Source organism: Allosphingosinicella deserti (assembly GCF_003012735.1).
Lineage (GTDB): Bacteria > Pseudomonadota > Alphaproteobacteria > Sphingomonadales > Sphingomonadaceae > Allosphingosinicella > Allosphingosinicella deserti.
The window spans coordinates 1-114,051 of sequence record NZ_PXYI01000012.1; the positions used below are offsets into that span (position 1 = coordinate 1).

General features: G+C 67.4%; 100 protein-coding genes, 1 other RNA gene and 1 pseudogene (1 of these 102 only partly in view). 66 read left to right on the plus strand and 36 right to left on the minus strand.

What is annotated here, in order from left to right; all coding sequences use genetic code 11:
- Positions 1-117 precede the first annotated feature (117 nt).
- Complete coding sequence (locus C7I55_RS24840; protein WP_106515755.1) at positions 118-1,095, minus strand: DUF5681 domain-containing protein; 978 nt, start codon at positions 1,093-1,095, stop codon at positions 118-120.
- A 259-nt stretch (positions 1,096-1,354) separates the two neighbouring features.
- On the opposite strand from C7I55_RS24840, the gene C7I55_RS24845 reads away from it, so the two are divergent.
- Positions 1,355-2,278: an NmrA family NAD(P)-binding protein gene (locus C7I55_RS24845; protein WP_106515756.1), complete on the plus strand. Its 924-nt coding sequence runs from the start codon at positions 1,355-1,357 to the stop codon at positions 2,276-2,278.
- A gap of 398 nt (positions 2,279-2,676) precedes the next feature.
- On the opposite strand, the gene C7I55_RS24850 is transcribed toward C7I55_RS24845, so the two are convergent.
- Positions 2,677-3,342: a hypothetical protein gene (locus tag C7I55_RS24850; protein ID WP_106515757.1), complete on the minus strand. Its 666-nt coding sequence runs from the start codon at positions 3,340-3,342 to the stop codon at positions 2,677-2,679.
- Positions 3,343-3,704: 362 nt separating this feature from the next.
- Between C7I55_RS24850 and C7I55_RS24855 the strand changes: the two genes are divergently transcribed.
- From C7I55_RS24855 to C7I55_RS24900, 10 genes and pseudogenes are all read left to right on the plus strand, one after another.
- A complete protein-coding gene (locus C7I55_RS24855; RefSeq protein WP_199193054.1) occupies positions 3,705-5,717 on the plus strand; it encodes a serine hydrolase domain-containing protein in 2,013 nt (670 codons plus the stop codon).
- A 372-nt stretch (positions 5,718-6,089) separates the two neighbouring features.
- Positions 6,090-7,146, plus strand: a pseudogene (locus C7I55_RS24860) (IS630 family transposase).
- 453 nt (positions 7,147-7,599) lie between these two features.
- Entirely contained in the window at positions 7,600-8,172 is a 573-nt protein-coding gene (locus tag C7I55_RS24865; protein ID WP_106515758.1) for a nucleoside monophosphate kinase, read from the plus strand.
- Positions 8,173-8,235: 63 nt separating this feature from the next.
- The gene (locus C7I55_RS24870) at positions 8,236-9,717 is read left to right on the plus strand and encodes a hypothetical protein (RefSeq protein WP_106515759.1); all 1,482 of its coding nucleotides are present in this window, start codon (positions 8,236-8,238) and stop codon (positions 9,715-9,717) included.
- Entirely contained in the window at positions 9,717-11,024 is a 1,308-nt protein-coding gene (locus C7I55_RS24875) for a methyltransferase domain-containing protein (protein ID WP_106515760.1), read from the plus strand. Before C7I55_RS24870 ends, C7I55_RS24875 begins: the two co-directional genes overlap by 1 nt.
- Positions 11,025-11,158: 134 nt before the next feature.
- Positions 11,159-11,533: a hypothetical protein gene (locus tag C7I55_RS24880; protein ID WP_146151139.1), complete on the plus strand. Its 375-nt coding sequence runs from the start codon at positions 11,159-11,161 to the stop codon at positions 11,531-11,533.
- Positions 11,530-14,595, plus strand: a complete 3,066-nt coding sequence (locus C7I55_RS24885; RefSeq protein ID WP_106515762.1) for an HsdM family class I SAM-dependent methyltransferase — start codon at positions 11,530-11,532, stop codon at positions 14,593-14,595. Before C7I55_RS24880 ends, C7I55_RS24885 begins: the two co-directional genes overlap by 4 nt.
- Before the next feature lie 449 nt (positions 14,596-15,044).
- Positions 15,045-16,517 (plus strand): B12-binding domain-containing radical SAM protein, encoded by a 1,473-nt coding sequence (locus C7I55_RS24890; RefSeq protein ID WP_106515763.1) that lies wholly within the window; start codon positions 15,045-15,047, stop codon positions 16,515-16,517.
- A gap of 283 nt (positions 16,518-16,800) precedes the next feature.
- On the plus strand, positions 16,801-18,351 hold the full coding sequence (locus tag C7I55_RS24895) for a S8 family serine peptidase (protein WP_106515764.1): 1,551 nt from the start codon (positions 16,801-16,803) through the stop codon (positions 18,349-18,351).
- 52 nt (positions 18,352-18,403) lie between these two features.
- Entirely contained in the window at positions 18,404-18,775 is a 372-nt protein-coding gene (locus C7I55_RS24900; protein ID WP_106515765.1) for a hypothetical protein, read from the plus strand.
- A 42-nt stretch (positions 18,776-18,817) separates the two neighbouring features.
- On the opposite strand, the gene C7I55_RS24905 is transcribed toward C7I55_RS24900, so the two are convergent.
- The 3 genes from C7I55_RS24905 to C7I55_RS24915 form a co-directional block, all read right to left on the minus strand.
- A complete protein-coding gene (locus tag C7I55_RS24905; protein WP_106515766.1) occupies positions 18,818-21,964 on the minus strand; it encodes a PAS domain S-box protein in 3,147 nt (1,048 codons plus the stop codon).
- Between the two features lie 233 nt (positions 21,965-22,197).
- Positions 22,198-22,587 carry a hypothetical protein gene (locus tag C7I55_RS24910; protein WP_106515767.1) on the minus strand — a complete coding sequence of 130 codons (390 nt, stop codon included), beginning with the start codon at positions 22,585-22,587 and terminating at the stop codon, positions 22,198-22,200.
- Between the two features lie 116 nt (positions 22,588-22,703).
- Entirely contained in the window at positions 22,704-24,200 is a 1,497-nt protein-coding gene (locus C7I55_RS24915; protein WP_158266579.1) for a sensor histidine kinase, read from the minus strand.
- A 264-nt stretch (positions 24,201-24,464) separates the two neighbouring features.
- On the opposite strand from C7I55_RS24915, the gene C7I55_RS28340 reads away from it, so the two are divergent.
- Positions 24,465-24,659, plus strand: a complete 195-nt coding sequence (locus C7I55_RS28340; RefSeq protein WP_158266580.1) for a hypothetical protein — start codon at positions 24,465-24,467, stop codon at positions 24,657-24,659.
- A gap of 34 nt (positions 24,660-24,693) precedes the next feature.
- Here C7I55_RS28340 and C7I55_RS24920 read toward each other — a convergent pair whose 3' ends face one another.
- The 3 genes from C7I55_RS24920 to C7I55_RS24930 form a co-directional block, all read right to left on the minus strand.
- Positions 24,694-25,806: an alpha/beta fold hydrolase gene (locus tag C7I55_RS24920; protein ID WP_106515769.1), complete on the minus strand. Its 1,113-nt coding sequence runs from the start codon at positions 25,804-25,806 to the stop codon at positions 24,694-24,696.
- Positions 25,807-25,932: 126 nt separating this feature from the next.
- Complete coding sequence (locus C7I55_RS24925) at positions 25,933-26,325, minus strand: GFA family protein (RefSeq protein WP_106515770.1); 393 nt, start codon at positions 26,323-26,325, stop codon at positions 25,933-25,935.
- Between the two features lie 66 nt (positions 26,326-26,391).
- Positions 26,392-27,282 (minus strand): EamA family transporter, encoded by an 891-nt coding sequence (locus C7I55_RS24930; RefSeq protein ID WP_106515771.1) that lies wholly within the window; start codon positions 27,280-27,282, stop codon positions 26,392-26,394.
- A 109-nt stretch (positions 27,283-27,391) separates the two neighbouring features.
- On the opposite strand from C7I55_RS24930, the gene C7I55_RS24935 reads away from it, so the two are divergent.
- From C7I55_RS24935 to C7I55_RS24950, 4 genes are all read left to right on the plus strand, one after another.
- Complete coding sequence (locus C7I55_RS24935) at positions 27,392-27,868, plus strand: Lrp/AsnC family transcriptional regulator (protein WP_106515881.1); 477 nt, start codon at positions 27,392-27,394, stop codon at positions 27,866-27,868.
- 74 nt (positions 27,869-27,942) lie between these two features.
- Positions 27,943-30,096 (plus strand): TonB-dependent siderophore receptor, encoded by a 2,154-nt coding sequence (locus C7I55_RS24940; RefSeq protein ID WP_106515772.1) that lies wholly within the window; start codon positions 27,943-27,945, stop codon positions 30,094-30,096.
- Position 30,097: 1 nt separating this feature from the next.
- Positions 30,098-30,661 carry a hypothetical protein gene (locus C7I55_RS24945; protein WP_106515773.1) on the plus strand — a complete coding sequence of 188 codons (564 nt, stop codon included), beginning with the start codon at positions 30,098-30,100 and terminating at the stop codon, positions 30,659-30,661.
- Positions 30,658-32,001 (plus strand): PepSY-associated TM helix domain-containing protein, encoded by a 1,344-nt coding sequence (locus C7I55_RS24950; protein ID WP_106515774.1) that lies wholly within the window; start codon positions 30,658-30,660, stop codon positions 31,999-32,001. The genes C7I55_RS24945 and C7I55_RS24950 overlap by 4 nt, the downstream gene beginning before the upstream one ends.
- A gap of 145 nt (positions 32,002-32,146) precedes the next feature.
- Here C7I55_RS24950 and C7I55_RS24955 read toward each other — a convergent pair whose 3' ends face one another.
- The 6 genes from C7I55_RS24955 to C7I55_RS24980 form a co-directional block, all read right to left on the minus strand.
- The gene (locus C7I55_RS24955; protein WP_106515775.1) at positions 32,147-32,860 is read right to left on the minus strand and encodes a transposase; all 714 of its coding nucleotides are present in this window, start codon (positions 32,858-32,860) and stop codon (positions 32,147-32,149) included.
- Positions 32,861-33,004: 144 nt separating this feature from the next.
- The gene (locus tag C7I55_RS28345) at positions 33,005-33,445 is read right to left on the minus strand and encodes a nuclear transport factor 2 family protein (RefSeq protein ID WP_158266581.1); all 441 of its coding nucleotides are present in this window, start codon (positions 33,443-33,445) and stop codon (positions 33,005-33,007) included.
- A 283-nt stretch (positions 33,446-33,728) separates the two neighbouring features.
- Entirely contained in the window at positions 33,729-34,109 is a 381-nt protein-coding gene (locus tag C7I55_RS24965; RefSeq protein ID WP_106515777.1) for a TfoX/Sxy family protein, read from the minus strand.
- Positions 34,110-34,119: 10 nt separating this feature from the next.
- Positions 34,120-34,449 carry a DMT family transporter gene (locus C7I55_RS24970; protein WP_106515778.1) on the minus strand — a complete coding sequence of 110 codons (330 nt, stop codon included), beginning with the start codon at positions 34,447-34,449 and terminating at the stop codon, positions 34,120-34,122.
- Positions 34,446-35,348 (minus strand): DMT family transporter, encoded by a 903-nt coding sequence (locus tag C7I55_RS24975; RefSeq protein WP_106515779.1) that lies wholly within the window; start codon positions 35,346-35,348, stop codon positions 34,446-34,448. Before C7I55_RS24975 ends, C7I55_RS24970 begins: the two co-directional genes overlap by 4 nt.
- A gap of 108 nt (positions 35,349-35,456) precedes the next feature.
- On the minus strand, positions 35,457-35,942 hold the full coding sequence (locus C7I55_RS24980) for an Hsp20 family protein (RefSeq protein ID WP_106515780.1): 486 nt from the start codon (positions 35,940-35,942) through the stop codon (positions 35,457-35,459).
- A gap of 220 nt (positions 35,943-36,162) precedes the next feature.
- Between C7I55_RS24980 and C7I55_RS24985 the strand changes: the two genes are divergently transcribed.
- The 5 genes from C7I55_RS24985 (at position 36,163) to pdeM (ending at position 42,460) form a co-directional block, all read left to right on the plus strand.
- Positions 36,163-37,356, plus strand: coding sequence for a dipeptidase (locus C7I55_RS24985; protein ID WP_106515781.1), 1,194 nt, complete (start codon positions 36,163-36,165; stop codon positions 37,354-37,356).
- A gap of 93 nt (positions 37,357-37,449) precedes the next feature.
- Complete coding sequence (locus C7I55_RS24990; protein ID WP_106515782.1) at positions 37,450-38,613, plus strand: alpha/beta fold hydrolase; 1,164 nt, start codon at positions 37,450-37,452, stop codon at positions 38,611-38,613.
- Between the two features lie 178 nt (positions 38,614-38,791).
- On the plus strand, positions 38,792-41,329 hold the full coding sequence (locus C7I55_RS24995; RefSeq protein ID WP_158266582.1) for a PAS domain S-box protein: 2,538 nt from the start codon (positions 38,792-38,794) through the stop codon (positions 41,327-41,329).
- Positions 41,330-41,594: 265 nt separating this feature from the next.
- Complete coding sequence (locus C7I55_RS28350; RefSeq protein WP_158266583.1) at positions 41,595-41,765, plus strand: hypothetical protein; 171 nt, start codon at positions 41,595-41,597, stop codon at positions 41,763-41,765.
- Between the two features lie 32 nt (positions 41,766-41,797).
- Positions 41,798-42,460 carry a ligase-associated DNA damage response endonuclease PdeM gene (pdeM, locus tag C7I55_RS25000; RefSeq protein WP_106515784.1) on the plus strand — a complete coding sequence of 221 codons (663 nt, stop codon included), beginning with the start codon at positions 41,798-41,800 and terminating at the stop codon, positions 42,458-42,460.
- A gap of 8 nt (positions 42,461-42,468) precedes the next feature.
- Here the strand turns inward: pdeM and msrB are convergent, their stop codons facing one another.
- Positions 42,469-42,963: a peptide-methionine (R)-S-oxide reductase MsrB gene (msrB, locus tag C7I55_RS25005; RefSeq protein WP_106515785.1), complete on the minus strand. Its 495-nt coding sequence runs from the start codon at positions 42,961-42,963 to the stop codon at positions 42,469-42,471.
- A gap of 14 nt (positions 42,964-42,977) precedes the next feature.
- Positions 42,978-44,726, minus strand: a complete 1,749-nt coding sequence (gene pabB, locus C7I55_RS25010; RefSeq protein WP_408640637.1) for an aminodeoxychorismate synthase component I — start codon at positions 44,724-44,726, stop codon at positions 42,978-42,980.
- Position 44,727: 1 nt separating this feature from the next.
- Here pabB and C7I55_RS25015 point away from each other — a divergent pair, with 1 nt between their 5' ends.
- Positions 44,728-46,107: an L-serine ammonia-lyase gene (locus C7I55_RS25015; RefSeq protein ID WP_106515786.1), complete on the plus strand. Its 1,380-nt coding sequence runs from the start codon at positions 44,728-44,730 to the stop codon at positions 46,105-46,107.
- On the opposite strand, the gene C7I55_RS25020 is transcribed toward C7I55_RS25015, so the two are convergent.
- A complete protein-coding gene (locus C7I55_RS25020; RefSeq protein WP_106515787.1) occupies positions 46,108-46,656 on the minus strand; it encodes an RNA 2'-phosphotransferase in 549 nt (182 codons plus the stop codon). It abuts the gene before it with no gap.
- Between the two features lie 59 nt (positions 46,657-46,715).
- Here C7I55_RS25020 and C7I55_RS25025 point away from each other — a divergent pair, with 59 nt between their 5' ends.
- Complete coding sequence (locus C7I55_RS25025; RefSeq protein WP_106515788.1) at positions 46,716-47,621, plus strand: cation diffusion facilitator family transporter; 906 nt, start codon at positions 46,716-46,718, stop codon at positions 47,619-47,621.
- Position 47,622: 1 nt separating this feature from the next.
- Here the strand turns inward: C7I55_RS25025 and C7I55_RS25030 are convergent, their stop codons facing one another.
- A complete protein-coding gene (locus tag C7I55_RS25030; RefSeq protein ID WP_106515789.1) occupies positions 47,623-48,807 on the minus strand; it encodes a serine hydrolase domain-containing protein in 1,185 nt (394 codons plus the stop codon).
- A gap of 117 nt (positions 48,808-48,924) precedes the next feature.
- Between C7I55_RS25030 and C7I55_RS25035 the strand changes: the two genes are divergently transcribed.
- Complete coding sequence (locus C7I55_RS25035; protein ID WP_106515790.1) at positions 48,925-50,733, plus strand: NUDIX hydrolase; 1,809 nt, start codon at positions 48,925-48,927, stop codon at positions 50,731-50,733.
- Positions 50,734-50,787: 54 nt separating this feature from the next.
- Positions 50,788-51,450, plus strand: a complete 663-nt coding sequence (locus tag C7I55_RS25040; protein WP_106515791.1) for an MBL fold metallo-hydrolase — start codon at positions 50,788-50,790, stop codon at positions 51,448-51,450.
- Between the two features lie 56 nt (positions 51,451-51,506).
- Here the strand turns inward: C7I55_RS25040 and C7I55_RS25045 are convergent, their stop codons facing one another.
- Positions 51,507-51,953 carry an MAPEG family protein gene (locus C7I55_RS25045; protein ID WP_106515792.1) on the minus strand — a complete coding sequence of 149 codons (447 nt, stop codon included), beginning with the start codon at positions 51,951-51,953 and terminating at the stop codon, positions 51,507-51,509.
- A gap of 193 nt (positions 51,954-52,146) precedes the next feature.
- Here C7I55_RS25045 and rpmF point away from each other — a divergent pair, with 193 nt between their 5' ends.
- The 5 genes from rpmF to C7I55_RS25070 all read left to right on the plus strand — a co-directional run bounded on the left by rpmF (position 52,147) and on the right by C7I55_RS25070 (position 55,233).
- Complete coding sequence (gene rpmF / locus C7I55_RS25050) at positions 52,147-52,326, plus strand: 50S ribosomal protein L32 (protein ID WP_106515793.1); 180 nt, start codon at positions 52,147-52,149, stop codon at positions 52,324-52,326.
- A gap of 33 nt (positions 52,327-52,359) precedes the next feature.
- Positions 52,360-53,406, plus strand: a complete 1,047-nt coding sequence (gene plsX / locus C7I55_RS25055; protein ID WP_106515794.1) for a phosphate acyltransferase PlsX — start codon at positions 52,360-52,362, stop codon at positions 53,404-53,406.
- Complete coding sequence (locus C7I55_RS25060) at positions 53,403-54,365, plus strand: beta-ketoacyl-ACP synthase III (RefSeq protein WP_106515795.1); 963 nt, start codon at positions 53,403-53,405, stop codon at positions 54,363-54,365. The genes plsX and C7I55_RS25060 overlap by 4 nt, the downstream gene beginning before the upstream one ends.
- Positions 54,366-54,521: 156 nt before the next feature.
- Positions 54,522-54,845 (plus strand): integration host factor subunit alpha, encoded by a 324-nt coding sequence (locus C7I55_RS25065; protein ID WP_233222404.1) that lies wholly within the window; start codon positions 54,522-54,524, stop codon positions 54,843-54,845.
- A 7-nt stretch (positions 54,846-54,852) separates the two neighbouring features.
- On the plus strand, positions 54,853-55,233 hold the full coding sequence (locus C7I55_RS25070) for a MerR family transcriptional regulator (RefSeq protein WP_106515796.1): 381 nt from the start codon (positions 54,853-54,855) through the stop codon (positions 55,231-55,233).
- Positions 55,234-55,375: 142 nt separating this feature from the next.
- On the opposite strand, the gene C7I55_RS25075 is transcribed toward C7I55_RS25070, so the two are convergent.
- Together C7I55_RS25075 and C7I55_RS25080 are read right to left on the minus strand one after the other, a co-directional pair.
- Positions 55,376-55,912 (minus strand): SixA phosphatase family protein, encoded by a 537-nt coding sequence (locus C7I55_RS25075; RefSeq protein WP_106515797.1) that lies wholly within the window; start codon positions 55,910-55,912, stop codon positions 55,376-55,378.
- Complete coding sequence (locus C7I55_RS25080; protein ID WP_106515798.1) at positions 55,909-58,623, minus strand: ATP-dependent DNA helicase; 2,715 nt, start codon at positions 58,621-58,623, stop codon at positions 55,909-55,911. Before C7I55_RS25080 ends, C7I55_RS25075 begins: the two co-directional genes overlap by 4 nt.
- A 201-nt stretch (positions 58,624-58,824) precedes the next feature.
- On the opposite strand from C7I55_RS25080, the gene C7I55_RS25085 reads away from it, so the two are divergent.
- Entirely contained in the window at positions 58,825-60,444 is a 1,620-nt protein-coding gene (locus C7I55_RS25085; RefSeq protein WP_106515799.1) for a lysine--tRNA ligase, read from the plus strand.
- A 16-nt stretch (positions 60,445-60,460) separates the two neighbouring features.
- Here C7I55_RS25085 and C7I55_RS25090 read toward each other — a convergent pair whose 3' ends face one another.
- The 6 genes from C7I55_RS25090 to C7I55_RS25115 all read right to left on the minus strand — a co-directional run bounded on the left by C7I55_RS25090 (position 60,461) and on the right by C7I55_RS25115 (position 66,620).
- Positions 60,461-61,603, minus strand: coding sequence for a S41 family peptidase (locus tag C7I55_RS25090; RefSeq protein ID WP_106515800.1), 1,143 nt, complete (start codon positions 61,601-61,603; stop codon positions 60,461-60,463).
- 267 nt (positions 61,604-61,870) lie between these two features.
- The gene (gene rsgA / locus C7I55_RS25095) at positions 61,871-62,908 is read right to left on the minus strand and encodes a ribosome small subunit-dependent GTPase A (RefSeq protein ID WP_199193064.1); all 1,038 of its coding nucleotides are present in this window, start codon (positions 62,906-62,908) and stop codon (positions 61,871-61,873) included.
- A gap of 306 nt (positions 62,909-63,214) precedes the next feature.
- Positions 63,215-64,321: an inositol-3-phosphate synthase gene (locus tag C7I55_RS25100; protein ID WP_106515801.1), complete on the minus strand. Its 1,107-nt coding sequence runs from the start codon at positions 64,319-64,321 to the stop codon at positions 63,215-63,217.
- A complete protein-coding gene (locus tag C7I55_RS25105; RefSeq protein WP_233222405.1) occupies positions 64,321-65,238 on the minus strand; it encodes a beta-xylosidase in 918 nt (305 codons plus the stop codon). Before C7I55_RS25105 ends, C7I55_RS25100 begins: the two co-directional genes overlap by 1 nt.
- A gap of 3 nt (positions 65,239-65,241) precedes the next feature.
- Complete coding sequence (locus C7I55_RS25110) at positions 65,242-66,024, minus strand: TIGR04290 family methyltransferase (protein ID WP_106515803.1); 783 nt, start codon at positions 66,022-66,024, stop codon at positions 65,242-65,244.
- The gene (locus C7I55_RS25115; RefSeq protein ID WP_106515885.1) at positions 66,021-66,620 is read right to left on the minus strand and encodes a histidine phosphatase family protein; all 600 of its coding nucleotides are present in this window, start codon (positions 66,618-66,620) and stop codon (positions 66,021-66,023) included. Before C7I55_RS25115 ends, C7I55_RS25110 begins: the two co-directional genes overlap by 4 nt.
- Before the next feature lie 313 nt (positions 66,621-66,933).
- On the opposite strand from C7I55_RS25115, the gene C7I55_RS25120 reads away from it, so the two are divergent.
- The 7 genes from C7I55_RS25120 (at position 66,934) to C7I55_RS25150 (ending at position 74,745) form a co-directional block, all read left to right on the plus strand.
- Positions 66,934-68,049, plus strand: a complete 1,116-nt coding sequence (locus tag C7I55_RS25120; RefSeq protein ID WP_106515804.1) for an NAD-dependent epimerase/dehydratase family protein — start codon at positions 66,934-66,936, stop codon at positions 68,047-68,049.
- Positions 68,046-69,155 carry an SDR family NAD(P)-dependent oxidoreductase gene (locus tag C7I55_RS25125; protein WP_106515805.1) on the plus strand — a complete coding sequence of 370 codons (1,110 nt, stop codon included), beginning with the start codon at positions 68,046-68,048 and terminating at the stop codon, positions 69,153-69,155. Before C7I55_RS25120 ends, C7I55_RS25125 begins: the two co-directional genes overlap by 4 nt.
- Positions 69,152-70,306: a glycosyltransferase family 4 protein gene (locus C7I55_RS25130; protein ID WP_233222406.1), complete on the plus strand. Its 1,155-nt coding sequence runs from the start codon at positions 69,152-69,154 to the stop codon at positions 70,304-70,306. The genes C7I55_RS25125 and C7I55_RS25130 overlap by 4 nt, the downstream gene beginning before the upstream one ends.
- Before the next feature lie 8 nt (positions 70,307-70,314).
- Positions 70,315-71,436, plus strand: coding sequence for a CgeB family protein (locus C7I55_RS25135; protein ID WP_106515807.1), 1,122 nt, complete (start codon positions 70,315-70,317; stop codon positions 71,434-71,436).
- Positions 71,433-72,521, plus strand: coding sequence for a CgeB family protein (locus tag C7I55_RS25140; protein ID WP_106515808.1), 1,089 nt, complete (start codon positions 71,433-71,435; stop codon positions 72,519-72,521). Before C7I55_RS25135 ends, C7I55_RS25140 begins: the two co-directional genes overlap by 4 nt.
- Positions 72,521-73,609, plus strand: a complete 1,089-nt coding sequence (locus tag C7I55_RS25145) for a CgeB family protein (protein WP_106515809.1) — start codon at positions 72,521-72,523, stop codon at positions 73,607-73,609. The genes C7I55_RS25140 and C7I55_RS25145 overlap by 1 nt, the downstream gene beginning before the upstream one ends.
- 113 nt (positions 73,610-73,722) lie before the next feature.
- Positions 73,723-74,745, plus strand: a complete 1,023-nt coding sequence (locus C7I55_RS25150; protein ID WP_106515810.1) for a UDP-glucuronic acid decarboxylase family protein — start codon at positions 73,723-73,725, stop codon at positions 74,743-74,745.
- A gap of 114 nt (positions 74,746-74,859) precedes the next feature.
- Here the strand turns inward: C7I55_RS25150 and C7I55_RS25155 are convergent, their stop codons facing one another.
- The gene (locus C7I55_RS25155; protein WP_106515811.1) at positions 74,860-75,282 is read right to left on the minus strand and encodes a VOC family protein; all 423 of its coding nucleotides are present in this window, start codon (positions 75,280-75,282) and stop codon (positions 74,860-74,862) included.
- A 101-nt stretch (positions 75,283-75,383) separates the two neighbouring features.
- On the opposite strand from C7I55_RS25155, the gene lnt reads away from it, so the two are divergent.
- From lnt to C7I55_RS25195, 8 genes are all read left to right on the plus strand, one after another.
- Positions 75,384-76,958: an apolipoprotein N-acyltransferase gene (lnt, locus tag C7I55_RS25160; RefSeq protein WP_106515812.1), complete on the plus strand. Its 1,575-nt coding sequence runs from the start codon at positions 75,384-75,386 to the stop codon at positions 76,956-76,958.
- Positions 76,959-77,037: 79 nt separating this feature from the next.
- The gene (gene metK / locus C7I55_RS25165; RefSeq protein ID WP_106515813.1) at positions 77,038-78,249 is read left to right on the plus strand and encodes a methionine adenosyltransferase; all 1,212 of its coding nucleotides are present in this window, start codon (positions 77,038-77,040) and stop codon (positions 78,247-78,249) included.
- A 120-nt stretch (positions 78,250-78,369) separates the two neighbouring features.
- Positions 78,370-79,050: a tRNA (guanosine(46)-N7)-methyltransferase TrmB gene (gene trmB, locus C7I55_RS25170; protein WP_106515814.1), complete on the plus strand. Its 681-nt coding sequence runs from the start codon at positions 78,370-78,372 to the stop codon at positions 79,048-79,050.
- A 312-nt stretch (positions 79,051-79,362) separates the two neighbouring features.
- The gene (locus C7I55_RS25175; protein ID WP_158266584.1) at positions 79,363-81,510 is read left to right on the plus strand and encodes a TonB-dependent siderophore receptor; all 2,148 of its coding nucleotides are present in this window, start codon (positions 79,363-79,365) and stop codon (positions 81,508-81,510) included.
- Between the two features lies 1 nt (position 81,511).
- Positions 81,512-82,945, plus strand: coding sequence for a DUF3526 domain-containing protein (locus tag C7I55_RS25180; protein WP_106515816.1), 1,434 nt, complete (start codon positions 81,512-81,514; stop codon positions 82,943-82,945).
- Entirely contained in the window at positions 82,942-84,324 is a 1,383-nt protein-coding gene (locus C7I55_RS25185) for a DUF3526 domain-containing protein (protein WP_106515817.1), read from the plus strand. The genes C7I55_RS25180 and C7I55_RS25185 overlap by 4 nt, the downstream gene beginning before the upstream one ends.
- 12 nt (positions 84,325-84,336) lie before the next feature.
- Positions 84,337-85,053 carry an ABC transporter ATP-binding protein gene (locus C7I55_RS25190; RefSeq protein WP_106515818.1) on the plus strand — a complete coding sequence of 239 codons (717 nt, stop codon included), beginning with the start codon at positions 84,337-84,339 and terminating at the stop codon, positions 85,051-85,053.
- A gap of 250 nt (positions 85,054-85,303) precedes the next feature.
- Positions 85,304-86,776 (plus strand): FAD-dependent monooxygenase, encoded by a 1,473-nt coding sequence (locus tag C7I55_RS25195; protein WP_106515819.1) that lies wholly within the window; start codon positions 85,304-85,306, stop codon positions 86,774-86,776.
- A gap of 191 nt (positions 86,777-86,967) precedes the next feature.
- Here the strand turns inward: C7I55_RS25195 and C7I55_RS25200 are convergent, their stop codons facing one another.
- Positions 86,968-87,465, minus strand: a complete 498-nt coding sequence (locus tag C7I55_RS25200) for a hypothetical protein (RefSeq protein ID WP_106515820.1) — start codon at positions 87,463-87,465, stop codon at positions 86,968-86,970.
- Between the two features lie 177 nt (positions 87,466-87,642).
- Between C7I55_RS25200 and C7I55_RS25205 the strand changes: the two genes are divergently transcribed.
- Positions 87,643-88,740 carry a hypothetical protein gene (locus tag C7I55_RS25205; RefSeq protein WP_158266585.1) on the plus strand — a complete coding sequence of 366 codons (1,098 nt, stop codon included), beginning with the start codon at positions 87,643-87,645 and terminating at the stop codon, positions 88,738-88,740.
- A 312-nt stretch (positions 88,741-89,052) separates the two neighbouring features.
- On the opposite strand, the gene C7I55_RS25210 is transcribed toward C7I55_RS25205, so the two are convergent.
- The gene (locus C7I55_RS25210; protein ID WP_106515822.1) at positions 89,053-90,201 is read right to left on the minus strand and encodes a PQQ-dependent sugar dehydrogenase; all 1,149 of its coding nucleotides are present in this window, start codon (positions 90,199-90,201) and stop codon (positions 89,053-89,055) included.
- Positions 90,202-90,549: 348 nt separating this feature from the next.
- Between C7I55_RS25210 and rimP the strand changes: the two genes are divergently transcribed.
- From rimP to pnp, 12 genes are all read left to right on the plus strand, one after another.
- On the plus strand, positions 90,550-91,077 hold the full coding sequence (gene rimP / locus C7I55_RS25215; protein WP_106515823.1) for a ribosome maturation protein RimP: 528 nt from the start codon (positions 90,550-90,552) through the stop codon (positions 91,075-91,077).
- 1 nt (position 91,078) lies between these two features.
- Entirely contained in the window at positions 91,079-92,680 is a 1,602-nt protein-coding gene (gene nusA / locus C7I55_RS25220) for a transcription termination factor NusA (protein ID WP_106515824.1), read from the plus strand.
- Between the two features lie 174 nt (positions 92,681-92,854).
- On the plus strand, positions 92,855-93,547 hold the full coding sequence (locus C7I55_RS25225) for a DUF448 domain-containing protein (protein WP_106515825.1): 693 nt from the start codon (positions 92,855-92,857) through the stop codon (positions 93,545-93,547).
- Between the two features lie 2 nt (positions 93,548-93,549).
- Positions 93,550-96,279 carry a translation initiation factor IF-2 gene (gene infB, locus C7I55_RS25230; protein WP_106515826.1) on the plus strand — a complete coding sequence of 910 codons (2,730 nt, stop codon included), beginning with the start codon at positions 93,550-93,552 and terminating at the stop codon, positions 96,277-96,279.
- Positions 96,276-96,443, plus strand: a complete 168-nt coding sequence (locus C7I55_RS28355; RefSeq protein WP_158266586.1) for a hypothetical protein — start codon at positions 96,276-96,278, stop codon at positions 96,441-96,443. The genes infB and C7I55_RS28355 overlap by 4 nt, the downstream gene beginning before the upstream one ends.
- Before the next feature lie 3 nt (positions 96,444-96,446).
- Complete coding sequence (rbfA, locus tag C7I55_RS25235; RefSeq protein ID WP_106515827.1) at positions 96,447-96,863, plus strand: 30S ribosome-binding factor RbfA; 417 nt, start codon at positions 96,447-96,449, stop codon at positions 96,861-96,863.
- Positions 96,860-97,405 (plus strand): GNAT family N-acetyltransferase, encoded by a 546-nt coding sequence (locus tag C7I55_RS25240; RefSeq protein WP_332888441.1) that lies wholly within the window; start codon positions 96,860-96,862, stop codon positions 97,403-97,405. Before rbfA ends, C7I55_RS25240 begins: the two co-directional genes overlap by 4 nt.
- Complete coding sequence (locus tag C7I55_RS25245; RefSeq protein WP_106515828.1) at positions 97,392-98,072, plus strand: site-2 protease family protein; 681 nt, start codon at positions 97,392-97,394, stop codon at positions 98,070-98,072. The genes C7I55_RS25240 and C7I55_RS25245 overlap by 14 nt, the downstream gene beginning before the upstream one ends.
- Positions 98,073-98,104: 32 nt before the next feature.
- Positions 98,105-98,734 carry a thymidine kinase gene (locus tag C7I55_RS25250; protein ID WP_106515829.1) on the plus strand — a complete coding sequence of 210 codons (630 nt, stop codon included), beginning with the start codon at positions 98,105-98,107 and terminating at the stop codon, positions 98,732-98,734.
- 4 nt (positions 98,735-98,738) lie between these two features.
- Positions 98,739-99,752 carry a tRNA pseudouridine(55) synthase TruB gene (gene truB / locus C7I55_RS25255; protein WP_106515830.1) on the plus strand — a complete coding sequence of 338 codons (1,014 nt, stop codon included), beginning with the start codon at positions 98,739-98,741 and terminating at the stop codon, positions 99,750-99,752.
- 16 nt (positions 99,753-99,768) lie between these two features.
- A complete protein-coding gene (gene rpsO, locus C7I55_RS25260) occupies positions 99,769-100,038 on the plus strand; it encodes a 30S ribosomal protein S15 (protein WP_106515831.1) in 270 nt (89 codons plus the stop codon).
- 173 nt (positions 100,039-100,211) lie between these two features.
- Positions 100,212-102,581: a polyribonucleotide nucleotidyltransferase gene (pnp, locus tag C7I55_RS25265; protein WP_106515832.1), complete on the plus strand. Its 2,370-nt coding sequence runs from the start codon at positions 100,212-100,214 to the stop codon at positions 102,579-102,581.
- Positions 102,582-102,800: 219 nt separating this feature from the next.
- Here pnp and C7I55_RS25270 read toward each other — a convergent pair whose 3' ends face one another.
- The 3 genes from C7I55_RS25270 to ssrA all read right to left on the minus strand — a co-directional run bounded on the left by C7I55_RS25270 (position 102,801) and on the right by ssrA (position 104,104).
- Entirely contained in the window at positions 102,801-103,055 is a 255-nt protein-coding gene (locus C7I55_RS25270) for a hypothetical protein (protein ID WP_106515833.1), read from the minus strand.
- 58 nt (positions 103,056-103,113) lie between these two features.
- Positions 103,114-103,581 (minus strand): GreA/GreB family elongation factor, encoded by a 468-nt coding sequence (locus C7I55_RS25275; protein ID WP_106515834.1) that lies wholly within the window; start codon positions 103,579-103,581, stop codon positions 103,114-103,116.
- Between the two features lie 146 nt (positions 103,582-103,727).
- Positions 103,728-104,104, minus strand: a transfer-messenger RNA (tmRNA) gene (ssrA, locus tag C7I55_RS25280).
- A gap of 64 nt (positions 104,105-104,168) precedes the next feature.
- On the opposite strand from ssrA, the gene C7I55_RS25285 reads away from it, so the two are divergent.
- The 4 genes from C7I55_RS25285 to C7I55_RS25300 all read left to right on the plus strand — a co-directional run bounded on the left by C7I55_RS25285 (position 104,169) and on the right by C7I55_RS25300 (position 106,873).
- The gene (locus C7I55_RS25285) at positions 104,169-104,762 is read left to right on the plus strand and encodes a LemA family protein (RefSeq protein ID WP_106515835.1); all 594 of its coding nucleotides are present in this window, start codon (positions 104,169-104,171) and stop codon (positions 104,760-104,762) included.
- A 73-nt stretch (positions 104,763-104,835) separates the two neighbouring features.
- Entirely contained in the window at positions 104,836-105,666 is an 831-nt protein-coding gene (locus C7I55_RS25290; RefSeq protein WP_106515836.1) for a TPM domain-containing protein, read from the plus strand.
- Positions 105,660-106,340, plus strand: coding sequence for a TPM domain-containing protein (locus tag C7I55_RS25295; RefSeq protein WP_408640635.1), 681 nt, complete (start codon positions 105,660-105,662; stop codon positions 106,338-106,340). The genes C7I55_RS25290 and C7I55_RS25295 overlap by 7 nt, the downstream gene beginning before the upstream one ends.
- Positions 106,337-106,873: an NUDIX hydrolase gene (locus C7I55_RS25300; RefSeq protein ID WP_233222407.1), complete on the plus strand. Its 537-nt coding sequence runs from the start codon at positions 106,337-106,339 to the stop codon at positions 106,871-106,873. Before C7I55_RS25295 ends, C7I55_RS25300 begins: the two co-directional genes overlap by 4 nt.
- Before the next feature lie 131 nt (positions 106,874-107,004).
- Here C7I55_RS25300 and C7I55_RS25305 read toward each other — a convergent pair whose 3' ends face one another.
- The 3 genes from C7I55_RS25305 to C7I55_RS25315 form a co-directional block, all read right to left on the minus strand.
- Positions 107,005-107,283: an ETC complex I subunit gene (locus C7I55_RS25305; RefSeq protein WP_106515838.1), complete on the minus strand. Its 279-nt coding sequence runs from the start codon at positions 107,281-107,283 to the stop codon at positions 107,005-107,007.
- 73 nt (positions 107,284-107,356) lie between these two features.
- Positions 107,357-109,843: an ATP-dependent helicase HrpB gene (gene hrpB / locus C7I55_RS25310; RefSeq protein ID WP_106515839.1), complete on the minus strand. Its 2,487-nt coding sequence runs from the start codon at positions 109,841-109,843 to the stop codon at positions 107,357-107,359.
- A gap of 241 nt (positions 109,844-110,084) precedes the next feature.
- Positions 110,085-110,366: a hypothetical protein gene (locus tag C7I55_RS25315; protein ID WP_199193065.1), complete on the minus strand. Its 282-nt coding sequence runs from the start codon at positions 110,364-110,366 to the stop codon at positions 110,085-110,087.
- A gap of 115 nt (positions 110,367-110,481) precedes the next feature.
- Between C7I55_RS25315 and C7I55_RS25320 the strand changes: the two genes are divergently transcribed.
- The 3 genes from C7I55_RS25320 to recQ form a co-directional block, all read left to right on the plus strand.
- Positions 110,482-112,299 (plus strand): ABCB family ABC transporter ATP-binding protein/permease, encoded by a 1,818-nt coding sequence (locus tag C7I55_RS25320; RefSeq protein WP_106515840.1) that lies wholly within the window; start codon positions 110,482-110,484, stop codon positions 112,297-112,299.
- 61 nt (positions 112,300-112,360) lie between these two features.
- On the plus strand, positions 112,361-112,861 hold the full coding sequence (locus C7I55_RS25325; RefSeq protein WP_106515841.1) for an FKBP-type peptidyl-prolyl cis-trans isomerase: 501 nt from the start codon (positions 112,361-112,363) through the stop codon (positions 112,859-112,861).
- A 53-nt stretch (positions 112,862-112,914) separates the two neighbouring features.
- A protein-coding gene (recQ, locus tag C7I55_RS25330; protein ID WP_106515842.1) for a DNA helicase RecQ crosses the window boundary here: on the plus strand, positions 112,915-114,051 show its 5' portion. Its footprint extends 651 nt past the window's final position; only the first 1,137 of its 1,788 coding nucleotides appear in the window; the start codon lies at positions 112,915-112,917; the stop codon falls past the right edge of the window.

Below are 114,051 nucleotides of genomic sequence, written 5' to 3' on the forward strand. Positions count from 1 at the left end.
GCTCGCGAAGATCATTTGAATAAGGCCGCGTCATCCATGCTGGCCTCCTTCCAGCCAGCACCTTGAATCACGATCCAGGCCCTTTGGGAATCCCCTGCCAGATTCACAGAAAAATGATCATGCTCTAAAGGCGCTCGGATCGGGCTCGCGCCCGATCCGGGTGGGGCGTACGGCCTGGTCGGGCGCACCGGTAAGCTCTGTCCCAATCGGATGGCCGGAGCCGAATTGCGACATCCAGCTTCCGGCGAGCTGCTCCAGCATCTCGAGTGCGTCCTCCTCGTCGGCGCGATCGGGCGCAAGCGTCTCCGGCGGGCGGCCCCGCTCGGCCGCAACGGGCGCACGGCGCGAAGATACAGGCTTTTTACAGGCGGCGCTCTGCGGATACGGCGCGTCGTGGCGTGCGGGTCCCTCTGCGATGCGCCGTTCAAGATCCGCGCCCTCTGCGTCGCCGCGCCTCGGGCGTGCCGGCGCCGGATCGGAAGACGTGGCGCGGTTCAGATCGGCGGGCTGGGTCAGCGGCATCCGGTGGGCCGGGTCTGCCGCAACAACAGGCGATTTACAGGGCGCGCGGTCGTCCATGGCGGCCACCGATGCCGGGCTCGCGAGAAACGGCAAGGTCTCGGGCTCGCGGGCGGCGGCTGGTGCCGGCAGCGCCTCGTCGTCGGCGTCGGCGGCGGCGTTGCGGCTTTGCTCCCGCTCCAGGGCGTCGATCATCTTCATGTGGGTGGTGAGCAAAGGCAGCAGTTTGCGTGCTTCGCCGGGGGTGATCTCGCCGGAGGCGGTGGCGGCGATCAGCGCGGCGCTGGCGGCGACGGCGTCGGCACGGGTGGTCACTTCCGGCAGATCGAACTCGATCGCCGCCTCCCGTGCCGGTGGGAACAGCCGCGTGAACAGGATCCGCATCGCCGCCCACTCGCCGTCGATCGCGCGCTCCACCACCATCCGCGCGATCGAGGCCGCCTCGCCGCCGTCGACGAGATCGCGAAGCACCGACGCCCGGTTGCGCGACCCGCGCGGGCGGCCGGCCGGGTTGCCGCTGGTGCCGGGGAGGAACTGGCCGCTTTCGGCGCGGGCGATGGTGGTGGGATCGGGCATGCTGGTCTCCGTTCCTGTGCATTGCGTCCAGGTGTTCTGGCTTTGTTCTGTAGCAGCTCCTTGGGGAAAGTTCAACGAGAAGTTGCGATTTGAGCAACAATGCCGCTGCGACGGCACCGAGGTCTGCGGCGTGACCGCACGGGGAGACCTGGGCGAAAGGACGACTGGACGCGTGCGCCGGGATCGCCTCTGACCGGAGCGAAGCGGCCTTCGGGCGATCGGCACGCGCGGGTCTGCCGCAGAGATGAGGAGAAAATTCATGTCCGTGACTCACGAGACGGCGGCGCCGACGAGGATCGCGCTTGCCGGAGGCACGGGCGACCTCGGCCTGAGGATCGCGCATGCGCTCGCGGCGCGGGGCGCGGAGGTGGTGGCGCTGGCGAGGGCCGGCACCGACACGGCGGCGCTGGCGGCGACCGGCGCGACCGTCGAAGTGGTCGACTTCGGCGATTCCGGTGCGCTGCAGGGGGCGCTCGGCGGGGCGGCGTGCCTGGTGTCGGCGCTGAATGGGTTGGAGGGGACGATCCTCGACCTGCAGGGCCGGCTGCTCGACGCCGCTGTCGCGGCCGGTGTGCCGCGCTTCATCCCGTCCGACTATTCGCTCGACTTCACGCGGACCAAGCCGGGGCGGAACCGCAATCTCGACGTGCGGCGCCGCTTCATGGCGCGGGTAGATGCGGCACCGATCCGCGCGACATCGATCCTGAACGGCGCCTTTGCCGACCTGCTCGCCGGCCAGGCACCGATCGTATTGCGCGGCCCGCGCATGGTGCTTCACTGGGGCAGCCCCGACCAGGCGCTCGACTTCACCACCAAGGACGATGTCGCCGCCTTCACCGCCGCGACGGCGATGGACGATTCGGCGCCGCGGATCCTGCGCATCGCCGGCGACGAGGTGACCCCGCGCGACCTCGCTGCGACCATGGAACGCCTGACCGGTCGTCGCTTTCGCCTGGTTCGCCCTGGCGGCGCCGTCGTGCTCGGCGCGATGATCGGGATCGCCCGGCGGATCGCGCCGCAACCGGGAGCCGTCTTCCCCGCCTGGCAGGGCATGCAATATCTGCGCGACATGATGGACGGGAGCGGCAAACTCGGGCCGCTGGACAATGATCGTTATCCGGGCATCCGCTGGACCAAGGCGGAGCAGGTGTTGAGGGAGGCTATCGGGCCGTCAGGGGCGTAGGATCGGGAGCGCGGCTCGCCCCGCCTCCGCGTTTCGCGAAATACCTCGGTGACCTCAGGACATCGTTGCATTGCCCAACTAATCGACGCCCAGTCGCTCGCCCGGAGCCGTCGTTTCACGCGAGGGCCGCCCTTCGGGAGCCTCAGGACAGGCGGTGACGCGAAGCAGCCAGGGCGGAAGCCCGCCCCCGCCGGGAAATCGTGCTCTGACGAGGAGAGTTAGACACCCTTCGCGCCCTTCGCGATCTTCGCGCTGGAAATCGGGCGTGTGACCCATGCACCGCGGTCGGCGAGCGCTTCAGCGTTCAGTGAGGCACGACCGCAGACGGTATTCTGTTAGTGTCCCCAAAGGTAAGCTTCTATGTGTCCGGGCGTGTGATCCGAGTGCAACATGATGCTCTAGAAGGGCGCCGGTATCGAGCGCCTGATTGCGACCCGTTCCCGCTCGGCATCGGAATAGCGGACAGTGATGCCGATCTGGCCGGGTTTGCCGAGCCACACGTCCGTCTGGCCGCCGGCTTTGGTGACTACCGATGCGGGGAGACGGGCGAGCTCTCGCCGCATGTGTCTATCCGAGCGGCACAGGTTGGAGCGGGTCTCGTCCAAGCAGGAGAAGTGAACCGCGGACCTGCGGGCTCGCAGGTCCTCCAAAAAGGCGAGCGCATCCAGCGCTTCCTGCGCGCCCATTCCAGGATTGACGTGGACGAAGGAGGCGTTCGAACAGCCCGACGCATGGGGCAACGCCACTTCCGTCACCGCCCTGGCATTGGACAGTATCGCTTCGCTCTCCGGGGAGCCCCGGGCGTGACGAAACGTCGCGGTCCAGCGCTGACGCGTGCAACCGCCGGACACCTCGACGGGCTGCTCGAAGAGATCGAGCCGCACCAGGCCGGGTAGATCCATCGACTGGGGCGGGACCCGCTCGACTGTCTCGATCCGCTTATGCTCGCGGTCTCCAAGCAGCGCTTCGCCTGCCGCTTCGGGAGGCAAAGCGCTGATCGCGCCCAATGTCGGCGGTGGGGGCGTGGTCGCCTGGGAGAGGAACGTCAGCAGGGCGAGCAGCATCGCGGCCTTTCAGAGATGCGGCCGGAGCCAAGGCGAGGCCGCTGTTCTACATCAATCCGGCGCTGGATGCAGGCCGCGGGGATGGGGACGACCTCGATGAGCCTCAACAGGTCGGCTGACTGCCCGAGGGATCGATCCGCCGGGCTTCCGCCTGCCGCGCGCGGATCCGCGCGTCGCGCACTCACCTAATGCCGGCAAAGGTCCCGAAACAATCGTAACGATTTCGCCGGGCGCGCGACACGGCACTGACACCCGGCCGCTCCAGAAAATCAGCGCGAAGATGCGGCGTCGACGGCCGGTATTAACCATGCTTTATTTCAGCCCGCGCTGCGCTGCAGCTGGGGCAAATGAGGGGATTGAAGATGCGCGTTGCGTTCACGGCCTTGATGTTGCTTTGCGGCACGTCCGCACTCGCCCAGACGGCGGCCGCTCCGGCCCCGGCCGCGCCCGAGGCGCCCGCAAAACTCGTTTCAATTTCCGAAGATCTGCCGAGCAAGACGGCCTCCGGCCTGACCTTCACCGCGCCCAAGGGCTGGTCGATGCGGACGGCGCCCGGAATCGTCGAGCTGATCGCGCCGGAGGGCGATTTCCGGATGGCGATCGTCGAGGTCGGCGCCGCCGCCGATGCCAAGGCGGCGGCGGCCGCGGCCTGGGCGCGGTTCGCGCCGGCGGAGGCGCGGCCGGCCAAGCTCGTCACCATGCGCGCGGCGCGCAACGGCTGGGACGAGCGGCAGGCGGTGGATTACGAAGTCTCGCCCAACGAGAAACGCGCGATGCAGGCGATCGCGTTCCGCAAGGGCACGGCATGGACGGTCGGGATCATCGCCGGATCGGAAGCGACCGCCGAGAAGCGCGGCGCCGCGCTCAACCTCGTCGCCTCGAGCCTGCGCCCGGCAGGCTATACGCGGGAAAGCTTCGCCGGCCACGCCGCCAGGCCGATGGACGCGGCGCGGATCGCGGAGCTTCGCACCTTCCTGGAGCAATCGATGCAGGCGCTCGGCATTCCCGGCGCCGCCTTCGCGCTCACCGACCGTAGCCGCACCTTCCATGCGGAGGGGCTCGGAGTCCGCGAGCTCGGCAAGCCGACCAAGGTCGATCCCGACAGCACATTCATGATCGCGTCCAACACCAAGGGCATGGCGACCCTGCTGCTCGCCAAGCTGGTCGACGAGGGCAAGCTTCGCTGGGACCAGCCGGTGACCGACGTCTATCCCGCGTTCAAGCTCGGCAGCTCCGAGACCACGTCGAAAGTGCTGATCCGGCACCTGGTCTGTGCCTGCACCGGCCTGCCGCGCAAGGATTTCGAGTGGATCTTCAACACCAGTGCCAAGACCCCCGCCTCCGACACCTTCGTCCAGCTCGCGGCGACCCAGCCGACCAGCGGCTTCGGCGAGGTCTTCCAGTACAACAATCTGATGGCTTCGGCAGCGGGCTATGTCGGCGGCCACATCGTCCATCCGGAGCTGGAGCTCGGCGCGGCGTTCGACCGGGCGATGGAGGAGAAGGTGTTCGGGCCGATCGGCATGCGCAACACCACCTTCGATTTCGACCGGGCCACCGCCGGCAACTGGGCGCGGCCGCATAGCGACGACATGAACAGCAAGCCGACGCCGATCGTCGAGGCGGGCATGGCCTTCAACCGCGCGATCGCGCCGTTCCGGCCGGCGGGCGGCGCCTGGTCGACCGCCAACGACCTGATCAAATATGTCCGCTTCGAGCTCAACGAGGGCAAGACCGACGACGGGCGGCAATGGGTATCCCCTAAGAACCTGCTCGAGCGGCGGGTGGCGAACGTGCCGGTCGGAGAGGACATCGTCTACGGCATGGGCCTGCAGACCAACAGTTACTGGGGCGTGCCGGTCGTCCATCACGGCGGCAGCATGGGCGGCTACAAGAGCGACATCGTGATCGTGCCCGGCGCCAATCTCGGCGCCGTCATCCTCACCAATTCTGACAACGGCCAGGCGCTGCTGCGCCCGTTCATGCGCCGGCTGCTCGAGCTCGTCTATGACGGCAAGCCGGAAGCGGTCGGCGACGTCGCCGCCGCCGCGGCGCGGATCAAGGCCGAGGTCGCCAAGGAGCGCGAGCGGCTGACCGTGCCGCCCGATCCCAAGGTGATCGCCGCGCTTGCGCCGGCCTATGTCAGCCCCGAACTCGGCCGCCTCGCCCTCACCCGCACCGCCGACGGCGCGACGCTGACCCTCGCCGGATCGCCGATGGCGATCGGCACCCGCGCCAATGACGACGGCACGACATCGCTGGTCGTCATCGATCCGACCTTCCTCGGCTTCCCGCTGGTGGTGGCGAACGAGGGCGGCAAGCGCCGGCTGATCGCGCGCGATGGGCAGCATGAATATGTGTTTGAGGGGGAGTGATGGGGCGGGGAAGGCGTTGCATCGTCCATCACCCGGTAAAGCTACGGCGCGGATAATCCTGTTGTACGAGGCCTGCGCGACTTCCCTTCAGTGCAGCACCGAAGATCGGCGGCTTCCGACCAAAGGCGGTCATACCGCGCGAGCCGCCGAACGGCAGCTTCCGGCCATAGCTGCCGTTCTAGCCTCCCAAATTCGACGGGTCGCTTGGCGCCTCAATGCCAGTCATTCTCCGAGCCACAATTTAGCCCGATAGCTGCCAACGGCTCAGGTGGCACCAATGGCTTATACCAGATCTCATGAGCACTGACTCACGAGGGATTCCCAATCGCGCTGATGTCTGATTCAATGGTCGCGGACCGAGGGAGGTTTGCGATGGCTGCGGCAATAGGGCTTCGGGGAGATTATCAGGTATCAGACGTTCGGGATTTGGCGCGAGCGAGCCGGGATGCGAACCAGGTTCGGCGGCTGCTGACTCTGGCGGTCATTTACGAAGGTGGCACGCGGAGCGATGCGGCGCGGGTTGGCGGTGTCGGGCTGCAGACCGTCCGCGACTGGGTTTTGCGGTTCAATGCTGCCGGTCCCGATGGGCTGATCGACGGCGTTCCACCTGGTGGTGTGCCGCTGCTCGACAATGCGCAGCGCCGAGCCTTGGCGGACGTCGTCGAGAGCGGCCCGATCCCGGCATCGCACGGTGTTGTGCGCTGGCGGCTGATCGATCTTGCGCAATGGGTCTGGGACGAGTTCGCGATCTCGATCAGCAAGCAGACGCTGAGCCGGGAGCTGCGCGCGATGGGCTACCGCAAGCTTTCGGCGCGGCCGCGCCACCACGCGCAGGGCGTCGACGCTATCGCGACATTTAAAAAAACTTCCCCGCCCAGCTGGCGGCGATCAGCAAGACGCTCCCGCGCGGCACACGCATAGAGCTGTGGTGGCAGGACGAGGCGCGGGTCGGCCAAAAGAACGGGATCACCCGGCGCTGGGCGAGACGCGGGACGCGGCCATCAGCCCCCAAGGATCAGCGCACAACGTCGGCCTACATCTACGGCGCGATCTGTCCGGCCCAGGGCAAGGGTGCCGCGCTCGTGCTGCCCGCTGCAACACCGAGGGCATGGCGCTTCACCTCGTGGAAATCTCCGCCGCCGTGGCACCGGGCGCGCACGCCGTGCTGCTGCTCGATCAGGCTGGATGGCACGGCTCCGGCGCGCTCGTCATTCCCCCCAACATTACGCTGTTGCCGCTGCCGTCAAAATGCCCCGAGCTCAATCCGGTCGAGAATGTCTGGCAGTTCATGCGCGACAACTGGCTCTCAAACCGCATCTTCGAATCCTACGACGATATCCTCGACCATTGCTGCTTTGCCTGGAATCGCCTCGTCGACCAGCCATGGCGAATCATGTCCATCGGAATACGCCAATGGGCTCATGGGTGAGGATCAACGAGACTTGGTATTTGTTGGGGGGCTGCCCGTCCGCTTTTGGGTGAGGAGACCTCGTAAAAGGACGTTCGTTCATCAAGTAGGGCAGCGGCTTCGGCGCCTGCCGGGGCGGGCAATCGGAACGCTTCTTTCGAGCAACCGGCTCAAGCCTCCTGCTGTTCGTTCAGGTGACGGAGCAGACGCTGAGCTCCTGTAAAAGGCGGAGAATGTTCGATCGTCTTCCGAGCGTCAGGTGGCACACCGGACCTCGTTGATACGCCGACCACTTGGGTCTAAGTGCCTAAGATGACCTTAGGTGGGTGGTTCATCAGGATGCCATTAGGGATGACTGGGGGCAGTGCGACAGTGCCGACCAGGTAAGCGAGGGTACGTTCAGCTGAGCGGCGACGGGGGCGCACACCGGCGCGGCAAAGGCGATTAGAAAGCTATTGGGCAAACGGGGCTCGAATGACTCTCATCACACTCTTCGGCCGGCCCGGCGCTGGCAAGTCGACTGTCGGCGACCTCCTCGCCGAGCGGCACGGCTTCGTCCATCTCGCCTTGGGCAAGATGCTGAAGGACCCCGCTGTCCTGGGGGAGATCGGTATCGATCCAGACGAGATGAGGGCGGCGATCGCCAGCGGGCGAACGGTAACGAGCGAGCGGCTCTACCCGTGGCTCAACGAGCGGCTTCGCGCGATGCCCGACATCGTGGTTGACGGCTATCCGCGCGGGTCAAACTCCGCCGGGCCGTTCGCCGCGCTTGTGGACTCGCTGCCGGGACGGCGCGCTGTGGTCGCGCTGCACCTCGACAGCCCGACGGACGTCACGCACCCGCGTCTCGCCAAGCGCGGAAGGGCCGACGATGACGAGCGTATCGCCAGCCGTGACGACGAGTTCGAGCGAGTACAGCTCCCGCTGCTCCAATCGCTGCCACTCCGCACCCAGCTGATCACCGTCGATGCGTCCGACATCACCGACACTGTGATCGCCGACGTTGAGCGCGCCCTCAACTCGGTCGGGGCGATGCCGAGGCGCTGAGTGGCTGTAAGGCAACCCCGCAGGAGACCCGCTTCACGGGAGACGGCGCACGTCATCCAGCTCATGCTCGAGTCGCACGACGCCGAGCAGGTGAAGTCGGGGCTGCAGCGCGCGTGCGAGATCTTCGAAAGTGGACAGGCGTTCACTGACCCCGCGTTTCTAAAGGTCGGGCTTGCCGCGCATCTCTCGTCGCCCGAGCTCAAGGTGCGGCGATGGGCCTACAAGCTCGTCGCGCTCTTGAAGGACGCCGACCAGCTCGGCCTGTTGGAGGACGCGCTGCTTCGCACCGAGAAGGATCCGGAGAACCGCGGCTGGGCCTCCGCAGCGTTCTCCGGCCTCGCGGACGACGGCCGCATAGCCCGCCTGACCAGCCGGCTGCCTGACTATCGGGGAACGTCACTCGAGCTCGCAGCCAAACTTTACGCTCGTGGCGAGCCCTCGCGCGACGACCTCAATCTGCAGGTCTGGCAGAATGAGGCGCTCGCGCGTAAGTGGCTGTGCCTCCTCTGCGGTTATGCAAGGGATAACCCTAGGACCATCGACCAGCGCTTCGGCGACCTAGACCTCGTGCGGAACTCCGTCGGCGATCACGACCCGGAGAACGTGGAATACAGCATCTGGGCTGAATACCGCAATCCAAACGGCTCCTATCGCTCTATCCTGCGCAAGCCGGACGAATTGCTGGCCCACGCAAATGTCCGCCGGTGGCTCTATAGGCTGCTTACCAAGGACGGGGACGCCGCCACGGCGTATCTCGACTTGCTGACTGAGCGCATGAACCCGGCGCACGAGCCTTCGGAATTCGCAAGGGAGGGACTCGCCCTTGGGCTGGCGACGCTGCCGTTCGAAGACCGGCGCATCGAGGCTATCGAATGGTTCATCGACGAGCCGAGTCCGCGGGTGAAGCTCGCGCTAGTAGATCACCTTGCCTTCATGGCGAACAAACTGGACGACGTCATCGCGCGAGACGCCCTCGTCGCCGACTACAGCCGCCATCCGGGCGAGCTAATCGGGGTGAAGATCCGATCCGTCGCGCGACCGGAATGGGGCCTGCCCGCGTTTCAGCTCCCGGTGCCCCCGAACTCGAAATTTATTCCGCCGCGGGACCTTTTCGCCTTAGAGCTCGCGGCGAACCACGGCCCAGTTACCCAGATCTACGTTGCGAAACAGGAGGTCCACGTCGTGAACAACAAGGTCGAGCAGTCCGGCAGCAACAATTCCATGACCGGCGTGGTCGCCGGCGACATGATCCAGTCAACGATCAACGCGCTGAGCAGGCAGGAGGACACCAGCCTTCGGGAGCTCACCCCCATCATCGAGAGGTTCCTGACCGCCCTTGCGGCGAGCGGCATCGACGAAAGCGAGAAGAGGCCAGTGATTGAGGCGGCCGCCGAGGTCGCCAAAGCGACGGGCGAGGAGAAGAAGAGCAAACTCGCGACGCTGAAGGGTCTCGCCCGCGGCGTCCTCCGGCTGCCGGGGATGGCGGCCGAGGCGGTGAAGGGCGGCGAGGAGCTGGTTGAGGCTATCCAGCACGTCATCAGCTGATGACGCCTCTGCGCATCTACCTGTCGGGCAGCATTCGGAAGGGAGCTGGCGACCCGCGCTCGCCCGACCATTTTTGGACGCCCGACGACGAGGAATTCATCCGCGCCGATGTCGGGGTTCCCGTCGAGCTTCTCAACCCGGCGAAGACTGACATCAGGCGTCAGGACTTCGCACTTAATTTCGGCTGCGACCTGCATCTCGTGTCAATCAGCGACGTCGTGCTGGTGGACGCGAGGAAAGAGAAAGGCATTGGGGTTGGTGCGGAGATGATGTTCGCGGCGCAGCGCGGCATTCCAATTATCACTTGGGCGCCGGAGGACACCCACTACCGACGCCGGAAGGTCGCCGACGTCTTCGGGGAGGATCTGACCGACTGGACGCACCCCTTCGTCTTCGGGCTCTCGGACCATGTAGTAGACGAGCTCGCCCAGGCCACGGCGCTCATCCGGGCGCTCGCCCGGGGAACGCCGATCCCGCGCACCGTCGCAGTGGAGCGTCATATGGAACGGTACCGGCTGAGCGCCGCACGAGAAAGGGCCGGCGAGCGGTTCGTGAACATTGGCGGCGGAGTATACCAGGATCTGGTCGGCGGCGGCGCGCCGATCGAGATGATCGGCGGCGCGCCACGCCACCGTTTTATGGACTTTCTCTACCTCCCGACCCCCACGGCCCTGCTGCCGCCGGAGGCTATGCTCTGCGTGAATCGCTGGCGCGAACGACGCCTCGCCGAACGCCCGCTGCTGCACAGCTCGCGCGTGCGGCGGATTGCTGCCGCCGTGGCTCGAACTCTGTCAGACCTCCCACGCATCTTCGAGATCGGCTGCGGCAAGTTCCCACTGGCCGATGACATCCACTGTGCTAGTTGGACCGGGCTAGAAATCGACCCCGAGGCGGTGGCGCACCTCGCGTCGCGCGGGCTCAGGTGCATCGCCTCGCCCTTAGAGGTGAAATCCGAGGACCTTCGCGTAGACTTGGTGGCGGCACTCTTTTGCATGCAATTCAGCATCGACGACGCCGAGCTTGCGCTGCTCGCCAGACTTGCGGACGAGGCCGTGGTCCTGTTCAACATACCCACCCGCGACGAGGCGCTCGCGCGGCGCAGATTGCAGCAGGCGCGCGTGCTTGGGCTCAGCGCGTCCGTGCTTGACCTTCATCCGCTCGGAGTGAACGACGCTCTCGTGCTGGCAGGATGTCCTCGAGCGAGCGGCAGAGTCGAGGCTGCGAAGGCGGCCATCCTCGCACAGGCGGCGCTGGAATGGCAATCGGCCGGGGCAACCCTCCGGTGGACAGAATCCGAAAAGGACTAACGCGCAACGCTGTAAGATGCGATAGGGTCGCGGTGGGATACGTTGGCGGCAAGGGAAACTGTTTATCGCGCGTGATTGGCGCGATGCCGGTACGCCGCGTCTATATTGAGACTCATTCGAGCGAGGGGGCCGTAATGCGGGCCAAGCGGTCGATCGACCGGCAGATTGGCATAGACGCAGACGAGCGTGTGATCTCCGCCTGGCGTGGATGCAAGCGCAGGTGCGAGTTCGTACCTGGGGATGCAGTTACCTTCCTCGCCTTCCCATTACGCGCAGGGCGCGAGGGCCCCTCCGAGGTGCCTTGGACGAACTTTTCCGCCGACATTCCGCTGCACAAGTCCGCCCGGGCGGGCGCCGATTTCCGTGAGCGCGGACGCTCCAAGCGCCAGGTCGCGACCATGCGGCGCAAAGTTGAGCGAATGATCGCGCCGGAGGGCAGCAAGTTCGTCGACTGGTTGGCGCGGCAATACCCCGAACAGGTCCGGCGATATGCGGAGGAGGTCGCTTGAGCGCGTCCCGGTCCTTCTGGAACACGCTCCGCCGGGCCGGCTTCGTGCGCGACGGCGGACCGGCGGACGGCATGATCACCGTGGCACCAGAGCAGGCGCACGATCCGGCGCTTGGGCGATATGCCTTCCTGTTCGACCGCAACCGCTTCCCGGTCGCTATCGAAGGCATTTTCCGCAGCGGTTCGACCCCGGTCTTGATGTTCGTGGACGCGACGAGTGCGCCCTTCTTCGAGGCCTCAGCCGTCGACTGCCACCGGATGGCCTGGAACGTCGGGCTTGCGCCCCTTCTCTGGATCAACCTCGACGATCGCGTGCTCATTCTCGACAGCTACCGCCGTCCATCGGGCCGGCTCGCCGATGTGACATTGGCTGAGTTCCCTACGACGACGCGGGCCGGGATGGAGAACTTGGTGACCGTATGCGGGCGTCTCGCGTTCGACACCGGCGCGTTCTGGTCCTCCGAGTTCGCCCGGCGCATCGACCGCCAGCATAGAGTTGACGCTGTCCTCCTTCGTGAGCTCACCGCTGTCGAACGCAAGCTTACGCGCTCCGGCCTTCCACCGCTCCTAGCGCAGAAGCTAATCGGCCGCACGATCTTCTCCCAATATCTGGTTGACCGGAACGTGCTCAAGGCGTCGGCGATTGAGGAGATGTTCGGCCATACGAGGCTGAGCGACACGCTCCGATCGATGGAGGCGGCCCCAAGGCTCTTCGACTGGTTACGTGTCACCTTCAACGGCGATCTGTTCCCACCGGACGTGGACGACGAGCGTTCGCTCGTCTGCGAGGAGCACTTGGCGACTCTTGCCGATTTTCTCGACGGCCACGCCGCGGAGACCGGCCAGTTGAGCGCGTTCCCGTTCCGCTTCGACTTCATTCCCGTGGAGTTGGTCTCATCCATCTACGAGCAGTTCGCCCACTCAATCGCCGGCGACGCCGCCACCGCGCAGGGGCTTCACTATACCCCAGTTAATCTGGTCGATCTGGCGCTAGATCAGGTCATGGACGGAGTATCTGGAAGGGCAAAAGTGCTCGATCCTGCCTGCGGATCCGGCGTATTCCTAGTCGAAGCCATGCGACGCCTGGTTTGGCTGCGCTCTCGCGTGGAGCCGAACTCGCGCGAACTCGTCCGCGCCGTGCTTCGCGACCAGATCTTCGGGGTCGACATCAATGCGGGCGCCCTCCAGGTGGCCGCGTTCAGCCTATACCTGGCCGCGCTGGAGCTCGATCCAGACGTGCACGCGGACGACCTGACCTGGCTCAGATTCGACCACCTGATTGGGCGCAACCTGCTCCACGCGAGCTTCTTCGACGCGCCGCTCGGCGACCAGCAGTTCGACGTCGTGGTCGGCAATCCTCCTTGGACCTACGCAGGCGCCGCCGGGATTGACGACAGACGCCCGACTCAGGACAAGGTGGTCCAGCCACGCCGCTCACCGGACTGGGCGTTCTTGTGGCAGGCGCGCCGGCACGCTTCGATTGGTAGCCGAATGGCGCTCCTGATGAAGGCGACCCCCTTCTTCAGCAAGGACCGGGTCGCGACGGAGGCCCGGCGGTTGCTCCTCCACAGCTTCACTGACGTGAAGCTCGTGAATTTCTCGCAGTTACGGAACGAGGGGCTGTTCCCATCGCTTGTCGCCCGCGTGAATGGCGGCAAGGTAAACGCCGGGCCCGCGCTGATGTTCTGCGGAACGGTGGGCGAGCCCGCAGATGACGCGGTCGTCGAGGTCGCGAACGTGCCCTGGAGCCGCCACTTCCGCCGGAACGGCGTGCTAGAGCTTTCGAGCGACGACTACCAGCAGCCGAGAGTGGCAAGCGTCGCCGGCGATCCGGTCCTCCTCAAGGCTGCGGTCTTCGGCAACGCGCGAGAGTTCGAGGTCGTCCAGTCGATCCAGCACTCCGCGACGCTAACTCGCCTCGGCGAATGGTGCAGGGCGGCTGGCGTCCGGATCCAGGAGGGACTGCAGGTTGGGGGCGGCGGCAAGGGCGACGCTAGTGCGCTCGCGGGCCTCCCGTTCATCGACATGGAGGCCTATCGCCCCGTTTATGGCCACACCCGCCGCATCCGCCGCTTCGACCTGCAGCACGTCCACCGCGCGCGCGATCGCGACACCTACCGGGCGCCGCTCGTGCTGTGCCCTGAAGCTGGCTTTGCCCGCGCTCTCCAGCGCGGCCGCTACTCCGCCGCCGTGCTTCACGAAGACGCGGTGTTCACCCACTCGTTCACCGGTGTGTCCTTCGCCGGCCACGACCCCCTGCTCGCCGATACGCTAGCGCTCATCCTCAATTCCAAGATTATCGCTTTCCTGCTCGCGCTTGGCGGGTCCAACACGGGTCTTAAGCAGCCAAAGATCGAGAAAATCGACCTGGAGGCCCTGGCAGTTCCAGACCTCTCTAGTCTTTCGGCGACCGTCAGGAGCAGGTTTTCGGAGGTCCTCAGAGCGCTCGGCGAGCGTCCGAGCGCGACGCTGCTCGCCGCGGCGGACGATATGGTGCTCGACCTTTACGGCCTGGGGAGCCACGACCGAGCGATCATTGAGGACGCGCTCCCGCGCACCCGGCCCATCCTTCTCGACTCCCGGCAGGAGCGCGAGATCGAGGTCGACCGGGTCACCGCGGCTCAACTTCACGATTACGGTAGCGAACTCGCCCACTGGCTCGACACGGCACTCCGCGAGACGAGCTCGGCGCGCACAGTCGTCAGCCGAGCGCTCCGGGTCTCCCCCGACGTCGTCGCAATGCGGTTTGAGATTCAAGACGGGCCGACTAGGCCGCTAGACGGCTTCGCCATCGTCGATCCGGACTTATTCGAAACGGGGCTGTTTGCCGAACGTGGGATTGGTGGTCCCCCCAGCTTCCGCACTGGACGCAGCATGCGCGTATACGCCTCGCCTGCCATTTACATCGTCAAGCCCGACGAGCGGCGCCAGTGGACACGCTCGCACGCCCAAATCGACTTTCGTCGCATACTCGACGACATACGTTCTGAGCGAGTTCGCGTTGTAAACGTCGTCGGCGCGCTCCCTCGATGGGACATGCCGCACACCCTTGCACTTAACTGACGCGGCGCCCGCAACGCTTTTTACCTGAGCTTGTATTGCATGTGCTGCCTTTTGCTGAATCCTCTATGTGGTCGGACCGGCGACGCCGAGCGCTTGTTGATTGCGGGGTACGTATCCGGCGTTGTCTGAACGTATGGCCGATCTCGGTTCCCGGTTTACCCACTCCGAACGACTTCTTCTGGGTCTTCACCACCTGGCGGCCTCACTAGTCAAATGAACTAATTGCATCATTTCGGGGCCTCCAATGGCGAAGCAACCTACGTCCGCTTCTGACAGGAGCTGCCGTTCGGCAATTCGCGGGCGAACGACGGCTTTGTCCCAAGGTCGGCCGTTCGCGGCCTCGTGCACCACATCCGCACCGCAGCTTTGCCAAGTCCGCACCGCACTTTCACACGCGATCGATCCCGGCATTGCACAACGCCCGCTCCAAACCCTCCCCAGGAGCCGCGATGCTCACCCCACCTCTCCCCGCTCCGCACCCCCGCGCCCCCATTACCCGCCCCCTCCGCGTCAAGTTCATCCTCCCCGCGCTCACCGAGGCGAAGAGCCCGTTCTGGCGCCCGATCAAATATTCGCTGTTCCCGCCGCTCGGACTCGCCAGCCTTGCCGCGCATCTCGCGCCCGACGATGCGGCCGAGATCGTCGACGATCATGTGCAGCGACTCTCCACCGACGACGCGCCGGACCTGGTCGTCATCCAGGTCTACATCACCAACGCCTATCGGGCCTATGCGCTCGCCGATCTGTATCGAGCGCGCGGCTGTTTCGTTGCGCTCGGCGGGCTGCACGTCACCAGCCTTCCCGACGAGGCTGCGCTCCATGCCGATGCGATCTTCATCGGGCCGGGCGACCAGACCTTCCCGGCCTTTCTGCGCGATTTCCGGGCGGGGTGCCCGAAGCCGGTCTACGTCTCCGCGGCGGGGCGGACGGCGGAGGAGCTGCCGCCGATGCGGCGCGACCTGATCGACCGCAGCCGCTATCTGGTGCCGAACTCGATCGTAGTCACCCGCGGCTGCCCGCAGCATTGCGACTTCTGCTACAAGGATGCCTTCTTCGCCGGCGGAGCGGGCTTCTACACCCAGCGGGTGGACGAGGCGCTCGCCGAGATCGATCGGCTGCCGGGACGCCATCTTTATTTCCTCGACGATCATCTGCTCGGCAACCGGCGCTTCGCCGAGGCCCTGTTCGACGGCATGGCCGGCATGGGCCGGCTGTTCCAGGGTGCGGCGACGGTCGATTCGGTGCTGCGCGGCGACCTGATCGAGCGCGCGGCCAAAGCGGGGCTGCGCAGCCTGTTCGTCGGCTTCGAAAGCTTCAGCCCGGCCAATCTGCGCGGCAGCAACAAGAAGCAGAATCTGGCGCGCGATTATGGCGAGGTCGCGCGGCGGCTGAGCGACCTCGGCATCATGATCAACGGATCGTTCGTGTTCGGCATGGACGACGACGATGAGGACGTATTCGACCGCACCGTGGACTGGGCGGTGCGCAACGGCCTGACCACCGCGACCTTCCACATCATGACGCCCTATCCGGGCACGCGGCTGTTCGCGCGGATGGCGGCGGAGGGGCGGATTACCAGCCGCAACTGGGACCGCTACGACACGCGCCACGTCGTCTACCGGCCGGCGAAGCTTACACCGCAAGCGCTGGAGGCGGGATACCACCGCGCCTACCGCGATTTCTATTCCTGGCGAAACATCGGCCGGGCCGCGCTGGTGCATCCGTCGGCCAAGCACCGGGCCAAGCATTTCGCCTACGCCGCCGGGTGGAAGAAGTTCGAGCCTTTGTGGGATCTGGCGATCAAGGCGCGCCGGCTCGCGCTAATGACTCCGCTCCTGGAGGCGGTGCTGTCGCGGGTGACGCGGGGCGAAGGCGGCGGCGCGGAAGTGGGCGCCCTGCTCCAACCGGAGTCAACGGGCTAATTGGTTAGTGTCCCCAGATTCCGCGGTGTTCCCAGATTCCGCGACGCGAAGGACGCGAAGAAAGCGATTGGCGCGAAGCGATGGCAGGAACGGTCGCTTTCCCTGTCCAGGGGATCGATCCTGCTTCACGGCAGGAGAGGCGTGACGCCCGTCACGGGCAGCACGGCCTAGCCTGGTTATGGTTCGCTCGTAAGCCATCGATCGCAGCGCATCCGACGGTCAATCGCCCGTCGCCACGCGGCCGACGGCCAAAGTGCGGTTGACCCAGCGAGAGGAGCCACGGATGACACAGGAATTCGGCAGCGAAGCGCATCGCCGGCTTTTGCAAAGGCAGATTGACGAAATTCGGGACATCGACGATTCTCGGGTAATCGAGGTGGTGGTGAAGATCTGCTCGCCCCGCAACGACACTATGCTGCTGTCGACCGTGGCGGAGGCTCTGCGCCGCCGTGGCATGTCGTCGTCAAGCCGGGATCTGCTGCCTATCGAACGCGCGCAGCTCGCTCGCCGCGGGTCGACCAAGAGCCACCAGCGTGCCCTGAAGGAGCATGACACAAGCCTCGCTGCCCAGGCGGCAACCGCTGGGAGGGCCGGCGCGGCTGCCCGCGCGTCCAGTCAAAGCAACATCGACGGCTGGATGGCACGGGATTCGGTGAAGGAGTCGATCGCTGCGGTCACTTCACTTCCGAGCCGTCAGAAGCCCAAACCGGTGGCTCCGCGGACGTTCTGGACCTCGAGCAGTGCCGTCATGCAGGTGGTTCGGGATGACCTCGAGAAGCTCACCCACACTCCGGAGATCGAGGGGATCTACCTCAACCAAAGGCTGCACGTTCCCCCGGTCGTCATGCCCAAGGCTGTTCCGACCGCGGTCGAAGAGAACAAGGTCAGCGCCTGGGGCCTTCGTACAATGGGAGCGCTCGCAACCTGGGGTGCCTTCGGCGCGCGGGGCAAGGGCGTCCTGATCGGGCTACTCGACACCGGGGTGGATGCGCAGCATCCCGATCTCGCCGGCAAGATCGAAGACTGGGCCGAGTTCGACGCGAACGGAAATTTCGTTCCCGGTTCCAAGCCGCACGACAGCGACAAGCACGGGACTCATTGCGCCGGTACAATCGTGGGAGGCGATGCGAGCGGCCGGTGGATCGGCGTCGCGCCTGAAGCGAAAATCGCAGCAGGGCTGGTGCTTAATGGGAGCCAAGGCGGCACCCACGCTCAAATTCTGGCCGGAATGGACTGGGCGATCAGCCGCGGCGTCGACGTGATCAGCATGTCGCTCGGCGGCCTGCTGATGACGCCGGAGGTGCCAAGCACCTACACTGAGGCGATGCTAACCGCGCTCAGGGCCGGTATTCCGGTCGTGACCGCAATCGGTAACGAAGGTAGCCAGACCACCGGCGCACCCGGAAACGACTTCCTGGCCTTCTCGGTCGGCGCCACCGATCACCTGAACCGGGCGGCCGGCTTCAGCGGCGGCCGCACGCAAATCATCCGCACGTCGGCCTATTTCCCACAGGAGGCGCTGCCGCTCGTATATTCCAAGCCCGAGATATCGGCACCGGGCGTCGCGATCTATTCGAGCGTTCCCGGCGGCGGCTGGGAATATCTGAATGGAACCTCGATGGCGACGCCGCACGTGGCAGGCGCCATCGCGCTGCTGCTTAGCAGCACCAAGATCAAGAAGTCGGTGCCGGCGGACAAACGTGCCTTCGTCATTCAGGACCTGCTTACCGGATCGGCGGAAGAACTGGGCGAATCGGGCCAGAATCACCGCTTCGGTTTCGGCCGGATCGATATCCTGCGGTCGATGGGCTACGCACGAGATCTCAATTACTGAGCTGTGCAGCGTCGACGGTGCCCCCTACATTGGCTCAGCGCAGCGAAAGGAATTGCACATCACCCCCGATGATCTGGCGAAGGTGCGATCCCTGCAATTGCGCATGATTGCCGAGGAGGGCGCGAACCTGTCGAACGTAGTGGTCGTAAAGGTGCTGACGACAGACGCGCCCCGGCTGCAGATCGGGCGATCGGAGTTCGGCGAGGCGCGATCTATTGGTTTCGCGCTCACGGGGGCTTCGGAACCCCGCGGAACGCTGCTGGATAAGACCAGGAAAGAGATTGAGCGCATTACACACCGTGATGCGCTCAACGTGTTTGCCTCGTCAAATTCGATCGTGGTCGAGGCAGATGGATCGCAGATCGCCCAGATCGCCGCGCTGCCGAATGTCGAGGCGATTTATCCAAACGAGACGTTGCGCTAGGATCTAGTGAGCGAACTGAGCGCGGCGCCGTCAATGGTCCACCTACCCCTCGCTCAGCTCCGCCAATTTCTCCGCCAGCTCCGCCTTCCGAAACGGCTTCGTCAGTCGCGGCAGATCCACATCGATGCCGTCATTCTCGGCATAGCCGGAAATCACCAGCACCTGCGTCTGCGGGCGCTCGGCGCGGACGCTGCGGGCGAGATCGGTGCCGTTGATGCCGGGCATGAGATGGTCGGTGACCAGCAGATCGGGGGCGAGGCCGTCTTCGAGCAGGCGGAAGGCGTCTTCGGCGGACGCCGCCTCGACTACGGCATAGCCGAGTTCGGCGAGCATGTCGGCGGTGCTCATCCGCACCAGATCCTCGTCGTCGACGAGCAAGGCGGTGCCGGTCGTCGCCGCGGCCGGCGGCGAAGCGGGGTCGGCGGCGGATGACGGCGGCTTCGCCGCGGCGTCGGCGGCACTGCCGTCGGCGCTGACCGGGAGCCAGAGGGTGACATTGGTGCCGAGGCCGGGGCGGCTGTCGATGGTCAGGGCGCCGCCCAGTTGCGAGGCGAGGCCGTGGGCCATGGAGAGGCCCAGGCCGGTACCCTTGCCGACGCCCTTGGTGGAGAAGAAGGGCTCGACCGCGCGCTTGCACGTCGCTTCGTCCATGCCGATGCCGGTGTCGGCGACCGACAGGCGGATGTAGCGGCCGGGCGCGAGGGCGGTGCGATGGCCGGGCGCGACCGCTTCGCAATCGGCGGTGATCCGCAGGGTGCCGCCGTCCGGCATCGCATCGCGCGCGTTGACGCCGAGATTGAGCAGCGCCATTTCGAGCTGGTTGGCGTCCGCCTTGGCGGGGGGCATGGCGTCCGCGGTTTCGACCGCGACCCGAATCTGCGGGCCGGAGGTGCTCGCGACCAGATCGGCCATTCCGGCGACGAGGGCGCCGACGTCGACGGCGCTGGCCTGGAGCGGCTGGCGGCGGGCGAAGGCGAGCAGGCGCTGCACCAGGGTCTTGGCGCGCTCGGCCGATTGCATGGCGCCGGCGATCAGGCGCTGCTCGCGCTCGCCGCCGAGCGCCTTGCGCTGGAGCATGTCGAGGCCGCCGACGATCGGCGTGAGCAGATTGTTGAAATCGTGGGCGACGCCGCCGGTCAGCTGGCCCATCGCCTCCATCTTCTGGGCCTGGCGGAGCGCCTCCTGCGCGGCCTCGAGCTCGGCGGCGGCCGCCTTCTCGACGGTGACGTCGCGGCCGACGGCGTGGACCAGGCCTTCGAACGGCACCGCCGTCCACGATATCCAGTGGTGGCTGCCGTCCTTGGCGCGGTAGCGATTCTCGAAGCGGTAGAGGGTGGTGCCCTCCGCCAGCCGCCCGGCCGCGGTGCGGGTGGCGGGCAGATCGTCGGGATGGACGAGATCGAGGAAGCAGCGGCCGATCAGCTCGTCCTCGCGCCAGCCGAACAGGCGAGTCCAGGCGGGATTCACCGCGGTGACGATGCCGTCCAGGCGGGCGACGAGGATGACGTCGGTGGTCAGCCGCCAGATGCGATCGCGATCGGCGGTGCGATCGGCGACCTGGCTCTCGAGGTTCTCGTTAAGCTGGCGCAGCCGCTCCTCGGCGTTGCGGCGGGCGGAGATGTCGTTGAACAGGATGGCGACACGGCCGGCCGCGGCATCGCCGACGCGAAAGGCATAGACGTCGAACCAGCGGCCAAGCGTTTCGGCCGATTGCTCGAACCGCTCCGGAACGCCGGTGCGGGCGACCCGACCGTAGATTTCGAACCATTTCTCCTCGAGCCCGGGCGCGGCCTCGCGCAGCCAGCGGCCGAGGATCGCTTCGGGAAAGCCGGTCTGGCGGTGGAAAGCGGGGTTGGCCTCCATCACCCGGTAATCGACGCGGCCGCCTGGCGCGTGCAGATCGACCTCGACGACGCAGAAGCCGGATTCGATCGATTCGAACAGGGTCTGGTAGCGCGCCTGGCTTTCGGCGAGCGCGGCCTGCGCCGCCTTCCTGGCGGTGATGTCGATCGCGGTGCCGATCACGCGGACGCAGCGGCCGTCCTCGTCGAACAGGCCGCGGCCCTTGGCGGCGACCCATCGGACCATGCCGTCGTCGCGGCCGACGGTGCGATATTCGACGTCGTAGAGCAGGCGGCGTGTCGGATCGGCGGCGGCTTCGAAGGCGGCGCGGGTCTTGGCCCGATCATCGGGGTGGACGCCTTCGTAGAAGATGTCGAGGGTGACCGGCAGGTCCGGCGCGACTCCGAACATCGCGCTGACCCGCGGCGACCAGAAGATGGCGCTGGTGGCGGCATCGACGTCCCACTGGCCGATCTCGGCGTGATCGAGGGCGAGGCGCAGCCGCTCCTCGTTCAGCGCGAGCCGTGCCGCCGCCTCGCGCCGATCGTCGATGTCGATGACCGAGCCGACATAGCCGAGATAGGCGCCGTCGGGGCCGAAGCGCGGCGCGGCGGCGTCGAGCGTCCAGCGATAGGCGCCGTCGGCGCGGCGGAGGCGGAAATCGACTCGATATTCGCGCCGCTCGGCATTGGATTCGAGAAAGGCGTTGCGGGCGATGTCGCGATCGTCCGGGTGAATGGCGTTGGTCCAGCCGAGGCCCTCGCCCTCGCCAGGCGCCTGGCCGGTATATTCATACCAGGTCCGGTTGAGATAGGTGCACTGGCCGTCCGCGTCGGTCACCCACATCATGACCGGGGCGCTGTCCGCCATGCTGCGGAAGCGCGCCTCGCTTTCGGCCAGCGCCTGCTGCGCGCGGTGCGCATCGGAGATGTCGCGGACGATGAGCACGCCGCCCTCGACCCGGCCGTCGCGCAGCACCGGCGCGTTCGAACATTCGACGAAGACGGGGCTGCCGCCCTTGTGGAAGAAGACATCCTCGTGCGAGCGTAGGCTCTGGCCGCTGAAGAAGACGCGGCCGAGCGGGCAATCCTCCATCGGGTAAGGGCGGCCGTCCGGGTGGCGATCGTGGACGAGCTCGTGGAGCTTGCGTCCGTACAGCTCCGCCTTCGACCAGCCGAACATCGCCTCCGCGGCGGGATTGGCGTAGACGGTTTCGCCGGACTCGCTGAGCAGGAAGACGGCGTCGGCGGCATGTTCCATCACCAACCGCGAGACGGCGAGTTGCTCCTCCAGGGCGGCGACCGCGTCCCCCTTCACTTCCGGCGGCGCGCCGTTCACGTCCTGCATGCGTGGCGTCCCCTGGCCCTCAGCGTTGAAAGCGCTCTAGACCAAGATCGCTTCAGGCTGAACAGCCTGAATCTTGGTCAACTCTCTGAGAGAGCATGATTCACGCCACCCACGGGAGCGCGAAGCGTCTCACCTTCGGCGATCAGGCTCTCGACGCTGCGCCGGGACGGCGCACAATTTCTTTCGCCCGGAGCGGGCGACCAGGCTCGGCGCGTGTGCCCGGTTGCGCGCGCTCACCGGCGGGTGAATTCGGCCCCGTCGTTGAAGCCGGGCCCCATCACCGCGACCTCATATTGGCCGCCTGCGTGCAATGGCTGGCTCCCGGAGTCGGCCTCGAAGCCGGCTGGAACCGCGCCGAAATCGACCTTCGCCACGCAGATCCTGGGGTCCATCCGTTCCACGTGCCAGACCAGCGGACGACCCGATTGCGAGCGCGGCCCTGAATAGACGTAGAGAGAATCGATGCACGGGCGGAAGCGGTCTCCGAGCGGCGAGACGAGAAAGCGTACCGCCCCGGATGCGTGTTGCTCCACCGTGACGCGAACGCCCTCCCGGCAGGCCGCCGGCAGCGAGAGAAGGGCGATGCCGACCAAGGACACGCACCAGTGCTTCTGAGAGGCCATCGCGCGCTCCAACCGATCCCAGCCCGGTTTCCAATATTGTGCCGAACTTCGTGGAACAGCAATGCGTGACCAGCGGCCTGAATCCGGGTCCGGCGGCCCCGCTTCGCGACCCCCGGTTACTGACGCTCGGTGAGAATGATCGGCTCGCCGGCGGGGGCAAGGGGGCTGGCTGGCTCCACGGGCGCGGCGATCGCGGCGGGCAAGGTGATGAAGAAGGTGGCGCCGGGGCCGATATTGTTCTCGGCCCAGAGCTTGCCGCCGTGCGCCTCGATGATCGTGCGGGCGATGCTGAGCCCGACTCCGAGGCCGTTGCCCGAGCCGCCCTTGAGCGCCGAGAACAGCTCCTCGGGATCCTCCTGGGGAAGGCCGGGGCCGTTGTCGGACAGGGTGAGGAGGACGAAGCCCTCCTTCGCCTGCTGCGCGCGGATGGTGAGTTTCGGCTGCCGCTGCCCGGCAAGCGCCTGCCAGCCATTGCGCAGGATGTTGGCCAGCACCTGCTCGATCTGGACCGGATCGCCCAGCACCAGGCGGTGGCCGCGATCGAATTCGATGCGCAGATCGGGCTCGTGCAGGCTGGTGTCGGAGCGCAGCAGCTCGAGGCAGCGATCGAGGCTGAGGCGGAGGTCGACGCGGCTGCGGGCGACGCCGCTTTCGCTGATCATCGCGCGCGCCTTGCGGATGATCTCGCCGGCGCGGCGGATCTGCTCCTCCGCCTTGCCGACCCATTCCTGCATCTCGGCGGCCGGCGCTTCCTTTTCGAGGCCGAGCTTGACGAGGAAGGTGTAATTGGCCGCGGCGGTGAGCGGCTGGTTGAGCTCGTGGGCGAGCGTGGTCGCGACCGCGCCCATGCCGGCGATGCGGGCGGCGCGGTTGAGCTCGCCCTGCAATCGGGTCAGCCGCTGGCGTTCGTGGGCGCGCGCCGCGCCGGAGGCGATCAGCGCCAGGAACAGGAGGATGAAGGAACCGGCGCCGACGAACAGCGACAGCGAGGTCGCGTCGAACCGGCCCGGGCCTTCCCCCGCAGCGGGCAGCGCGCGGAATCGTGCGGCGGCCATGCCGGCGAAATGCATGCCCGAGATCGCCAAGGCGAGCAGCAGCGACCCGGCGGCGCGCGCCGAGATCGAGCGCCGGCGGGTGCCGAACTGCAGGGCCGTCCACGAGGCCGCGACCGCGATCACGAAGGACAAGGCGACGAAGCCCGGATCGTAGACGATCGCGGCGCCGGTGATCGCGGCCATGCCGGCATAATGCATCGCGCAGATCGCGGCGCCCATCACGAAGGCCGCCGCAAAGGTTCGCCAGGCCCGCGCCGGACGCCGCTGCGCGACGGCGATGGCGAGGCTGCTGCCGGCGAGCGCGAGCAGCAGCGACACCGCGGTCCAGCCGGTGTCGTAGCCGAGGCCCGAGGCCGCGGAGAAGCCGAGCATCGCCATGAAATGGGTGACGAAAATGCTGATCCCGAGCGCGAATCCGGCGGCGGCGAGCAAAGGGATCCGCGCCCGCCCCTCCCGCGCGCGCGCCTGCTCCTGAAGATCGAGCGCCACCCACGCGCCGAGCATCGCAGCGGCGAGCGCGAGCATCACGAAGGCTGTCTGATGTTCACCATGGATCACGTTCGCGGCGTCTCTCCGGCCTTGTTCCTTCACCCGATCGCCGTCGCAGGCACGGCTTCGGGAGCGGTGGTCCTGCCCTCGACTAGAGTGGGCACGACCGCCGTCAACCTGTTGAAACTCCTGTGATGCGGTGTCGGCCTCAACGCTTCGGCGCAATCCGCGGGCCGCGCTCTGCGGCAGGCGTGGGCCAACCGGGTGGGCGCGTCCATGCCACGGTTCACCGAAGCGGATGCGCCGGATGTTCCGCCTGGGGGTTATCGCGGAATGTCTGCAGCCCTGGAACGCCATATCAGCAACGAGGACCTTCGTGCCGTCGCGAAACTCGTCTCGGAGGGGCGTTCCGTGCCCGCAATCCTCGTCGGCGCGGTGCTCGCGCGGCTCGAGCGGGCGGAGGAGGATCTGAGCCGGCGGAGCGCGCCGGACGGCGAGCCGCTGCGGCTCGCGCGGGGCTTCGCCTAGGGCTGGAACGCTACGTGTCGGCGCAGGGCCGCCGTTACGGCGCGACGTCGCCCGCCCTGGCGGCGAGCGGCCGCGCATGCTCGACGAGGGCGAGGAGGAATTTGCCGGGTTCCTCGACCATGATCTCGTGGCCGGAATGTTCGAACCAGGTGAAGCTCTTGGCCGGGGCGCGGACGCGGTCGAACCATTGCTTGGCGACCTCGGAGTTGACGGTGCGATCGTGGCGGCCGGCGAAGAGGATGAGCGGGCAATCGAGCTCGGTCACGTGCGAGAAATCGAGTTCGAGGACCGGGGCGAACAGGAAATCCTGCGACCAGCCATTGCCTTCGTAAACGCGGCGCGCCTCCTCGTCCGAATAATCGGGCGACAGGCGGGCGGCGATGCCGTCGACCTGGCGCGGGCGGTAGGCCATGACGCCGCCGAAGAAGTCCGACCATTTGCGCTCGATCCGGATCGCGTCGAGCGGGATCGGCTTGCCGGGCGCGGCATAGGGGGCGATGCCTTCGAGCTCGGCGATCGCCTCGCTATTGCCGGCCTTGCGTGCGGCGGCGAGGGCGAAGGCATAGCCGCGGCGCTCGCTCTCCGGACTGTTCGCCGCCTGGGCGACGCCGATGTATGCGTGCAGCCATTGCGGGCGGCGGCGGGCGAATTCGAGGCCGACATAGCTGCCCCACGAAGTGCCGAGGACGAACAGCTTATCCTTGCCGAATTGCGTGCGGAGCCAGGCGGCGAGCGCCTCGGTGTCGTCGACGAAGCGCTTCGGAGTCATCGTCGGCGCGACCGCCTTGGGATCGTTGACGAGGTGGGTCTTGCCGGCGCCGCGCTGATCCCAGTGCACGATCGTAAAATATTCCTCGAGGCCGCGTGACGTCCACCAGGCCAGAGGCGCGGTGGGGAAGCCGGGACCGCCGTGGAGGACGAGCAGGATCGGGTTGCGGCGGTCGGCGCCGCGGATGGTGACGAACTGGTCGATGCCGCCGATGCGGACCAGCTCGCTGCGGTCGACGCCGTTGGGGGTGACGATGCGGCGCAGCTCGCGGATGACCTCGACCGCGTCCTGGCGGCTGGAGACCTGCGCCGGCTGGGCGGCGGCCTGGTGGGCGGTGACGATCAGGGCGGCAGCCGCGAGCAGGTATGGTGTCTTCATGCGGCCTCCCAGAGTTGCGCGCATCGACCTAGCCCAGCTTTCCCTATGGTCAAAGCGCCGTAGCTTCGGCGTGTGTCCGCGTCGGAGTAGACGATGGAGCTGGAGCCTTGCCCTACGGCCGGCGCATCAGGGTTCGCCGCGGTCCGTTCCTTCGCGATCCGTCTCGTAATGCTTCGCCAGCGAGAAGTCCGGGAGCCAGGATTCCCGGCGGATCGTCCAATTCTCGTAGGTGGGCGTGAACTGGTTGGGGGCGTCGAGCGCGCCGAGATGGACCTCGATCTCGTCGCCGTGGCGGGCGAAGACCGAGGATCCGCAGTCGGGGCAGAAATGCCGGCCCCGGTACGACCGGGTCTCACCCGCGATGGTCACCGCCTCGATAGGGAAAATCGCCGCGGCGAAGAACAGGGCGCCGTGATGCTTGCGGCAATCGAGGCAGTGGCAGAGGCCGACCCGCCAGGGCGCAGCGGTGATCGTCAGCCTGACCTGTTCGCAGAGGCATCCGCCGGTCGTAGGGTGCATGTCTGTCCCCTGCTGTCCGTGGAGCGAACAACGGAGTCGGGGACGATTCGCTCCGCCTCCCTGCGGTCACCCGTGCGGCTCGGCTTTCGCCCCTTCCCCGGTCAGCGCGGCGCCGAGGGCGGCGGCGACGATGAGGGCGATTGCCGCCCATTGGCTCGGGGCCAGGGCCTCGCCGAGGGCGACGAGGCCGATCAGGGCGCCGACGGCGGGCTCGGCGGCGAGCAGGGTGCCGAAGGTGGTGGTCGGCAGGCGCGGCAAGGCGATCATCTCGAGCGTGTAGGGCAGAGCGCTGGAGACGACACCGACGACGAGGCCGAGCAGCAGGATCTCGGGCCGGAGCAGGGCGGCGCCGGCATGGATGATGCCGACCGGCGCGGCGATTGCGGCGGCAATCGCCATGCCGCCGGCGACCGCGGCGATGCCGTGATCCTCGCCGGCGCGCTTGCCGGCGAGCAGATAGACGGCCCAGCAGGCGCCGGCGGCCGCGGCCAGCGCGACTCCGCGCGGATCAAGCGACGCGGCGCCGCTCCACAGCGGCAGCAACAGCGCCAGGCCGGCAACGGCGAGCGCGATCCACAGCCGGTCGGCCTTGCGGCGCGAGGTCAGCAAGGCGACGGCGAGCGGCCCGCTGAACTCGATCGCGATGGCGATGCCGAGCGGGATGAACGACAAAGCCTTGTAGAAAGCGAGGTTCATCACCCCAAGGGCGATCCCGTAAGGCAGCAGCGCCCGCCAGTCCCTGCGTCCGAGGGTGCGCCAGGGGCGGAAGGCGACCGACAGCAAACAGGCGCTGACGATCAGCCGCAGGGCGGTCGCGCCCTCCGGCCCGACCGCCGGGAACAGGCCTTTGGCGAAGGAGGCGCCGGCGCTGATCGAGACGAGCGCGCCGAACAAGGCGGCGACGGCGAGCGGATCGGCGCGCAGGCGGGGCGCCCGCGCGAGAGCGGAGGTGGTCATGGCATGTCCGTGATGGCTTGTGGTTGGAGGCAATTCTAGAGGGGCGCCGTGATCATCGTGATCGAAATTGGCTCGCGGGCGATAATGTTTATCGGCTATGCCGCCGGGCATGAACGAGGATGTCGCGCTCGACCATTTCGATCGAAAGCTGCTCGCGGCGCTGCAGGCCGATGCGCAGCAGCCGGTCGCCGCACTCGCCGAGGCCGTCGGCCTGTCGGCGCCGGCCTGTTACCGGCGCATTCGCCGGCTGCGGGAGAGCGGGGCAATCGCCCGCGAGGTGGCGATCGTCGCGCCGCGGACCCTGGGCTGGCCGCTGTCGATGATCGTGATGGTGACGCTCGAGCGCGAGGGTGCACGCACGATCGACGAGATGATGCAGATTCTCGCCCGCGAGCCGGAGGTCATCGAGGCATGGAACGTCACCGGCGACCATGATCTGGCGGTGCGGATCGTGGCGGGCGACATGGAAGGCTATGATGCGCTGGCGCAGCGGCTGTTCGCCGCCAACGAGCGGGTGCGCAGCTTCAAGACCTTGGTGGTGATCCGCCAGGTCAAGTCGCTGAGCCCCATCCCGGTCGATCTCTAGACCGCAGCAACGCTGTTGCAATTGATAATGACTCGCATTAGGCGATCCGCGACTGTTACGGATCGGGATCGACCATGCGCCTTTGCCATTGCCTGCTGCTCTCCTGCGCGTCGCTGCCCTTCGCACCGGCCTTCGCGGCGGCGGCGGATGACGGGGCGGTTGCGGTCGTCGAGATCGCCGGCGCTTCGGGCGAGACGGACGGTTCGGTGGGGGACGACGGGGCGCCCGACGAAATCGTCGTCACCGGCGAGCGCGAGGCGCGGCGGGCGCTGAGCAAGACCGACACGCCGGCGCTGGAGACTCCGCAGCCGGTCACGGTGATCACCGACGATGTGTTCGAGGCCCAGGGCGCGGTGTCGGTGAGCGACGTGCTGAACTATGTCGCGGGCGCCACCGCCAATCCCTATGGCCCCGACAGCCGGGTCGACGGAGTCAAGGTGCGCGGGCTCGATGCGCTGCAATTCCGCGACGGCATGCGCGACGTCTTTTCTTATTATGCGAGCATCCGCGCCGACCCCTACACCTTCTCGCAGGTCGAGCTGGTGCGCGGGCCGGCCTCGGCATTGTTCGGCGCGGGGGCGCTCGGCGGGCTGTTCAACCTCAGCTCCAAGCTGCCGCAGTTCGAAGCGGGCGGCGAGATCGGGGTTCGCTACGGGTCGTTCGACCGCAAGGAAGTGCTCGCCGACCTGACCGGTGGCCTCACCGACCAGCTTGCCGGGCGGATCGTCGCCCGGCTACGCGATTCGGGGACGCAGACCGACCATGTGTCCGACGACCGGGTGCTGATCGCGCCCTCGCTGACATTCGCGCCAGGCAGCGACACCAGCCTCACCCTGCTCGGCCTCTACCAGGAGGATGACGGCGGCTCGACTGCGCAATTCCTGCCTTTGGTCGGTACGGTCCTGCCCAATCCCAACGGTACACTCGACCGCGACCTGTTCATCGGCAAGCCGGGCTGGGATCGCTATGACGGCCGCCTGCTGCAGGGCACGGCGATGCTCGACCATCGGTTCAGCGATCGCCTCCGCCTCAGCCTCAAGGCGCGCTACATCGACAGCGACCTCGACTATTTCACCCATTATCCCGACAGCTATTCGAACCCGACCAATCCCTATCTCGACCCCGAGCAGCGGATCATCGGCCTTTATGCCGACGCCAGCCGGGCACGGATGGAGATCTTCTCGACCGACAACAACCTCCGCTTCAGCTTCGACACCGGGGCGGCGATCGAGCACGATCTGCTCGCCGGAGTGGATTACAGTTGGAACCATGTCCGCAAGGTCGCCGGCTTCGGCTTCGAGACCATCGACATCTACGATCCGGATTATGCCAGCCTGTCCGACTTTGGCGGCGGCTTGCCCGAGCCCTCCGCCCCGTCCGAGGACATCAGGCAGGAGCAGATCGGCTTCTACCTGCAGGACCAGATCCGCATTGCCGACCGAGTGTCAGTCACCCTGGGCGTGCGCCGCGACGATGCCAGCGCCAGGGATGCGCTGGGCGGAAGCAGCTACGACGAAAGCGCGACCACCTTCCGCGCGGGGGTGATCGGCGAGATCGTGTCGGGCGTGTCGCCCTTCGCCAGCTACACCGAGAGCTTCGAGCCGATCGCCGGCGCGGCCAGCGACGGCAGCCCGTTCGTGCCGAAGCGCGGCCGGCAAGTGGAGGCGGGGATCAAGGTCCAGCCGGCCGCCGGGGCGCTGGTGACGGTGACCGCCTATCATATCAAGGAGACCAACACGCCGATCGACGATCCGAGCACGCCGGATCCGTTCGACCAGACGCAGGCGGGTTCGCTGACCTCCAAGGGATGCGAGATCGAAGGGCGCGCCACCCTGCCCGGCGACCTGCAGCTGATCGCCAATCTCAGCCACAACGATGCCAAGCTCAAGGACACCGGGCGGCAGCTCGAAAACGTGCCGAAGAAGAATGCGTCGCTGTGGGCGCTGAAGCGCACGACCTTCGCCAACGGCATGACCTTGCAGCTCGGCGGCGGCGTTCGCTACGTCGGCGCCAACCGGTCCTACGGCGCCGCCTTCCCCGACGGGATCCGCACGCCGAGCTACACGCTCGTCGACGCTGTGGCGGAGATCGGCTGGAAGCAATGGAGCCTCGGCGTCAACGCGGTGAACCTGTTCGACAAACGCTATCAAAGCGCCTGCCTCGCGCGCGGCGACTGCTTCCAGGGGCAGGCCCGCAACCTGTTCGGCACGCTCCGGTATCGATTCTGAGATGATGTGGCTGGCGAGCCTGGCGGCGATCCTCTCGGTCCTGGTGCTGCGCGTCGCCTGGGGGCGGCGGACTCGGTCGCACGCGCTGAACGGCGCCGGATGGGGCCTGATGCTGCTCGCCGCCGGCCTCGGCTGGCGGGCCGCGGGCGCGTGGGGGACGAGCGTCGCGAGCCTCGCTGGCATGGGGGCGGCGTTCGTGCTGCTCGCTTTGGCGGCGGTGACCGCGCCGGCCGGGTCGGAGCGTGCCTCGAACCGCCGGGCGGGCATGTTGCCTGAGGGCGGCGAGCCGCTCGGCCTCGCGCGGCGCGTTGCCACGTTTGCGATCACCGTCCTGCTCGCGGGCGCGGCGGGCGTCGGCGCCGCGCTGGGGCTGCGCAGCCTGTCCCTGGCGGTGGGCGCCGCTGAGGCGAATGCGATCGCAATCGGGTTCTTCGCGATGCCGCTCGCCTGGGCCTTGCTCGGTTTCTATGTGCTGATGGAGCGGCGGCGGGTGCGGCAGCTTGGCATCCTCGCGGTCTTCGTGCTGGCGGGGCTGCCGGCGTTCGTGACGGGAGGCGCGGCATGAGCGCGGCGCCGGATCCAGCCACGGTCAAGACTGCTTTGTCGGCGCATGCGGCGATCGGCCTGCTCGCCGGCGCCTTGCTCTATCTCGTCTCGCTGACCGGCACGCTGTCGGTGTTCTACGCCGAGTTCCAGCGGGTCGAGCAAGGCGGCGTGCCGGAGATGGCGACGATCGCGCCGGAGGCGGTGGAGCGCGGCGTCGCCGCGGTGCTGGCCACCGAAGCGGGCAAGCCGAAGACCACCCATCTCTACGTGCACATGCCGGTCGAGGATCTGCCGCGGGCGACGATCACCACCGACAGCCAGGCCTTTCACCTCAGGGACGACGGCAGCCTCGCGCAGAAGGAAGAGATCGCCTGGTCGGACTTCCTGCTGCAGCTTCACTATCTGCTCAACCTGCCGGCGCTGATCGGGATCGTCCTCGTAGGCGCGCTCGGCGTTGCAATGCTCGCGCTGGCGCTGTCGGGCGTGATCGCCCATCCGCGGATCTTCCGCGACGCCTTTCGCCTCCGCGCGCGCGACCGCGAAGGCGTCGGGCTCGCCGACTGGCACAACCGGCTGAGCGTCTGGACCCTGCCCTTCTCGGTCGCGATCGCGTTGACCGGGGCGATCATCGGCACCGCCATCGTCACCGGATACGCGATCGCCTCTGCCGATTATGGCGGCGACCTCGAAAAGGTCTACGCGCCGATCTATGGCGCGGAAGCCAAGCCCGATCCGGCGCCGGCGCCCTTGCCCAACGTCGCCGCCGCGCTCCGCCACATGGCGGCGGCCTATCCCGAGGTGGTCGTCAGCTACGTCATCCTCCACGATCCCGGGACGGCGGGGCAGCATGTCCAGATCGTCGGCGAGCATCATCGGCGGCTGATCTTCGGCGATTATTACGGCTTCGACGCCGCCGGGCGGTTCGCGCACAAGGCCGGCCTGTCCGACGGCGCGATCGGGCAGCAGGCGGCGGCTTCGCTCTACCGGCTGCATTTCGGCAATTTCGGCGGCCTGCCGGTCAAGCTCGCCTACCTGCTGTTCGGCACCTCGCTGACCGCGATCTGCGCGACCGGGACCTTCCTGTGGCTTGGCAAGCGCCGTCGCCGCGGCTTCGACGAACCGCGCCTGCTCGCCGCCTGGCGCGGCGTGGTGTGGGGCTGGCCGATCGCGCTGGCAGCGAGCTTCCTCGCGCGGATGACGATCGGCAATGGCGCGCCGCTGGTGGCGATCTTCTGGGGCGGGGCGGTGCTGGCGGTGGTCGTGTCGATCGCGCTGGCGCGGTGGGTGCCGCTGACTCGGACGCTGAAGGGCGGGCTGGTGGCCGCGGTCGGGCTCTGCGCAACCGCTTCTATGCTCTAAGCCGCATCGACCGTTCCGCTCCAAAGGGGAAGAGGCGCGATAATTTGTTAGTGTCCCCTAATAGCGATGCACCGGATTTGGGGACACTAACGAATTAGCGGACGATTGCCGAGAGGCTGATGGCCGGCGGATGCCGGCGGTGGGGTCAGCCGGCGGACGCCGCCATTCGCCGCTTCGGCTTGGGACCGCGCGGATCGGCGCGCAGCGGCCGGGCGAGTGCGATCTCCTGTCCGGCGATCCACGTTTCGCTGCCGAGCGGCCGGCCGCTGCGCAGCCGCGCCTCGATCGTCGCGGCGATCGCTTCGCCCTCGCCGCTTACGTCGCCGGCCTCGAGCCCGTAGCGCAGCATCGCGCGCCACTCGGGCACGTGACCACAAAGGGCGGAAACATCGGTCAGACGGTCTAGGCCGACGCGGCGCCCGGCGATGTGGCTGCGCGCGCTCGACCATCGCCAGTCTTCCGCATGCGCGACGAGGCCGGCCGCGACCGGGTTGCGCTCCACATAGCGTATCGCCGTCATCCGGTGGGCGTCATCCATCGGGTAGCTGGCGAAACGGCCCTGGAAGAGATAGCCGCACCAGCCCTCGCGCCGGTTGATGCGGCTGGTGTACCGGCGATGCGCATCGGCGACGGCGGCGCGCAGCCCGTCGGCATCGGCCGGCACGAGGATGAGGTGGACATGGTTGTCCATCAGGCACCAGGCGAGACAGCGCACGCCGGCAGCGGCGCACCCCTCGGCGACGAGATCGAGGTAGCAGGCGCGGTCATCGTCGGCGAAGAAGATCGGCTGGCGGCGATTGCCGCGTTGCACGACGTGATGGGCGACGTCGGGGATGACGATGCGGGCGAGCCGGGCCATGGCTCGAGCATAGCAGCAAAGCGGCCGGCGCGCGACCGGCCGGCGCGGCCGAGCGCGCAGCGTGCGGGATGTTGGACACGCGCCGTTCCCGATGATTTCGTTGATGTCCCCGAATAGGGAGGAGGTGGGCGGCCGTGCGGCGGCTCAACGGGCCGGGCTGTTTCCGATGGTGGTGGACTGCCGCGCGATCTGCCGCCAGCCGCCGGCGGTCTTGCGCCAGATGCTGGTGAAGCGCCGAACGAGAGGGACTGACGGGGCGTCGGCGCGCGTGACCCGCTCCTCGCCCATCAGCACGACGACCGAGTCGCCGGAAGCATAGGCTGCCAGCACATCCCGTTCGTAGCCGGCGAAGCGCGTGGTGCCGGATCGGAACTGCTCCAGAACCTGCTCGGCGGTGAGGATCTCGTTGGCTGCATTGTGCAGCCGGAACTCGGGCGCGAACACGCTGCGGAGGGTGGCGACGTCGCCCGCGGCGATCGCGGCTTCCAGCTTGCGGTTGAGCGCCAGCACCTCCGCGACATTCGGATGCTGAGAAGCGGCCGCGGGCGCGAGGGCCGCAAGCGCGAGAGCAAACGAGCCGAGCATGATCTTCCTCCCGGCGCAGGGTATCGCAAGCAGGCGCCGGACGAAATGGGGAGCTTGATCAGCTGGGAGGCGACGGCTCCTCGTTCTTAGCCCCATTCGGGACCTCCTGGAGGGGGTGGGGTGGCCTCCCCGTCCGCCGCGCGCGATCACCGCCTGGGGGTAAAGGGAGCAAGAGCCACGCCTCAATCCCCTCCACGAAGTCGTGGATCGGAGAGCCTCGCGGCGAAAGCCGGCGCGAGTCCCCTCCACCATCCTCCCCAAAAAGCTCGGGCAGGATGGTGCGTCACTGCGGGTCGGCGGCTGAACGCTTCCGCTTGCGGGGCTTGCGGGTGGCGGTGGTGCGGGCGCCCGCTTCGGCGGCGAGGCGGGCCCAATGCTGGAGGGCGTCGGGATCGTCATAGACGTCGGGCGGCGCGCGGCGATAGTTCATCACCCCGATGCGGCCGTCCTTGAAGGCCATGCTGAAGCGCTCGCAGCCCTCCGCGTCCCAGAGCGCGTCGGTCTCCGGATCGGCCTTGAACCACAGGGCGTCGTCGTCGAGCAGCGCGAACACGATGCCGTCGAGATAGAGAATGGCGCCGCCCATCATCTTGCGCATCGTCACCGTGCCGAGCGGCTCCAGGGCTTCCCGGACCCAGGCGGAAAGGCCCTCGTCCACGCTCATCGGACGGGGCTCATGCGGCGGTGATCCGGAGGCCGGCGATGCAGCCGATCAGGCCGAGCAGGAGCAGGATCCGGATCGCGGTGGCCGGCTCGCCATACCACCAGATGCCGACCACGACGGTGCCGGCCGCGCCGATCCCGGTCCACACCGCATAGGCCGTGCCCATCGGGATCGTGCGGGCGGCGAGTTCGAGCAGGCCCATCGACAGGGTCACCGAGGCGAGGAAGCCGAGCGTCCACGGGATGTTGCGGAAGCCCTCGGCATTGCGAAGACAGGTGGTGAAGCCGATTTCGAACAGGCCGCCGACGCAGAGCAGGATCCAGGCGAGGATTGGGGTCATGGCATGGCCTCGATAGCGGGTTCGGGATGAGATTGGGTGCGGGCGGCGAGCACGCATCCGGCGACGATCAGGGCGGCGCCGGCAAGGGTCGCAAGCCGCACCGGCTCGGCGAAGACGAGGAAACCGAACAAGGCCGCCCAGATGAGCGCGGTATATTCGACCGGGGCGAGCCGGTGCGCCTCGGCGCGGGCATAGGCCCAGGCGAGCAGCATCAGCGAGGCCAAGGCGAGGATCGCCGCCACCACCAGATCGGGCCAATGCGAGGCCGCCGGGACCGTGGCGAGGAACGGGGCCGCGAGCGCCAGCACTGCGACGACCACGACATATTGGTAGAAGGCGATCTCGCGCGGCTTGGCGACCAGCGCCTGCTGGCGCATCAGGATGATGTTGTAGGCGTAGAGCATTGCGGAGCTCAGCACCGAGGCGACGCCCCACCAGTCGCGGCCGCCGGCCGTCTCGGCCCGGGTTGCGACGATCAGCAGCACTCCGGCGAAGCCGATCAGCGAGGCGAGCACCGCCTGCCGCCCGACCGGCTCGTGCAGGATCGCCGCGGCGAGATAGAGGGAGACGAGCGGGGCGACGAAGGTGAGTGCGACGGCCTCGACGAGCGGCATGCGGGCGATGCCCCAGAAGAAGGTCAATGCCATGAATGCGCCGACCACGCCGCGGATGACGTGGTAGCGCATCGCCGCCCGGCTCGGCCGCGCCGGCCGCGAGAGGGCGTAAAGAAGGGTGGACAAAGCGAGGCCGACCAGCATCCGCCAGAAGACGGCATTGAAAGCGCCGATGCCGAGCGCCAAGCCCTTCATCACGGCGTCCATTGCCGAGAAGAGCGCGATTCCGAGCGTTCCCACCAGGAAGGGGACGAGGACGCTGTCGGTGCGTGCGGGGGCGGCCATGACCGGCCGTTAGCCGAGCCGACCCGGTTCGTCACGTGGACGGGCGCGCAGTATGCGCCGGACACAAAGCGGCCCCGAAGCGGGTGCTCCGGGGCCGTTTGAAGAATATCAGGCGGCGCGGACGTCGCCGTGATTGTCGTTTTCGGAGCTCTGGCCTTCGATCGTGGTCTGCGGCTGGACGCCGCCGCCAATCGCGACCTTACGGGGCTTCATCGCTTCCGGGATCTCGCGGACGAGCTCGATCGAGAGCAGGCCGTCGCGCAGATCCGCACCGCGCACCTGAACATAGTCGCCGAGCGCGAAGCGGCGCTCGAACGCGCGGGTGGCGATGCCGCGGTGGATATACTGACCCTCGTCGCTGCCGGCCTTGCGACCGGAGACGAGCAGCTGGTTCTGCTGCGCGGTGATCTCGATCTCGTCGGAACGGAACCCGGCCACTGCGATGGTGATGCGATAGCTATCGTCGTCGATCTTCTCGAGATCGAACGGCGGGTAATTCTCCGCGGTCTGGCCAGCATTTTCGAGCAGATCGAACAGGCGATCGAACCCGATGGCCGAGCGGCGGAGCGGGGCAAAATCGAAATTGGTCCTCATCTTCCAAGTCCTCCTTGAGCAACGTTGGCATGTGAGGCGCGCTCGCGGAAACGCGCGAACGCCCTCCGGAAAGCCGGACCCGATTGGCGTCCGACAACCGGAATCTAAAACCCTTTTGGTTCGTTTCAAGATCCCTGACGAGCGGTTTTTTTGCCTGTCCTGCGGCAGGGTTGCGTTATCGACTGGCCCCATCCATCCTGCGCGCACCAGGAGGAAATCTATGCGTGTTGCCTCGTTCGCCGCGCTCGGCCTTGCCGTTGCCGCAGCGCCTGCCGCTGCCCATGATAACGTCTCGTCCGCCGACCGGCTGGCGCATGAGCAGATGCTGGTGCTCGATACGCATCTCGACACGCCCGTATTGTTCGAGCGGCCCGGCTGGGATTTCACGCGCTGGCACGAATATGCCTGGGACGTCAGCCAGCTGGATATCCCGCGGATGGAGGCAGGCGGGCTCGATGGCGGCTTCTTCGTCATCTACACGCAGCAAGGCGGGCTCGACGAAGCGGCGATGACCAAGGCGCGGGAGGATGCGCTGATGCGCGCCACCGCGATCCAGCGGGTGGTCGCGGCCAATCCGGACAAGCTCGCCTTCGCGACCACTGCCGACGATGCCGAGCGGATCCACCGCGAGGGCAAGAGGATCGTGTTCCAGAGCATCGAGAACAGCTATCCGCTCGGCGACGACGTCTCGCTGCTCAGCCTCTATCATCGCCTGGGCGTGCGGATGGCCGGGCCGGTCCATTCGAAGAACAACCAGTTCGCCGATTCGACCACCGACACGCCGCGCTGGAACGGGCTCAGCCCGCTCGGGCGGCAATGGGTCGCCGAGATGAACCGGCTCGGCATGATCGTAGACGGCAGCCATTCGTCGGACGCGGTGTTCGACCAGCTGCTGGCGCTTTCGAAGGCGCCGATCGTGCTGTCGCATTCCGGCCCGCGCGCCCTGTTCAACCATCCCCGCAACATCGACGACGCGCGCATGCGCCGGCTTGCCAAGGCGGGCGGCGTCCTGTTCGTCAATTCGGTGTTCCTGACCAAGCACGACACGTCCGAAGAACGCGACGCGATCGACGCCCGCCAGCAGAAGTGGGAGAGTCTGAACCCGGCCGAGCGCCGCAAGCTGGTCGCCGACAAGAGCGCGCTCGATGCCAGGCAACCCTACACGACCGCCACCTTCGAGATGTTCATCAAAAGCCTGCTCCACTGCATCGGCGTGATGGGCGTCGACCATGTCGGAATCGGCGCCGACTGGGACGGGGGCGGCGGCGTGATCGGGATGGAGGACATCGCCTCGCTGCCCAAGATCACCGCGCGGCTGCGCAAGGAAGGCTATAGCGACTTTGACATCGCCAAGATCATGAGCGGAAACCTGCTTCGCGTGATGCGCGCGGCGGAGAAGCAGGCGGGGCGCTGACGCTCCACGCGGACTTCCCGCGAGGAACACGGTGCCGGAGCGGCCGAGGCTCGCGGCACTGCTGCGGCCCCTAGCTTACGGAGACTGCCTTCGATGCTCGCCCGGTTGTCGACAAAATTCCTGGTTCCGGCGCTGCTCGGCTTGGGGGCGGTGCTCGCCTGCCTGCCGGCCGCCGCCCAACTGCCGGCGCCCAGCCAGGCACCGGCGGCGACGGAGGCGAACTATGCCGCCGTCCGGCCGATGATCGCCGACATGCAGAAGATCGTGACCCCGAACGGGATCGCGGTCAGCGAGAGGGTGGCGCTGGGCGGGCTGCCGCAGTGGATCAGCATTCGCGGCGCGGACCGGCGCAATCCCGTTCTGATCTATGTTCATGGCGGCCCGGGCGCGACCGAGATGGGCCGAAGCTGGCCCTATCAGCGCGGCTGGGAGGAGTATTTCACCGTCGTCCAATGGGACCAACCGGGCAGCGGCAAGACCCTGCGGACCAGCGGCGAGGCCGCCAATCGATCCCACCTGTCGCGGACGCGCATGGCGGAGGATCTGGTGGCACTCATCGAGCACCTCCGCGCGCGCCTCGGCGCGGAGAAGGTGGTGCTGCTCGGCCATTCGTGGGGCAATGTCATCGGGCTCGACGCCGCAATGGCCCGCCCCGACCTGATCGCCGCCTATATCGGAGTGGGGCCGCTCTTCGCGCTACGTGCCAACGAGGAGGCGCAATATCGGGCGTTGCTGGCGATCGCGGCCACGCGCAAGGACGATGCCGCCTTGGCGGAACTGAAGGCGATCGCACCCTATCCGGGGCTCGGCGAGATCCCGTTCGACAAGGTCAATGTCGTGCGCAAGTGGGTGATGGCCTATGGCGGCCTCGCCGCTTACCGCGACAATGCCGATTTCTATTTCCGGGCGGCGCGACTTTCCCCCTATTACGACCTTGCCGACCGCCAGGCGATCGACGCCGGCGGCCAGCTGTCGGTGCCCGCCTTGCTGCCGGACATGGCGGCGGTGGACCATCGCCGGATCGCCGCGACCCGGTTTCCGATATTCATGTTCCTCGGCAGGCACGACATCACGACGCCGTCGTCGGTGATCGAACCGTGGCTGCGGCGGCTCGAAGCGCCGCACAAGGAGATCGTCTGGTTCGACCACTCCGCCCACCTTCCTCCCCACGAGGAGCCCGGCAAGTTCCTGATCGGGCTCGTCGAGAAGGTTCGGCCCTGGGCGACCAACAAAGCGATCACCGCCGCGCATCCCTAGGCATTCCCGAACGATCCACGCGCCGGCAGGACGGTCCGGGATCAGGGGAGCGAGCGCAAGGCGCTGATCGTGGCCGGATTTTTCCGGCAATCCGGTCCGGGATGGAGGGATGGGCTTCCCGAACCATCGCTGCACCGGTAGGAGACGGCAGGGGCTACGGGAGCATGTGTTCGCGCCTATGACGTCTTCGCCTGTGCCTCCGGTTGCCGATCCGCTGTCCTTCCTGTCCGATGGCGGCGAGATGGGGGCGCGGATGCGGGCGTTCGACTGGAGCGCGACTCCGCTGGGCCCGCCGGAGCGCTGGCCGCAGGCGTTGAAGACGGTCGTCGGCCTGCTGCTCAGCACGACCTTCCCGATGTTCGTTGCCTGGGGTCCGGAGCTCCGCTTCCTCTACAATGACGGCTATATCGATGTGCTCGACGGCAAGCATCCCGACGCACTTGGCGGCCGGTTCGAGGAGGTCTGGTCCGAATTGTGGCGCGACGTCGGCCCGATCGCCGCGCGCGCCATGAACGGCGAATCCTCATATTACGAGAATCTGCCGCTGACGATGACGCGGCAGGGCAGTCCCCAGCAGACCTGGTTCACATTCTCCTACAGCCCGATCCGCGACGAGAACGGCGCCGTGGCGGGGATGTTCTGCACCTGCGTCGACACCACCCAGATGGTGCTTGCCCAGCGCGAGCGGGTGAACGAGGCCGAACGCCTGCGCCGGCTGTTCGACCAGGCACCCGGGTTCATGGCGGTACTGCGCGGGCCGGAGCACATTTTCGAGCTGACCAACAGTTCATACCAGCAGCTGGTCGGGCATCGCGATCTCGTCGGCAAGCCGGTGCGGGAGGCGCTCCCGGAGGTCGAAGGCCAGGGCTTCTTCGAGCTGCTCGACGAGGTCTACCGCAGCGGTAAGGCTTATGCGGGCCGATCGATGCTGATCGCCCTGCAGCGCGAGCCCGGCGCGCCGAGCGAGACTCGGCTGATCGATTTCGTGTTCGCGCCGATCCTGGATGCCGAGGGCCGGACGACCGGGATCTTCGCCGAAGGGCATGATGCGACCGAACGGCACGTTGCCGAGCAGGCGCTGCGCGAGAGCGAGCAGAGATTCCGGCTGATCGCGGATTCCGCCCCCATCCCGATGTGGGTGACCAAGCTCGATCGCACCCGCGGTTTCGTCAACGAAGCCTATGCGCAATTCCTCGGCGTTCCGTACGATGCGGCGCTCCATTTCGACTGGCGTGCGCGGATCCATCCGGAGGATGTCGACCGGGTGGTTTCTGAATCGGTCGCAGGCGAAGCCGAGCGGCGGCCATTCGAGCTGGAGGCGCGCTACCGGCGTGCCGACGGTGCGTGGCGGTGGCTGCGATCGATCTCGCAGCCGCGCTGGGGCCCCGACGGCGAGCATGTGGGGTTCATCGGTGTCGCCACCGACATCACCGAGGCGAAGGAAGCGGAGGCGGCGCTTCGCGAGGTCAACGAGACGCTCGAGAAGCGGGTCACCGAACGCACCGCCGATCTCAGCACCGCGCTCAATCGGCTGCAAGCCGAGGTGGGCGAGCGGCTCAAGGCCGAGGAGGCGCTTCGCCAAGCGCAGAAGATGGAAGCGGTCGGGCAGCTGACCGGCGGCATCGCGCACGATTTCAACAATTTGCTGACCCCGATCATGGGCGGCCTCGAGCTGATCGCGACCAAGATCGAGGATCCGCGGCTGAAGCGGATCGCCGAAGGTGCGCTCGAATCGAGCCGGCGAGGCGCCAAGCTGACCAGCCAGCTGCTCGCTTTCTCGCGCATCCAGCGGATCTCGATGGCGCCGGTCGCGGTCAACCAGGTCATCGCCAACATGCTGACTCTGCTCGGCCATACGATCGGCGGGGCCGTTGCCATCCGCACCGATCTCGATCCCGAGGCAGGCTACGCCTTGTGCGACTCCAACCAGCTCGAAAATGCGATCCTCAACCTCGCCATCAATGCGCGCGATGCGATGCCCGGCGGCGGCACGCTGACGGTGAGCACGCGTCTGGACACGCTCGACAAGGGGCCCGATCATGGCGCCGGCGCATTCGTCCGGGTGCGTGTCGCCGACACCGGCCACGGCATGGCGCCGGAGGTGCTCGCCCGCGCAACCGAGCCTTTCTATTCGACCAAGGAAGTCGGCAAGGGCACCGGACTCGGACTGGCGCAGGTCTATGGCATCGCCCGCCAATCGGGCGGGACTTTGCGCATCGGCAGCCGGCCGGGCGAGGGCACGCAAGTCGACATCCTGCTGCCCGCGGTCGCGCCCGCGGACGAGAGCCTCGCACCCAGAGCCGAGACGCAGCAACGGCACGGCACCGGACGACGTGCCCGGATCCTGCTGGTCGACGACGATCCCGACGTGCGGACCTTCCTTGCGGAATCCCTGCGCGGCCTCGATCACGAGGTTCGCACCGCGGAGAGCGGCGCCGAGGCGCTCGCCATCCTGGATCATTGGATACCGGAGATCGCGCTGATCGACTATGCGATGCCGAACATGCACGGCGCCGATCTCGCTGCGGCCGCGCGGGCGCGCCTGCCCGATCTGCCGATCGTGTTCGTCACCGGCTATGCCGAGACCGAGCTGCTCGAAGCGGCGCTAGGCCCTGGTGCGCCGGTGCTGCGCAAGCCCTTCTCGATCGAAGCGCTCGCGCTCGCCGTCGAGGACAATCTCGCGCCGGCCCCGACGGCGGGCAGAGCGAAAGGCTGAAGCGCAAGACTTGGCTGAGGGTTAGCCAGCTCCGAGCAGACCCGCGGCATTTCGTGCCGTGAAGACGTTGGCGACGGGTTGCTCCTGCCGTTGGGCGGCGCCGCGGACTGGTTGCGTTTCACGACGCAGACCCCTCATTGGAATGACGCACCGCAACATGGTGCTGGCGTTTCTCCTTACGGAGGCGTAATGGCGCACTCGCTTCGGCAGCCTTCCACACGGTGAGGAAGGTGCGAAGCGCGTAACTCGGATCGATGGTGCAATCATGAAGTGGCTGAAGAAGTTCGACAATCCATTCGTCCTGGGCCTCAACGGGTTCCTTGCGGGCGCGGCATTGTTCTTCGCCACCCATCCCGACGCGGCAGTATCGGGTGTGGGCGCGAGCACGCACGACCACCCGGCGGCGCAGACCGCAGAGGTTCGCCAGAGCGCTTGAACCGCGGCCGCGCCCGGCTATAGCTGGGCGCCATGGTTCACTTTTCGTTCGCAGGCACGGAGCTGATCGCGTTGCCGCAAGGCGCGCTGTTCTGGCCTGCGCGCAAGGCGCTTCTCGTCGCCGATCTGCACCTCGAGAAAGCGAGCTGGTTCGCCCGCTTCGGGCAGATGCTGCCGCCTTATGATTCGATCGCGACGCTGACCGATCTCACCGTGCTCGCCGATACGATGGGCGCGGACGAGATCTGGTGCCTCGGCGACAGCTTCCACGACCGCCACGGCTGCGACCGCCTGCCGGCGCAGGCCCGCGACTTGCTGACGGCGCTGACCGCCCGGGTCCGTTGGACATGGATCACCGGCAATCACGATCCGGGGATCGCCGACCATTGCGGCGGCGACGTCGTCCAGGAAGCCCTGGTCGACGGACTGCTGCTGCGGCACGAAGCCGATCCGGGGGAACCGAGGCCGGAGCTTTCCGGCCATTACCATCCCAAGCTTCGGATCAGCCTGCGCGGGCGTCAGGTCTCACGGCGCTGCTTCATCGGCACGAAGCGCAAGCTGATCCTGCCGGCCTTCGGCGCGCTCACCGGGGGCCTCGACGCCGCCCACCCGGAAATCGTCCGCGCGGTCGGTGCAGGGGCCGAAGCCCTCATTCCGGTGGCCGATAGACTGCTCCGGTTTCCGCTCGCCGCCTGAAGTTTGTATCAGGCGGCGACGAAGCGCAGAGCGGCCCCATTCATGCAATAACGCCGCCCCGTCGGCTTCGGCCCATCGTCGAAGACGTGGCCGAGATGCCCGCCGCAGCGCCTGCAGTGGACTTCCGTCCGTTCCGCGAAGAGCGAATTGTCCGGCCGCGTGCCGACGGCGTTGCGCAGCGGTGCGGTGAAGCTCGGCCAGCCGGTGCCGCTTTCGAACTTCGCCCTGGAGGCGAACAGCGGCAGGCCGCAGCCGGCGCAGACGAAGGTGCCCGCGCGCTTCTCCTTGTTGAGGGGGCTCGAGCCCGCCCGCTCGGTCGCGGCCTGCCGCAGCACCCTGTACGAGTCGGGCGGCAGGCGCTTGCGCCATTGCGCGTCGGTGAACTGGACCGGGTAGCGGCCCGACGGCGCGGCATTGCCGGCGCGCCCGCCGAACCAGAACAGGGCTGCTCCGATCGCGCCGGCGCCGCCTGCCGTCAAAGCCGTCCGTCTGTCGATCGTCATGGCGTCACCTCACGTCAGATACGTCGCGCCGCGATCAACCCCCTCACCGCGTTGCCGATGTAGAACCCGCGATCAAGATCGGCGGTCGTGAGGTCGCTTTCAACCGCCTCGCCCTGCTCCAGCAAAGTCTCTCGCAATATTCCCGGCATCAGGCCGCGCGCGAGCGGCGGTGTCGCCAGCACCCCATCGCGCTGGACGAAAATGTTGGTGAAGCTGCCTTCGGTGACGACGCCGCCGGGATCGACGAATGCCACCTCGAACGCGCCGGCTGCGCTGCGCGCCTGGTCGTAGAAGGCGCGGTCGCTGGTCTTGTGCCGCAGGCGGAAATCGTGGGCGTCGACGGGGAGCGCGGTGAGCGCGACTGCGACGGGCTCGTCGACATGCTCCGGAAGCGGGCGGACCTCGATCGCGATCGCACCGGTGCGGGAGAGGCGGAGACGGACCTTGCGGGCGGTGCGCAAGGTGAAGGTCGCCGCCTGCAGCTCGTTGCGGACGCTGTGGCGATCGAAGGCGAATCCGAGCGCGTCGGCGCTGCGCCTGATGCGATTGAGATGCCGCTCCAGGAAGGCGAGACCCTCCTCCGGATCGAATCGCATCGTTTCGATCAGGTCGAAGCGCCGGCCTGTCTCCACAAACTCTCCCTTCGCCAGACATTCTTGCCACTCGTCCGCAGGCTGGCTGTCCGCGACGATTCCCGAACCAAGGCCCATATGTGCAACGCTTTCGCCCGCACGAAGGGTCAACGTCCGAATGGCGACATTGAACGCGGCTTCGCCGCCCGGCGCAACCCTTCCGATCGAGCCGGTGTAAACGGCGCGCGGCGCCTCCTCGAGCGCGTCGATCACTTCCATCGCGCGGATCTTGGGTGCCCCCGTTACCGATCCGCACGGGAAGGTGGCGCGGAGGAGCTCGACCGGCCCGATCCCCTCCTCCAGATCGGCGACCACCGTCGACGTCATCTGGTGGACGGTCGGGTAGGTTTCGATCGCGAACAGCTGCGGCACGGCAACGCTGCCGGGCTTCGACACCCGCGCGAGATCATTGCGAAGAAGATCGACGATCATCAGATTTTCGGCCTGCTGCTTGGGATCCGCCCGCAACAAAGCGGGATCGGTGCCGGCGGCCGCGGTACCCTTCATCGGGCGGGCGGTCACCCGGCCGCCTTCGGACACGAAGAAGAGCTCGGGCGAAAGCGAGAGGATCCAGTGCGATCCGGTGAAGACGACGCCGCCCCAGCCGGCCCGCGCCCGTCGCCGCAGCGCTGCATAGACCGCCATCGGATGGCCGGCGGTCACCACCTCGGCCGCGAAGGTGAGGTTCGCCTGATAGATGTCGCCGGCGAAGATATGCTCGCGCACCGCGGCGACCGCAGCCTCGTAGCGGGGGCGGCCGACCAAGGGCCGCGGGGCCGCGGCCCAGGCGCCGGCGGGATCCGGGAGCAGCACCTCGGGATCGACGCGCTCGAAGCGATCGAACAGGCCGAACCAGAGCAAAGGCGGCGCATCGGCGGCCGGGATCCGGCACAAGCCGCCGAGCTTCGGCTCCAGCGCATGGCCGGCTTCGTAGCCGATGAAGCCAGCGGCATGGACACCGGCGAGCCGCCCGATCGCTGCGTCGACCCCGGCCGGATCCCGCGTTTCGACGATCTCCCGGGGGCCGCGGTAGAGGCGCGCTTCGCCCTGGAATTCCAGCAGGACGAATGGCGCCCCCGCTTGCCAGAAGCGTAAAGCGGGCGCATCTGCCGCGCCGTCAGGAGAGGAAATTTTGGTCACCAGCGTCTTTGATCTCTTCAAGATCGGGGTTGGGCCGTCGAGCTCGCATACCATGGGCCCGATGACCGCGGCATGTCGCTTTGTCGAGACATTGCAGCGCAAAAGGTTGTTTGACGCAACTAATCATGTCGCGGTCGACCTCTATGGCTCGCTGGCCCTGACCGGAAAGGGCCATGCGACCGATCGTGCGGTCTTGCTTGGCCTTGCCGGCGAGCGACCCGACACGGTAGACCCCGACGAGGCCGAGGCGATCGTCGCCCGAATCCGCGGGACCGGACGGCTTCCGCTCGGCGGCCTGCGCGAGATCGCTTTCGACGAGGCCACCCATCTGCGCTTCCTCCAGCGCGAGCGCCTGCCCCATCATTCCAACGGCATGCGCTTCACCGCCCTCGACCGGAACGGCGCAACGCTCGAAACGGCGATCTCCTATTCGGTCGGCGGCGGGGCGATCGTCGACGAGGAGGCAATCGCCCGCAATGCGCCGCCCGCCGGCGCGTGGGACATCCCGTACAATTATCATTGTGCAGACGAACTGCTCGCGATCGCCGCCCGCGAGGGGATCACGATCGCCGAAATCGCCCGTGCCAACGAGCGCGCCGGCTATGACGATGCCGAGATAGACGCGCGGCTCGCCGCGATCACCGAGGCGATGTCGGGCTGCATCGACCGGGGCATCGGCAAGGAAGGAATTCTGCCCGGCGGCCTCAAGGTCAAACGGCGCGCACCCGGCCTCTACAAATTGCTGCTCGAGCGTGCAGAACGGACGCTGTCGGATCCACTGACGGTGCTCGACTGGGTCAATCTGTGGGCGCTGGCGGTCAACGAGGAAAATGCCGCCGGCGGCCGGGTGGTGACCGCGCCGACCAACGGAGCCGCCGGCATCGTGCCGGCGATCCTACGTTATTATCAGCGCTTCACCCCGCATTCGAATGACGAGGGCGTCCGCACCTTCCTGCTCACGGCGGCTGCGGTCGGATCGCTGTTCAAGGAGAATGCCTCGATCTCCGGCGCGGAGGTGGGCTGCCAGGGCGAGGTCGGCGTCGCCTGCTCGATGGCCGCCGCAGGCCTCACCGCGGCGCTCGGCGGGACCAACAGCCAGATCGAGAATGCCGCCGAAATCGGCATGGAGCATAATCTCGGCCTGACCTGCGATCCGGTCGGCGGCCTCGTCCAGGTGCCGTGCATCGAACGGAACGCGGTCGGCGCGGTCAAGGCGATCGAAGCCTCACGGCTCGCCCTCGTCGGCGACGGATCGCACCGGGTGAGCCTCGACCAGGTGATCGAGACGATGCGCAAGACCGGGCTCGACATGAACGAGCGCTACAAGGAAACATCGCAGGGCGGCCTGGCGGTCAATGTGGTGGAGTGCTGATCAGCGCGGGTCCGACAGTATCGCGAGGAAGCACGGCGGCACGCTGTCGGTCAGCCAGACGCCATTGGCGCTCCTGAAGAAGACATAGCCCTCCGCCGCCATTCGGCGGGACGCGATTTCGAGGATCACCGTTTCCCCGGCGCGGCGCCGGGCCACCTTTTCGGCGGTCTCGACGTGGTGGCTGAGATGAACATATTGACGCCGGCTTTTGATCAGCCCCTGCTCCAGGATCGACCCCAGGAAGCGCCGACTGGTCCCGTGGAACAGGATCGTGGGCGGTGCCGCAGCGTCCAGGCCGAGATCGACCGAGACGCTGTGCCCCTGATTCGCGCGGATGCGCTCTCCGCTCTCGTCGAACGCGAACCGCTGCTTGTCGCTGCCGGCCACCAGCCGCTCGAGGTCTTCGCGAGAGAAGGTGCCGAAGCGGCTGCGCAGCGCCGCGACCACGGCCCCGGTCGGCACCCAGCCCTGCGGGTCCAGCGTCAGCCCGGCGCGCTCCGGCTGGTGGCGGAGCAGGAGCGACAGGAATTTACTGATCTGTTTCGTCATTTCCCTGGAAACGCGATGATCGTCCACCCGTTCACCGGCCCCGGATAATGGAGGATCGAGTGGCCGGCGGTTCGAAGAAGGTCGTGTTCGCAGCGCTCGGTGCAAACCTCGGCATTGCCGCGGCCAAGTTCGTCGGCGCGGCGATGACCGGATCGTCGGCGATGCTGTCGGAGGCCATACACAGTGTCGTCGACACGGGAAACCAGGGCCTGCTGCTGCTCGGCATGAAGCGCTCGCAGCGGCCGGCCGATGCGCGCCACCCGTTCGGCTATAGCCGCGAAATCTACTTCTGGAGCTTCGTCGTCGCCGTGCTGCTGTTCGCAGCCGGCGGCGGGGTCGCGATCTACGAAGGCCTCCACAAGATCGCCGATCCGGAACCGATCGAGAATGCGCTGGTCAATTACGTCATCCTCGGCGTGGCGGTTGTCATGGAGCTCAGCTCGTTCGCCGTCGCCTATCGCGAGTTTCGCGACACCAATCCGAATTGCAGCTGGTGGCGGGCGGTGCGCGAGGCCAAGGATCCGGTGACCTTCGTCGTCCTGTTCGAGGACACCGCCGCCTTGCTCGGGCTCGTGGCGGCGCTGACCGGTCTTTCGCTCGCCCACCTTCTTGGTATCCCCGAGTTCGACGGCGTCGCCTCGATCGTCATCGGGGTAATCCTGATCGTCGCCTCGTCGCTGCTCGCCCGCGAGACGATGGGGCTGATCATCGGCGAATCGGCGCTCCCGTCCGTGCTTGCCGACATCGAGCGGCTGATCCGCGACGGCGAGGGCGTCGCTGAAGTCCGCGACATCGCTTCGGTGCATCTCGGCCCGCACGACATCGTCGTCACCGCCGCAGTCGACTTCAACGATCGGCTGAGCGCGGCGGAGGTCGAGCGGAGCGTCGCTGCGATTTGCGCCGCGGTCCGGGAGGCGCAGGCCGACGTCCGCCACCTCTATCTGGCGCCGACCTCCTTCGCCTGACCTATGGGACTTGGGCGAGCCATTCCTCGATCGTGCGGTAGGCGGAGCGGCCGCGCGGCGCATCCTCGGCGATGCCGGTGGCGAAATAGGCGACGCCGGTGCCGCTTGCACGGTCGACCCACAGGCCGGAGCGCACGCGATAGGCGTCGCCGGCATGGCCGACCCGGGGAACGCCGTCTCCGAACGGATCGTCGCCCGGCGCGCAGGCAGCGAGGATCTGCACGGCAAGGCCGTAGGCGCAGTAGAAATTTTCGTCGGTCGCACCGTTCTCCCCATCCGAGCGCCATTCGCCCCTGGTCATCTCGGCGAGCGAGGCGGGGGAGAGGAACGGCGTTCCGTCGGGCAAGCGCCCATCCCGCAACAGGAGCTGCCCGACCCCGGCAAGACCGGCAGCGGAGATCCTGAGTCCGCCCTGCGGGGAGAACAGGGCGCCGTTGGTGCCGATCCGATAGGCGTTCCAGTCGCAGCTGCCATCCGCCGCAGGGGTTACCGGACAGGGTGGAGGCGCACCCTTGAGATCATCGCGCAGGATCTCGCCGTCTTGCGCATACAGGATCACCGCGCGATCGATTGCGCGTTCGGAGCAGGTCGTCCAGTTGAAGCACGCGTCGAGCGCGAGCGGCTCCAGGACAAGGCGCTGGATGAGGCGATCGAAGCGCTCGCCCGACGCTTTCTCCATCACCGTCGCGACGACGGGGAAGTTGAGATTGGAATAGCGGAAGAAGGTCCCCGGCGGATGCGCGGCGTCGAACGCCTTGGGATCGGCGAGCGCGGCCTGGACGGTGCGATCGAGCGGGATCACATAGTCGACCTCGTCCTGCAGGCTGGATCGGTGCGAAAGCAGCAGGCGGAGGGTGATCGGACGATCCGGAAAGGCCGGGTTGCGCAGCGGCCAGCCGAGCCAGCGCGAGACATCGGCGTCGAGATCCAGATTCCCCGCCTCGACCATCCGCATGACGCCCAGGGCGACGACCAGCTTGCTGATCGACGCGACCCGCACCGGATCGCCGACGGTGAGCCGCCGTCCCGCCGCGCGATCCGCAAACCCGTCGGCACCGGATCCGGTGGGCCGCGCCGCATCGAACGTCACCCAGGCATAAGCGGCGTGCGGCGGTGGCGCCGCGGCACGCGGCACAGCCGCGCAACCGGAGAGGGCGAGCGCAAGGAGGGCGAGGCGCGGCTTCATGCCACGAGCCTAGTCACCCGCCGCACCGGCGCAAGGGCAATGGCCTTCACCGCGGCGGAAGCCTTGCGCCGGGGCGCCGGGGTGGCATGATCGCGCCCTGATCATATCGGAGCCTCCATGAACCTTCCCGGCTTTCGCCGACTGGCCTGCTGCGTCACCGCTGCCGCGCTCACCCTCACCGCAACCCCGCCGAGCGGCGCGCAGCCAGCCGGAGCGGTGAGCCCGGAATGGAGCCCGGCGCTGGTCAGCGAAATCCTCGACAAGACGCAGACCACCCGTCTGGCGCCGAGCCTCGCCCAGCTCGATGCCGGCGAACGAATCGCGGTTGCCAAGCTGATCGAAGTCGGGCGCATCTTCCAGACCATCTACGAGCTCCAGCGGCACCGGAGCGCGCCTGACGTGCGGGCCTCCCTGGCCCGGCGCACCGATGTGCATGGCCGGAACCTCGCCACCTTGTACCGGCTGTTCCAGGGTCCGATCGCCACCACGCTCGACAACAAGCGCGTGCCGTTCGCCGCAGTGGCGGACGCGCCGCCGGGCAAGAACGTCTATCCGTGGGACCTCACCAAAGCCGAGCTCGATTTCTATGTCGCCGCCCATCCTGCGGAACGCCCGGCGCTGACCCACCTGCGGTCGGTGGTGCGGCGCGCCGAGATGGCCGTGCTCCGGCGCGACCTCGGCAAGCTTCGCCAATATCCGGTGCTCGATACGCTTCATCCCGGGGTGCGGGCGCGGCTCGAGCGGCTTTCGAAGGCGCCCGACCGGCGCATCCTCTACGCCATTCCCTATTCGCTCGCTTATGCCGACGAGATGATCGAGGCGCACCGGCTGCTCGAGGAGGCCGCCGCTGCGGTCGAGCCGAGCGACACGGAGTTCGCCAGATTTCTGCGCAACCGCGGCCGCGACCTGCTCTCCAACGACTATGAATCGGGTGACGCGGCCTGGCTGAAGGGCAGGTTCAAGAATTTGAACGCGCAGATCGGCGCCTATGAAACCTATGACGACGAGCTGTACGGCATTCGAGCCTTCTACAGTCTCAGCCTGCTCGTCGCCCGGAATGCGGAAGGCGGCGCGCTGCGCAAGGCGATGCAGGGCCTGCAGGCGCTGGAGGATTCGCTGCCGACCGAGCGCCACAAGAAGGTCGAGGAGACGATCCCGGTCGGAGTCTACGACGTGATTGCCGATTTCGGCCAGTCGCGCGGTGCCAACACCGCCACCAACCTGCCCAACGAGGCCTATCTCAATGCGCGCTACGGCAGCATCATCCTGCTGCGCGCCAACATCATGCGCGATCCCGGCATCTTCCGCGGCAACGGCGACACGTTCGCGGCCGCAATTGCGGCGCCCTATGCCGGACACCTGACCGCCGACGCCAATTTCTATCGGACCTTGTGGCACGAGGTCGGCCATTATCTCGGCCCGGACACCACCCGCAGTGGCGAAGCGCTCGACGTGGCGCTCGGGCCGGATGCGAGCCTGATCGAGGAGATGAAGGCGGATCTCGTCTCGCTCTACGTGGCGAAGGAGCTCGGCCGCCGCGGCTATTATTCCGCCGACCAGCTCCGGTCCGTCTACGCCAGCGGCGTGCTGCGCATGCTCCAGAACAACCGGCCGCGGCGCGAGCAGCCCTACAACATGATGCAGCTGATGCAGTGGAACTGGTTCCTGGACCGCGGCGTGCTGACCTTCGACCCCGCAACCGGCAAGATGAAGATCGCCTACGATCGCTATCACGAGGCGGTGCGCACATTGCTCGCGCAGGTGATCGCACTGCAGGAGAAGGGCGATCGTGCCGCGGCCGAGGCGTTCATCACCCGCTGGGGCCGCTGGGAGGAGCCGCTCCACGGCCGCGTCGCATCCGCCATCCGCGCCCAGCAGCGCACCCGCTACCGGCTGTTCGACTATGCCGCACTGGAAGGGCGCTGACCCCCTCGGGTCGACCGGTTGCAACTTCGCCCCGGCCGGGCCATGTCGCCGGAGATGAGCAACCCTCCCCTGAAGGCCGTGATCATCCCGGTCACGCCGCTGCAGCAGAACAGCACCCTTCTCTGGTGCACCAGGACGATGCGCGGTGCCTTCACCGATCCCGGCGGCGATCTCGACCGGCTGAAGGCCGCGGCCGTGCAACACGGTGTGACGGTGGAGAAAATCCTGCTCACCCACGGCCATATCGACCATTGCGGATCCGCCAAGATCCTTGCCGAGGAATTGGGCGTGCCGATCGAAGGCCCGCACGAGGACGACCGCTTCTGGATCGCACGGCTGGAGGATGACGGCCGCAGCTACGGTATCCGCGGCAAGCCGTTCGAATCGGACCGGTGGCTGGTCAACGGCGACACCGCGACCGTCGGCGAACTGACCTTCGACGTCTATCATTGCCCGGGCCACACGCCCGGGCACGTCGTCTTCCACCATCCCGAATCGAAACTCGCGATCGTCGGCGACGTGCTGTTCCGCGGCTCGATCGGCCGAACCGATTTCCCGATGGGGAACCATCAGGACCTGATCGACGCGATCACCACCCGGCTGTGGCCGCTCGGCGACGACACCGCCTTCGTTCCGGGGCACGGACCGATGAGCACGTTCGGACAGGAGCGCAAGACCAACCCGTTCGTCGCCGACCAGGTTCTCGCGGGGGCCTGACGCACGACAGGGCCTGACCGCCGACACGCCTCGAGAAGGACGTTCCCGACGTCCGATCAGCGCGACGCGTGCACCGGCGCCTGCGCGTAGGTGACCGCGCCCTGCGGCCGGAAGGTCGAGGCGAGGACCAGGGCGTAGCCGGCGAGCCCGGCGAGGGTGAGCCAGGTGATGAGGATTCCGATCAGCCGGAGCGGATTGGGCGCCGGGCGATCGAGCCCGAAAGGATGGAGCAATCGCCCGACGATGTAGAGCGCGCCGACGCCCCACAGCCAGGTCGGCGATCCCGCGGCGAGCTCGACGAGCGCAAGCAGGATCAGCACGAACGGCGTATATTCGACGAAATTGGCCTGCGCCCGCATCGCGTTGACGATCCTGTCGTTGCCGCCGTCGCCGACCGAGACCTTGTGCCGCAGACGGAGCCTGCTGATCCGAGTCCCGAGCCAGATGTTGATCAGCGCCGCACCGGCGGCAATGGTAAGCGTGATCGGCAGCGTGAACGTCATCGCATCTTCTCTCCTGGGTGCGCCCTGCTCTCTCATGGGAAGCACGTGCTTGCAACAACCCGCAAAATCGCTATAGGGCACACCGCTCAGGCGCGAGCACCCGGCCGCCATGGCCAGCGGCCGACCAAGCCGTTGACCATTGGCCGCTCGCTCGCCACATCAACGAACCCGATCGATTGGAACAGGTGCCAGGATGGCCGTCCCTAAGAGAAAAACTTCGCCCTCGAAGCGCAACATGCGCCGCAGCCATGACTCGCTGAAGCCGGTGAACTTCCAGGAATGCTCGAATTGCGGCGAGCTGCACCTTCCGCACAATCTGTGCACCGGTTGCGGCCACTATAACGGACGCGAAGTCCTGCCGGTCGAGGCCTAAGGCCGAAATCCGGCGATTCAGGAGACGGCATCAGTGGTAAGCTCGCCACGGATCGCAATTGACGCGATGGGTGGCGATGTCGGACCCGCGGTCATGTGCGCGGGGGCCGCGCTTGCGCATAGCCGCCGGCCTGATCTCTCGTTCCTGCTGTTCGGCGACGAATCCGCAATTCGGGCGGAGCTCGCCGCGCATCCGGCGATCGCCGGCGTCACCGAGATCGTCCACACGCCGGACACGATTTCGGCCGCGGACAAGCCGAGCCAGGCGATCCGCCGCAGCAAGACCACGTCGATGGGTCGCGCCATCGCCGCCGTGAAGGCCGGCGAGGCGCATGCGGCCGTTTCGGGCGGCAATACCGGCGCGCTGATGGCGATGGCCAAGCTCACCTTCCGGACGATGAAGGGCATCGACCGCCCTGCCCTCGCCGCGTTGCTACCGACATTGGGCGACAACGATCTGGTGATGCTCGATCTCGGCGCGAACACCGAATCGGATGCCCGCAACCTCGTCCAGTTCGCCGTCATGGGCGCCGCTTACGCCCGCGTCGTGCTCGACCTCGAATCGCCCCGCGTGCAGCTGCTCAACATCGGCACCGAGGAATTGAAGGGCACCGACGAATTGAAGGACGCTGCGGCGATCCTTCGCGAGGCCGACTATCTCGGCATGCGTTTCGAAGGCTTCATCGAGGGCGACAAGATCTCGCGCGGCGACGTCGACGTCGTCGTCACCGACGGCTTTTCCGGGAATATCGCCTTGAAATCGCTCGAGGGCACCGCCCGCTTCGTGACGGACCTGCTCCGCCGCGCCTTTACCAGCTCGTTGCGCTCGAAGATCGGCTTTCTGATCTCGCGCCCGGCGACCGAGCTGCTGAAACACCATCTCGATCCCAACAACCACAATGGCGCGGTCTTCCTTGGCCTCAACGGGCTGGTGGTGAAGAGCCACGGCAGCGCCAACGAAAAAGGCGTCGCCAACGCGATCCGGGTCGCGGCGCGAATGGTTCGCGAGGATCTCACCCGCAAGATCATCGAGGATCTCGACAACATTTCCGCCCACCGCATCGAGCAGGCCGCGAAATGAGCCGGCGATCCGTGATCATCGGCACCGGCTCCGCTTTGCCGCCGAGGCGCGTGACCAACGCCGAACTCGCCGAACGCGTCGACACCAGTCACGAATGGATCGTCGAGCGCACCGGCATCCATGCCCGCCACATCGCCGGCGACGGCGAGACCACGGCGACGCTTGCCACCGATGCGGCACGCAAGGCGCTCGCCGCGGCGGGAATCACGGCGGACCAGATCGGCCTGATCGTGCTCGCCACCGCGACTCCGGACCAGACCTTCCCGGCCAGCGCGACCCGAGTCCAGACGGCGCTCGGCATCAACGACTGCATCGCCTTCGATGTCGCCGCGGTCTGCACCGGCTTCCTCTACGCCCTCTCCGTCGCCGACAATATGGTGAAGGGCGGAATGGCCGATTACGCACTGGTGATCGGCGCCGAAACGTTCAGCCGGATCCTCGACTGGGAAGACCGGGCGACCTGCGTGTTGTTCGGCGACGGGGCCGGTGCGCTGGTCCTCCATGCCCAGGATACGGAGGATCGCGGGATCCTGGCGACCCGGCTCCACGCCGACGGCCGGCACAACGATCTTCTCTACGTCGATGGCGGGGTGTCGACCACCGGCACAGTCGGCAAGCTGCGCATGAAGGGCAAGGAAGTGTTCCGCCATGCGGTGGTCAACCTTGCCGACGTGCTCAACGAGGTTCTGGAGGTCGCCGGCCACACGGCCGACGAGGTCGACTGGGTGGTTCCGCACCAGGCCAACAAGCGTATCCTCGATGCAACCGCACGCAAGCTCGGCCTCGCGCCGGAGCGGGTGGTGGTCACCGTCGACCAGCATGCCAATACATCGGCGGCCTCGGTGCCGCTCGCGCTCGACACTGCGGTGCGCGACGGGCGCATCAAGCAGGGCGACCTGATCGTGCTCGAGGCGATGGGCGGCGGCTTCACGTGGGGAGCGGCTGTTGCCCGCTTCTGATCGTCGCCTGCTGAATTTCCGGTCGTTTGTCGAAGTAAATGAACCGTTCGCAGCAAATGGTCAGCCTGCAAGGGCATCCTGCCGCATCGGCAGTTTGCAGAACTAGGCCTTTTGCACTATGCTTTTTCAACATTTTCTTCGGGGGAAGGGGAGGCCATGGCCGACGCTGGTATCATGAGACGCACCGAGGCCGGCACTCTGACGAGGGCTGACCTTGCGGACGTCATTCATCGCGAGATCGGCCTCTCCCGTGCCGAGTCGGCCGGGATCGTGGAGCGCATCCTCCATCACATGTGCCATGCGCTTTCGGATGGCCAGAATGTGAAGATTTCCGGGTTCGGCAGCTTCATCCTGCGCGACAAGGGCGAGCGGGTCGGCCGCAATCCGAAGACCGGCGTCGAAGTGCCGATCGCACCGCGGCGCGTGCTTACCTTCCGCGCCAGTCAGATCATGCGCGAGCGTATCGCCCGGGCGGGCTGAGCCCGCCATGAGCGACGCGCCGCGCAAGAGCGACCAGGCCTTTCGGACGATCGGCGAGCTTGCCGCCGATCTCGGCGTGCCGCAGCACATCCTGCGGTATTGGGAAACGCGCTTCCCGCAGCTGCGCCCCCTGCAGCGCGCGGGCAACCGGCGTTATTACCGGCCCGCCGACGTGGCCCTCGCCCACCGCATCCACCGCCTGCTCAACGAGGACGGCTACACGATCCGCGGCGTTCAGCAGCTGCTCGCCAGCCGATCGGGCGACGGCGAGGAAGCGGTCGCGGCGACCGGGCCGACGCCTGCCAATCAGCAGGAAGATGGGTTCCCCACCCAGGGACTGCTCGCGATCCGCAGGATGCTGGCAGAGGCGCTCGAAGCGACCGCCTGAACCGACATTGTCCAGGCCGCGGGCGTCCTGAAGCCGGCCGTCCCGGATCCAACCATCTGAACCGGGCTGTTCCGAACCGGACCCTCCCGAACCGGGCCCTGCCGAGAAGGGTGCGCCGCAGGCGCCGGGCCGGTCGTCCCGGTCAGTAGCTGTCTTCGTCCGGCCCCAGTTCCGGATCGAGGTCGCGCGGCCGAATGAAGCGGGCGAGAGTGCCGATGCCGTCGGCGATGTCGGCCCAATGCTCGACCGGGAAAGCCATCTCGGCGAGCGTCGCCGTCGGATATTTGACCGCCAGCTCCGCGCGCAGCGCATTGTCGCCGCTGAGCATGAGCGCAAGCTCCTCGAGGCCCGGATTGTGGCCAACCAGCAGCAGCCGCTCGACGCCGTCGTCGGTCTCGTGGACGATGTCGAGCAGCGAGGTCGTCCCGGCGAGATAGAGCCGCTCGTCATAGGCAACGGCGAGACGGCCGAAGGACTGTTCGACCTCTCCCAGGGTCTCCATCACCCGGCGGGCGGGGGAGGCGAGAATCTTGTCGAACGCGAGCCCGAGCGCGCGCATCTCCGCGCCGATCGTACGCGCAGCCCGGCGGCCGCGCGGATTGAGCGGCCGATCGAAATCGCGCGCAACCGGATCGTTCCAGGTCGACTTTGCGTGGCGCAGCAGCGTCAGCGTCTTCATTCGGCCTCTTCGGTTTGCCGCCGCGCCTGATGCCCGAAACCCCGGTCCGTGGAAAGCAGCATCCGCACGCGGTCGATCGCTTCCGCCAGGCTGAGCCTGCGGATCGTCACCCCGGGCGGGAACGCCGTGAGCAAACGAGTCGGAGTCGCCGACGACAACAAGACGAACACGCCGCGATCCTCGCTGCGGCGAATCAGGCGCCCGAAAGCCTGGGCGAGCCGGGCGCGGACGACCCGGTCGTCATAAGCGGTGCCGCCGCCGGCGACCTTGCGGGCGGCGTGGAGCACGGTCGGCCGCGGCCACGGAACCCCTTCCATGACCACCAGGCGGAGCGAATGGCCGGGGACGTCGACACCGTCGCGCAAGGCATCGGTGCCGAGCAAGGAGGCGCGCGGATCGTCGCGAAAGATGTCGACCAATGTGCCGGTGTCGATCGGATCAACATGCTGGGCGTAGAGCGGCAGCCCGGCGCGGGCGAGCCGGTCGGCGATTCGGGCATGGACCGCCTTCAGCCGCTGGATCGCGGTGAACAGGCCGAGCGTGCCGCCCTCCGCCGCCTCGACCAGCCGGGCGTAGGCGCCGGCGAGCTGGGCAACGTCGCCGCGCTTCAGATCGGTAACGATCAGCACTTCGCTGTTGGCGGCGTAATCGAACGGACTTTCCGCGGTGAAACGCTGCACTGCGACCGGCAGGTGGCAGGCGCCGGTGCGGGCGTCCGCCGCCGCCCAGTCCTCGGCCCCGCGCAGGGTCGCCGAGGTCACGACGACGCTGTGCGCCTGTTCGAGCACGGTCCGGGCCAGCGGCCGAGTCGGATCGAGCCATCGGCGATGCAGGCCGATGTCGAACTCGCGCCCATCGACGCGATCGACCGCGAGCCAATCGACGAAATCCGGATCGGCAGGGCCGCCGAGCCGGGCAGCGAGCGCAATCCACGATTGCAGCATCTGTGCGCGCCAGGTGAGCCCGCCGATCGCGCCTTCGATCCGGGCCCGTGCCTGTGCGTCCAGCCAGTCCGGCGCGTCTTCGAGCACCGCCTCCAGCCGCTTGCCGAGCGCCATCAGCGGCCGCAGCAGCGATTCGAGCGCTTCGACCGCCGGCGCCGCCGCCTCGACGATGTCGGCATCGAGCTCCGCGATCTCGGTCTCGATCCCGTATCCGGCGTCCTGGGCGGTGGCGCGCGCGTAGGCGGTGGCGCGCACGGCGGCGAGCAACTTTTCGAGCGGACCGAAGGCCATGCCTTCCGCAAGGCGCCCGAGCCAGCCGTCGCCGGGCAGAAGCCCGGCCGCCTCGATCGCATTCTGGAGCGCAAGGCCGCCCGCCTCGTCATAGGAAGCGACGTCGGTGAGCCGCGCGGCGAGACCGCGGCGGCGGCCGCGCGATTTGCCTTCGGGGCCGATCAGCCAGCGCCGCAGCTCGATCGTCTCCTGTCCGGTCAGCGCCGCGGCGAAGGTCGAATCGGCGGCATCGAACAGATGGTGGCCTTCGTCGAACACCATCCGGGTCGGCGGATTGTCGCGCGCGCGGGCGGCGTTGACCATGACAAGGGCATGGTTGGCGATGACGATGTCGGCGTCCTGGCTCGCCCGCGCCGCGCGCTCGATGAAGCATTTGCGGTAATGTGGGCAGCCGGCATAGACGCACTCGCCGCGGCGATCAGTCAGCGCCGTCGATCCGGCGCGGCGGAACAGCGAGGTCAGCCAGCCCGGCAGATCGCCGCCGACCATGTCGCCGTCCTTGCTGTAGGCCGCCCAGCGGGCGACGAGCTGGGCGAGGATCGCGGCGCGGCCGGCAAAGCCGCCCTGCAGCGCATCCTCCAGGTTGAGCAGGCAGAGATAGTTTTCGCGGCCCTTGCGAATGACGATCCGCTTCTGCCGCTCGACCGGATCGGGAAACAGCCTGATGCCTTCGCGATCGAGCTGGCGCTGCAGCGCCTTGGTGAAGGTCGACACCCACACCGCACCATCGGCCTTTTCCGCCCACACCGAGGCCGGGGCGAGATAGCCGAGCGTCTTGCCGATGCCGGTGCCAGCCTCGGCGAGCAGCATGTTGGGCGCGCCTTCCGCCTTGCGTGGGGCGAAGGCGGCGGCCGCGGCGGCCGCATAATCGCGCTGGCCCTGGCGGACCTCGGCCGCACTGCCGACCAGATCGGCGAGCCGCTCGACTGCCTCGATCTCGCTCACCCGCGCCGGCCGCGGCTGGGCACGGCCGCCATTCTCCTCCCATTCGGGAAGACGCGAGAACAGCCAGCGCTCGTCGCGCTCCGGCCGCTTCAGCACCTGTCCGATCGCCGGCGCCCACGACCAGCGCAGCCGCCACAGCGCCTGGGCGGAGGTCCAAGCCCCTTCCCGCTCCGGCCAATCGGCGTCCATGCGAGTCAGCAAAGCCGCCGCAGCTTCGCGCAGGAAGGGCGCCGCTTCGGCATCGCCCGAGGGCGCTTCGAGGCCAAGCACCGCCGCAAGACCCTTCGGCGTCGGCACCGCGAAGCGCGCCGGGTGGACGAAGGCGAACAGCTCGAGCAGATCGAGGCCGGAAATCTCGGGATAGCCGAGGCGCTGGCCGATCAGCGGCGCGTTGAGCATGATCACCGGGGTCTCCGCCGCGGCGGCGATCGCCTCGCCCCGGCCGAGCGCACGCACCTCTCCGTCCGGGCGGGCCAGCCAGATGCCGCCATGGGTCGCGTGAAGGGCCGGATACGGCAGTGTGAAAGCCATGGAAGACCTTAGCCGGAATGGGAACGAAACGGCAACGACGATGATGGCGGCAGCCTCGCCGGCGCAGACTTGCCGAGCCCCGCTGATCGCAGTTCACGGCTGAATGCAAACTGAAATCCAGGGTTCTCGATGAGCGTCCGGGGAGAGCCCCCAGGCGCAGAGACCTTGCGCGCGCACGGAGAAGCGACGAAGAAGCGGCGCATGTCCAACCGCGAAGTTCCTGCCGCTCTGCGCGAAGCCGCGCTCGTCTCCAAGGCCTGGCCCTATGAGGAGGCGCGCAAGCTGCTGAAGCGCTATCCCAATGGACCCGACAAGGGCGAGATCGTGTTCGAGACCGGCTACGGCCCCTCGGGCCTGCCGCATCTCGGCACCTTTCAGGAAGTCGCCCGCACCCTGATGGTCCGCCACGCGCTGACCGAGATGGTCGACTGGCCGACCCGGCTGATCGCCTTTTCGGACGACATGGACGGAATGCGCAAGGTGCCGCCCGGCGTGCCCAATCAGGAGATGATGCTCGCCCATCTCGACGAACCGCTGTCGCACGTGCCCGATCCCTACGGGTGCGACCATGCGAGCTATGCCGCCCACAACAACAACCTGCTGCGGCAATTCCTCGACCGGTTCGGCTTCGACTACGAATTCCTGTCGTCCTCCGATTGCTACGGATCGGGGCGCTTCGACGACGCACTGCGCCAGGTGCTTCGCACCTATGACGCGATCATGGGCGTGATGCTGCCGACGCTTCGCGAGGAGCGGCGCAAGACCTATTCGCCGGTGCTGCCGGTGAGCCGGGTCTCGGGCAAAGTGCTCCAGGTTGCGATCGAGGTGGTCGACGCCGAAGCGGGCCTCGTCCGCTATGTCGAGCCGGCGACCGGCGAGAGCGTCGAGCAATCGATCTTCGGCGGCGGCGCCAAGCTGCAGTGGAAGGTCGACTGGGCGATGCGCTGGGTGGCGCTCGGCGTCGATTACGAAATGTCCGGCAAGGACCTGATCGATTCGGTGATCCAGAGCTCGAAGATCGCCCGGATCCTCGGCGCGCGGCCGCCCGAAGGCTTCAATTACGAGCTGTTCCTCGACGAGAATGGCGAGAAGATCTCGAAGACCAAGGGCAATGGAGTCACCATCGACGAATGGCTGACCTACGCACCGCCGGAGAGCCTGGCCTTCTACATCTACCGCGAGCCCAAGAAGGCCAAGCAGCTGAGCTTCGGCGTGATCCCGAAGGCGGTCGACGAATATTATCAGTTCGTCGCCGCTTATGCCGATCAGGCGATCGACAAGAAGCTCGGCAATCCGGTCCACCACATCCATGCCGGTGTGGTCCCCGACGTCCGGCCGCCGGTGAGCTTTGCCCTGCTGCTCAACATCGCCAGCCTACCCGGAGTCGGCAATCGCGAGACGATCTGGAGCTTCCTCAAGCGCTACAATCCCGCGCTCAGCGCCGAGGCGAGCCCGGAGCTCGACCGGCTCGTCGGCTATGCGGTGGCCTATGGCAGCCGCTTCGTCGCGCCGACGCTGCGCCGGCGGGCGCCCACGGCGGAGGAAGTGCCGGCGCTGCGCGAGCTCGACGCGCTGCTGGCGCAGGATGACGGCACCGGCCGGGCCGACGAGGATCCGGCGGCGGTGCTGCAGAACCATGTCTACGAGATCGGCAAGACCCATTACGGCAAGGAAGGCCTGCGCGACTGGTTCAGGGTTCTCTACGAGACCCTGCTCGGCAGCGACCAGGGCCCGCGCATGGGCAGCTTCATCGCGCTTTACGGAGTCGACAACAGCCGCAGGCTGATCGCCGAGGCGCTGGAGGCCGCAGCGCAAGCCTGAGCCGACAGGGAGCGGATCAGGCGCGCGGCCTGATCCGCTCCATCGATCCTTCCACCTTCACGCCGGCGGCGATCCGCGCGGCGTCGGCGGGCGCGAGGCCGGCGCGCTCGAGGGCGGTGACCAGCGCCCGGGCGGCGGGTACCTCTACGTCCGGGGCGACGCCGCTGCCCTCCCAGCCCTTGCCGGTTTCCGGATCGAAGGTGCGGCCGACCGGAACGAAGGCCGCGAAGCGGGTACCGACCGGCCGCATGCCGCCATAATGGCCTGCGCCCCCGGTTGGTTCGCCGATCAGAGTCGCGCGTCCCGTGCGCTTCAGCGCGAGCGCGAAATGCTCGGCGGCGGACGCGGTGCGGCCGGCGGTCAGCACGAACACTTTGGCATCAAACAGCCGCGTCTCGATTGCGTGCGGGACGACACTGTGGACGCGCCGCACGACATCCTCGCCGGCCTCGACCCGGCGCAAGGTCGGCCCTTCCGGTATGGGATTGCCCTGCGCCCGATCGACGGAGGCGCGGGTGTCCATCGCCACCAGCGGTGTCGGCCTGGCGAACAGATAGGGGAAGATCACGTCCATTTGGTCGAGCCCACCGCCGCGGTGGGTGCGGATGTCGAAGATCACGGTCTTGGCATCGGCATGGTCCGCCATGAAGGCCTCGGCCGCGCGGGTGGCTTCCGGCTCGGGCGGGAAGACGTTGAGGCGGACATAGGCGATTCCGGGCGCAAGCCATTGCGCATCCTCGATCGGCGCACGACGGGGCGAGGGCGCGCCGGTTGCGCCGGGCGGTCCGCCCGGGCGCCGGCCCGGCCCGGCGCCCGGCGGCGGCGGTGCGCCGACCCACATCCGCAGGTGATTGTCGGGCGAGACGGCGCGCAGATCGGCGGTCACCTGCTCGGCGAAGGCCGCCGCCGTGCCGAGCCCGTCATAGGCGCCGCTCGCCGCCTTTTCGCGCAGCGCCGCGGCGTAGCGCCGGGCGATTTCGGGGAAGACGTAGGTCTCCTCGAGGGTCTTCGCGAAGTCGAGGGCGGTTGCACGCGCTTCGGCGGCGGTGATCGGCGATGCCGCCTCCGCGTCGGCCACGGGCGCACCGGGCGACAGCGGGGATTGGGCGACGGCGGCGCCGGCCACGGCGCAGAGCAGAGCCACGGCTACGATCTTCATTACTCACTTCCCTGGTACGTCCTCGTTGACAGCCCAGTGCCAGCATGGATCGCCCTGCGGGAGCACGGATCTACCAAGGTCAGCGATGCCTCGACGAACGGCAGCAGGGGCAGCGCGACGGGGCGAGGCCGTGACTCGGTCAGCCCGCGCCGGAGCACGACGACGGCCTATCGCACGCCGACGGAGCCCGCCAACCGATCCGCCGCGGTGGCGGCCGACACGATCCGAACCGCCCGGACGGGTCGAAACCCCGCCACGGAGGTCGACTCACTTCCGCTTGCCGCGCCTCCCGGAGCGCGCCCGCCGGGTGGCGGCGCTGGCCGTGTTCAGCGCGTCCTCGTCGGCCAGCTTGCGCCACCGGTCGACGCGGGCCGCTTCGAGCGTGCCTTGCGCGAGGGCTTCGCGGAGGGCGCAGCCGGGCTCGTCGCCATGGGTGCAATTGGTGAACCGGCATTCGCGCGTGATCGACACGATGTCGTCGAACAGCTCGGCAACGCCGGCCGCCACTTCGGCCATGCCGAACTCGCGCATCCCCGGCGTGTCGACGAGCCAGCCGCCGCCCTCCGCACCGAAGCCGAGGCGGTGCATTTCGCGGACGGTGGTGGTGTGCAGGCCCTTGCCGTCGTCTTGGCGAACAGGCTGGGTCTCGATGCCGTCGGAGCCCCGCAACGTGTTGACCAGGGTCGACTTGCCGACGCCCGAGGATCCGACCAGCGCGACGGTCTTGCCGAGGCCGCAGTAGACGGACAGGGGCGCGGCACTTTCCGGATCGCGCCCGTTGATCAGGACGACGTCCAGCCCGGGCTGGAGCGCGCGCGCGGTATCGAGAAAAGGCTGCGGATCCGGCGCAAGATCGGCCTTGGTGAGCACGATTACGGGGTGCACGCCGGCTTCACGCGCGACGACGAGGTAGCGTTCGATGCGGGCGACGTTGAAATCCTGGTTGCAGGACGTGACGACGAACAACGTGTCGACATTGGCGGCGATCAGCTGAACCCGGCGGTCATCCCCGGGGGCAGGCCGCTTGAACAGGCTGGTGCGAGCAAGAAGGCGGACGAGGGCCCGGCTCTGCCGGTCGATCAGCAGCCAGTCGCCCACCGTCGGCCGGTCTTCCGGGCCACCGGGCACCGGCAGGCTCGACGAGATCGACTCTTCCTGCACCGCTTCGCCGAGCACGGTCACCATTCCGCGATGGACGGAGATCACGCGCACCGGCTCGCAGGCGCGATCCTCCGCGGCAGAGACCTGCCGACCGAAGAACGAAGTCCAGCCGAGCTGGAGAAGGCTTGGGTTCGGTGCTTCCATCGGCTTTCAGCAGGAATTCCGTCTCGTCCTCGTGCAACGGGAGAGACTCCCGAACGCGGTTCCGGTGCCCTGCTGGCATGAACCGGCTGGCGCCGCCAGCGTCCGCGCGCTGCGCCCGAAGAAGGTCAGGAGTGGGCTTCGACAGGCTCAACCCGGACGGGGATGGCGAGGCTGGAGCGCGCTGGCGCTGGTGTGGCGCGGTGGCGAGCGTTCAAGCGCAGGCGGAGCAGGGCGCCGCCCAGCCCCTCCACCATGCTGCGCATGGTACCCCCTCCCCGAGCAAGCTCGGGGAGGATTGTCGGAAGGTCAGCCTTTGATGAAGGCTTCGAGCGCCACGTAGGCTTCATCGTCGGTGGTCTGGACCGGCGGGTGCTTGCAGAAATATGCGGCAGCCGGGTGGATCGGGCCGGCGACGCCGCGGTCCTTGGCGATCTTGGCGCAGCGGATCATGTCGATCGCGACGCCGGCCGAATTGGGGCTGTCCTCGACCGAGAGGCGCAGCTCGATGTTCATCGGCACGCCGCCGAACAGCTGGCCTTCCATCCGCAGGAAGCACACCTTGTTGTCGTTCTGCCAGGCGACGTAATCGCTGGGGCCGACATGGATGTTCTCGTCGTCGAGCCGGTGCTCGGCGACGGACTGCACCGCCTCCGTCTTCGACACCTTCTTGGACGCGAGCCGCTTGCGGTTCGACATGTTGAGGAAGTCGGTATTGCCGCCGGTGTTGAGCTGATAGGTGCGATCGAGCTTGACCCCGCGCTTGTGGAACAGATCGGTGAGCACGCGGTGAACGATGGTCGCGCCGAGCTGCGCCTTGATGTCGTCGCCGATGATCGGCACGCCGGCATCCTCGAACCGCTTGGCCCAGCCCTCGTTCGACGCGATGAACACCGGAATGTTGTTGACGAAGGCGACGCCGGCTTCGAGCGCGCATTCGGCGTAGAATTCGGTCGCAGTCTGGCTGCCCACCGGCAGATAGTTCATCAGCACGTCGGTGCCGGTTTCCTTGAGACGGCGAACGATGGCATCCTTGTCCGGCTCGCCGGCGTCGGCGACCAGGAAGGTGCGATCGTCCGGCGCATCGGCCATATGCTCGGAGAAGCCGTCGAGGATGCGGCCCATCTCGACGATCGTGCCCGAGGCGGGCACGTGATCGCAGAATATGGCGGTGCAGTTCGGCTTCTCGAAGATCGCCTCCGCGACGTCTCGGCCGACCTTGCGGCGATCGATGTCCCAGGCGGCGACGACCTTGATGTCCTTGGGGCGATAGCCGCCGAGGTCCCAATGCATGAGACCGATCTGCTCGTTGGCGCCGCCATTCTGATAATGGGCGATGCCCTGGACGAGCGAGCTGGCGCAGTTGCCGACGCCGATGATGGCGACATTGATCGCCTTGGGATCGTGGAGGCTCATCAGGCGACCGCCTTGCGCTGCTGGGCAGGGGCGTAGCGCTCGATCATGCGGGCGCAGAAATCAGCGAAATACATCGGATCCTTCGGTGGGCTGGTGTGATGGGGCTGGATGCCCTCGGATTCAGGGGTGAAGCAGAAGGTGACGGTGGTCTCGAACTCCTCGAGCGCCTCCATCTGCCGGTCGAACCAGGCCTCCCAGCCCGGGCGGTAGCTGTCCGCCCAGCTGAGGCCGGTTCGCAAATGCGTGACACCAAGCCGTTTCAGCCAGGCGACCGCGTCGTCCAGCCGCGGATCCTCGAAGTGGAACCACTGCATGATGCCCATCGCGGGGGTGTGCGCCTGAAAGTGGTCGAGTGCAAGCTTCGGAGTGCCGTCTTCGCGGATCAAGCCCATGTAGAAATGGCGATAATAGCTCGATCCTTCGGCTTCCTTGTGGCGCGTGGTCGCACCCCAGGCCTGCGGAAGATCATAGAGCGAATACCAGAAGATGCGCGGCACCCGGCCGACCAGCAGCTCGGCGGTGCGATCGACTCCGAACACCTGCACTTCCTCGGCGCCGAAGCTGCCGACGCCGACTTCGGTGGCCCAGATTTCGTGATTGGGCGCAACCGCCTCGATCTCGGCGATCTTCTGCGGCCAATCGTTGATCGGCCACAGATTCCAGTCGAGCGGAAAGCCGTGAACGGCGATCACGTCGAGATGGTCGAGAACTCCAAAGCCCTTGAGCTTCTCGATGAAGAAGGGATCGATCGGCGAAATGCCGCCCAACACCCGCTTCACCGCCGGATTGACCGCGTGGATCGCCTTGGCGGCCTCGATCACCGTCGTTCCGAACATGCTCCAATCAGGGTCAATCTCCGGATCCCAATGCGATTTGTTATTGGGCTCGTTCCAGATCATTGCCGCTTCGATGGACAAAATTCACCCTTTCATTGGATAGACCGCCCCCGGGCCGTACGCTGCATAAGGCATTTCGCTCCGGCGGCAAATGTAGACCTCGTCCTCGGCGCGAGTCTCGATCGCGAACCCCGCCGAGCGCAGCATCGCCTCGGCGCAGGCGCGGTTCGGCACCCACCAATTGGTCCAGTCATGCGCATATTCGCGCTCGACGAAGTGGAGCTTCGGATAGCCGCTCTCGTGGAAAATGTCGGTTTCCTCGAACGGATAATCCGCCTCCAGCGCGGTAACGTTGCTGGAGCCGCGCTGCAGCGACTGGAAGATCATCATGTCGCCGGCGACATGTTCGTGGATGAGATCGAGTGCGAGCAACGGGTGGCGCAGATGGTAGAGCACGCCCATGAAGATCACGACGTCGAACTTCTCGCCGAGCGCAGCGACGTCGTAGACGGACAGATTGCGGAACTCGATCGCGTCATAGCCGAGGGTGGCGGCGGCAAAGCGCGCCTGTTCGAGATAGCGATCGTCGCTGTCGATCCCGATCACCCGCTCGGCACCGCGGCGCTTCATCTCCATCGAATAGAAGCCCGCATTGCAGCCGATATCCAAAACGGTCTTGCCGGTGAGATCTTCCGGCAGGCTGGCCGCGAAGCGCCTGAACTTGTCCCCGGGATAATCGCCGAGGAAATGATCGGGTGCGGTCCAGACGCCGCCCAGATCGATATTGTGGAACCAGGGCCCGAGCGCGTCGATGCGCGCCCGGAGGTCACTCTCGTTGCGAGCGATGCTTCTTGCGGCCAGGTTCATTGATAGAGCCTTTCGTTCACGGTCATGATGCGGGCGCCCCAATCGCCCAGGGCAAGGCGGGAAACCGAAGCGGTGTCGATGTCGAAACGCAGCATGTTGTCGAGCGACAGCCCGAGATAATGCGCGATCGCACCGCGGATGATGTCGCAGTGGCTGACGCAGGCGATGGTTCCGCCGGGATGGTCGGCGGCGAGCGCGGCGAGCGCCCGGGTGGTCCGTTCGACCGCTTCGCCCATGCTTTCGCCGTTGGGCGGCCGGGCGGTGGAGCGGGATTCGTTCCACTCGGTCCACACCGGATCGCCTTCGAGCGCGCTGAAGCCGAGCCCGGTCCAGTCGCCGAAATCGATCTCGTCCAGATCGTCGACCACGCCGACCTTCAGTTCGTGCGGCTCGGCGATCTCGCGCGCGGTATAATAAGCGCGCTCGCGCGGCGAGGCGTAGACGGCGTCGATCGCCTCGACTCCGAGGAGATCGCCGACGATCCGCGCCTGCTCGAGCCCGTCGCGGCTGAGCGCGACGTCGCGGCGGCGGCCGGTGAGCGTGTTGCCGAGTTCGACATGCGCGGCATGGCGGATGAGGAGGATCGTCGCCGTCACGCGGGGATCGATACCGACATGAAACAATCTCGCATTCGCGCCCCAACCGCCCGATGTGGCAGCGGTTCCACGCGGCACCGCCAAACCTCCGCCATGACACGCCGCAGCCGAACCAACAATTGATCCAGATCAACTTACCTGAGCCGCTGCGCTGCGGAGCGTAAAGACCCGGACTCGGGGAAGAAGCACGCTCTTTGCGGACACGGAACAAAGCTTGGTTGCTGGTGTTCTGGGGAGGAAGAAGAAGAAGCATCACCAACAGGGGCGCTCGCGGCCGCGAGCTTTGTTCCCTTCTCAGCTACGGGGGTCGCATTTGCCGGAACATATTCTGATCACCGGCGGCGCCGGGTTTATCGGGCGCGCCGTTACCAAGGAACTCCAGCAGCGCGGGCACGAGGTGCGGATCCTCGACAGCCTGATCGAACAGGTCCACGGCGACCGCGAGCGGCCGGAAGACCTGTCCGCGGACGTCGAGCTGATCCGCGCCGATGTGCGCAACGGCGATGCGGTCACCAAGGCGCTGAAGGGGATCGACAGCGTCGTCCACCTCGCCGCCGAAGTCGGCGTCGGCCAGTCGATGTACGCCGTCGAGCGCTATACCTCGGTCAACGACGTCGGCACCGCGGTGCTGTTCGAGAAGCTGATCGACAATCCGGTCCGCCGGGTCGTCACCGCCTCGTCGATGAGCATCTACGGCGAAGGACTCTATGTCGACGCGGACGGAACCACCGTTCAGGAAGCGAAGCGCCAGCCGCGCACCAGCGACGAGCAGAGCTGGGATCCGGTCGACGAACAAGGGCGGGCGCTGAAGCCGATCGCAACTCCGGAATGGAAGCGGCCCGATCTCGCCTCGATCTACGCGCTCAACAAATATGTTCAGGAGCGCACGACCCTGATCATGTCGGAAGCCTATGGCATGGAAGGCGTCTGCCTTCGCCTGTTCAACGTCTACGGTCCCGGCCAGGCCCTCTCCAATCCCTATACGGGCGTGCTCGCGATCTTCGCGTCCCGCCTGCTCAACGGCCAGCAGCCGATGATCTTCGAGGATGGCGAGCAGCGCCGCGACTTCGTCTATGTCGGCGACGTCGCCCGCGCCTTCGCCGATTCACTCGAGCTGCCGCAGGCCGTCGGCCAGACCTTCAACGTCGGTTCCGGCCACGACCGCTCGGTCACCGAAGTCGCCCAGGAGCTCGCCCGGGCGATGGGCAAGAACGACATTGCGCCGCAGATCGTCGGCAAATCGCGAATCGGCGACATCCGCCACTGCTTCTGCGACGGCTCGAAGAGCGCCGACATCCTCGGCTTCCGCGCCCGCAAGGACTTCCAGGAGGGCCTCGCCGAACTGGCCGAATGGGTTGCGGTGCAGACCGCCGACGACCGCGTCGATCAGGCCCGGGCGGAGCTCGAGGCGCGGGGGCTGGTCGCATGAGCCGCGAGGATCCCGCGGTTCGCGCCGACGGCCGTCCCGTTTTGGTGACCGGCGGCGCCGGCTTCATCGGCTGCAACATCGCCAACCGCCTGGCCGAGCTCGGTCATGACGTGCTGGTCTATGATGCGCTGTCGCGGCCGGGCGTCGAGCGCAATCTCGCCTGGCTGAAGGAGCGGCACGGCGAGCAGGTGCAGTCGGTGATCGCCGACATCCGCGACGAGGATTCGCTCGCCCGCGCGGCGCGCGACTCGAAGGCGGTGTTCCACATGGCGGCCCAGGTCGCGGTGACGACAAGCATGGTCGATCCGCGCGAGGATTTCGAGATCAACATCCGCGGCACGCTCAACCTGCTCGACGCGGTGCGGCTGAAGAATGACGGCACGCCGGTGATCTTCGCCTCGACCAACAAGGTCTATGGCGATCTCGGCGACATCGATTTCCGCCTCGAAGGGTCGCGCTACGTTCCGTCGGACGCGGCGGTCGCAGAGGCCGGGATCGGCGAGACGAGGCCGCTCGATTTCCACACGCCCTACGGCTGCTCCAAGGGCGCGGCCGACCAATATGTGCTCGATTATGCGCGCAGCTTCGACATGCGCACCGCGGTCGTGCGGATGAGCTGCATCTACGGAATGCGCCAGATGGGCACCGAGGACCAGGGCTGGGTCGCCCACTTCCTGATCCGCGCGCTCGAGGGCAAGCCGATCACGCTCTACGGCGACGGCTGTCAGGTGCGCGACATCCTCGACGTCTCGAACGCGGTCGACGCCTATCTCAAGGCCTGGGAGCGGATCGACGCGATCAAGGGCCGCGCGTTCAATCTCGGTGGCGGGCCCGAAAATGCGGTGTCGCTGCGCGAGCTGCTTGCCCATATCTCGAGCCTGATCGGGCGCGAAGTGGCCGTCGACTATTCGGACTGGCGGGCCGGCGACCAGCGCTATTTCGTCGCCGACACGCGGGCGATCCGCGCCGCGCTCGATCTCGCGCCGGCGGTGCCGTGGAAGCAGGGCGTCGCCCTGCTTGCCGAATGGCTGCGCGAAAGCCGGGCACCTACTCCGGAATTCCTCAAAGCCGCGACGGGAATCGTCCCCGCCGGGGCCGTGTCGTGAGCCGCGCCTCGACGATCGCAGCGGGGGTGCCGGGCCGCAGCCCGCGGGTGCTGATCACTGCCGACGCGGTCGGCGGCGTCTGGCAGTATAGCAACGAGCTCGCCGCCGGCCTGACGCGCCTCGGCATCGAGACCATCCTTGCGGCGATGGGGCCCTCCCCGTCCGAAGCCCAGATCGCGGCAGCCTCGGCGATTCCGGGCGTTACCGTCATCGACACCGGCCTGACGCTCGACTGGCTCGCCTCCGACAGCGCGGCCGTGCGCAAGGCCGGAGACGCGATCCGCGAGATCGGCGCCGAACACAAAGCCGACATCATCCAGCTCAACACCCCGGCGCTCGCCGCGCAGACCAAGTTCGGCGCGCCGGTCGTCGCCGTCCAGCACAGCTGCGTCGCCAGCTGGTGGGACGCGGTCCAGGGCAGCGAACTTCCCCAGGATTTTGCCTGGCGGACCAAGCTGGTCGGCGCCGGCCTTCGCGCCGCCGACGTCGTGGTCACGCCCACCGCCGCCTTCGGCGAGGCGACCCGCCGGCTCTACGACCTGCCGCAGGCACCGCGGACCGTACACAACGGCCGCACCCCGCTGCCCGTTTCCGACGGTGCCGCCCATGATTTCGTGTTCACCGCCGGACGGCTGTGGGACGAAGGCAAGAACGTCCGCACGATCGACGGCGCCGCCAAGGGCCTCGGCGTGCCGGTCCATGCCGCCGGGCCGCTCAAGGGTCCGAACGGCGCCGAAGTGATGTTCGACAATCTCCACTGCCTCGGCACCCTTTCCGAAGCCGAGATCGCCCGCTGGCTGTCGGCGCGGCCGGTGTTCGTTTCCTCGGCCCTCTACGAACCATTCGGCCTGTCCGTGCTCGAAGCGGCGGCGGCCGGCTGCGCGCTGATCCTGTCCGACATCCCGACCTTCCGCGAATTGTGGAGCGAGGTCGCCATCTTCGTGCCGGCGCGCGACGAAGCCGGCTTCACCCGCGCGATCGCCGACCTGGTCGGCGACGAATTCGAGCGGACGATGATGGGCCGGGCGGCGCGCGAACGCGCGGCGCGGTTCACCGCCGATGCGATGGCGGCGCAGATGGCGAGCCTCTATCGCGGGCTGCTTCCGGCGATCCAACGGCCAGTGCTCGCCTCGGCCCGGGCGGCGGCGTGAGGCAGGCCATGAAGATCGTCTACTTCACCCATTCGCTCGCCTCGTGCTGGAATCACGGCAACGCCCACTTTTTGCGCGGCGTGCTGCGCGAGCTGATCGAGCGCGGCCATGACGTCACCGCCTACGAGCCGGAAGGCGCCTGGAGCCTGCAGAACCTGCTCGCCGATCACGGCGAGGACGGGCTTGCCGCCTATCGCAGCCTCTACCCGGAGCTGGGGTCGCAAAGCTTCGCGGCGGGCACCGATCTGGCGGCGCTGACCGACGGCGCCGATCTGGTCATCGTCCACGAATGGAACGAGCCGGCGCTCGTCGCCGAGATCGGCCGGCTGCGTGCGGCCGGCGGGCGGTTCACCTTGCTGTTCCACGACACCCATCACCGCGCCGTCTCCGATCCGGAGGCGATCCGGGCGTTCGATCTTTCGGGCTATGACGGCGTGCTCGCGTTCGGCGAAACCCTGGCCGAAGTCTATCGGCGCTGGGGCTGGGAAGGCCGCGTCTTCGTCTGGCACGAGGCCGCCGACATCCGCCTCTTCCACCCGCCGGAGAGCGAAAGCGAGCGCTCCGGCCTGGTCTGGATCGGAAATTGGGGCGACGGAGAGCGCACCCGGGAGATCGAGGATTTCCTGCTGGCGCCGGCGCGCACGGCCGGGCTTCCGCTGGACATTTACGGCGTTCGCTATCCGGCGGACGCATTGTCGCTGCTCGAACGCTACGGCGTTGCCTATCGCGGCTGGCTGCCCAATGCCCGGGCGCCGGAGGTCTTCGCCCGTCATCTCGCCACCGTCCATGTGCCGCGGCGATTCTATTCGACCATCCTGCCGGGCATCCCGACCATCCGCGTGTTCGAGGCCCTGGCCTGCGGCATCCCGTTGCTTTCGGCACCCTGGGAGGACAGCGAGCAATTGTTCCGGCCGGGCAAGGATTTCCTCTACGCGCGCTCCGGCCAGGAGATGACCCGCCTGCTCCGCGACGTTCGCGAGGATTCCGCCCTGCGCGCCGCTTTAATCGGAAGCGGGCTGGAGACGATCCGCGCGCGCCACACCTGCGGCCACCGCGCCGACGAGCTCCTCGCCATCCTCGACACCCTCGCGCGCTCCGCCGCGCCCGCTGCCATGAGTCTGACCGCATGAAGATCGCCTTTTACGGCTCGAGCCTGCTCTCCTCCTACTGGAACGGCGCCGCGACTTATTATCGCGGGCTGCTGCGCGACCTTGCGGGCCGCGGCTACCAGATCACCTTCTACGAACCGGATGCATTCGACCGCCAGAAGCATCGCGACATCGATCCGCCGGAATGGGCGCGCTCGGTCGTCTACGAAGCCAATGAGGAGGGGCTGCGCTCCGTCCTGCAGGAGGCGAAGGCCGCCGATATCGTCGTCAAGGCGAACGGAGTCGGCGTGTTCGACACCGAGCTTCTGGAGGGCATCGTCACCCACAGCCGCGACGATGCGCTGCGGATCTTCTGGGACGTCGACGCCGCCGCGACGCTCGACGAGATGCGCGCCGACGAGAGCCACGTCGTGCGCCGCACGCTGGACGATCTCGACATGGTGCTGACCTATGGCGGCGGCCCGCCGGTGATTTCCGCTTATGAAGGCTTCGGCGCACGCCGCTGCGTGCCGATCTACAATGCGCTCGATCCGACCACCCACCATCCGGCCGACGCCGATCCGGCGTTCGCGTCCGATCTCGCCTTTCTCGGCAACCGCCTTCCGGACCGCGAGGCGCGGGTCGAGGAATTCTTCCTGCGTGCCGCCGCCGCGCTTCCCGAGCGAAGCTTTCTGATCGGCGGCAATGGCTGGGATTCGAAGCCGATGCCGGCCAATGTCCGCCATCTCGGCCACGTCTACACCCACCAGCACAATGCCTTCAACTGCACCCCGCTGGCGGTGCTCAACGTCGCCCGTGACAGTATGGCCGATGTCGGATTCTCCCCCGCGACGCGGGTGTTCGAGGCCGCCGGCGCCGCCGCCTGCCTGATCACCGACGCGTGGGAAGGAATCGAGCAATTCCTCGAGCCCGACAGCGAAGTGCTGGTCGCCCGCGACGGCCAGGACGTCGCCGACCATGTCGCGGCGCTGACCCCAGAACGGGCGAAGGCGATCGGCGCGGCCGCGTTGCGCCGGGTTCTAGCCGAGCACACCTACACGCATCGCGGCGAGCAGGTCGACGCCTTGTGGAAGAGCCTCCTGCAGCCGGAACGGAGCGCCGCCTGATGCGCCTCGTCGTCCTTGGGCTGAGCCTGTCGTCGAGCTGGGGCAACGGCCACGCCACCACCTTCCGCGCCTTGCTGAAGGCGTTCGCCGCGCGCGGCCACGACATATTGTTCCTGGAACGGGACGTGCCCTGGTACGCCGCCAACCGCGACGTCACCGATCCCGATTATTGCGTGCTGCGTTATTATGCGAACCTTGCCGGGCTCGAGGAGTGGCGCGAGGTGATCGCCGAGGCGGACGCGGTGATCGTCGGATCCTATGTGCCCGACGGTGTCGCGGTCGGCCGCTTCGTCCAGGAGAATGCCCGCGGCGTCACCGCATTCTACGACATCGACACGCCGGTGACCCTGGCCAAGCTCGCGCGCGGCGATTTCGAATATCTCTCGCCCGAGATCATCCCCGGCTATGACGTCTACCTGTCGTTCACCGGCGGACCGACCCTGCGCCACATCGAGCGGGAATTCGGCTCACCGGCGGCGCGGGCGCTCTATTGCTCGGTCGATCCCGAGGCCTATCCGCCGCTCGACGTGCCCAAGACATGGGATCTTTCCTATCTGGGTACCTACAGCCCGGATCGGCAGCCGACCCTGGAGCGGCTGCTGATCGAGCCGGCGCGGGCAATGCCCGACCGCCGCTTCGTCGTCGCGGGGCCGCAATATCCCGACGGCATCGACTGGCCGGCGAATGTCGAACGGATCGAGCATCTCCCGCCGGCCGAGCATCCCGGCTTCTATTCCGCGTCGCTGTACACGCTGAACGTCACCCGCGCCGACATGATCTCGGCCGGCTGGTCGCCGTCGGTGCGGCTGTTCGAGGCGGCCGCGTCGGCGGTACCGATCGTGTCCGATCGCTGGGAAGGGCTGGACAGCCTGTTCGCCCCCGGGCGCGAGATCGTGCTCGCCGACACCAGTGACGATGTCGTCCGATTGCTGTCGGACACGGATGCGGCGCAGGCCTCGGCAATGGGCAATGCGGCCCGCGCCCGGGTGCTGCACGGCCACACCGCGGCCGACCGTGCCGCGGAGCTCGAAGCCTCTCTCGAAGAAGCGCTGGCCGCGGCGCGGCCGCAGCTTGTGAACGCGGAATGATCGCGAAAAATGGGGATCGTTGCAGAGGTGAACCAAGTGCGATCTTCGGTGTTTAGCTAAGTAGTTGTCGACGTTGAAGATCATGATAAGCTGACGAAGCAAGGGAGCGGCGCGTGAAAAATGGAAAGAACAAGACGGCATTGGTGACGGGCGGCGCGGGCTTCATTGGCTCCCACCTCATCGATTCGCTGCTTGCCGAGGGCGCGACGGTCGTCTGCCTGGACAGTCTGCTGACCGGCCGGTCGAAAAATCTGCGCCATCTCGAGCGCGAGGCCCGCTTCGACTTCATTCAAGGCGATGTGATCGACGATTTGCCGGCATCGGTGAAGCGCACTGCCTTCACCCACATCTACAATCTCGCCTGCGCCGCCTCGCCGCCGCATTACCAGGCCGATCCCGAGCATACGATGCTTACCAACGTGCTCGGCACCCGCAACCTGCTGCGACTCGCCGAAGACAAGGACGCCCGCTTCCTGCTGACCTCGACCAGCGAGGTCTATGGCGATCCCGAAGTCCACCCGCAGCCGGAAGGCTATCGCGGCTGGGTGAGCTGCACCGGACCGCGCGCCTGCTACGACGAGGGCAAGCGCGCCGCCGAGACGCTGACCTTCGACTATCAAAGGCTCGGCCGTGCCGACGTGCGGGTCGCGCGCATCTTCAACACCTACGGCCCGCGCATGCGGCCGGATGACGGCCGGGTCGTCTCGAACGTGATCTGCCAGGCGCTGTCGGGGGAGAACATCACCATCTACGGCGATGGAACGCAGACCCGCAGCTTCTGCTACGTCTCGGATCTGGTCGATGGGCTGATGCGGCTGATGGACAGCGACGTCACCGACGAGCCGGTGAATATCGGCAACCCGGTCGAGCTCACCGTGTCGGACCTCGTCGAGCGCGTGCTGGCGCTGACCGGGTCCAAGGCCAAGGTCGTCAACATGCCGCTGCCGGTCGACGATCCGCGCCGCCGCAAGCCGAATATCGAGCGTGCCAAGGCACGGCTCGGCTGGGAGCCCAAAGTGCCGCTTCAGCAGGGGCTGGAAGCTACCGCCGCATGGTTCGCCGAAGAACAGCAGGAGACCAAGGCCGCGGGCCGCCTTGCCACCAACGACATCTTCGTCGGCGTCGCCGCCGAGTAGAAACGATCACCCGGCCGCGAGCCCTTCCCGCGCGGCGTGCGGGAGGGGCTTCCTAGATCCTTGGAGTGCCGCGATTTTGGAGTCGTCAGACGATTCCGTCTGACTGCAAATCGCTCATTTCGCGAACAGATTGTCCGGATTGGCCATCGCCTTGATCTCGATCGCATTGCCCGACGGATCGAGGAAGAACATCGTCGCCTGCTCGCCGGGCTGGCCGCGAAAGCGCACGGCCGGCGCAATCACGAATTCGGTTCCTGCGGCACTAAGCCGATCCGCGAGCGCCTGCCACGCGTCCATGGTCAGCACCGCGCCGAAATGCGGCACCGGCACGTCGTGGTCGTCGACCGGATTGTGGCGCACGCGTGGGGCCGCATCCGGCGAGAGATGGGCGACGATCTGATGACCGAAGAAGTCGAAATCGATCCATTCTGCCGCGCTTCGGCCCTCGGGGCAGCCGAGCAGGCCGCCGTAGAAGGCGCGCGCCGCGTCGAGATCTTGGACGGGGAATGCGAGATGGAAGGGCGGAAGCGTCGGCATCCCTCCTGTCTAGCGCCGGTGGCGGCCGCCACCAAGGCTCGGCTTTTCTCGGCCACGCTTCTTCGGCATGGAGGAACCATGGCCCGTCCGACCTTCGCCGCATGAAGAAGAATTTCCTCGCCCTCGCCGCCGGCCTGATCGCCGCCTGCGGCTATGCCCCACTGAAAGCCTGGCCGCTGACCCTGCTCGCCATGGCGCTTTTGCTGTGGCTGGTCGCCGATGCTCCTCGCCTGCGCAGCGCGCTCGCCCGCGGCTGGTGGTTCGGAGTCGGCCATTTCACCCTCGGGCTCAACTGGATCGCCACCGCCTTCACCTTCCAGGCGGCGATGCCGGCCTGGCTCGGCTGGATCGCGGTCGTGTTGCTGTCGCTCTATCTCGCCGTCTATCCGGCCGTGGCGACAGGTCTCGCGTGGCGCTGGGGCACGGCGCGGTCGTCGGCCGGGACAACCGGCGGGACCGACGCCCTGCGCCTGGTGCTGATGTTCGCGGCGGCGTGGATCGTCACCGAATGGCTGCGCGCGACTTTGTTCACTGGGTTCGCCTGGAACCCGCTCGGCGTGGCGCTGCTGCCAACCCCGGTGTCGTGGACCGCAATGTGGATCGGGACCTACGGACTTTCCGGCATCACCATTCTCTGCGCCGGAATGCTGCTGATCCTCTGGCACCGCCAATGGCGGCCGGCCGCGGGCCTCGCTGCCGCGCTTGCGGCGGCGGTTGGCGGCGCGGCGTTGACCAGCCGTCCGGCCGAAGGCGCCGCCCGGGTCGCCCTGCGCATCGTGCAGCCCAATATCGGCCAGCAGGAGAAGTGGCGGGAGGGGTTCGAGGCGGTGAACATGGCACGCCTCGAGACGCTCTCCGCCGGGCCGCCGCCGGCCGAGCCGCGACTGCTGCTGTGGCCCGAGGCCGCGATCACCGAGCCGCTGCAGACCGAGCTCGATTATCTGCCGCTGCAGCGCGACGCGGCCTTGCTCCGCCGCGAGGTCGGTGCGCTCCTGCGGCCCGGCGACCTGTTGCTGTCCGGCGGCATCACCTGGCGTTCGGCGACGGGTAAAGACCTGACCAGCGCCACCAACAGCGTGTTCGCGATCGGCGCGGGAGGCCGCATTCTCGCGCGCTACGACAAGGCGCATCTCGTTCCCTATGGCGAATATCTGCCGATGCGGCCGATCCTTTCGGCGATCGGGCTGTCGCGGCTGGCGCCGGGCGACGTCGATTTCGACGCCGGCCCGGGCGCGCAGACGCTCGATCTGCCGCTGGTCGGCAAGGCGGGGTTCCAGCTCTGCTACGAGATCATCTTTTCGGGCGAAGTCGTCGACCGGCGGAATCGTCCGGCCTTCCTGTTCAATCCGTCGAACGATGCCTGGTTCGGCGCCTGGGGCCCGCCGCAGCACCTCGCCCAGGCACGTCTCCGCGCGCTCGAGGAAGGCCTGCCGGTGCTCCGGTCCACTCCCACCGGGATCAGTGCGGTGATCGATGCAGAGGGAAGCCTGCTCGCCAGCCTGCCGTGGCGGGAGCGGGGCGTGATCGACACGCGCCTGCCCCTGCCCAAGCCGCCGACCCTGTTCGCGCACTTCGGCAACGTGCTGCCGCTCGCCTTTGCGCTCCTGCTCGCCGGGCTTGCGATCGTGATCGGGCGACGAGCAGGGGCCATTGCGAACCGGCCGGAGACGCGCTAGGAGCGGCCGCATATAAGGATATCTTTATATCCGCATCTCCACCCCGATCAGCTCACACGAGGAAGGCCGGTTCTCTCCCATGCGCAGCAACTATCTCTTCACGTCCGAGTCGGTGTCCGAAGGCCATCCGGACAAAGTCGCCGACCAGATTTCGGACGCGATCGTCGATCTCTTCCTGTCGAAGGATCCGGAAGCGCGCATCGCTTGCGAGACTCTGACCACCACCCAGCTCGTCGTCCTGGCCGGCGAAATCCGTTGCAAGGGCGTCTACGAGAATGATGCCTGGGTCGACGGCGCCGAGGACGAGATCGAGCGCGCCGTCCGCGAGACGGTGAAGCGCATCGGCTACGAGCAGGACGGCTTCCACTGGGAGCAGTTCACCTTCCATAACAAGCTGCACGGCCAGTCGGCGCACATCGCGCAGGGCGTGGATGCGAGCGGGAACAAGGACGAAGGCGCCGGCGACCAGGGCATCATGTTCGGTTTCGCCTGCGACGAGACCCCGGACCTGATGCCGGCGACGCTCTATTACAGCCACAAGATCCTGGAGCGCATGGCCGCCGACCGCCACTCCGGCGCGGCGCCGTTCCTGGAACCCGACGCGAAGAGCCAGGTCACCCTGCGCTTCGAAAATGGCGAGCCAGTCGCCGCTACCGCGATCGTCGTCTCGACCCAGCATGGCAAGGGCTATGACCAGGGCGACAACGAGGCCGAGCTCAAGGCCTATGTGAAGAAGGTCGTCGCCGACATCCTCCCGGCCGCGCTCCTCTCGGACGAGACCGTCTACCACATCAACCCGACCGGCAGCTTCGAGATCGGTGGCCCGGACGGCGACGCCGGCCTCACCGGCCGCAAGATCATCGTCGACACCTATGGCGGCGCCGCGCCGCACGGCGGCGGCGCCTTCTCCGGCAAGGATCCGACCAAGGTCGACCGGTCGGCAGCCTACATCTCGCGCTACCTCGCCAAGAACATCGTCGCCGCCGGCCTCGCCCGCCGCTGCACGATCCAGCTGGCTTACGCGATCGGCGTGTCCGAGCCGCTCTCGCTCTACGTCGACACCCACGGCACCGGCACGGTCGGCGACGCGGAAATCGAGAAGGCGATCATGAGCATCTCCGACCTCGGCGGCCTCACCCCGCGCGGCATCCGCACCCATCTCGGCCTCAACAAGCCGATCTACGCCCGCACTGCCGCATACGGGCATTTCGGCCGCAAGCCCGAGGGCGACTTCTTCCCTTGGGAGAAGACGGACCTCGCCGATCGGCTCAAGGCGGCGCTCGCTTCCTGATCAGCCCGATTGCGCCAGCCTTGGACGACTCGTTCCGGGGACGAACCGCGCCTCTGATAATCCAGTGAAAACCGGTTCTGGCCCCTCCCCTCCGGGGGAGGGGCTTGTTATGGGCGGCGCGTGAACGATCCCACCACCATCCGCCGCCTCTACGGGCGCCGCTCCGGCCACAAGCTTCGCCAGGGGCAGGCCGCCCTCCTGGAGGAATTGCTGCCCGCAATCAGCGTGCCCGACAGCGGGCCGCTCGATTCCAAGGGCCTGTTCGGGTCGGACCGGCCGCTGCACTTCGAGATCGGCTTCGGCTCCGGCGAGCATCTGGCCTACCGCGCCGATCTGCTCCCGGATCATGCCTTCATCGGCGCCGAGCCGTTCCTCAACGGCGTGGTCGGCGCGCTCACCCATGTTCGCGACAAGCACCTCACCAACGTGCGGCTGCACATGGGCGACGCGCTGACGGTGCTGGAGCGGCTGCCCGACCACTCGCTGAGCTTCGTCTATCTGCTCCACCCCGATCCCTGGCCGAAGGCGCGCCACGCCAAGCGGCGGATGCTCAACCATGGGCCGCTCGATCTGATCGCCGCGAAGTTGAAACCTGGCGGCGAGTTCCGGCTTGGCACCGACGATCCCACCTATTGCCGCTGGTCGATGATGGTGATGAACCAGCGTACCGACTTCGAATGGCTGGCCGAGAGCGCCAAGGATTTTCTCACCCGCCCCGGCGGCTGGCCGGAAACTCGCTACGAGGCCAAGGCGCGGCGCAAGGGCCACGAAGTCTGGTATTTCCGCTACCGGCGGGCCTGACGCGCGTGCGCACCGGCACCGGAATCGCGGTTCGCTGCTGATCCAGCAGGGCGGCGCTCTGCCGCACTTCGGCGCGGGTGAGCCGGTCTCGGCTTCCCATCGCGCGCATACCGTCGAGCCCGACCCGCACCGGGGACTGCCCGGTTCCTGTTCGACCCCCGGCGTCCCGTTCGGCGCCACCTCGGCGGAACGGCATGGGCTTTTCGGGATCGCTTTCGAGTTGTCCCCCAATTCTCGCCCGGGGGCTTGCCAGGCTCCATCCGCCGAGCTAGCGCCAGAGATGATATAGCATCTCATGTTTGGGGGGACAGATTGGAATATCGTGCGATTGGCGCCGGGCTTTTGCTCGGCCTCCCGGCTCTTGGTGCGCCGGTTCACGGGCAGACGGTGAAGGGTGAGGACGCGCACAGGCAGGAGATCGTCATCACCGGCATCGCGGCAGACGACGGCTACGCGCCGGCGACGGCGGCCGTGTCGGGGAAGAGCCCTGCGCCGATCATCGAAATCCCGCTATCCGTCAGCGTGGTCACCAGAGAACAGATCGAGGATCGCAATCTCTTCACGATCGGCGAGGCCGTTCAGACGGTTGCCGGAGTGACGGTGATGCCGTTCGACGGCATCAACCCGGATTATCGCGCGCGCGGCTTCGTGCTCGACTACGCCTATGACGGTGTGCCTTCGACCTTCTCCTCCGGAGTGCCCGAATTCGACCTCGTCATCTACGAGCGCCTGGAGGTTCAGCGCGGGCCGGCAGGCCTGTTCCGCGGATCGGGATCACCGGGCGGCACGATCAACCTCATTCGCAAGCGTGGCCCTCGCGCCTTCCAGGTGTCGACATCACTCTCGGCGGGATCGTGGAACAACTTTCGCGGCGAGTTCGACATTGGCGGCCCGGTCGATGCCGCGGGACGCCTGCGCGTGCGGGCGGTCGGGGCGTTGCACGACCGCGACTTCTTCCAGGAGAAATCGCATACGCGCAAGCTCACGGCTTACGCTGCGTTGGACTTCGACCTGACGCCCACAACCACGCTTGGTGCATCGCTCAGCTACGAGGATACGGTCGCCGACACACCGATGAATGGGCAGCCTGCCTACGGATTGCGGGTGATCGGGAATTCGTCGACGCGGCATCCGCTGACCGACCAGTTCCTGAACTTCCCGCGCGACTTCCAGCATCTGCCGAGCTGGAACCAGTTCACCGAGACCAATACCGAGTATGCCGGCGAGGTGAGGCAGGAGATCGGGACCTGGTCCGTGGTCGTACGCGCACTGCATCGCGATATCCCGCGGGCCTGGCAGGACGCCTTCATCCAGCCCGGCACCGGCGTCGACCCGGTGACGCTGACCGCCGCTTACGTAAACCGTCGCGCCCAGGGCATGAACGGGAAGACCGCGGTGGATGCCTATGCCACAGGCCCGTTCACCCTGTTCGGCCGGGAGCATGAGCTGGCAATCGGCTATAGCTGGGACAAGCGGACCACCTCGTTCCTCCAGCGCACACAGACCTCGCAGGGACGGTTCTCGATCTTCGAGGCAGACCGCATACCCCTCCCCACGAGTCAGTTCACCTCGGGCAGCGAGACCGACCTTCAGCAGAGCGGCTTTCACGCGCAACTTCGCCTGCGCCCGTTCGACGGCTTCACGATCGTGGCCGGCGGCCGCATCAGCGACTATACCAACAAGACGCGAGGCATAGCGCCCTCGCCGGTGACGGATTTCGCGGTCGGCGCACGCGAACGTGGCCAGTTCACGCCAAGCCTTGGCGCAGTGCTGTACCTCACCGACGACATCACGCTTTACGGCAGCTACTCCGATATCTTCAATCCGCAGACCGCGCTCCAGGTGGACGGCAGGGTGCTCGACCCGCGGGTGGGACAGCAATATGAGGCGGGGCTGAAGGGGCGCTTCCTCCATGGAGCGCTCAATGCGAGCGGCGCGGTGTTCCGCAGCAAGGACAAGAACCGATCACTTGCCGACACCGCCAATCCCGGCTTCTTCGTTCCCGCGGGCGTGGTGAAGATCGAGGGCTTCGAGTTCGAGGTGACCGGCAGTCCGTTCGAGGGGCTGGACCTCGTTGCCAGCTACACCAACGTCAAAACGGAATATGAGGTCGGCACGGCCGCCCAGAACGGTGCCGTTTTCGACCTCAACACGCCGCGTCATCAGTACAAATTCTACGCTCGCTACGAGCCTGCGACGCTTGGCGGAGCCTTCGCGGCGATCAGCGTGAACGGGCAGAGCGGCGTCGTCGCAGGCGGCGTCGCCGGACTCCGCGAACAGTCTCCGTTCGCCATCGCCGGCGCCCAGCTCGGCTGGCGGTTCAACGACGATCTGCGCGCCTTCGTGTCGGTCAACAACCTGTTCGACAAGGTCTATTACCAAAGGGTCGGATCGATCAACACGTACAATTTCTATGGCGAGCCGCGTAACGTCCTCGTGACGCTCCGAGCCAGCTACTGAGATGGGCCGCCCGCTTGCAACGACGGTCGCCGGTCAGCAATGGCGGCTGCTTATGCGCGACCGGCGGCTGTTCCTGCTCGGCTTCGCGCTCCTGCTGCTGCTCTGCACCGCGGGCCTTACCGGCGCGGCGCTCCACGCCAGGCAAGAGGCCCAACGACGCGATGGGCAGTCGGAAGAAGCGCAGATCTGGGCACAGCAGGGCGCAGCAAATCCCCACGGTGCCGCCCATTTCGGACGCTATCTGTTCAAGCCGACATCGCCATTGGCGGCGTTCGACCCCGGCCTGCTCCCGCAGCTCGGCACGTCGCTGAAGCTGGAGGCGCATGCCAGCAACCCGGCACGCCATCGCGCCATCGACGGCGGCACGGCATTGGACCGCTTCGGGGATCTCAGCCCTGCGACCATGCTGCAGGTGCTGGCACCGCTTCTGATCATCCTGTCGGGCTTTGCCGCCTTTGCCGGTGAGCATGCCCGCGGACTGCTGCGTCAGGAACTTGCCGCAGGCGCCGGGCCGACCATGCTGATGGCGGGGCGACTTGCGGCGTTCGGCGGGCTGGCCGTCGGGCTGGTCGCGGTCGCAGCGCTCGCCTCGGGAGCCGCCCTGGGGATGGCCGGTGCCTCCGTAACGGATTTCGGAGCCCTGCTCTGGATCATGGCCGGCTATGCTCTCTATCTCTTCACCTTTGCAGCGCTGACGCTCGGCGCTTCGGCGGCGTTCACCTCCGCTCGAACCGCGCTCGTGCTGCTGCTTGCCTTCTGGGCCGTGGCGACGCTGTTCGTGCCGCGGATCGCGCCCTCGATTGCGGAAAGCCTTGCCCCGACCCTGTCCGGACCCGCATTCGAAGCCGCTGTCACCAAGCAGATGCGCGAGGGGCCGAGCGGCCACGATCCCCAGGATGCCCGCCTGGAACGTCTGCGCGCGGAAACGATGCGGCGCTACGGCGTGTCGCGAATCGAGGATCTGCCGATCGACTTCAATGGCGTTGCGCTCTTCCACGGCGAGGCTCTGTCCACCTCCCTCTACCGGCGCCACTTCGCGGCGCTTTACGAGGGCTACGATCGCCAGGCGGAGATCCAGCGCGGCTTCGCCTTGCTCTCGCCGTTGCAGGCCATCCGGCCCTGGTCACGCGCCTTGGCGGGCAGCGATCAGCATGCCCACCGCCAGTTCCTGGAGCAGGCCGAGCTCTTCCGCTACGAACTGGTCCAAGGCCTGAACCGCGCCATCATCTTCCGCCCGCGAAGGGAGGGAGCAGGTCCCTATCTGGCCGATGTGGCGGCGATTACCCGCGACGCCCGCTTCACGCCCACGCCGTCCTCCAAGCGAGAAGCGCTCTCACGCCACGGGCCCGATCTCGCCATTCTCGGGGCCTGGGCGGCGATCGCCACCCTCTTCGCCTTTGCCGCTGGCAGCCGGCTTGGAAGGTCAAACGCATGAGCCTGGTCCAACTCGAATGGATACGTGCCTGGCGAGATCCGGTGATGCGGATCATGCTGCTCCTGTTCGCCCTTGCGGCGGGGTTTGCGGTCCTGGCCGGCGCGCGATGGGCGGCCGAGCGCGAGGCGCTGGTGACGCAGGCCGTTGCCGAAGCGGACGAGATCATGGCGCTGCGGCGGACCGACTTCGCCGCACTCCTTGCCAAGGGAGAGAAGCCGAAGTTCGGCCTTGTCTACGCGACCGCCCTGCCCTTCCGTGCCGGCCTGCCCAATGCGCCGCTTGCGCTGCTGTCGGCGGGGCAGGCGGAAAGCTATCCCGCAGCGGCCAGCATCTCGCCCTTCATCGATCCGGACACGATCTTCGATGCGCACGCAGCCGGCCTCGAAAGCCCCATCGTCCTCGCGGCGGGACGCTTCGACCTGGCATTCGTGATCGTGCTGCTGCTGCCGCTGCTGCTGATCGCGGCAACCTACGACTTCTGGTCTCGCGACGTGGAGAGCGGCAGCGCGCGCTTCCAGCTCGCGCACCCGGTGCAGGCCGGCCGACTGATTCTCGCACGCGCTGCGGTGCGCGGGGGCGGCATGCTTGCGGCCATGACGGCAATCGCGGTCACCGCGCTGCTGATAGCCGGCGCGCGAGAGGTGGCGAGCCTCGCCCTGTTCGCACTCGTGACATCCGCTTACGGCACGTTCTGGATCGTGCTCGCCATCCTGATCAACCTGTTCGTACGTGCCTCCACGACCGCCGCTCTCGCCATGGGGACGGCGTGGCTGGCCGTGACCATCCTGATCCCTGCTATGAGTGCAGCAGCCGCCAACCTCGGTGCGGCGCCACCCTCGGCCATGGCTTATACGAATGCGGTGCGCGCCGCAGGGCTCGAGGTGCGGGCGGCCAATGCCGTCGCCGCACGCGCGGCGGCCACCGCGGCCTCAGGACGGGCCTATCCCGCCTCGCTCTGGCACAGCCGGCGCGAGATCCAGCAGCGGGATTCGCGACTCCGCCCGCTGCACGAGGCCTACCGCCGAGGGAGGAGCGAGCATCGGACGCTCGCGGACAGGTTGCGCTTCCTCTCGCCCGCGGTCGTTACCCAGGATGCGCTGGACCGGATCGCAGGCACCGACGCAACCCGCGCGCTCGCCTTCCAGGCACAGGCGCGCGCCTTCGCCGGCGAGATGCGCCTGCTCGCGTTCGACTGGATGGACCAAGACAGGTTGCTGACGCTGGCCGACTATGATTCGGGCCTGCCGCGCTTCGCCTTCGCCGAGCCGAGCCGTGCCGGACCACTGACGCGCGACGTCGCCGCTCTTCTGCTGATCGCCTCTCTGGTGCTCACAACGGCTGCATTTCGCCTGCGGGGCGGACCGGCCAAGCTGCTCTAAGGTATTCCATCCATGCTCGAAGCCGTTGCTCTCACCAAGGATTTCGGGTCGCACCGCGCCCTCGACGGGCTGAACCTCACGGTCTCTCCGGGGGAGATCGTCTGCCTTCTGGGCGCCAACGGCGCCGGCAAGACGACGACGATCAACCTCTTCCTCGGCTTCCTGGAACCGACCTCCGGCGAGGCGCGGGTCGACGGCGTCGATGTCCGCGCCGACGCGATCGGATCCAAGCGCAAATTGCTCTATGTACCGGAGCAGATCGCCCTTTTCGGCGAGCTCAGCGGCCTCGAGAATCTCGCCTATTTCGCAGCCCTGTCGGGGGTCGAGGACGTCTCCGCGATGCATCTGCGCGACTGCCTCGATCGCGCCGGGCTCGCGCGGGATGCGATGGATCGCCGCGCCAGCTCCTATTCGAAGGGCATGCGGCAGAAGGTGGGGCTGGCGCTTGCGATCGCCAAACAGGCGCGCGCGCTGCTGCTGGACGAGCCGACCTCGGGGCTCGATCCGGCGGCATCGGCCGAGTTCCACGCGCTGGTCGTCCGGCAACGCGACGCAGGAGCCGCGGTGTTGATGGTGACCCATGACCTGTTCCGCGCCCGCGAAGTCGGCACCCGGATCGGCCTGATGCGCGGCGGCCGGCTCCGCCGCATGATCGACGCGGCGGACATCACCGCGTCGGAACTGGAAAGCCTCTACCTCGAGGAAATGGGCTCGACCGCCGAGTCGTGATTGCTCCGCAGGCGTGACCTTGCAGACGTGAACGCCTGTTTCGCGAACGCTCTCGCCGACGTCGGCGCCCGGCTTCACAAGCCAGTCGCCGTCCCGCGGATCGAGGGCGCCCAGGATTGGAAGCATGAAGGCGGACGTCGAAAGGGAAGAACCGCCCTCTCATGACATAGATATGGGTCTCAAGGCTCTTGCATCAAGGCCCCGGCTGCCGCGTAGAAAGCGAGCCCCTTAGCGATTCTCGAGGTGGCACATGCAGACATTCGATCATCAAGTCGTGATTGCCGGTGGCGGTCCGACAGGCCTGATGCTGGCGGGCGAACTCGCGCTGGCAGGCGTTGACGTGGCGATCGTCGAGCGCCGGCGGAACCAGGAGGTCGAAGGCTCACGTGCGAGTGGCTTTCATCCCCGCGCGCTGGAGCTTCTGGATCAGCGCGGCCTGGCCGAGCGCTTCGTAGCCCAGGGCACCAAGCATCACGCCGTTCCGATCGCGGGTGCAATCCTCGAGGGGAGCGATCGGCCGACCCGGTACAATTACACCCTCGGCCTGTGGCAAGCCGAGATCGAGCACGGCCTGGCGGACTGGATCTGCGAACGGAAGGTCCGGATCTATCGCGGATGCGAGGTGACGGGATTCACGGAGGGTGCGAACCGTATCACGATCCAATTGCGCGACGGCCGGTCCTTGGCGGCCGACTATCTCGTCGGATGCGACGGCGGCCGCAGCCTGATCCGCAAGGCGGCCGGGATTGCCTTTCCCGGCTGGGATCCTTCGATCAGCTATCTGATCTTCGAGGCCGACATGTCGACCGATCCGGAACTCGGCGTGCGCTACGGCGAGCGGGGCCTGCAGGCATTGAGCAGGCTCGACGACGGCAGGCGTGTGCGCGGCGTGGTGACCGAGCAGCGCCTGGAACGCGGAGACAGGCCGCCCGTCGAAGCTCTCCGGGATGCGCTCGTGGCGGCCTATGGCACCGACTTCGGCGTCCATGACGTGACCTGGCTTTCGAGGTTCACCGACGCCGCGCGGCAGGCCGCTTGTTATCGCAAGGGACGCATCCTGCTTGCCGGCGATTCGGCGCATGTCCATTCCCCCGTCGGCGGGCAAGGCCTCAACATGGGCCTTCAGGATGCGGTCAACCTCGGCTGGAAGCTTGCCCAGGTCGTCAGGGGGATATCACCGGACGCGCTGCTCGATACCTACCATTCCGAGCGGCATCCGGCCGGCGCCACCCTGTTGAAGCATACGCTGGCGCTCACGGCGCTCAATCGCGGTGACGATCGGACCACTGCCCTGCGCGCACTGATGGCGGACGTGATGCGCATGGACGCGCCCCGTCGATGGTATGCGGCGATGATCTCCGGCCTCGACGTACGATACGCGCTCGGCGAGGGACACGAGATGCTCGGCCGCCGCATGCCGGACCTCGACATCATCTGCAAAGACGGGCCGACCCGGGTGTTCGAATTGCTTCACGACGCGACGCCCGTTCTCTTGAACCTCGGCCAGGCGGATCTTCGGCCGGCGGCCGAGTGGTGGGCGGATCGAATCAAGATCGTGGACGCGAGATACCACGGCGCGATCGAGTTGCCCGTTATCGGGCTTGTCCCGACACCCGCCGAAATCCTGATTCGCCCCGACGGGCACGTCGCCTGGGTCGGGAATGGAAACACCGACGGCTTGGCGGACGCGTGCGGCGCCTGGTTCGGCAATCCCCGACAATGAACTCGGCCGGCGTTCGGGACGGATGCCGGCAGTATGAGCGAGGCATTCCCTGGCATGGGGATGCCTCGCGAGTGGGGAACGGATAGCAATGGCGTGGCGGCGCTGAACCCCTCACAATGGACTGAACGTCGAGCGGCCCATCAGCCGAGGCCGCGACGATGGCTGGTGAGCTACCCCGATGAGACGAGCCGCTATTCGTCGGGCCCCCCGTCCAGATCGCCGACGCATTGTATCTCGGGTTCCGCCGCTGCCATGCGTTCGAGTTCGCGGGTTCGGGCGACAAGGCCCGGGAAAAGCGCGTCTGGATCGATCCGATAGCCGCGGATGCGGCGAAGAGCCCAGGCATAATGGCGGGCGCCGACCTCGCAGCTGTTGCTGCCGCCGTCACCCTCGCCCCACAGCTTGCGCCACGGTGTGCGGCCCTCCTGCTCAAGCAGTGCCTCGAACGCCCCCACTTCTCCCTCTCCCTTCACATAGGCAATCGCACGCGCGCCGGTTCGCACCACGCGAAACTGCCGGATCCGGAACCGCGCTTCAGGTCTGTCGTCGCCATCGTGCAGGATCTTGAGAACGGCGCCGCGCTCCGCGCTGCCGGGTGCGGGCGTGGAGATTGCGGGTGCGGCGGCGGCCGCTGTAGCGGCCCCGGCAAGCAGCAAGAGCAAGATGCCAGCTGGGCGATGATCGAACATAGGATTCGGCGCCTACCAGAATTCACCGGCGCAGGAACCCGCCCGTAGCGGGGTGCTTCGAACGTGCCGTGACAGACATCGGGGGACGAGCCTGCTTCGTCGGTGCTGCGGTTGCGATCGCCGCCGCTGTCGCGATACGCTGGCGCTGCCTTCTCCGTTCCGATGGACCCAATCACGATGCGATCGTCCTCCTTTGCCGTCTTCGCCGCGATGTTGCTTACCCTGATGCTGCCGACGGGAGCGTCGGCCGCACCGGAGGCACTTTATGAAGGCGTCGTCGGCGGGGCCCGAGTCGTCGTGGCGCTGACCGAGGACGGGGGAGAGTTTTTCGGCCGCTATTTCTACCGGGCGTCGCGGCTCGACATCGATCTGTCCGGCAAGGCCGAGGGCAGCGCGATAACCTTGCAGTCGCGGACGACCGGCGACCAGCTGCGGCTGAAGCGCATCGGCGCGAATCTCACCGGCGTGCTGACGACCGCAAAGGCACGAAGCTTGCCGGTCAGCCTGCAACCGGCCGGCACTCCGCACGGACTCCCTGCAGACGTACCGCCTGGACTGAGCCTCTATGAACGCTGGCGTCTCGCCGGCCTTCGCCTCGCGCCGCAGCAAGCGGAGACGATCGATGGCAGAACGATCCGCTGGTACCGTGAGCCGCTGTCCGGCATCAGGCTGTTCCGGCTCGAGACCGGCTATCCGGCGCCGGCGATGGCGGCGATCAACCGTGAACTCGCGCGCAACCAGTGGCAGACGGTCTCGGACTGGTTCGCCTGTACAGGTTCGGACGGACGGCCCGGCACCGAGATCGCCGAGGCGGACAGGCCGTGGCTCGGGGCCGATCATATGAGCTATGCCTGGACCGCCAGCTGGAGCTGCGCAGGCAATGCGCACCCCGACTTCGCAACGGTGGGGCACAGTTACGACATGCGCACGGGGGGCGAGCTGCACCTCGACGACCTGCTGCGCTTCGGATCGGTGCCGGTTCCCGCGGAAGACGGCGACGGCTGGTACGCCTATCGCAGCAACAGCTTCGCGCCGGGCGTGGTCGCGTTGCTGAAGCGCCATCATCCCCAACAGATGGCGCCTCCAGGCGAGGGCGCGGAGGACGAATGCGATTATGCGGACCCCGAGGTCTGGAATTTCCCCGCCTGGGTGCTGTCGGACAAGGGCCTGTGGCTCGGCGCCTCTTTCCCACGGGTGCAGCGCGCCTGCGACGCACCGGAATGGGCGATCATACCCTGGTCTGCGCTGAGGCTGCCAGGCGGCGAGCGGCGGTAGCCGATACCTTCCGCTCGACGGACGGCCGCTGGATCATCGAAACAGGGCCTGGACGCGCAGACCGGTCTACCACGCCTTACCCTGATTTACCGTCAGACGCCCGACCCTCGCGACGGGGACGGTGTCAGTCGCATTGCGTCGAACCTTGCCCGGCGCCGAGGCGCGCTGCTCCACCAGGACGCGCGCCGGCAGGGATGATGGTTGCCGTGCCTCTTCCGGGCTGAAGCCCGGGCTTTCGCCGGGATGACGGTTTGGAAGAGATGACGGCATGGCCATCCACGCCGTGGCGAGCAGCGGTCGCGGGTCTGCCGCTCAGCCCGCCGGTACCAGCTTCAGCAGCCGTCCGCCCTCGCCGTCTTCCAGCACGTAGACGCTGCCGTCTGCGCCCTGCTCGACCTCGCGGATGCGCTTGCCCATCGGGAAGCGCTCGGCTTCGCGGGCGCTGGTGCCGTTGAAGGCGACACGGATCAGCGCTTCGCTGGAGAGGCCGCCGATCAGCGCGCTGCCCTGCCAAGCCGGGAATTTGGCGCCGGAATAGACGATCATGCTCGACGGCGAGATCACCGGGGTCCAGGTCACTTCCGGCGCGTTGAACTCCGGACGCGTGTCGTGATCGGGGATCGGCCGGCCGTCATAATGATCGCCGTTGGAGACGATCGGATAGCCGTAATTGGATCCGCGCTCGACCAGGTTGAGCTCGTCGCCGCCCTTGGGCCCCATCTCGTTGGTCCACAGCCGCCCCTGCCCGTCGAAGGCAATGCCGAGCAGGTTGCGGTGGCCGAGGCTCCAGACCTGGGCGGCGACTCCGCCGCGGGCTGCGAACGGATTGTCCGCCGGCACCGAGCCGTCGTCGTTGAGGCGAATGACCTTGCCCAAATTCTGGTTCATGTCCTGCGCCGGCGTGAACTTCTGCCGCTCGCCGCTGGTGATGTAGAGCTTGCGATCAGGACCGAAGGCGATGCGGTGGGAATAATGGCCCTGGCCTTCGACCTTGGGCGATTGCCGCCAGATCGTCTGCAGCCCGTCGAGCCGGGCGCTGCCGCCTTCGCGGACCAGCCGCGCACGGCCGACCACCGCGCCATGGGTGTTGCCCTCGCCGGCCTCTGCCCAGCTGAGATAGACGAGATTGTTCTCGCTGAATTCGGGATGGAGGACGACGTCGCCGAAGCCGCCCTGCCCGCCATAATCGACCTTTGGGACGCCCGCGACCGCGATCGGCGTGCCGCCGCCGGGAGCGAGCAGCAGCAGGCGGCCGGCTTTCTCGGTGATCAGCGCGTGACCGCCGGGCAGAAAGGTCATCGCCCAGGGTTCGTCGAACTTGGCGACTTCCTGGACAGCGAAGGGACGTCCGCCCTGCGCCTGCGTCGCGGCATTGCCGCCGCCGACGGTTTCGCCCTGCGCGTTGCAGGCGGAAGCCGCCAGCATCAGGGTGGGGAGTGCAACCAGGCCGAACGCGCGCATCAAAGCCTCCGAAGTTTCGGGATCAGGACAACAGCCCTGCTCAACCGCCGCTGGCCCGTCAAGCGCCCTGGCGGCCGATGCCGAAATCATTGCGACTCGGGCGCCGGGCCACAGCTTCATTTCGGCAGAAAGCCGTGCGATATCAACCTGGACACAAGGCCAAGGCACCGCTCGCCGCGCGTGCCGCCCCTCTCCGCTTCGACGGCCGATTTCCGCGCCATTCCGCGCTTGTCGTTTTTTGTCGGCGGGCCTATATGGCGTTCACCTTCCTCGACATCGCTAGACGTTGAGGCTGGTCCCGGGGGTCGGGGCCGGCGCGGGGAAGCTTTGTTTTTGGGACCGATCCGAATGGCGGACATGACCGCAGTGCAGAGCCTCATCGAACCCGCGGCGCAGGCCGAAGGGCTGGCGCTGGTGCGCGTCAAGATGATCGGCGGCACCTCCGACCCGACTCTGCAGATCATGGCGGAGCGGCCGGACACGCGGCAGCTGACGCTGGAGGATTGCGAGCGGCTGTCGCGCCGGATTTCCGAAATCCTCGACGAGACCGATCCGATCGACGGCGCCTATCGCCTGGAGGTCAGCTCCCCCGGCATCGACCGGCCGCTGACCCGGTTGCAGGATTTCGAGGATTGGAAGGGCCATCAGGCGCGGATCACGCTCGAGGAACCGCTCGCCAACCGCAAGCAGTTCACCGGCGACCTCCTCGGCATCGAGGGCGAGACGATACTGGTCGAGGTACCGGGCCTCGGCTCGACCGGGCTGCCGTTCGCAGCGCTCCGCTCCGCCAAGCTCGTCATGACCGATAAACTCATCGCCGCGACCGCGCCTTTGTCCGCGGACGGCGCCGACAGAATTCAAGTAGAGGAAGACTGACATGGCCACTGCTGCCGTTTCCGCCAACAAGGCCGAGCTGCTCGCCATCGCCGACGCGGTTGCCCGCGAGAAGCTGATCGACCGCGGCATCGTCATCGAGGCGATGGAGGATGCCATCCAGCGCGCCGCCCGTGCCCGCTACGGCGCCGAGAACGACATCCGCGCCAAGCTCGATCCCGTTTCGGGCGATCTGCGCCTGTGGCGCGTCGTCGAGGTGGTCGAAGAGGTGGAGGACCATTTCAAGCAGGTCAGCCTCAAGGACGCGCAGAAATTGCAGAAGGGTGCCGATCTCGGCGACTTCATCGTCGATCCGCTGCCGCCGATCGAATTCGGCCGCATCGCCGCCCAGGCCGCCAAGCAGGTGATCTTCCAGAAGGTCCGCGATGCCGAGCGCGAGCGCCAATTCGAGGAGTTCAAGGACCGAGTCGGCGAGATCATCACCGGCGTCGTCAAGCGGGTCGAATTCGGCCACGTCGTCGTCGATCTCGGCCGCGCCGAGGGCGTCGTCCGCCGCGACCAGCAGATCCCGCGCGAAGTCGTCCGCGTCGGCGACCGGGTCCGCTCGCTGATCCTGTCCGTTCGCCGCGAAAATCGCGGGCCGCAGATCTTCCTGTCGCGTGCCCATCCGGACTTCATGAAGAAGCTGTTCGCGCAGGAAGTCCCCGAAATTTACGACTCGATCATCGAGATCAAGGCCGCCGCCCGCGATCCGGGCAGCCGCGCCAAGATCGGCGTGATCAGCCATGACAGCTCGATCGACCCGGTCGGCGCCTGCGTCGGCATGAAGGGCAGCCGAGTCCAGGCCGTCGTCCAGGAGCTGCAGGGCGAGAAGATCGACATCATTCCCTGGTCCGAGGATCTCGCGACCTTCGTTGTCAACGCGCTGCAGCCGGCGACGGTCAGCCGCGTCGTCATCGACGAGGAGGAGAGCCGCATCGAAGTGGTCGTCCCCGACGACCAGCTCAGCCTCGCGATCGGCCGCCGCGGCCAGAATGTCCGCCTCGCCTCACAGCTCACCGGCTCGGCGATCGACATCATGACCGAGGCCGACGCCAGCGAGAAGCGCCAGCGTGAATTCGTCGAGCGCTCGTCGATGTTCCAGGAGGAACTCGACGTCGACGAGACGCTCGCCCAGCTGCTGGTCGCCGAAGGCTTCGGCGCGCTCGAGGAAGTGGCCTATGTCGAACTGGACGAGCTCGCCTCGATCGAAGGCTTCGACGACGAGCTGGCCACCGAGCTTCAGAGCCGCGCCCAGGAGGCGCTCGATCGCCGCGAGGAAGCTTCGCGCGAGGAGCGCCGCGCGCTCGGAGTCGAGGATGCCCTCGCCGAGATGCCGTATCTCAACGAAGCGATGCTGGTGACGCTCGGCAAGGCGGGCATCAAGACGCTCGACGATCTCGCCGATCTCGCCACCGACGAGCTGGTGCAGAAGAAGCGTCCCGAGCAGCGCCGCCAGCGCGAAAGCAACCGGTCCGAGGACAAGGGCGGGATTCTCGCCGAATATGGTCTCTCCGACGAACAGGGTAACGAGATCATCATGGCCGCACGCGCCCACTGGTTCGAAGATGAAGGGGAGGACGCTGTTGCGGAAACCTCCCAATGACACCCTAACGAACCGATTTCTCTCCCGGATCACGGAGGGGCTTGGGCTGGCTCGGCGAAACCGGCGGCATGATGCCGCCGGCTTTGGCCGTGCATGCGCGCCTGACGCACGTCGCGCCCCGCGCCGCACGCGAGAGGGGCGCCCGTTCGGCTGCTTCGCCGGGGAGGGGCTGTCATGAGCGACAAGCATGTTCCCGAGCGCAAATGCATCCTCTCCGGAGAGCATGACGCGCGCGACGATCTCATACGGCTGGCGCTCGGCCCCGACGGCGTGGTCGCGCCGGATGTCCGGGCCAAGGCGCCGGGACGCGGGGCGTGGATCGGAGTCGATCGGGCCACGCTGGAAAAAGCGCAGGCCAACGGCAAGCTGCGCGGCGCGCTCGCCCGGGCGTTCAAGGGTCCGGTGACGGCGCCGGACGATCTCGGCGCCCGAATCGAGGGCGCTTTGCGCCAGAACGCGCTCGACCGGCTCGGCCTGGAGGCAAAGGCCGGAACGCTGATTTCGGGCAGCGAGAAGATCGACGTCGCGCTTCGCCGCGGCCAGGTCCATCTGCTGCTCCACGCTGCCGATGCCGGCGAAGACGGCACCCGCAAGCTCGAGCAGGCCTACCGAGTCGGCAGCGGCGACGAAGACGGGCCCAAGTCCGACGGCCCCCAAGGACTGGTTTTTCCAGCGGAAAGACCCATATTGTCATTGGCCCTCGGACGCCAGAATGTGGTACATGTTGCGGTAATCGATCGCGCTGCCGCACAGCGCGTGCGTCATGCGCTTGAGCGGTGGCGCGATTTTATTGGTCAGAAGGTCGGGCTAAGCGCCGCATCGGCGGGTACGTCGGATGCGTCGGCTGTGGATGTGAACGAAGGATAGTAATGAGCGATACGACTGATAAGCCGAAGCTGGGAGCGCGCGCGCCGCTGGGCCTGAAACGCACCGTTGAGACTGGCAAGGTGAAGCAGAGCTTCAGCCACGGCCGGTCGAACACCGTCGTCGTCGAAGTGAAGAAGCGTCGCATCCTCGGCCGTCCCGGCGAGGAGGCACCGCGTGTCGAGGAGGCGCCGCAGCCCGCGGCCGCAGCCCCCGCAGCCCCGGCCCCGGCCCCGGCGCCTGCGCCCGCCGCCGCTGCGCCTTCGGCCCCGGCCGCCGTTGCGCCCGCGGCGCCGGCTCCGACCCAGCCGTCCGCTCAGGTCGCGGCCCCGGCTCCCACCCAGGCTGCGGCGACGCCAGCGCGTGCCCCGTCGGCGCCTGCCGCTCGGGCTCCGCAGCCGGCCGCGCCCGCTCCGCGTCCGGCCCCGTCCGCCCGGCCGATGCCGAACGATCCGATGGCCCGCCGCGAATTCCAGGAGCGCCTGCTGCGCGAAGCCGAGGAAGCCCGCCTGAACGTGCTGGAGGAAGCGCGCCGCCGCGAGGACCGCCAGGCCCAGCAGGCGACCGAGGACGAGCGCCGCCGCCAGGAAGAGAATCGCCGCGCCGAGGAAGAGGCACGCCGCAAGGCCGAGGAAGAGGCCGCCGAAGCCGCGCGCCGCGCGACCGAGGAAGCCTCGCAGCCGGCCGCTGCGCCGGGTGGCGCGCAGCCTGCCGGCAACGGCTCGGCTCCGGCGACCGCCCGGACCGAGGAAGAGCGCCGCGGCGCCCTGCCGCGTCCGAAGACTCCGACGACCGCGCCGAAGCGCCCCGAGCCGGCGCGTCCGGGCCGTGGCCGCGACGACCGCCGCCACGCCGGCAAGCTCACCGTCACCCGCGCGCTTTCGGGCGGCGACGACGACAATCGCGCCCGCTCGCTGGCCGCGCTCCGCCGCGCCCGCGAAAAGGAAAAGCGTGCCCACCAGCAGTCCGGTCCGTCGGCCAAGCAGGTTCGCGACGTCGTCGTGCCGGAGACGATCACGGTCGGCGAGCTCGCCAACCGCATGGCCGAGCGTGCCGCCGATCTGGTGAAATCGCTGTTCAAGATGGGCATGGTGGTGACCGTCAACCAGACGGTCGATCAGGACACCGCAGAACTGCTGGTCACCGAGTTCGGGCACAACATCAAGCGCGTCTCCGAATCCGACGTAGAAATCGGGCTGGGCGGCGACGAGGATGCGGCCGAGAACCTGCAGGCGCGGCCGCCGGTGGTCACCATCATGGGCCACGTCGACCACGGCAAGACCTCGCTTCTCGACGCGATCCGCGGCGCGAACGTGGTCTCCGGCGAGGCCGGCGGGATTACCCAGCATATCGGTGCCTACCAGGTGCAGCTGCCCGACAAATCGAAGATCACCTTCCTCGATACGCCGGGCCACGAGGCGTTCACCGAGATGCGCCAGCGCGGTGCCAACGTCACCGACATCGTCGTGCTGGTCGTTGCCGCCGATGATGGGCTCAAGCCGCAGACGGTGGAAGCGATCAACCACACCAAGGCGGCCGGCGTGCCGATGATCGTCGCGATCAACAAGATCGACAAGGACGGTGCGCGTCCGCAGCGGGTCCGCGAGGAATTGCTGCAGCACGAGATCGTCGTCGAGGATCTTGGCGGCGACGTCCAGGACGTCGAGGTTTCGGCGCTGAAAAAGACCAACCTCGACGGCTTGCTCGAGGCGATCGCGCTACAGGCCGAACTGCTCGAGATCACCGCCAACCCGGACCGCCCCGCCGAGGGCGCGGTCGTCGAAGCCAAGCTCGACAAGGGCCGCGGCCCGCTCGCGACGGTGCTCGTCCAGCGCGGCACGCTCCGCGTCGGCGACATCTTCGTGGTCGGTGCGATCTCCGGCAAGGTCCGCGCGATGATCGACGACAAGGGCCGCCAGGTGAAGGAAGCGGGTCCGTCGGTTCCGGTGGAAGTGCTCGGCCTGTCCGGCGTTCCGTCGGCGGGCGACGTGCTCACCGTCGTCGAGAACGAGGCGCGGGCCCGCGAGGTCGCCGATTATCGCCAGGGTCTCCTCGACCGCAAGCGGACGACGTCGGCACCGATCAGCCTGGAGAACATGTTCGCCTCGCGCGCCAGCCAGACCAAGGAATTTCCTTTGGTCATCAAGGCCGACGTGCAGGGTTCGGCGGAGGCGATCGCAACCGCGGTCAATCGCATCTCGACCGAAGACATCCGCGCGCGCATCCTGCACGCCGGAGTCGGCGGGATCACCGAGAGCGACGTGATCCTGGCCAGCGCGTCCAAGGCGCCGATCATCGGCTTCAACGTTCGCCCGAACGCCAAGGCGCGTGAGATCGCCGAGCGCAACGGCGTCGAGTTCCGCTATTACGACGTCATCTACCACCTCACCGACTGGGTGAAGCAGGCGATGGCGGGCGAGCTCGGGCCCGAGATCATCGAGACGGTCGTCGGCCGTGCCGAGGTCAAGGAAGTGTTCCCGGCCGGAAAGAAGGACAAGGCGGCGGGTCTGCTGGTGCTCGAAGGCGTGCTCCGCAAGGGCCTCCATGCGCGCCTCACCCGTCAGGACGTCATCGTGTCCAAGACCACGATCTCGTCGCTGCGCCGGTTCAAGGACGACGTCGCCGAAGTGCGCGCGGGCCTCGAATGCGGCGTGCTGCTCGCCGACACGAACGACATCAAGGCGGGCGACCATCTTGAAGTGTTCGAAGTCGAGGAGCGCGCCCGGACCCTGTGAGCGAACACGAGGAGGAGGAAAGCGAGTCCCGCTGGACCGACGGTGTCGACGGCTTCGGCGCGATCGAACTGGTCGGCGAAGGCGCCGGATGCCTAGGCGAAGGCTTGGGCTGCTCGCTCTCACTCCTCCTCATCGCCGCAGTCGGGCTTCCCTGGATGATGTGAGTTATGAAACGTACCGAATCCAACGAAGGACGCTCCGTCCGCCTGCTCCGCGTTGGCGAGCAGGTGCGCCATGCGCTGTCCGATATCCTGATGCGCGGCGACGTCCATGACGACGTCCTCGCCAGCCATCTCGTCTCGGTCACCGAGGTGCGGATGTCGCCCGACCTGCGCCATGCGACCGTGTTCGTGAAGCCGCTGCTCGGCGAGGACGAGCAGACGGTGCTGAAGGCGCTGCGCACCAACACCGCCTATCTGCAGCGCTCGGTGGCGATGCGGGTGAACACCAAATTCGCCGCCAAGCTCAAATTCCTCGCCGACGAGAGCTTCGACGAGGGCAGCCACATCGACGCGATCCTGCGCTCGCCGGTGGTCGCGCGCGATCTGGGCGAACGCGAGGATTCCGAGACCGACGAGGCGTGACCCTCGGCGCGGCGATGTCGGATGGAGAGATCCGGCTGGAGCCGCTGGCAGAAGCGCATCGCGCCGCGCTCAAGGCGGCCTGCGCGGAAGATCTCGCGATCTGGCCGATCTACGCGACCTCCTACGACCCGGAGCATTTCGACGAGAGCTTCGACCGCATCCTGGCGCGACCGAACTGGCGGTGCTTTGCGATCTTCTCGGGCGAATCGCTGGTCGGGATCAGCTGCTTCCTCGGCATCGACCTCGACCGCATGGTGCTCGAGATCGGCAACACATATTATGTGCCGGCACTGCGCGGGACCGGGTTCAACCGCCGGGTCAAGGACCTGATGCTGACCCGCGCGTTCGACTGCGGCTTCCGGCGCGTCGAATTCCGTGTCGATGCCCGCAACGGCCGGTCGCAGGCCGCGATGGCGAAGATCGGGGGGGTGCGCGAAGGCGTCATCCGCCAGGATCGGATCACCTGGAACGGCCATGTCCGCGACACGGTGCTCTTCTCGATCCTCGCCGACGAATATCGTGCGCGCAATGCCGCCGGATAACATCGTCTACAGGGTCGCCACCTGGCTGATCCCGCTGGTCGTCGCCATCGTCCTTCACGAAATCTCGCACGGCTGGGTCGCCAATGCGTTCGGCGATCCGACCGCCCGGGATCTCGGCCGGCTCAGCCCCAATCCGATCCGCCACGTCGATCCGATCGGCACGATCGCCCTGCCGCTGGTGCTCGCCGTCGCCGGCGCGCCGGTGTTCGGATGGGCGAAACCGGTGCCGGTGGTGGCGGCGCGGATGCGCAGGCCCCGCCTGCACATGATGCTGGTCGCGCTTGCCGGGCCGGGGATGAACTTCGCGCTTGCCCTGCTGGCGGCGATCGGCCTTGCGGTGGTGGCGCCGAGCGCCGAGGCCGGGGGCGCGGCGAGCGGGTTCATCGCAGCGAACCTCGCCAATTTCCTGCTGATCAACATCTTCCTGGCGGTGTTCAACTTGCTGCCGATCCCGCCCTTCGACGGCGGCCACGTCGTCGAGGGATTGCTGCCGCGCCGAGCGGCGGGGCACTTCCGCAGGATCGGCCGCTTCGGTTTTCCTTTGCTCGTCTTCCTGCTGGTGGTGCTGCCAATGCTGTCGCCGAACGCCGACATCGTCGCGCGCCTGGTGGTGCCGCCCGTCCGTGCGGTCGCCGGCTTCCTGCTCGGGCTCGTCGGGCTCGCCTAGAGCGCCTGCCCCGAAGCCGCTAAAGAACCGCAATGGCCAAGCTCTATTTCTACTATGCGTCGATGAACGCCGGCAAATCCACCGTGCTGCTGCAGGCGGCGTTCAACTATCGCGAGCGGGGCATGGAGCCGATGCTCTACACCGCGGCGATCGACGATCGCGCCGGCGTCGGCACGATCGCCTCCCGGATCGGGCTCAGCGCAGAGGCGAACACGTTCGAGCCGGCGACCGACATCCGCCGTGCGGTCGAGGCGGCGCTGAAGACGCGCCGGGTGGATTGCATCCTGGTCGACGAGGCCCAGTTCCTGACGCGCAGCCAGGTGTTCCAGATCGCCTCGATCTGCGACGAGCTCAACATCCCGGTGCTCGCTTATGGCCTGCGCACCGATTTCCAGGCCAATCTGTTCGAAGGCAGCGCCCATCTGCTCGCTCTGGCCGACACGCTCGTCGAGCTGAAGGCGATCTGCGAATGCGGGCGCAAGGCGACGATGAACCTGCGCGTCGACGCCGAGGGAATGCCGGTCGCCGCCGGCGAGCAGACCGAGATCGGCGGCAACGACCGCTATCTCGCCTTGTGCCGGCGCCATTTCATGGAGCGGATCAACGAGTCCGAGGCGCGACAGCTGCGGCTGACCCTCACCAGCCCCGCGGGGCTGGGCTGAGGCGATGCACGGCTGGCTGATCATCGACAAGCCGGTGGGGCCCGGCTCCACCGACATCGTCTCCAAGGTCAAGCGCGCGCTGCGCGACGGCGGCTACGGCAAGATGAAGGTGGGGCATGGCGGCACGCTCGATCCCCTGGCGAGCGGCGTGCTGCCGATCGCGCTCGGCGAGGCGACCAAGCTTTCTGGGCGGATGCTGGACGCCGACAAGATCTATGAATTCACCATCCGCTTCGGGGACCAGACCGACACGCTCGACACCGAAGGCGTGGTGGTGGCGACGTCCGAGGTCCGTCCGGCCCTGGCCGAGGTCGAGGCGGTGCTGCCGCGGTTCGTCGGGTCGATCGAGCAGGTGCCGCCGATCTATTCCGCGATCAAGGTCGACGGGAAGCGGGCCTACGATCTCGCGCGGGCGGGGGTCGAGGTCGAGATGAAGACGCGGGCGGTGACGGTGCACAGTTTAGATATCCTCCCCGAGCTTGTCTCGGGGAGGAGGACCGCGTCGCGTAGCGGCGGGGTGGAGGGGGCGGCACCGACATCGGAGCAGCCCCTCCACCATGCTACGCATGGTCCCCCTCCCCGAGCAAAGCCCGGGGAGGAACTGGAGTCCGTGACGTTGCGGGCTCGTGTGTCCAAGGGCACCTATGTCCGCTCGCTCGCGCGCGACATTGCTTATGCCCTGGAAAGCGTCGGCCATGTCACCATGTTGAGACGGATCAAGGCGGGTCCGTTCACCCTCAGCGACGCGATTTCGCTGGACAAATTGGGCGAAGCGGGTAAGGCCCGCGAGCTAGAACAGACACTCTTGCCGCTGACGGCGGGGCTGGACGACATCCCGGCTCTACCCGTCTCCCCCGATCAGGCAAGGCTGCTCCGCCAGGGGCGGGTTTTGATCGGGATTGCCGCACAACGAGGCCTCCATCTTGCGACCGACCAGTCTGTTCCGGTTGCGCTCGTGGAAGCCGACGGAGACGAACTCCGTGCCGAGATTCGGGTGGTGCGCGGCTTCAACCTCTAATGTGAAAGGATAGACGATGTCGGTTACCGCCGAGCGCAAGCAGGAAATCATCAGCGACAATGCCCGTGGCAGCACGGACACCGGGTCTCCCGAAGTCCAGGTCGCGATCCTGACCGAACGCATTTCCAATCTGACCGAGCATTTCAAGACCCACGCCAAGGACAATCACTCCCGCCGCGGTCTGCTCATGATGGTCAACAAGCGCCGCTCTCTCCTGGATTATCTCCGCAAGGAAGACGAAGCGCGCTACCTCGCACTCATCGCGAAGCTCGGCCTTCGCAAGTAACACAAAGCGGCCCCATTCGGGGCCGCTTTGCACATCTGGCGCCTGCAATTCGGCAGCGCCAGATCGGACCAACAAGGTCCACCAAGCCGGGCGACAGGCCCGGAAGGCACCGGCGGGAAAGCCGGGCCGCACAGGCCCCGGCCGCATAGGGCGGCCGGACGGAAGGAAATCACATGTTCGATACGAAGAAAGTTGAAGTCGAGCTGGGCGGAAAGACCCTCACGCTCGAAACGGGGCGCGTTGCCCGCCAGGCCGACGGCGCAGTGATCGCGACCATCGGCGAAACCGTCGTCCTCTGCGCCGTCACCGCGGCGAAGACCGTGAAGGCCGGGCAGGATTTCTTCCCGCTCACCGTTCACTATCAGGAAAAATTCTCGGCTGCCGGCCGCATCCCCGGCGGCTTCTTCAAGCGCGAGCGCGGCGCCACCGAAAAGGAAACGCTGACCAGCCGCCTCATCGACCGGCCGATCCGCCCGCTTTTCCCGGAAGGCTTCTACAACGAGATCAACGTCATCGCCCACGTGCTGAGCTATGACGGCGAGAACGAGCCCGACATCGTCGCGATGATCGCCGCCTCCGCCGCGCTCACCATCTCCGGCGTTCCGTTCATGGGCCCGATCGGCGCCGCCCGCGTCGGCTACAAGGACGGCGAGTATCAGCTCAACCCAAGCCTCGAGCAGACCAAGGACGGTTCGCTCGACCTCATCGTCGCCGCCACCCACGAAGCCGTGATGATGGTCGAATCCGAAGCCAAGGAGCTTTCGGAAGAGGTCATGCTCGGTGCCGTGATGTTCGCCCACGAAGCGAGCCGCAAGGTCGTCGACGCGATCATCAGCCTGGCCGAGCAGGCCGCCAAGGATCCGTGGGAGCTCGACACCGGCGCCGACCAGTCGGCGCTCAAGCAGCAGCTGCGCGACATCGTCGGCGAGGACATCGCCGCCGCCTATCGCACGACCAGCAAGTCCGAGCGCTCGAACCTGCTCAACGCGGCCCGCGACAAGGCCAAGGCCGCGTTCGCCGATGCCGAGCCGCAGCAACAGCTCGTCGCCCAGAAGCTGGTCAAGAAGCTCGAGGCGGAGATCGTCCGCGGTGCCATCCTGAAGGAAGGCCGCCGCATCGACGGCCGCGACACCAAGACCGTCCGTCCGATCGAGGCGATGGTCGGCTTCCTGCCGCGCACCCACGGCTCGTCGCTGTTCACCCGCGGCGAGACCCAGGCGATCTGCACCACCACCCTTGGCACCAAGGACGCGGAGCAGATGATCGACGGCCTGGAAGGCCTCTCCTACCAGCGCTTCATGCTCCACTATAACTTCCCGCCTTATTCGGTCGGTGAAGTGGGCCGCTTCGGCGCTCCGGGGCGCCGCGAAGTCGGTCACGGCAAGCTCGCCTGGCGCGCGCTCAATCCGGTGCTGCCGACCCACGAGGAATTCCCGTACACGATCCGCGTCACCTCCGACATCACCGAGTCGAACGGCTCGTCGTCGATGGCCTCGGTGTGCGGCGGTTCGCTGGCGCTGATGGATGCGGGCGTCCCGCTGAAGCGTCCGGTCTCCGGCATCGCCATGGGCCTGATCCTCGAAGGCAAGGACTTTGCGGTCCTCTCCGACATCCTCGGCGACGAGGATCATCTCGGCGACATGGACTTCAAGGTTGCCGGCACGTCCGAGGGCATCACCAGCCTTCAGATGGACATCAAGATCGCCGGCATCACCCAGGAGATCATGAAGACGGCGCTCGAGCAGGCCAAGGCCGGCCGCGCGCACATCCTCGACGAGATGGCCAAGGCGCTCGATCAGACCCGCACCGAGCTGTCGGCGCACGCGCCGCGGATCGAGACGATGACGATCGACAAGACCAAGATCCGCGACGTCATCGGCACCGGCGGCAAGGTGATCCGCGAGATCGTTGCGACCACCGGCGCCAAGGTCGACATCGACGACGAGGGCATCATCAAGATCAGCTCGTCCGACGTGTCGCAGATCGAAGCGGCGCGCCGTTGGATCCAGGGCATCGTCGAAGAGCCGGAAGTCGGCAAGGTCTATAGCGGCAAGGTCGTCAACCTCGTCGATTTCGGCGCCTTCGTGAACTTCATGGGCGGCAAGGACGGTCTCGTCCACGTCTCGGAGATCAAGAACGAGCGCGTCGAGAAGGTCGCGGACGTCCTTTCCGAGGGCCAGGACGTGAAGGTCAAGGTCCTCGAGATCGATCCGCGCGGCAAGGTTCGCCTGTCGATGCGTGTCGTCGACCAGGAGACCGGCGCCGAGCTGGAGGACACCCGTCCGCCCCGCGAGGAGCGTCCCCGTGGCGAGCGCAGCGATCGTGGTGACCGCGGTGACCGCGGCGGCGATCGCGGCCGTGGCCCGCGCCGTGACGGCGAAGGTCGTGGCGGACGCGGCGGCGATCGCGGCGGACGCGGCGAGCGTAGCGAGGGCGGCGACCGTCCCCGTCGCGAGCGCAGCGAAGGCGGCAGCCCTGCCGGCGGCAACGAAGGCGGCGATCCCGAATTCGCCCCCGCATTCCTGACCCGCAACGACGACTGAGTCGGAGCGTCAGCACCAACAGGAAGGGCTGCCGGAGCGATCCGGCAGCCCTTTCTTTTTGTGCTGTGTGCGGGTGAGCTGGGCACGCGGAAGGCAATCGCTCCAAACGCCGTTCGGGCTGAGCCTGTCGAAGCCCTCTCCTTCTTACGCAACGAGCAAGGAAAGGGAGGGCTTCGACAAGCTCAGCCCGAACGGGGTGGGGCGGTGTCGGGCTCCGCCTTATTGTCCCGTGTTGCCGGCCGCATTGTCCGCGGGCGCGGCGCTGTTGTCGGCTTGTGCGAGCAGGGCATTGGCTTCGTTGTCGAGCGGGGCGATCGCCGCATCGACGCCGTTCGAGGCTTCGTTCTCGAGCAGGTCGGCCTTGGTCTCCAGCGAGCGCGAGAGATTGTCGGCCTTGGTCTGAAGATTCTCGGGCTCGTCCGAGCAGCCCGCCAGCGCGAGGAGGGCGAGGACGGGGAGAAGGCGTCGGGTCATGATAAGCTCCGGAGCAGGATCGGACGCCGATATCAGCATCCGCAGGCGCCGAGCGCAATCAGGCGTCGCGCGGGGCCACGGCGAGGATCTCGATCGCATCGGCCTTGCCGCCGAAATCGGCCACGTCGCCGACTCCGGCGCCGATCAGCGCGCGCGCGAGCGGCGCGGAAAAGGAGATCAGGCCTGCATGCGGATCGGCCTCGTCGTCGCCGACGATATCGACGCTCTTGCGCTGGCCGTTCAAGGTGAACGTGACGCGGGAGCCGAATGCGGCCTGGTCGGCCGGCGGCGGCGGCGCGAGCTGGGCGGTGGCGAGGCGGGTGCGCCAATAGCGCAGCTCGCGCTGGGCAATGGCGAGCGTATCATCGTCCAGCGGCTGCTGAACCGCGGCTTCGCGCTCGGCGACATGGGCTTCGATCTGGGCAAGTCCGCGGGCGGTGACGAGATTGGGGCCGGGCGGGAGCGGCAGCTCGAACCGGGGCTCCTTATGCTCTTCGTCGCTTTCCCGGCGAAAGGCTACGCTCACGGTCGATCTCCCCTGGTTGGATCGGCATCGGCTGGATCGGCAACCCGCTCGCGCGACGCGGAAGGAAGGCCGTTGCGCCATGGCGCGGGCCGGAGCGCTGGTGGTGAAGTGGGGAGCTTCTGTTGCCCGGTGCTCCCCGTACCGCTGGTTTCCACTTCTGTTGCCCGGCGTGGTCCCTGCCGCGCTAAGCTTTGTAACCTATTCCCGTGAGGGAATTAGTTACGCTGCGATCGCGAGTGCTTCGTTATCGTTGGCACTTGTGGTTTTGAGCCTTTAACGGGTTACTCAGCCCGAGCGAAAACAGCGTATTTCAACACACGTCGATCCTAGTTCGGCCCCTTCATCGAGGCTGAGCCTTCGTCGACACGCATGAAGCGTGCCGCCGAGCGGCTCAGCTCCGGTGGTGGAGCCGCCGGGTACCGCCCCCGGGTCCGCTGCGCCTATTGGACGCTGCACTTTATCGCCATAGCCGGCCGAAGCCGGCAGGGACTCATATAGACGGTTTCGCAGGGATTTAAAGGGCCACGCCCGTTGCGGAGGCGGTTCGAAGCCCCTACGTGCCCGTTCAACATAAGGGGATTGCCGAGATGAAGAAGTCTCTGATGAGCGCCTTCCTGCTGCCGGTCGCCGGGGTGTCGCTGGCCAGCTGCGGCGTCAATTCCGTACCGACGGCCGAGGAAGAGGCGAAGGCGCGCTGGGCCGACGTCCAGACCGAATTACAGCGTCGATCGGACCTCGTCCCCAATCTGGTCGCAACCGTCAAGGCGGCCGCGGCTCAGGAGCGCGACGTGCTGCGCGAGGTCACCGAAGCCCGCGCTAGCGCCAATCAGATCCAGGTCACCGGCGACCAGCTGACCGATCCGCAGGCGATGGCCCGCCTCTCCGAGGCACAATCGCGGCTCACCATCTCGCTGCAGCGGCTTCAGGAGGCCTATCCGGAGCTCAAGACCAACCAGAATTTCCTCGGTCTGCAGGACCAGCTCGAAGGTACGGAGAACCGGATCGGACGCCGGCGCGAGCAGTATAATCAGGCGGTCCAAGCCTACAACACGCGCATCCGCACCTTCCCCGACGTGATCGGCGCCAAGGTCTTCTACGGGGCGAAGCCGATGGCGCCGTTCGAGGCGGCTGCCGCGGCACAGGATGCGCCGAAGGTCGATTTCGGCGGCAACGCGAGCTGATCCGGAGGGTGGCGCAACCACGGCGACCCGCCCGGACCGACCGACCGAGCCGCTTCCGGCGGGGCAGGCAGCAATGATCGTCCGCCTTCTGATAGTCGCGATCTCCCTGCTCATGGTGTCGCCAGGCTATGCGCAGACCGTACCGGCCCTCACGGGCCGCGTCGTCGATCAGGCGGGCTTGCTCGATCCCGCGCAAGAACAAGCGCTCACTGGGAAGCTCGAAGCGCTGGAGCGGACGACGTCGCGGCAATTGGTGGTCGTCACCGTTCCGGACCTGCAGGGCTATTCGATCGAGGATGTCGGATTCAAGCTCGGGGAGACCTGGAAGCTAGGCGACAAGGAGGCGGACAATGGCGCGATCCTGCTGATCGCGCCTGCCGAGAAGAAGATGAGGATCGAGGTCGGCGATGGACTTGAGCCGATCCTGACCGATGCTTTCTCGGGGCGAGTCATTCGCGACATTATCCGCCCGCGTTTCCAGCAGGGCGATTTCCCGGGCGGGATCGACGCCGGCGCCGATGCGCTGATCGCACAGCTGCAGGCGCCTCCGGAGGCGGCAGAACGCGCGGCGATGGAGGCGCAGCAGCAACAACAACAGCAGCAGCAATCGGGGGCGCGCTCCGGCGGCGGTGGGGGCGGATCGATCCTCACCCTCATCTTCTGGGGTTTCATCCTGCTGTTCGTGATCCTGCCGATGCTGAGCGGCGGGCGGCGTGGACGCCGGCACCGCCGACGGGGCGGCGGCGGCGTGTGGATCTGGGGCCCCGGCCTTGGCGGTGGCGGCTGGGGCGGCGGCGGCGGTTCGTCCTGGGGCGGCGGCGGTGGCGGCTGGGGCGGCGGCGGAGGCGGCTTCTCCGGCGGCGGTGGCTCGTTCGGCGGCGGCGGGGCTTCGGGGGGATGGTGATGCTGCGATTGAGCGAGACCGAGCATGCGGCCGTGAGCGCTGCGGTGGCGACGGCCGAGCGGGCGAGCGAGGGCGAGATCGTCACGATCGTCGCGCCCCGATCCGATGCCTATCACGACGTCGGCCTCCATTATGCGGTACTGGCGATGCTGCTGGTGCCGGCCTTGCTCGCCTTTCTCCCGCAATCGTTGATCGACCGCGGCCTCGCGCTGGTGCTCGGCTGGAATGCGGAGCTTGCCCGGCCGATGCTGATGATGTTGCTGTTCGCCCTGCTCGCCTTCGTCTTCCTGGTGGTTCGCTTCGCGCTCGCCTGGATGCCGCTGCGCATGGCACTGACTCCCGCCAGCACCAAGAACCGGCGCGTGCGCCGACGCGCGCTCGAGCTGTTCCGCGTGGCGGCCGAGCAGCGCACCACCGGCCGCACCGGCGTTCTTCTCTATCTTTCCCTGCTCGAGCACCGGGCCGAGCTGATCGCAGACCAGGCGATTCACAGCCGGGTCGAGCCGGAAGTGTGGGGCGACGCCATGACGGCCCTGATCGACAAGGTTAGAGCAGGCGAGCCGGGCGCGGGCATGGTCGCAGCGGTCGAGCAGATCGGCATCGTGCTCGCCGCGCATCTTCCGCCCTCCCACGACAATCCCAACGAACTACCGGATAGGCTGATCGAATTGTGAGCGACAGAACCAAAGGTGAAGGCGAGATCGTCTGGCAGGGACGATTCATTGCGGCGAAAAAGCAGGGCAAGTGGGAATATGTCTCCCGTACCCGCGACGTCACCGCGGCGGTGATCCTCGCCATCCATGAAGGCCAGGTGATCCTGGTCGAGCAGCATCGGGTGCCGGTCGGCGGCCCCTGCATCGAGCTTCCGGCCGGCCTGGTCGGCGACGATCAGGAAGGCGAGGCGATCGAGGCCGCCGCCGCGCGCGAGCTAGAGGAAGAGACGGGGTACCGGCCCGAGCGGGTCGTTTCGCTCGGCAAGTTCTACGCCTCCCCGGGCATGTCGGCCGAGTATTTCACTCTCGTCCGTGCGGAAGGACTGACCAAGGTGGGCGAAGGCGGGGGCGTCGAGGGCGAGGACATCATCGTCCACCATGTGCCGCTCAGCGAGATCCCGGCATTCCTCGAGTCGAAGCGCGCCGAGGGCTATGAGGTCGACGTCAAATTGCTGCTGCTGCTCGGGCCGAGCCTGGTGCCGTCACTCGGCTGAGGCGCCGAAGCCGTTCAGGAGCCCAGCGTCGTTCGCCCGAGCAAGGTCGAGGGGCGCTTCTCCAGCGTCGGTGCCACGCCCCTCGACTTCGCTCGGGACGAGCGGTGATGCGGGTCAGGCGGAACCCAGCTTTACTTGAAATTGTCCGCGTAGGACTGGAGCTTGAGCTTGCGCTCGCTCGCCGGGACGAGATGGTAGGGGATGGCGTTGCGCTCGGCATAGGCCCTGGCGGCCTCTTCGGTCGGGAAGGAGAGCGTCACCTGCGACTGGGTGTCGCCGCCGCCGCTCCAGCCGGTGAGCGGATCGGGGGTATGGGCACGGTGCGATTCGAACTGCAGGATCCACTCGCCGGCGGTCGCCTTGCCGGACTGCATCGCATTCTTGGACCGCTGAAAGATTCGCGCCGCCATCTGATACTCCTTCGTGTGCGCGAATTGCCTAACAAGCAGACGCAAAGCAACCGTTTCGCGTTCCTTGCGACAGCTACTGGGCCCTGCCGCCGATCCGAGCCGTGGCCTTCTTGGTCCGCAGGGTAGGATCCGCCGCCGCCGGATCTTCGGGCCAGGGATGTTTGGGATAGCGGCCGCGCATCTCCTTGGCGACGGCAGACCAGCTCCCTTTCCAGAAACCGGGCAGATCGCGCGTGGTCTGGATCGGCCGCCCGGCGGGCGAGGTCAGCGAAAGTACGAGCGGCACCCGGCCGCCGCCGATCGCGGGATGATCGGACAGGCCGAACAAAGCCTGCACCCGGGTGGTGACCGTCGGGCCCGCCTCCGCTTCATAATCGATCGCATGGCTGCTTCCGGCCGGCGTCTCGAAATCGTGCGGCGCCAGCCGGTCGACGCTCTTGCGCCCGTCCCAGCCGAGCAAGGCATCGAGCGTTCCGGACAGAGCGGAAGGATCCACGTCGGAAAGCCGCCGCTTGCCGGCGACGAGCAGCGGCAGCCATTCGTCGAGGACCGCGAGCATGGCGGCGTCGGAGAGATCGGGGAGCGACGGTTCGAACGTGCGCGCGAATACGGCGCGTTTGCGCAGCGACCGCGCGCCGTCGCTCCACGGCAGCAGATCGAGCCCGTGGGTACGGACACCCTCGATGAGCGCGGCGGAGATCTCGTCCGGCGACGCCTTGGTATTCTGCCCTTCGCTGAGCGTGATCGCGCCGAGCCTGCGGCCGTGTCGCGCCTGCACCGTGCCGGTCTCAGGATCGAAGCGGATGTCGGCGCCGCTCTCGATTTGGTCGCCGAACAGGGCCATGACCTCCTCATCGGCGATCGCCGCGGCCGAGAGGATGCGCGCACCAGCGGCGCTGCCGCTCACTTCGGCTACGGCAAGCCAGCTTTCCCGCGTCAGCGGCGAATGCGGGTCGAGCCGAAAGCCGCGCCCGCCGACCGAGATCCACTCCTCGCCCGAGGCCGAGCGGCGCCTCGACAGGCGATCGGGATAAGCAAGCGCGACGCAGGCGCCGACACTGTCGGGCTCGCCGCCCCCAGGGCGTTCGCGGCCGGCGACCAACTGCTGCCACCGGCGTGCCATGCCTCGCGCGGCCTCCGCTCGCTTGCCGCGATCGCCGCGCCAGCGGCGCAGGCGCAGCTCGAGATCGGAATCGCCGCCGCCGAGGCCCCGTTCCGAAAGCAGGACGGCGATCTCCGCAGCGGTGCGGACCCAGCCGCGCGATTCCGCCTCGATCATCATGTGGGCAAGCCGAGGCGGCAGCGGCAAAGCGGCAATCGCTTTGCCGTGGGGGGTCGGCCGACCATCCCCGCCGAGCGCGCCGAGCGAGTGCAGGCGCCGCCGGGCCTCGTCGACGGCCGCGGCCGGCGGCGTGTCGAGCCAGCGCAGATCCCTGGGATCGGCAACGCCCCACAGCGCGCAATCGAGCAGTAGGGCCGACAGATCCGCTTCCAGAATCTCGGGCGGATCGAATCGCGGCAGGCCGGCGGTCGCCGCCTCTTCCCACAAGCGGTAGACCGTGCCCGGGCCCTGGCGCCCCGCGCGGCCCGCACGCTGGGTGACCGCCGCCTGGCTGGCGCGCTCGGTGACCAGGCGGGTGATGCCGGCTGCGCGATCGTAGCGCGGCCGGCGGGCGAGACCGCTGTCGACGACGATGCGGACGCCGTCCAGGGTCAGGCTGGTCTCGGCGATCGAGGTGGCGAGCACGATCTTGCGGCGGCCCGCGGGCGGCGCGGCGATCGCCGCCCGCTGCGCCGCCGGTTCGAGGCTGCCGTGCAGGCGGTGCAGATCGGTGCCGGACGGTAATTGCCCTTCGAGCCGCTCGGCGGTGCGTTCGATCTCGGCGACGCCGGGCAAAAAGGCGAGCAGGCTGCCCTCGGCCTCCGCGAGCGCGCGGCGGATCGCGGGCGCCATATCGTCCTCGATCCGCCGCTCCGCCGAACGGCCGAGATAGACATGGCCTATCGGGTGGCTGCGGCCTTCGCTGAGGACGACCGGGGCCGGTTCGCCCTCCTCCGCCATCAGCCCGGCGAAGCGCTCGCCATCGAGTGTCGCCGACATTGCAACGATGCGCAGGTCCGGCCGCAGCGCGGCCTGGGCGTCGAGCGCGAGGGCGAAACCGAAATCGCTGTCGAGGCTGCGCTCGTGCACCTCGTCGAACAGCACCGCCGAGATGCCGGCAAGCTCCGGATCGGACTGGATGCGATTCCGGAAAATGCCTTCCGTGAGGACGGTGACCCGGGTTCGAGAGGACCGCTTCGTATCCAGCCGGGTGGCGTAGCCGATCGTCTCGCCGACCCGCTCGCCCGCAAGCTCGGCCATCCGCTCCGCCGCCGCTCGGGCCGCAAGGCGGCGTGGCGAGAGCACCAGCACTTCGCCCTCGCACCAGGGCTCGCCGAGCAGGACGGGTGCGACGGCCGTGGTCTTGCCGGCGCCGGGCGGCGCGACGAGGACGGCGTTCGCGCCGCGGCGCAGCGCAGCGAGAAGATCGGGCAGGACGGCGTGGATCGGCAGGGTCACGCGCGCAGTCTCAGCCAGAAGCGAAGACGCAGGGGAAGAGGATTTCGTGGGTACGGTGGACGGCGGGGCGCTTCAAGCCCCCGGGCGAGCCTCGCAACCCGCTCCACCAGCCCGCGGCTGACGGCTGCTCCGCAGCCGGTTGCGGCTCTCGACACGTCCCCGGCGTGTCGACCCGTCTACACCCCCTCCTCGTACTCTGGGAGAATTTTCGTGAAGGTCGCGTCCCTACAGGCGGGCAGATCTACTTGCGGGCCTCAAGCGGGCTGTTGCGGGTGTCGGCCGTGCCGCCTTCGGGCAGTTGGACCTCGGCCGCCTTGATCGGCCTGGGCGTTGCACCGGCGGCCATGCACTGGGCGACGACGACGGGATAATCGAGGTCGTTCTGGCCCGGCAGCACGGCTTCGGTCGCCTGGCTGCAGGCGGCTTCGGACTGGTATTGGGTGTCGAGCGTCCGCACCTGCTGGCACGCCGCGTCGCCTTCGCCGCAGCCCATGATCGCGATGATGAAATATGCCGGTCCCATATCTGCCAAACCGTTGGCGAATAAGGCCGTTCCAATCGTTTCGCCTGCGTTATCGGCAACTGTCCCGGCCGGGACTCCTTGGTTGGGAGGGGGACAGTTCCTACCTAAGTGGTCCATGCGTCCTCTCGAAAATTCCGACACATCTCCGAAGGCAGGCTGGTCCGCGCTACGGCGGTTCCTACCCTATTTGTGGCCGGCCGGCGAGCCGGCGCTGAAGACTCGTGTCGTGATCGCCGTGCTGCTGGTGCTGATCGCCAAGGGCGCGACCCTGATCATGCCGTTCGCCTACAAGGCGGCAATCGACCGGATGTCGGGTCCGGTTCAGGCCGGGGCCGGTCTCGCCATCGCTCTGGTGGTTGCTTATGCAGGTGCTCGCTTCGCCGGCGTATTGTTCGACAATCTGCGCAACGCGATCTTCGAGAAGGTCGGCCAGGATGCCGCGCGCCGGCTAGCGGAGACCGTGTTCCGCCACGTGCATCGCCTGTCGCTGCGCTTTCACCTGGAGCGGCGCACCGGCGCACTGACCAAGATCGTCGAGCGCGGCACCAAAAGCATCGACATGATGCTCTATTTCCTGCTGTTCAACATCGCGCCGACGATCATCGAGCTGCTTGCGATCTGCGTCATCTTCGGGATCAAGTTCGGCCCGGGCCTGGTCGTCGCGACCCTGGTGATGGTGGTCGCCTACATCACCTTCACCCGTGTCGTGACGGAGTGGCGGAGCAAGCTCCAGCGCCAGATGAACGAGGTCGACAACCAGGCGATCGCGCGGGCGGTCGATTCGCTGCTGAATTACGAAACGGTCAAATATTTCGGCGCCGAGGAGCGCGAGGCGCGCCGCTACGGCAGCGCGATGCAGGCGTTCGCGGGCGCCGCAGTGAAGAACGAAACCTCCTTGGCCTGGCTCAACATCGGCCAGTCGCTGATCACCAATCTGATGATGGCCGGCGCGATGGGATATACCGTCTGGGGGTGGAGCCGCGGCAGCTTCACCACCGGCGACGTGGTGTTCGTCAACACCTTCCTTGCCCAGCTCTTTCGTCCGCTCGACATGCTCGGCTGGGTCTATCGCACCATTCGCCAGGGGCTGATCGACATGGAAGCGATGTTCGGAATCGTCGACACGCCCGAGGAGGTTCGTGACCTCGAGGGTGCGCCCGCGCTGCACGTCGAAGCCGGCCATGTTCGCTTCGAGGACGTGCGCTTCGGCTACGATCCCGACCGCGAGATCCTGAAGGGCATCGATCTCGAGGTGAAGCCGGGCACGATGGTCGCCGTCGTCGGCCCCTCGGGCGCCGGCAAATCGACGCTGTCGCGCCTGCTGTTCCGTTTCTACGAGCCGACCGCCGGGCGGATCCTGATAGACGGTCAGGACATCCGTCGGGTGACTCAGGCCAGCCTTCGCCAGGCGCTGGGCATCGTGCCGCAGGACAGCGTGCTGTTCAACGACACGATCGGCTACAATATCGGCTATGGCCGCGACGGCGCGGGGCAGGACGAGATCGAAGGCGCGGCCAAGGGCGCTGCGATCCACGATTTCATCGCCAGCCTGCCCCAGGGCTATGCGGCGCAGGTCGGCGAACGCGGCCTCAAGTTGTCGGGCGGCGAGAAGCAGCGCGTGGCGATCGCCCGGACCCTGCTCAAGAACCCGCCGATCCTTATCTTCGACGAGGCGACCAGCGCGCTCGACAGCCGCACCGAGGCGGCGATCCAGGAGACGCTGCGCTCGGTGGCGGCGCGGCGAACGTCGATCGTCATCGCCCACCGCCTCTCGACGGTGATCGATGCAGACCAGATCGTCGTGCTCAACGAAGGCCGGGTCGCCGAGCGCGGAACCCATGCCGAATTGCTGCGCAGGAACGGCCTTTACGCCGAAATGTGGACTCGCCAGCAGACCGAGCGCGAGGACGAGGAAGCCGAAGCCGCCGAATAGGGATTTCTTGGCCCGCGGCGGGCGCTACAAGCGGCGCGATGGGACATAGAGGGGTTCGGGCATGCGAATGACTTGGCTGGCGCTCGCCGCCGGAGCCGTGGTGGCGACGGCGACGATCGCGCAGGGCATCGAGGAGCAGGCCAAGCCCCAGCACGATACGGCCTGGCACAACGCGCAGATGCTGTATCTGGTCAATCTCAAGCCGAGCGACGGCTGGATGGCGGGCCCCGGGGGCATGCGCTACCGCAAGGTCAAATCCGGCGCGGCGGGCGCGCCGCACCCGACCCGCACCGACGTCGTCACCATCCATTACGCCGGCCGCCTGATCGACGGCACCGAATTCGACAGCTCGATCGCCCGCGGCGAACCCGCGACCTTTCCGCTGCCGCGCCTGATCCGCGGCTGGCAGGAAGGCGTTCCGCTGATGGCGGTCGGCGACACGTTCGAATTCGCGATCCCGCACTATCTCGCTTACGGACCGGAAGGCCGCGGCCCGATCCCGGGCGGCGCCACCTTGCTGTTCACGATCGAACTGATCGCGATCGTTCCACCGGAAGGCTGACGCGAGAGCATTAGCAGGGTGACGCCCGGCTCCGTTCCCGCTACGTCCCGCTGATGCGGCAACCAGCGCAGATCCTCCATGATGTCTTCGGCTTCGGCGCCTTTCGGGGTGTCCAGGAGGACGTGATCGGCCGCGTCATGGCGGGCAAGCACAGCCTGGCGGTGATGCCAACGGGCGCCGGCAAATCGCTCTGCTACCAGGTGCCGGCGCTGGCGCGGGAGGGCACCGCGCTCGTCATCTCGCCGCTGATCGCGCTGATGCACGATCAGATCCGGTCGGCCGAGAGCTTCGGCATCCATGCCGCATCATTGACCTCCGCCGACGGCGACGAGGCGCGGCAGGAAACGCTGCGGCGATTCAAGGCGGGCGAGCTCGACCTGCTGTATGTGGCACCCGAACGGGCGAGCAGCGGCCATTTCCGTGAGCTGGTCGGCCGGGCGAAACTGTCGCTGGTCGCGGTCGACGAGGCCCATTGCGTCTCCGAATGGGGTCATGATTTCCGCCCCGATTACCGGCTGCTGCGGCCGCTGCTCGATTCGCTGGGGGACGTGCCGCGGCTGGCGCTGACCGCCACCGCCGACCGCCAGACCCGCGCCGACATCCTCGTCCAGCTCGGCATTCCCGAGGACGGGCTGATCGTGGCCGGATTCGACCGGCCGAACATCCGCTACCATGTCCGCCCCCGCGACGGGGTCAGCAGCCAGTTGAAGGCGCTTCTCGCCGAGCAGGAAGGCGCAGGCATCGTCTACGTGTCGAGCCGCGACAAGGCCGAGAAGCTCGCGGAGCAGTTGGCGCAGGGTGGGCGCCGGCGTGTACTGCCCTATCATGCCGGCCTTGATCCGCAGGTCCGTGCCCGCAACCAGGCCGCCTTCGTCGCCAGCGAGGACATGGTGATGGTTGCGACCATCGCGTTCGGCATGGGCATCGACAAGCCGGACGTGCGCTTCGTCGCCCATGCCGGCATCCCCAAGTCGATCGAGGCTTATTATCAGGAGACCGGGCGTGCCGGCCGCGACGGCGATCCGGCCGAGGCCTGGATGTTCTGGGGCGCCGAGGATTTCCTGCGCGCCCGCCGCCGGATCGAGACCGAGGTACCGGACGAGCGCCGCGGCGGCGAGCGCCATCGGCTGAATTCGCTCGCGGCGCTGGTCGAGGCGGCGGAGTGTCGGCGCGCTATCCTGCTCCACCAT

Bases quoted from the DNA above. Each gene is read 5' to 3' on its own strand.
- C7I55_RS24840 (WP_106515755.1), bottom strand. From the start codon at position 1,095: ATGCCCGATCCCACCACCATCGCCCGCGCCGAAAGCGGCCAGTTCCTC.
- C7I55_RS24845 (WP_106515756.1), top strand. From the start codon at position 1,355: ATGTCCGTGACTCACGAGACGGCGGCGCCGACGAGGATCGCGCTTGCC.
- C7I55_RS24850 (WP_106515757.1), bottom strand. From the start codon at position 3,342: ATGCTGCTCGCCCTGCTGACGTTCCTCTCCCAGGCGACCACGCCCCCA.
- C7I55_RS24855 (WP_199193054.1), top strand. From the start codon at position 3,705: ATGCGCGTTGCGTTCACGGCCTTGATGTTGCTTTGCGGCACGTCCGCA.
- C7I55_RS24865 (WP_106515758.1), top strand. From the start codon at position 7,600: ATGACTCTCATCACACTCTTCGGCCGGCCCGGCGCTGGCAAGTCGACT.
- C7I55_RS24870 (WP_106515759.1), top strand. From the start codon at position 8,236: ATGCTCGAGTCGCACGACGCCGAGCAGGTGAAGTCGGGGCTGCAGCGC.
- C7I55_RS24875 (WP_106515760.1), top strand. From the start codon at position 9,717: ATGACGCCTCTGCGCATCTACCTGTCGGGCAGCATTCGGAAGGGAGCT.
- C7I55_RS24880 (WP_146151139.1), top strand. From the start codon at position 11,159: ATGCGGGCCAAGCGGTCGATCGACCGGCAGATTGGCATAGACGCAGAC.
- C7I55_RS24890 (WP_106515763.1), top strand. From the start codon at position 15,045: ATGCTCACCCCACCTCTCCCCGCTCCGCACCCCCGCGCCCCCATTACC.
- C7I55_RS24895 (WP_106515764.1), top strand. From the start codon at position 16,801: ATGACACAGGAATTCGGCAGCGAAGCGCATCGCCGGCTTTTGCAAAGG.
- C7I55_RS24905 (WP_106515766.1), bottom strand. From the start codon at position 21,964: ATGCAGGACGTGAACGGCGCGCCGCCGGAAGTGAAGGGGGACGCGGTC.
- C7I55_RS24910 (WP_106515767.1), bottom strand. From the start codon at position 22,587: ATGGCCTCTCAGAAGCACTGGTGCGTGTCCTTGGTCGGCATCGCCCTT.
- C7I55_RS28340 (WP_158266580.1), top strand. From the start codon at position 24,465: ATGTCTGCAGCCCTGGAACGCCATATCAGCAACGAGGACCTTCGTGCC.
- C7I55_RS24920 (WP_106515769.1), bottom strand. From the start codon at position 25,806: ATGAAGACACCATACCTGCTCGCGGCTGCCGCCCTGATCGTCACCGCC.
- C7I55_RS24925 (WP_106515770.1), bottom strand. From the start codon at position 26,325: ATGCACCCTACGACCGGCGGATGCCTCTGCGAACAGGTCAGGCTGACG.
- C7I55_RS24930 (WP_106515771.1), bottom strand. From the start codon at position 27,282: ATGACCACCTCCGCTCTCGCGCGGGCGCCCCGCCTGCGCGCCGATCCG.
- C7I55_RS24935 (WP_106515881.1), top strand. From the start codon at position 27,392: ATGAACGAGGATGTCGCGCTCGACCATTTCGATCGAAAGCTGCTCGCG.
- C7I55_RS24940 (WP_106515772.1), top strand. From the start codon at position 27,943: ATGCGCCTTTGCCATTGCCTGCTGCTCTCCTGCGCGTCGCTGCCCTTC.
- C7I55_RS24945 (WP_106515773.1), top strand. From the start codon at position 30,098: ATGATGTGGCTGGCGAGCCTGGCGGCGATCCTCTCGGTCCTGGTGCTG.
- C7I55_RS24950 (WP_106515774.1), top strand. From the start codon at position 30,658: ATGAGCGCGGCGCCGGATCCAGCCACGGTCAAGACTGCTTTGTCGGCG.
- C7I55_RS24955 (WP_106515775.1), bottom strand. From the start codon at position 32,860: ATGGCCCGGCTCGCCCGCATCGTCATCCCCGACGTCGCCCATCACGTC.
- C7I55_RS28345 (WP_158266581.1), bottom strand. From the start codon at position 33,445: ATGCTCGGCTCGTTTGCTCTCGCGCTTGCGGCCCTCGCGCCCGCGGCC.
- C7I55_RS24965 (WP_106515777.1), bottom strand. From the start codon at position 34,109: ATGAGCGTGGACGAGGGCCTTTCCGCCTGGGTCCGGGAAGCCCTGGAG.
- C7I55_RS24970 (WP_106515778.1), bottom strand. From the start codon at position 34,449: ATGACCCCAATCCTCGCCTGGATCCTGCTCTGCGTCGGCGGCCTGTTC.
- C7I55_RS24975 (WP_106515779.1), bottom strand. From the start codon at position 35,348: ATGGCCGCCCCCGCACGCACCGACAGCGTCCTCGTCCCCTTCCTGGTG.
- C7I55_RS24980 (WP_106515780.1), bottom strand. From the start codon at position 35,942: ATGAGGACCAATTTCGATTTTGCCCCGCTCCGCCGCTCGGCCATCGGG.
- C7I55_RS24985 (WP_106515781.1), top strand. From the start codon at position 36,163: ATGCGTGTTGCCTCGTTCGCCGCGCTCGGCCTTGCCGTTGCCGCAGCG.
- C7I55_RS24990 (WP_106515782.1), top strand. From the start codon at position 37,450: ATGCTCGCCCGGTTGTCGACAAAATTCCTGGTTCCGGCGCTGCTCGGC.
- C7I55_RS24995 (WP_158266582.1), top strand. From the start codon at position 38,792: ATGACGTCTTCGCCTGTGCCTCCGGTTGCCGATCCGCTGTCCTTCCTG.
- C7I55_RS28350 (WP_158266583.1), top strand. From the start codon at position 41,595: ATGAAGTGGCTGAAGAAGTTCGACAATCCATTCGTCCTGGGCCTCAAC.
- pdeM (WP_106515784.1), top strand. From the start codon at position 41,798: ATGGTTCACTTTTCGTTCGCAGGCACGGAGCTGATCGCGTTGCCGCAA.
- msrB (WP_106515785.1), bottom strand. From the start codon at position 42,963: ATGACGATCGACAGACGGACGGCTTTGACGGCAGGCGGCGCCGGCGCG.
- C7I55_RS25020 (WP_106515787.1), bottom strand. From the start codon at position 46,656: ATGACGAAACAGATCAGTAAATTCCTGTCGCTCCTGCTCCGCCACCAG.
- C7I55_RS25030 (WP_106515789.1), bottom strand. From the start codon at position 48,807: ATGAAGCCGCGCCTCGCCCTCCTTGCGCTCGCCCTCTCCGGTTGCGCG.
- C7I55_RS25035 (WP_106515790.1), top strand. From the start codon at position 48,925: ATGAACCTTCCCGGCTTTCGCCGACTGGCCTGCTGCGTCACCGCTGCC.
- C7I55_RS25040 (WP_106515791.1), top strand. From the start codon at position 50,788: ATGAGCAACCCTCCCCTGAAGGCCGTGATCATCCCGGTCACGCCGCTG.
- C7I55_RS25045 (WP_106515792.1), bottom strand. From the start codon at position 51,953: ATGACGTTCACGCTGCCGATCACGCTTACCATTGCCGCCGGTGCGGCG.
- rpmF (WP_106515793.1), top strand. From the start codon at position 52,147: ATGGCCGTCCCTAAGAGAAAAACTTCGCCCTCGAAGCGCAACATGCGC.
- C7I55_RS25060 (WP_106515795.1), top strand. From the start codon at position 53,403: ATGAGCCGGCGATCCGTGATCATCGGCACCGGCTCCGCTTTGCCGCCG.
- C7I55_RS25065 (WP_233222404.1), top strand. From the start codon at position 54,522: ATGGCCGACGCTGGTATCATGAGACGCACCGAGGCCGGCACTCTGACG.
- C7I55_RS25070 (WP_106515796.1), top strand. From the start codon at position 54,853: ATGAGCGACGCGCCGCGCAAGAGCGACCAGGCCTTTCGGACGATCGGC.
- C7I55_RS25075 (WP_106515797.1), bottom strand. From the start codon at position 55,912: ATGAAGACGCTGACGCTGCTGCGCCACGCAAAGTCGACCTGGAACGAT.
- C7I55_RS25080 (WP_106515798.1), bottom strand. From the start codon at position 58,623: ATGGCTTTCACACTGCCGTATCCGGCCCTTCACGCGACCCATGGCGGC.
- C7I55_RS25085 (WP_106515799.1), top strand. From the start codon at position 58,825: ATGTCCAACCGCGAAGTTCCTGCCGCTCTGCGCGAAGCCGCGCTCGTC.
- C7I55_RS25090 (WP_106515800.1), bottom strand. From the start codon at position 61,603: ATGAAGATCGTAGCCGTGGCTCTGCTCTGCGCCGTGGCCGGCGCCGCC.
- rsgA (WP_199193064.1), bottom strand. From the start codon at position 62,908: ATGGAAGCACCGAACCCAAGCCTTCTCCAGCTCGGCTGGACTTCGTTC.
- C7I55_RS25100 (WP_106515801.1), bottom strand. From the start codon at position 64,321: ATGAGCCTCCACGATCCCAAGGCGATCAATGTCGCCATCATCGGCGTC.
- C7I55_RS25110 (WP_106515803.1), bottom strand. From the start codon at position 66,024: ATGAACCTGGCCGCAAGAAGCATCGCTCGCAACGAGAGTGACCTCCGG.
- C7I55_RS25125 (WP_106515805.1), top strand. From the start codon at position 68,046: ATGAGCCGCGAGGATCCCGCGGTTCGCGCCGACGGCCGTCCCGTTTTG.
- C7I55_RS25135 (WP_106515807.1), top strand. From the start codon at position 70,315: ATGAAGATCGTCTACTTCACCCATTCGCTCGCCTCGTGCTGGAATCAC.
- C7I55_RS25140 (WP_106515808.1), top strand. From the start codon at position 71,433: ATGAAGATCGCCTTTTACGGCTCGAGCCTGCTCTCCTCCTACTGGAAC.
- C7I55_RS25145 (WP_106515809.1), top strand. From the start codon at position 72,521: ATGCGCCTCGTCGTCCTTGGGCTGAGCCTGTCGTCGAGCTGGGGCAAC.
- C7I55_RS25155 (WP_106515811.1), bottom strand. From the start codon at position 75,282: ATGCCGACGCTTCCGCCCTTCCATCTCGCATTCCCCGTCCAAGATCTC.
- lnt (WP_106515812.1), top strand. From the start codon at position 75,384: ATGAAGAAGAATTTCCTCGCCCTCGCCGCCGGCCTGATCGCCGCCTGC.
- metK (WP_106515813.1), top strand. From the start codon at position 77,038: ATGCGCAGCAACTATCTCTTCACGTCCGAGTCGGTGTCCGAAGGCCAT.
- C7I55_RS25180 (WP_106515816.1), top strand. From the start codon at position 81,512: ATGGGCCGCCCGCTTGCAACGACGGTCGCCGGTCAGCAATGGCGGCTG.
- C7I55_RS25185 (WP_106515817.1), top strand. From the start codon at position 82,942: ATGAGCCTGGTCCAACTCGAATGGATACGTGCCTGGCGAGATCCGGTG.
- C7I55_RS25190 (WP_106515818.1), top strand. From the start codon at position 84,337: ATGCTCGAAGCCGTTGCTCTCACCAAGGATTTCGGGTCGCACCGCGCC.
- C7I55_RS25195 (WP_106515819.1), top strand. From the start codon at position 85,304: ATGCAGACATTCGATCATCAAGTCGTGATTGCCGGTGGCGGTCCGACA.
- C7I55_RS25200 (WP_106515820.1), bottom strand. From the start codon at position 87,465: ATGTTCGATCATCGCCCAGCTGGCATCTTGCTCTTGCTGCTTGCCGGG.
- C7I55_RS25205 (WP_158266585.1), top strand. From the start codon at position 87,643: ATGCGATCGTCCTCCTTTGCCGTCTTCGCCGCGATGTTGCTTACCCTG.
- C7I55_RS25210 (WP_106515822.1), bottom strand. From the start codon at position 90,201: ATGCGCGCGTTCGGCCTGGTTGCACTCCCCACCCTGATGCTGGCGGCT.
- rimP (WP_106515823.1), top strand. From the start codon at position 90,550: ATGGCGGACATGACCGCAGTGCAGAGCCTCATCGAACCCGCGGCGCAG.
- nusA (WP_106515824.1), top strand. From the start codon at position 91,079: ATGGCCACTGCTGCCGTTTCCGCCAACAAGGCCGAGCTGCTCGCCATC.
- C7I55_RS25225 (WP_106515825.1), top strand. From the start codon at position 92,855: ATGAGCGACAAGCATGTTCCCGAGCGCAAATGCATCCTCTCCGGAGAG.
- infB (WP_106515826.1), top strand. From the start codon at position 93,550: ATGAGCGATACGACTGATAAGCCGAAGCTGGGAGCGCGCGCGCCGCTG.
- rbfA (WP_106515827.1), top strand. From the start codon at position 96,447: ATGAAACGTACCGAATCCAACGAAGGACGCTCCGTCCGCCTGCTCCGC.
- C7I55_RS25245 (WP_106515828.1), top strand. From the start codon at position 97,392: ATGCCGCCGGATAACATCGTCTACAGGGTCGCCACCTGGCTGATCCCG.
- C7I55_RS25250 (WP_106515829.1), top strand. From the start codon at position 98,105: ATGGCCAAGCTCTATTTCTACTATGCGTCGATGAACGCCGGCAAATCC.
- truB (WP_106515830.1), top strand. From the start codon at position 98,739: ATGCACGGCTGGCTGATCATCGACAAGCCGGTGGGGCCCGGCTCCACC.
- rpsO (WP_106515831.1), top strand. From the start codon at position 99,769: ATGTCGGTTACCGCCGAGCGCAAGCAGGAAATCATCAGCGACAATGCC.
- pnp (WP_106515832.1), top strand. From the start codon at position 100,212: ATGTTCGATACGAAGAAAGTTGAAGTCGAGCTGGGCGGAAAGACCCTC.
- C7I55_RS25270 (WP_106515833.1), bottom strand. From the start codon at position 103,055: ATGACCCGACGCCTTCTCCCCGTCCTCGCCCTCCTCGCGCTGGCGGGC.
- C7I55_RS25285 (WP_106515835.1), top strand. From the start codon at position 104,169: ATGAAGAAGTCTCTGATGAGCGCCTTCCTGCTGCCGGTCGCCGGGGTG.
- C7I55_RS25290 (WP_106515836.1), top strand. From the start codon at position 104,836: ATGATCGTCCGCCTTCTGATAGTCGCGATCTCCCTGCTCATGGTGTCG.
- C7I55_RS25295 (WP_408640635.1), top strand. From the start codon at position 105,660: ATGGTGATGCTGCGATTGAGCGAGACCGAGCATGCGGCCGTGAGCGCT.
- C7I55_RS25305 (WP_106515838.1), bottom strand. From the start codon at position 107,283: ATGGCGGCGCGAATCTTTCAGCGGTCCAAGAATGCGATGCAGTCCGGC.
- C7I55_RS25315 (WP_199193065.1), bottom strand. From the start codon at position 110,366: ATGGGACCGGCATATTTCATCATCGCGATCATGGGCTGCGGCGAAGGC.
- C7I55_RS25320 (WP_106515840.1), top strand. From the start codon at position 110,482: ATGCGTCCTCTCGAAAATTCCGACACATCTCCGAAGGCAGGCTGGTCC.
- C7I55_RS25325 (WP_106515841.1), top strand. From the start codon at position 112,361: ATGCGAATGACTTGGCTGGCGCTCGCCGCCGGAGCCGTGGTGGCGACG.